The sequence below is a fragment of the Alteromonas sp. OM2203 genome, from assembly GCF_048517045.1.
In the GTDB taxonomy this organism is placed as follows: Bacteria; Pseudomonadota; Gammaproteobacteria; order Enterobacterales; family Alteromonadaceae; genus Alteromonas; species Alteromonas gracilis.
In genome coordinates this window covers 3,342,977-3,458,319 of record NZ_CP183209.1, presented here as the reverse complement: position 1 = coordinate 3,458,319, position 115,343 = coordinate 3,342,977, and the positions used below count along the sequence as shown (strand labels likewise).

General features: G+C 45.0%; 101 protein-coding genes (1 of these 101 cut by a window edge). 55 read left to right on the top strand and 46 right to left on the bottom strand.

Annotated elements, in window-relative coordinates; genetic code table 11:
• The 5 genes from ACM0P2_RS15305 to ACM0P2_RS15285 form a co-directional block, all read right to left on the bottom strand.
• A protein-coding gene (locus ACM0P2_RS15305) for an MFS transporter (protein WP_159117817.1) crosses the window boundary here: on the bottom strand, positions 1–1,278 show its 5' portion. It extends 87 nt beyond the left edge of the window; only the first 1,278 of its 1,365 coding nucleotides appear in the window; it begins with the start codon at positions 1,276–1,278; its stop codon lies off the left edge, out of view.
• A gap of 40 nt (positions 1,279–1,318) precedes the next feature.
• On the bottom strand, positions 1,319–1,954 hold the full coding sequence (locus ACM0P2_RS15300; protein WP_236547057.1) for a BON domain-containing protein: 636 nt from the start codon (positions 1,952–1,954) through the stop codon (positions 1,319–1,321).
• Complete coding sequence (locus tag ACM0P2_RS15295; RefSeq protein ID WP_105929513.1) at positions 1,917–2,513, bottom strand: phosphoheptose isomerase; 597 nt, start codon at positions 2,511–2,513, stop codon at positions 1,917–1,919. The genes ACM0P2_RS15300 and ACM0P2_RS15295 overlap by 38 nt, the downstream gene beginning before the upstream one ends.
• A gap of 133 nt (positions 2,514–2,646) precedes the next feature.
• Positions 2,647–2,988 (bottom strand): YraN family protein, encoded by a 342-nt coding sequence (locus ACM0P2_RS15290; protein ID WP_159117818.1) that lies wholly within the window; start codon positions 2,986–2,988, stop codon positions 2,647–2,649.
• Positions 2,989–2,993: 5 nt separating this feature from the next.
• A complete protein-coding gene (locus tag ACM0P2_RS15285; protein ID WP_159117819.1) occupies positions 2,994–4,994 on the bottom strand; it encodes a penicillin-binding protein activator in 2,001 nt (666 codons plus the stop codon).
• A 141-nt stretch (positions 4,995–5,135) separates the two neighbouring features.
• On the opposite strand from ACM0P2_RS15285, the gene rsmI reads away from it, so the two are divergent.
• Both rsmI and ACM0P2_RS15275 read left to right on the top strand, forming a co-directional pair.
• A complete protein-coding gene (rsmI, locus tag ACM0P2_RS15280; protein WP_159117820.1) occupies positions 5,136–5,972 on the top strand; it encodes a 16S rRNA (cytidine(1402)-2'-O)-methyltransferase in 837 nt (278 codons plus the stop codon).
• A gap of 124 nt (positions 5,973–6,096) precedes the next feature.
• Positions 6,097–6,360, top strand: coding sequence for a hypothetical protein (locus ACM0P2_RS15275; protein ID WP_159117821.1), 264 nt, complete (start codon positions 6,097–6,099; stop codon positions 6,358–6,360).
• Between the two features lie 77 nt (positions 6,361–6,437).
• Here the strand turns inward: ACM0P2_RS15275 and ACM0P2_RS15270 are convergent, their stop codons facing one another.
• The 5 genes from ACM0P2_RS15270 to ACM0P2_RS15250 all read right to left on the bottom strand — a co-directional run bounded on the left by ACM0P2_RS15270 (position 6,438) and on the right by ACM0P2_RS15250 (position 12,377).
• Positions 6,438–7,793, bottom strand: coding sequence for a hypothetical protein (locus tag ACM0P2_RS15270; RefSeq protein ID WP_419226771.1), 1,356 nt, complete (start codon positions 7,791–7,793; stop codon positions 6,438–6,440).
• A gap of 253 nt (positions 7,794–8,046) precedes the next feature.
• A complete protein-coding gene (gene nspC / locus ACM0P2_RS15265; RefSeq protein WP_159117822.1) occupies positions 8,047–9,177 on the bottom strand; it encodes a carboxynorspermidine decarboxylase in 1,131 nt (376 codons plus the stop codon).
• Between the two features lie 153 nt (positions 9,178–9,330).
• Positions 9,331–10,533: a saccharopine dehydrogenase family protein gene (locus ACM0P2_RS15260; RefSeq protein WP_159117823.1), complete on the bottom strand. Its 1,203-nt coding sequence runs from the start codon at positions 10,531–10,533 to the stop codon at positions 9,331–9,333.
• 283 nt (positions 10,534–10,816) lie between these two features.
• A complete protein-coding gene (locus ACM0P2_RS15255) occupies positions 10,817–11,227 on the bottom strand; it encodes a hypothetical protein (protein ID WP_159117824.1) in 411 nt (136 codons plus the stop codon).
• Positions 11,228–11,396: 169 nt separating this feature from the next.
• Positions 11,397–12,377, bottom strand: coding sequence for an AraC family transcriptional regulator (locus ACM0P2_RS15250; protein WP_159117835.1), 981 nt, complete (start codon positions 12,375–12,377; stop codon positions 11,397–11,399).
• A 136-nt stretch (positions 12,378–12,513) separates the two neighbouring features.
• On the opposite strand from ACM0P2_RS15250, the gene ACM0P2_RS15245 reads away from it, so the two are divergent.
• The 3 genes from ACM0P2_RS15245 (at position 12,514) to add (ending at position 15,055) form a co-directional block, all read left to right on the top strand.
• Positions 12,514–12,942: an SRPBCC family protein gene (locus ACM0P2_RS15245; protein ID WP_159117825.1), complete on the top strand. Its 429-nt coding sequence runs from the start codon at positions 12,514–12,516 to the stop codon at positions 12,940–12,942.
• A complete protein-coding gene (locus ACM0P2_RS15240) occupies positions 12,929–13,750 on the top strand; it encodes a sterol desaturase family protein (RefSeq protein ID WP_159117826.1) in 822 nt (273 codons plus the stop codon). The genes ACM0P2_RS15245 and ACM0P2_RS15240 overlap by 14 nt, the downstream gene beginning before the upstream one ends.
• Positions 13,751–14,041: 291 nt before the next feature.
• Positions 14,042–15,055, top strand: a complete 1,014-nt coding sequence (gene add, locus ACM0P2_RS15235; RefSeq protein WP_159117827.1) for an adenosine deaminase — start codon at positions 14,042–14,044, stop codon at positions 15,053–15,055.
• Between the two features lie 69 nt (positions 15,056–15,124).
• Here add and ACM0P2_RS15230 read toward each other — a convergent pair whose 3' ends face one another.
• Positions 15,125–15,370 (bottom strand): DUF4282 domain-containing protein, encoded by a 246-nt coding sequence (locus ACM0P2_RS15230; protein WP_159117828.1) that lies wholly within the window; start codon positions 15,368–15,370, stop codon positions 15,125–15,127.
• A 172-nt stretch (positions 15,371–15,542) separates the two neighbouring features.
• On the bottom strand, positions 15,543–16,541 hold the full coding sequence (locus tag ACM0P2_RS15225; protein WP_159117829.1) for a 1-aminocyclopropane-1-carboxylate deaminase/D-cysteine desulfhydrase: 999 nt from the start codon (positions 16,539–16,541) through the stop codon (positions 15,543–15,545).
• A gap of 165 nt (positions 16,542–16,706) precedes the next feature.
• Here ACM0P2_RS15225 and ACM0P2_RS15220 point away from each other — a divergent pair, with 165 nt between their 5' ends.
• Both ACM0P2_RS15220 and ACM0P2_RS15215 read left to right on the top strand, forming a co-directional pair.
• Positions 16,707–17,210, top strand: a complete 504-nt coding sequence (locus ACM0P2_RS15220; RefSeq protein WP_159117830.1) for a chalcone isomerase family protein — start codon at positions 16,707–16,709, stop codon at positions 17,208–17,210.
• A gap of 60 nt (positions 17,211–17,270) precedes the next feature.
• A complete protein-coding gene (locus tag ACM0P2_RS15215) occupies positions 17,271–17,828 on the top strand; it encodes a DUF3833 domain-containing protein (protein ID WP_173359150.1) in 558 nt (185 codons plus the stop codon).
• Between the two features lie 60 nt (positions 17,829–17,888).
• Here ACM0P2_RS15215 and ACM0P2_RS15210 read toward each other — a convergent pair whose 3' ends face one another.
• The 3 genes from ACM0P2_RS15210 to aceK all read right to left on the bottom strand — a co-directional run bounded on the left by ACM0P2_RS15210 (position 17,889) and on the right by aceK (position 21,924).
• On the bottom strand, positions 17,889–19,292 hold the full coding sequence (locus tag ACM0P2_RS15210; protein WP_159117831.1) for a HAMP domain-containing sensor histidine kinase: 1,404 nt from the start codon (positions 19,290–19,292) through the stop codon (positions 17,889–17,891).
• Positions 19,289–19,969, bottom strand: a complete 681-nt coding sequence (locus ACM0P2_RS15205; protein ID WP_105929526.1) for a response regulator transcription factor — start codon at positions 19,967–19,969, stop codon at positions 19,289–19,291. The genes ACM0P2_RS15210 and ACM0P2_RS15205 overlap by 4 nt, the downstream gene beginning before the upstream one ends.
• 221 nt (positions 19,970–20,190) lie before the next feature.
• Positions 20,191–21,924, bottom strand: a complete 1,734-nt coding sequence (gene aceK / locus ACM0P2_RS15200) for a bifunctional isocitrate dehydrogenase kinase/phosphatase (RefSeq protein ID WP_105929527.1) — start codon at positions 21,922–21,924, stop codon at positions 20,191–20,193.
• Positions 21,925–22,369: 445 nt separating this feature from the next.
• Between aceK and ACM0P2_RS15195 the strand changes: the two genes are divergently transcribed.
• The gene (locus tag ACM0P2_RS15195) at positions 22,370–22,768 is read left to right on the top strand and encodes a response regulator (RefSeq protein WP_159117836.1); all 399 of its coding nucleotides are present in this window, start codon (positions 22,370–22,372) and stop codon (positions 22,766–22,768) included.
• Positions 22,769–22,836: 68 nt separating this feature from the next.
• On the opposite strand, the gene arsB is transcribed toward ACM0P2_RS15195, so the two are convergent.
• The 6 genes from arsB to ACM0P2_RS15165 form a co-directional block, all read right to left on the bottom strand.
• Complete coding sequence (arsB, locus tag ACM0P2_RS15190) at positions 22,837–23,877, bottom strand: ACR3 family arsenite efflux transporter (RefSeq protein ID WP_159117837.1); 1,041 nt, start codon at positions 23,875–23,877, stop codon at positions 22,837–22,839.
• A 22-nt stretch (positions 23,878–23,899) separates the two neighbouring features.
• Positions 23,900–24,583 (bottom strand): arsenical resistance protein ArsH, encoded by a 684-nt coding sequence (arsH, locus tag ACM0P2_RS15185; RefSeq protein ID WP_236547059.1) that lies wholly within the window; start codon positions 24,581–24,583, stop codon positions 23,900–23,902.
• Between the two features lie 83 nt (positions 24,584–24,666).
• On the bottom strand, positions 24,667–25,134 hold the full coding sequence (locus ACM0P2_RS15180) for an arsenate reductase ArsC (RefSeq protein WP_159117838.1): 468 nt from the start codon (positions 25,132–25,134) through the stop codon (positions 24,667–24,669).
• 132 nt (positions 25,135–25,266) lie between these two features.
• A complete protein-coding gene (locus ACM0P2_RS15175; protein WP_159117839.1) occupies positions 25,267–25,599 on the bottom strand; it encodes a metalloregulator ArsR/SmtB family transcription factor in 333 nt (110 codons plus the stop codon).
• A 161-nt stretch (positions 25,600–25,760) separates the two neighbouring features.
• A complete protein-coding gene (locus ACM0P2_RS15170; protein WP_173359146.1) occupies positions 25,761–26,450 on the bottom strand; it encodes a protein tyrosine phosphatase family protein in 690 nt (229 codons plus the stop codon).
• Between the two features lie 281 nt (positions 26,451–26,731).
• Positions 26,732–27,889, bottom strand: coding sequence for an S-(hydroxymethyl)glutathione dehydrogenase/class III alcohol dehydrogenase (locus ACM0P2_RS15165; RefSeq protein ID WP_105929533.1), 1,158 nt, complete (start codon positions 27,887–27,889; stop codon positions 26,732–26,734).
• Positions 27,890–28,078: 189 nt separating this feature from the next.
• On the opposite strand from ACM0P2_RS15165, the gene ACM0P2_RS15160 reads away from it, so the two are divergent.
• The 6 genes from ACM0P2_RS15160 (at position 28,079) to ung (ending at position 37,514) form a co-directional block, all read left to right on the top strand.
• Positions 28,079–28,957 (top strand): LysR substrate-binding domain-containing protein, encoded by an 879-nt coding sequence (locus tag ACM0P2_RS15160; protein ID WP_159117840.1) that lies wholly within the window; start codon positions 28,079–28,081, stop codon positions 28,955–28,957.
• An 81-nt stretch (positions 28,958–29,038) separates the two neighbouring features.
• Positions 29,039–31,558, top strand: a complete 2,520-nt coding sequence (locus ACM0P2_RS15155; protein WP_159117841.1) for an excinuclease ABC subunit UvrA — start codon at positions 29,039–29,041, stop codon at positions 31,556–31,558.
• A gap of 351 nt (positions 31,559–31,909) precedes the next feature.
• The gene (gene thrA, locus ACM0P2_RS15150; RefSeq protein WP_159117842.1) at positions 31,910–34,375 is read left to right on the top strand and encodes a bifunctional aspartate kinase/homoserine dehydrogenase I; all 2,466 of its coding nucleotides are present in this window, start codon (positions 31,910–31,912) and stop codon (positions 34,373–34,375) included.
• A gap of 121 nt (positions 34,376–34,496) precedes the next feature.
• Positions 34,497–35,441 carry a homoserine kinase gene (gene thrB / locus ACM0P2_RS15145; protein WP_159117843.1) on the top strand — a complete coding sequence of 315 codons (945 nt, stop codon included), beginning with the start codon at positions 34,497–34,499 and terminating at the stop codon, positions 35,439–35,441.
• 118 nt (positions 35,442–35,559) lie between these two features.
• Positions 35,560–36,843: a threonine synthase gene (gene thrC, locus ACM0P2_RS15140; RefSeq protein ID WP_159117844.1), complete on the top strand. Its 1,284-nt coding sequence runs from the start codon at positions 35,560–35,562 to the stop codon at positions 36,841–36,843.
• Positions 36,843–37,514, top strand: a complete 672-nt coding sequence (ung, locus tag ACM0P2_RS15135; protein ID WP_159117845.1) for a uracil-DNA glycosylase — start codon at positions 36,843–36,845, stop codon at positions 37,512–37,514. The genes thrC and ung overlap by 1 nt, the downstream gene beginning before the upstream one ends.
• Before the next feature lie 79 nt (positions 37,515–37,593).
• Here the strand turns inward: ung and ACM0P2_RS15130 are convergent, their stop codons facing one another.
• The 3 genes from ACM0P2_RS15130 to tal form a co-directional block, all read right to left on the bottom strand.
• Positions 37,594–37,770 (bottom strand): DUF3545 family protein, encoded by a 177-nt coding sequence (locus ACM0P2_RS15130; protein WP_012519516.1) that lies wholly within the window; start codon positions 37,768–37,770, stop codon positions 37,594–37,596.
• Positions 37,771–38,132: 362 nt separating this feature from the next.
• The gene (gene pgi, locus ACM0P2_RS15125; RefSeq protein WP_159117846.1) at positions 38,133–39,782 is read right to left on the bottom strand and encodes a glucose-6-phosphate isomerase; all 1,650 of its coding nucleotides are present in this window, start codon (positions 39,780–39,782) and stop codon (positions 38,133–38,135) included.
• 14 nt (positions 39,783–39,796) lie between these two features.
• Positions 39,797–40,756, bottom strand: coding sequence for a transaldolase (gene tal, locus ACM0P2_RS15120; protein ID WP_120961827.1), 960 nt, complete (start codon positions 40,754–40,756; stop codon positions 39,797–39,799).
• A 410-nt stretch (positions 40,757–41,166) separates the two neighbouring features.
• Here tal and ACM0P2_RS15115 point away from each other — a divergent pair, with 410 nt between their 5' ends.
• The 3 genes from ACM0P2_RS15115 to ACM0P2_RS15105 all read left to right on the top strand — a co-directional run bounded on the left by ACM0P2_RS15115 (position 41,167) and on the right by ACM0P2_RS15105 (position 42,688).
• Entirely contained in the window at positions 41,167–41,397 is a 231-nt protein-coding gene (locus tag ACM0P2_RS15115; protein ID WP_105929542.1) for a hypothetical protein, read from the top strand.
• A gap of 9 nt (positions 41,398–41,406) precedes the next feature.
• Positions 41,407–42,183, top strand: a complete 777-nt coding sequence (gene yaaA, locus ACM0P2_RS15110; RefSeq protein ID WP_419226770.1) for a peroxide stress protein YaaA — start codon at positions 41,407–41,409, stop codon at positions 42,181–42,183.
• Between the two features lie 151 nt (positions 42,184–42,334).
• Positions 42,335–42,688, top strand: coding sequence for an RNA recognition motif domain-containing protein (locus ACM0P2_RS15105; RefSeq protein WP_159117850.1), 354 nt, complete (start codon positions 42,335–42,337; stop codon positions 42,686–42,688).
• Positions 42,689–42,857: 169 nt separating this feature from the next.
• On the opposite strand, the gene ACM0P2_RS15100 is transcribed toward ACM0P2_RS15105, so the two are convergent.
• The 5 genes from ACM0P2_RS15100 to ACM0P2_RS15080 form a co-directional block, all read right to left on the bottom strand.
• Positions 42,858–44,156, bottom strand: coding sequence for a glycoside hydrolase family 2 TIM barrel-domain containing protein (locus ACM0P2_RS15100; RefSeq protein WP_236547060.1), 1,299 nt, complete (start codon positions 44,154–44,156; stop codon positions 42,858–42,860).
• 156 nt (positions 44,157–44,312) lie between these two features.
• Positions 44,313–47,060 (bottom strand): TonB-dependent receptor, encoded by a 2,748-nt coding sequence (locus ACM0P2_RS15095; protein WP_419226769.1) that lies wholly within the window; start codon positions 47,058–47,060, stop codon positions 44,313–44,315.
• Positions 47,061–47,072: 12 nt separating this feature from the next.
• A complete protein-coding gene (locus tag ACM0P2_RS15090) occupies positions 47,073–47,666 on the bottom strand; it encodes a hypothetical protein (protein ID WP_419226768.1) in 594 nt (197 codons plus the stop codon).
• A gap of 93 nt (positions 47,667–47,759) precedes the next feature.
• Positions 47,760–50,438 carry a family 16 glycosylhydrolase gene (locus tag ACM0P2_RS15085; protein WP_419226767.1) on the bottom strand — a complete coding sequence of 893 codons (2,679 nt, stop codon included), beginning with the start codon at positions 50,436–50,438 and terminating at the stop codon, positions 47,760–47,762.
• A gap of 381 nt (positions 50,439–50,819) precedes the next feature.
• Positions 50,820–52,064, bottom strand: a complete 1,245-nt coding sequence (locus tag ACM0P2_RS15080; RefSeq protein ID WP_159117853.1) for an MFS transporter — start codon at positions 52,062–52,064, stop codon at positions 50,820–50,822.
• 360 nt (positions 52,065–52,424) lie between these two features.
• Between ACM0P2_RS15080 and ACM0P2_RS15075 the strand changes: the two genes are divergently transcribed.
• Complete coding sequence (locus ACM0P2_RS15075; RefSeq protein WP_419226766.1) at positions 52,425–52,580, top strand: hypothetical protein; 156 nt, start codon at positions 52,425–52,427, stop codon at positions 52,578–52,580.
• Here the strand turns inward: ACM0P2_RS15075 and msrA are convergent.
• Complete coding sequence (gene msrA / locus ACM0P2_RS15070; protein ID WP_159117855.1) at positions 52,577–53,188, bottom strand: peptide-methionine (S)-S-oxide reductase MsrA; 612 nt, start codon at positions 53,186–53,188, stop codon at positions 52,577–52,579. The genes ACM0P2_RS15075 and msrA overlap by 4 nt on opposite strands.
• 508 nt (positions 53,189–53,696) lie before the next feature.
• On the opposite strand from msrA, the gene ACM0P2_RS15065 reads away from it, so the two are divergent.
• Positions 53,697–54,131, top strand: coding sequence for an OsmC family protein (locus ACM0P2_RS15065; RefSeq protein ID WP_173359140.1), 435 nt, complete (start codon positions 53,697–53,699; stop codon positions 54,129–54,131).
• 112 nt (positions 54,132–54,243) lie between these two features.
• On the opposite strand, the gene sodC is transcribed toward ACM0P2_RS15065, so the two are convergent.
• Positions 54,244–54,789, bottom strand: a complete 546-nt coding sequence (gene sodC, locus ACM0P2_RS15060; protein ID WP_419226765.1) for a superoxide dismutase [Cu-Zn] SodC — start codon at positions 54,787–54,789, stop codon at positions 54,244–54,246.
• A gap of 366 nt (positions 54,790–55,155) precedes the next feature.
• Here sodC and ACM0P2_RS15055 point away from each other — a divergent pair, with 366 nt between their 5' ends.
• From ACM0P2_RS15055 to ACM0P2_RS15045, 3 genes are all read left to right on the top strand, one after another.
• A complete protein-coding gene (locus tag ACM0P2_RS15055; protein WP_173359138.1) occupies positions 55,156–55,800 on the top strand; it encodes a glutathione S-transferase family protein in 645 nt (214 codons plus the stop codon).
• A gap of 235 nt (positions 55,801–56,035) precedes the next feature.
• Positions 56,036–57,880 carry a DUF885 domain-containing protein gene (locus tag ACM0P2_RS15050; RefSeq protein ID WP_173359137.1) on the top strand — a complete coding sequence of 615 codons (1,845 nt, stop codon included), beginning with the start codon at positions 56,036–56,038 and terminating at the stop codon, positions 57,878–57,880.
• A 180-nt stretch (positions 57,881–58,060) separates the two neighbouring features.
• Complete coding sequence (locus ACM0P2_RS15045) at positions 58,061–58,396, top strand: VOC family protein (RefSeq protein WP_159117860.1); 336 nt, start codon at positions 58,061–58,063, stop codon at positions 58,394–58,396.
• On the opposite strand, the gene ACM0P2_RS15040 is transcribed toward ACM0P2_RS15045, so the two are convergent.
• The 5 genes from ACM0P2_RS15040 to ACM0P2_RS15020 all read right to left on the bottom strand — a co-directional run bounded on the left by ACM0P2_RS15040 (position 58,393) and on the right by ACM0P2_RS15020 (position 63,408).
• Positions 58,393–60,432: an NADPH-dependent 2,4-dienoyl-CoA reductase gene (locus ACM0P2_RS15040; protein ID WP_173359136.1), complete on the bottom strand. Its 2,040-nt coding sequence runs from the start codon at positions 60,430–60,432 to the stop codon at positions 58,393–58,395. The two genes, ACM0P2_RS15045 and ACM0P2_RS15040, sit on opposite strands and share 4 nt — an antisense overlap.
• 297 nt (positions 60,433–60,729) lie before the next feature.
• Entirely contained in the window at positions 60,730–61,203 is a 474-nt protein-coding gene (locus tag ACM0P2_RS15035) for a DUF4426 domain-containing protein (RefSeq protein WP_159117862.1), read from the bottom strand.
• Positions 61,204–61,292: 89 nt separating this feature from the next.
• Positions 61,293–61,829 (bottom strand): YggT family protein, encoded by a 537-nt coding sequence (locus ACM0P2_RS15030; protein ID WP_159117863.1) that lies wholly within the window; start codon positions 61,827–61,829, stop codon positions 61,293–61,295.
• A gap of 20 nt (positions 61,830–61,849) precedes the next feature.
• Positions 61,850–62,671 (bottom strand): pyrroline-5-carboxylate reductase, encoded by an 822-nt coding sequence (gene proC / locus ACM0P2_RS15025; protein ID WP_173359135.1) that lies wholly within the window; start codon positions 62,669–62,671, stop codon positions 61,850–61,852.
• 50 nt (positions 62,672–62,721) lie between these two features.
• A complete protein-coding gene (locus ACM0P2_RS15020) occupies positions 62,722–63,408 on the bottom strand; it encodes a YggS family pyridoxal phosphate-dependent enzyme (RefSeq protein WP_159117865.1) in 687 nt (228 codons plus the stop codon).
• A 27-nt stretch (positions 63,409–63,435) separates the two neighbouring features.
• Here ACM0P2_RS15020 and ACM0P2_RS15015 point away from each other — a divergent pair, with 27 nt between their 5' ends.
• The 3 genes from ACM0P2_RS15015 (at position 63,436) to ACM0P2_RS15005 (ending at position 66,052) form a co-directional block, all read left to right on the top strand.
• A complete protein-coding gene (locus ACM0P2_RS15015; RefSeq protein ID WP_159117866.1) occupies positions 63,436–64,479 on the top strand; it encodes a type IV pilus twitching motility protein PilT in 1,044 nt (347 codons plus the stop codon).
• 8 nt (positions 64,480–64,487) lie between these two features.
• A complete protein-coding gene (locus tag ACM0P2_RS15010) occupies positions 64,488–65,600 on the top strand; it encodes a PilT/PilU family type 4a pilus ATPase (protein ID WP_120961799.1) in 1,113 nt (370 codons plus the stop codon).
• 125 nt (positions 65,601–65,725) lie between these two features.
• The gene (locus ACM0P2_RS15005) at positions 65,726–66,052 is read left to right on the top strand and encodes a DUF2007 domain-containing protein (RefSeq protein ID WP_159117868.1); all 327 of its coding nucleotides are present in this window, start codon (positions 65,726–65,728) and stop codon (positions 66,050–66,052) included.
• Between the two features lie 75 nt (positions 66,053–66,127).
• On the opposite strand, the gene ruvX is transcribed toward ACM0P2_RS15005, so the two are convergent.
• The 4 genes from ruvX to ACM0P2_RS14985 form a co-directional block, all read right to left on the bottom strand.
• The gene (gene ruvX / locus ACM0P2_RS15000; protein ID WP_159117869.1) at positions 66,128–66,559 is read right to left on the bottom strand and encodes a Holliday junction resolvase RuvX; all 432 of its coding nucleotides are present in this window, start codon (positions 66,557–66,559) and stop codon (positions 66,128–66,130) included.
• The gene (locus ACM0P2_RS14995) at positions 66,552–67,118 is read right to left on the bottom strand and encodes a YqgE/AlgH family protein (RefSeq protein WP_173359134.1); all 567 of its coding nucleotides are present in this window, start codon (positions 67,116–67,118) and stop codon (positions 66,552–66,554) included. The genes ruvX and ACM0P2_RS14995 overlap by 8 nt, the downstream gene beginning before the upstream one ends.
• A 112-nt stretch (positions 67,119–67,230) precedes the next feature.
• Positions 67,231–68,181, bottom strand: coding sequence for a glutathione synthase (gshB, locus tag ACM0P2_RS14990; RefSeq protein WP_173359133.1), 951 nt, complete (start codon positions 68,179–68,181; stop codon positions 67,231–67,233).
• Between the two features lie 115 nt (positions 68,182–68,296).
• Positions 68,297–69,025, bottom strand: coding sequence for a 16S rRNA (uracil(1498)-N(3))-methyltransferase (locus ACM0P2_RS14985; RefSeq protein WP_173359132.1), 729 nt, complete (start codon positions 69,023–69,025; stop codon positions 68,297–68,299).
• Between the two features lie 798 nt (positions 69,026–69,823).
• Between ACM0P2_RS14985 and ACM0P2_RS14980 the strand changes: the two genes are divergently transcribed.
• Positions 69,824–70,666 (top strand): mechanosensitive ion channel family protein, encoded by an 843-nt coding sequence (locus ACM0P2_RS14980; RefSeq protein WP_159117873.1) that lies wholly within the window; start codon positions 69,824–69,826, stop codon positions 70,664–70,666.
• Between the two features lie 127 nt (positions 70,667–70,793).
• Here the strand turns inward: ACM0P2_RS14980 and ACM0P2_RS14975 are convergent, their stop codons facing one another.
• On the bottom strand, positions 70,794–71,591 hold the full coding sequence (locus ACM0P2_RS14975; RefSeq protein WP_159117874.1) for a M48 family metallopeptidase: 798 nt from the start codon (positions 71,589–71,591) through the stop codon (positions 70,794–70,796).
• 389 nt (positions 71,592–71,980) lie between these two features.
• Here ACM0P2_RS14975 and ACM0P2_RS14970 point away from each other — a divergent pair, with 389 nt between their 5' ends.
• From ACM0P2_RS14970 to prsR, 4 genes are all read left to right on the top strand, one after another.
• Positions 71,981–73,783, top strand: coding sequence for a choice-of-anchor I family protein (locus ACM0P2_RS14970; protein WP_159117875.1), 1,803 nt, complete (start codon positions 71,981–71,983; stop codon positions 73,781–73,783).
• Positions 73,784–74,313: 530 nt separating this feature from the next.
• Entirely contained in the window at positions 74,314–75,438 is a 1,125-nt protein-coding gene (locus ACM0P2_RS14965; protein WP_173359131.1) for a beta-ketoacyl-ACP synthase III, read from the top strand.
• A gap of 33 nt (positions 75,439–75,471) precedes the next feature.
• Positions 75,472–77,502, top strand: a complete 2,031-nt coding sequence (gene prsK / locus ACM0P2_RS14960; RefSeq protein WP_173359130.1) for an XrtA/PEP-CTERM system histidine kinase PrsK — start codon at positions 75,472–75,474, stop codon at positions 77,500–77,502.
• An 80-nt stretch (positions 77,503–77,582) separates the two neighbouring features.
• The gene (gene prsR, locus ACM0P2_RS14955) at positions 77,583–78,944 is read left to right on the top strand and encodes a PEP-CTERM-box response regulator transcription factor (RefSeq protein WP_159117878.1); all 1,362 of its coding nucleotides are present in this window, start codon (positions 77,583–77,585) and stop codon (positions 78,942–78,944) included.
• Between the two features lie 83 nt (positions 78,945–79,027).
• On the opposite strand, the gene ACM0P2_RS14950 is transcribed toward prsR, so the two are convergent.
• From ACM0P2_RS14950 to ACM0P2_RS14935, 4 genes are all read right to left on the bottom strand, one after another.
• Entirely contained in the window at positions 79,028–79,345 is a 318-nt protein-coding gene (locus tag ACM0P2_RS14950; RefSeq protein WP_159117879.1) for an ADP-ribosylglycohydrolase, read from the bottom strand.
• A 21-nt stretch (positions 79,346–79,366) separates the two neighbouring features.
• Positions 79,367–81,496, bottom strand: coding sequence for a diguanylate cyclase domain-containing protein (locus tag ACM0P2_RS14945; protein ID WP_419226764.1), 2,130 nt, complete (start codon positions 81,494–81,496; stop codon positions 79,367–79,369).
• Between the two features lie 163 nt (positions 81,497–81,659).
• The gene (locus tag ACM0P2_RS14940) at positions 81,660–82,013 is read right to left on the bottom strand and encodes a replication protein RepA (RefSeq protein WP_419226763.1); all 354 of its coding nucleotides are present in this window, start codon (positions 82,011–82,013) and stop codon (positions 81,660–81,662) included.
• Complete coding sequence (locus tag ACM0P2_RS14935; RefSeq protein ID WP_105929571.1) at positions 81,973–82,668, bottom strand: AAA family ATPase; 696 nt, start codon at positions 82,666–82,668, stop codon at positions 81,973–81,975. Before ACM0P2_RS14935 ends, ACM0P2_RS14940 begins: the two co-directional genes overlap by 41 nt.
• A gap of 236 nt (positions 82,669–82,904) precedes the next feature.
• On the opposite strand from ACM0P2_RS14935, the gene ACM0P2_RS14930 reads away from it, so the two are divergent.
• From ACM0P2_RS14930 to ACM0P2_RS14905, 6 genes are all read left to right on the top strand, one after another.
• Positions 82,905–83,645 (top strand): glutathione peroxidase, encoded by a 741-nt coding sequence (locus ACM0P2_RS14930; protein WP_419226762.1) that lies wholly within the window; start codon positions 82,905–82,907, stop codon positions 83,643–83,645.
• 84 nt (positions 83,646–83,729) lie between these two features.
• Positions 83,730–84,770 (top strand): alpha/beta fold hydrolase, encoded by a 1,041-nt coding sequence (locus tag ACM0P2_RS14925; protein WP_173359126.1) that lies wholly within the window; start codon positions 83,730–83,732, stop codon positions 84,768–84,770.
• A 102-nt stretch (positions 84,771–84,872) separates the two neighbouring features.
• Entirely contained in the window at positions 84,873–85,427 is a 555-nt protein-coding gene (locus ACM0P2_RS14920; protein ID WP_419226761.1) for a hypothetical protein, read from the top strand.
• A gap of 215 nt (positions 85,428–85,642) precedes the next feature.
• A complete protein-coding gene (locus tag ACM0P2_RS14915) occupies positions 85,643–87,025 on the top strand; it encodes a TolC family protein (protein ID WP_419226760.1) in 1,383 nt (460 codons plus the stop codon).
• 5 nt (positions 87,026–87,030) lie between these two features.
• Positions 87,031–88,776, top strand: coding sequence for an efflux RND transporter periplasmic adaptor subunit (locus ACM0P2_RS14910; protein ID WP_419226759.1), 1,746 nt, complete (start codon positions 87,031–87,033; stop codon positions 88,774–88,776).
• Positions 88,769–91,945, top strand: coding sequence for an efflux RND transporter permease subunit (locus tag ACM0P2_RS14905; protein WP_419226758.1), 3,177 nt, complete (start codon positions 88,769–88,771; stop codon positions 91,943–91,945). Before ACM0P2_RS14910 ends, ACM0P2_RS14905 begins: the two co-directional genes overlap by 8 nt.
• Before the next feature lie 62 nt (positions 91,946–92,007).
• On the opposite strand, the gene ACM0P2_RS14900 is transcribed toward ACM0P2_RS14905, so the two are convergent.
• Positions 92,008–93,222 (bottom strand): dipeptidase, encoded by a 1,215-nt coding sequence (locus tag ACM0P2_RS14900; RefSeq protein ID WP_419226757.1) that lies wholly within the window; start codon positions 93,220–93,222, stop codon positions 92,008–92,010.
• Between the two features lie 392 nt (positions 93,223–93,614).
• Between ACM0P2_RS14900 and ACM0P2_RS14895 the strand changes: the two genes are divergently transcribed.
• From ACM0P2_RS14895 to ACM0P2_RS14805, 19 genes are all read left to right on the top strand, one after another.
• Positions 93,615–94,385 carry a SapC family protein gene (locus tag ACM0P2_RS14895; RefSeq protein ID WP_105929578.1) on the top strand — a complete coding sequence of 257 codons (771 nt, stop codon included), beginning with the start codon at positions 93,615–93,617 and terminating at the stop codon, positions 94,383–94,385.
• Positions 94,386–94,543: 158 nt separating this feature from the next.
• Positions 94,544–95,368 carry a hypothetical protein gene (locus ACM0P2_RS14890; protein WP_419226756.1) on the top strand — a complete coding sequence of 275 codons (825 nt, stop codon included), beginning with the start codon at positions 94,544–94,546 and terminating at the stop codon, positions 95,366–95,368.
• A gap of 470 nt (positions 95,369–95,838) precedes the next feature.
• Complete coding sequence (gene mraZ / locus ACM0P2_RS14885) at positions 95,839–96,297, top strand: division/cell wall cluster transcriptional repressor MraZ (protein ID WP_105929580.1); 459 nt, start codon at positions 95,839–95,841, stop codon at positions 96,295–96,297.
• A complete protein-coding gene (rsmH, locus tag ACM0P2_RS14880) occupies positions 96,294–97,235 on the top strand; it encodes a 16S rRNA (cytosine(1402)-N(4))-methyltransferase RsmH (RefSeq protein WP_120961769.1) in 942 nt (313 codons plus the stop codon). Before mraZ ends, rsmH begins: the two co-directional genes overlap by 4 nt.
• A complete protein-coding gene (gene ftsL / locus ACM0P2_RS14875; protein ID WP_173359119.1) occupies positions 97,232–97,567 on the top strand; it encodes a cell division protein FtsL in 336 nt (111 codons plus the stop codon). The genes rsmH and ftsL overlap by 4 nt, the downstream gene beginning before the upstream one ends.
• On the top strand, positions 97,564–99,336 hold the full coding sequence (locus tag ACM0P2_RS14870) for a penicillin-binding transpeptidase domain-containing protein (protein ID WP_105929583.1): 1,773 nt from the start codon (positions 97,564–97,566) through the stop codon (positions 99,334–99,336). The genes ftsL and ACM0P2_RS14870 overlap by 4 nt, the downstream gene beginning before the upstream one ends.
• The gene (locus ACM0P2_RS14865; RefSeq protein ID WP_419226755.1) at positions 99,326–100,876 is read left to right on the top strand and encodes a UDP-N-acetylmuramoyl-L-alanyl-D-glutamate--2,6-diaminopimelate ligase; all 1,551 of its coding nucleotides are present in this window, start codon (positions 99,326–99,328) and stop codon (positions 100,874–100,876) included. The genes ACM0P2_RS14870 and ACM0P2_RS14865 overlap by 11 nt, the downstream gene beginning before the upstream one ends.
• On the top strand, positions 100,873–102,282 hold the full coding sequence (locus ACM0P2_RS14860) for a UDP-N-acetylmuramoyl-tripeptide--D-alanyl-D-alanine ligase (protein ID WP_419226754.1): 1,410 nt from the start codon (positions 100,873–100,875) through the stop codon (positions 102,280–102,282). Before ACM0P2_RS14865 ends, ACM0P2_RS14860 begins: the two co-directional genes overlap by 4 nt.
• Entirely contained in the window at positions 102,276–103,358 is a 1,083-nt protein-coding gene (gene mraY, locus ACM0P2_RS14855) for a phospho-N-acetylmuramoyl-pentapeptide-transferase (protein ID WP_105929586.1), read from the top strand. The genes ACM0P2_RS14860 and mraY overlap by 7 nt, the downstream gene beginning before the upstream one ends.
• Positions 103,359–103,379: 21 nt before the next feature.
• On the top strand, positions 103,380–104,867 hold the full coding sequence (murD, locus tag ACM0P2_RS14850; protein ID WP_419226753.1) for a UDP-N-acetylmuramoyl-L-alanine--D-glutamate ligase: 1,488 nt from the start codon (positions 103,380–103,382) through the stop codon (positions 104,865–104,867).
• Positions 104,864–106,285, top strand: coding sequence for a cell division protein FtsW (gene ftsW, locus ACM0P2_RS14845; protein WP_159117894.1), 1,422 nt, complete (start codon positions 104,864–104,866; stop codon positions 106,283–106,285). Before murD ends, ftsW begins: the two co-directional genes overlap by 4 nt.
• Positions 106,278–107,420, top strand: coding sequence for an undecaprenyldiphospho-muramoylpentapeptide beta-N-acetylglucosaminyltransferase (murG, locus tag ACM0P2_RS14840; RefSeq protein ID WP_419226752.1), 1,143 nt, complete (start codon positions 106,278–106,280; stop codon positions 107,418–107,420). Before ftsW ends, murG begins: the two co-directional genes overlap by 8 nt.
• Complete coding sequence (gene murC, locus ACM0P2_RS14835; RefSeq protein ID WP_120961755.1) at positions 107,420–108,865, top strand: UDP-N-acetylmuramate--L-alanine ligase; 1,446 nt, start codon at positions 107,420–107,422, stop codon at positions 108,863–108,865. The genes murG and murC overlap by 1 nt, the downstream gene beginning before the upstream one ends.
• A 1-nt stretch (position 108,866) precedes the next feature.
• Positions 108,867–109,850, top strand: a complete 984-nt coding sequence (locus tag ACM0P2_RS14830) for a D-alanine--D-alanine ligase (RefSeq protein ID WP_173359114.1) — start codon at positions 108,867–108,869, stop codon at positions 109,848–109,850.
• A 2-nt stretch (positions 109,851–109,852) separates the two neighbouring features.
• Positions 109,853–110,623 (top strand): cell division protein FtsQ/DivIB, encoded by a 771-nt coding sequence (locus ACM0P2_RS14825; RefSeq protein WP_173359113.1) that lies wholly within the window; start codon positions 109,853–109,855, stop codon positions 110,621–110,623.
• Positions 110,624–110,630: 7 nt separating this feature from the next.
• Positions 110,631–111,860, top strand: a complete 1,230-nt coding sequence (ftsA, locus tag ACM0P2_RS14820; RefSeq protein WP_120961749.1) for a cell division protein FtsA — start codon at positions 110,631–110,633, stop codon at positions 111,858–111,860.
• 105 nt (positions 111,861–111,965) lie between these two features.
• A complete protein-coding gene (gene ftsZ, locus ACM0P2_RS14815; RefSeq protein WP_105929593.1) occupies positions 111,966–113,132 on the top strand; it encodes a cell division protein FtsZ in 1,167 nt (388 codons plus the stop codon).
• A gap of 211 nt (positions 113,133–113,343) precedes the next feature.
• Positions 113,344–114,255: a UDP-3-O-acyl-N-acetylglucosamine deacetylase gene (gene lpxC / locus ACM0P2_RS14810; protein ID WP_173359112.1), complete on the top strand. Its 912-nt coding sequence runs from the start codon at positions 113,344–113,346 to the stop codon at positions 114,253–114,255.
• 178 nt (positions 114,256–114,433) lie between these two features.
• Complete coding sequence (locus ACM0P2_RS14805; RefSeq protein WP_105929595.1) at positions 114,434–115,312, top strand: M23 family metallopeptidase; 879 nt, start codon at positions 114,434–114,436, stop codon at positions 115,310–115,312.
• Positions 115,313–115,343 lie beyond the last annotated feature (31 nt).

The following is a 115,343-nucleotide window of genomic DNA, read 5'->3' as shown; positions in this document are numbered from 1 at the left end:
ACTGACAAGCGCTATCGCTCCCATAAACAGCATAGCGATAGAAAATGTTTGCAAGTTAGGTGTATCAGGGCTTTGTTCTAATATAAGCGCTGCAACAGCGATGGCAAGGGCTGAAAGCGTGATGCCTAAGCCTCGATTCATTTGCATTAGAATCGCGCCCAGCGTGTTCGCGTCTCGCATTTTAGTGGGCGGTACGTCTGCAAAGGCAATGGTGTTTAGCAGCGTTAAGTGCATTGAGCGAGTCACACCGTTTACAAAAAGTATTGTTGCTATCATTAATGAAGAAGTGCTGTGGTTAATGAAAGCAAAAGCGAAAAAGCCAAGCGCGATAAGCACGCCATTCACTACTAGCACACGTTTAAACCCAAATGTGTTCATTATCCACGTTGTCGCAGGCTTAATCGCCAAATTCCCTGCAAAAAGCCACAGTAATAAAGAGCCAGCCTCTACGGGTGTGTAACCCAATCCAAGCTGCAGCATTAGCGGCACAAGAAACGGGGCGCTGCCTAGTGCTACACGCACAACAGACCCGCCATAAACAGAAAGCCTGAACGTTTTGTGCTGCATCGCATCGAATGAAAATAGCGGGCTTTTGGCTGTTTTTACGTGCCTTATGGCAAACATCATAAGCACTATACCCATGGTAATAACGGCAAGTGACTGGACTAGTTTGTCGCTGGTACTGGCTAGGAATTCAATGCCTGCCATAAACAAGGCGAATCCGACCCCAGTAAGAAGAAAACCCTTCACGTCGAATTTACCCACATCGCCTTTGGTATTCCTAAGCAAATACAGAGACGCCACAATGGCAATAGCGCCCAGTGGGATATTCATGTAGAAAATCCACTGCCAGCTAAAGTGTGTTGCTATATAACCACCAAGTACGGGGCCGAGCAGTGGAGCACTCAGCGCAGGCCATGTAATTATAGCCACGGTTTTTACCAGTTTTTCTTTTGGCAGATCACGCAGCACAACAAGGCGACCAACAGGGACCATCATGGCGCCGCCCAACCCCTGAAGAATTCGCGATAGCGTAAACTCTAATAAGGTTGTGCTTAGCCCACAAAGTACAGAAGCCAATGTGAAAATAGCAATAGCCGCGATAAAGATAGTACGAGCGCCGAATTTATCTGCAACATAACCACTCAGCGGAATGAAAAGAGTGACGGCGACCAGGTAGGCTGACACGCCAATAGAAAGGTGGGCTGCCGGTACATTAAAGTCGGCAGCAATTACGGGGAGCGCCGTAGTAATAACGGTAGCATCTAAAATTTCCATAAAGAGCGCCCCTGCAACCAAAAGGGCAGTGGCTAACTCTCTATTGAACAATTTCAAAGGCTCTAACGACGCGAGCAACACCTGTAATATTACGCGCAATATCAACTGCTGCGGTAGCTTCCAGATTATTCAAGCGGCCCATGAGAAAGACCTCGGAATCTTGAACAACTACTTTAACCTGTAATGCAGGGACACGCTCATCGGCAACGATTTTAGTCCGCACTTTTGAGGCCAGCCAGATATCGTTAGCCTGCGTTCCTGCACCAATAGGTTCGCCAATACGAATTTGGTTGTGTATCTTTTTAATGTAGCTGACTTCTTGTGCTCGTTGAACGGCCTCGTCTACCAGGCCCTGATTGGGCGCTTGACCCGTCAGCAACGCCACGCCGTTGTAAACATCAACTTGAAGGTTGGCTTGGTCTTTTAGAGCGTCGCTTTTTGACCATTGGTACGACACAGCCGCGTCGGCATTTTGATCGTCTAGCTGTGTACCCACAGTTCGTCTGTCATTAGCCACTTTTGCCGCCATCGCGCCCGCGGCACCCACCGCTACGACACAGCCTTGCAGGCTCAGAACCAAAGCAAAAACAGTTCCCAGTAATCCTAAATATTTAGCGCTTTTAATCATAGTGCTGTGTTTACTCATCACCATGGTCAGCAGGGAATAAGCTATCATCAATACATTCACATAAATTGTGAATGACTAATAAATGCACCTCTTGAATGCGCGCAGTGCGGTTCGACGGTACGCGAATTTCTACGTCGTGCTCACTTAAAAAGCCCGCCATTTCGCCACCGTCTTTACCTGTTAACGCAACAATGGTCATATCACGAGAAAGTGCGGCTTCCATTGCTGCAATAACGTTGCGTGAATTGCCGCTTGTAGATATTGCTAAAAGAATGTCACCCGGCTGACCGAGTGCGCGAACTTGCTTCGCAAAAATTTCATCGTAGCTATAGTCGTTTGCAATCGAGGTAAGTGTAGAAGTATCTGTACTCAACGCTATGGCCGGAAGGCTCGGACGGTCGCGCTCGTAGCGGTTCAGCATTTCAGAAGAGAAGTGCTGTGCGTCTCCAGCAGAACCGCCGTTTCCGCAACTCAGTACTTTATTTCCACGAATAAGCGCTTCAACCATCATATTGGCCGCTTTTTCGATAGACTCAGGCAGTATTTCTGAAGCTGCAATTTTGGTTTGAATGCTTTCTGTAAAGTTCGCTTTAATTTGTTCAATCATACTTCTAATCTCTTTTTAAAAAGACGGGGAGTTACGGATATGAAAAAAATTACGGTAATTTGAGTAACAACGTACACCTAAATACACCGAAATCGTATGCTTTGCTCTTTTAACAATGCGCAAAGAAATATCTCTAGCCTACGTTTTTCAACCATTGAAGGTTATGCCCGTCTATGGCGATAACGTCAATCCGTAGGGGAGTAGACGTTGAGTTAAGACCATTATCTAACAAATAGAACTCAAACGCAGCCTGAATTCTCTGTAGTTTTTTAGCAGTAACAAATTCCAGCGCACTGCCGAACTGGTTTCTTTTTCGGTATTTAACCTCAACACATACAATGGTGTTTCCATCTTGCATCACAAGGTCAAGCTCCCCCCGTCTGGTGTAATAATTTCGACACCTAAGCTCAAGGCCTTGTTCTATCAAATATTTACAGGCCTTATCCTCTCCTGCATTCCCTTGCAGTTTTGACATAGTATTTACTCCGAAAGCATTCTTACTTTTTCGTTGCGTATAATGGCTTGCGGCTGTTTGCGTACAACTTCACCTCGTTGGTTTAACGATAAATTGCCCGTCAGTCCGTCGTGAGAAAGGTATTTCAGCGTATTAAGCATACCTAATTGAGGTAAAAGCTGATAGGCATCAAAGCCAAACGCGAATAATCGCTTCTGCATGGTGTTTTGGTTTTCCCATGCTTGTTGCACCTCTTGTTCTAAAGGTTGCCATTTATGTGACGGCATCAACCATGGCATGTCTATAAAGTGAACGTTTTGCAAATCACGCCATTGGTTTTTACCACTGTCGTAATCCATTGAGCGAGAGGTGGCATAAACGGGCACCTGCTTGCCATCGAAAGGATTTAGGCTCGCTTCAATAATAGGATTAAGCAATTCCGTGTCTTGTGGTGAAGAGAACGCAACGATTGCATCAATATCCCGTCTACTGCGGGGCATGTTGTACACTTCATCGTTGGTCATATACTCGATTTGGTTGATACGTTCGTTACTTTGCGCAACGTCCAACGCTTGAGTGATGCCCTCGCGAAGCGAATTGCTGTCGTTGAACGTGACCGACGTAATATTTGCGCGCTGTTTGTTTTCTGCGCTGTTAAGTGCTTTCCAGTGGGTTTTGAACGTGTCGTCCATTCGTTGATAAAGACTGTTTTGTGCCGCAATTACAATAGGCGCTCTATAGCCTTTCTTAAAAATGAGTTCGGCAAGCTGCTTCGCCTCATCTTCTGGGGCAAGACCATAATAATTCAGGGAAACAGGTAAATCTAACGCTCCGATTTCATCTTGTGTCTTTGGCTCTGCCAAGTCCACATTACTCGCTTTATTTTCAACGTCTGCTCGTTGAGTGGCAATGGAATAGGGCGTAGATTGACCAAGAGAACTGTCTGGCAACTCTTCGGGACGGTTAAGAGCCAATACATTTATCCCAATGGGTAAATTAGGTATTAGGCTTTCGATGGTTTCCTTTAACAAAGGGCCTATAATAAATTTAGTGTCGCCAATCTCGGTAATCAATTCCTGGCTGTCTACGCCGTTGGTATCAATAAATCGCAAGCGCGGTAAAAGGTGTTCATCTTGGCGCTTTTCCACATCGGTATAGTACGCCGCGATAATGCCGTCTTTTACTACTTGCCCGGAACGCGCCAACCTTCCAGAAAGCGGCAGCAGCACCGCAATATCATTAGCTGCCGCGTCGGTGAGCTTAGAGGCTTTAACAACGTCTCCCGGCAACGCGTTTTCAAGTACGTGACCGCGATACACCTGCGTGAACTGCTTTAAATTATTGGCAAGTTTAATGGGTGATGACGCGTATTGTTCGGTGAGTTCTCGCAATGTAAGAAATGGAGCTAGTGCTGGATACTCGTCTCCAATAGCATTTAGCGATTCTTTCGGCAAAGAAGTAATCCATTTCCATACTTGTTCTACTTTTTGCTCGTCTGACAAACGCGTTTTTAATACGCTATTTGCCGCTGCCGCAAGGTTACCTTGCTGAGAGTAAAGCTTTGTTTGAAGTTCCGCTTTTTGGTAGGCCGTTTCGTCAGTTTCGATTACGTTGTCAAGCATGGCCAGCAATTCTTCTGGGGCTGCACCGGGCAAATCTGTATAAGCTTTAGTTATTAGCAACGAATAATAAGACTGGTTTGCACTTGAAATGCCGCCTTCTTTAACTTCAAAGAGAACTTGTTGTGCGTGCACCGGCTGTTGGTTTTGGATGTATAAGTCAGCAGCTTGGAGCAACAAGGTATCGCGCTGATTTTTGTCACGTGTACGGGCCCACACTCTTTTAGCTTCAAGTAGCTTATGTTCTGGCGTTACATTATCGTCAACTTGTGTAGTTTCAATAGGTGAAGGCTTCACTTCCACAGGTTTAGATTGAGATTTAGGCGTGCTTCCACAGCCTGCTAGCAACAGAACAGAAGCAACGGCTGACAGCGTAAACATTTTTCCAGCTTGTCCGATATGACGCACAGTTTCATTCCTTTTACATCGTGATAGGTCAAGTTTATCTTAACCACTGTGAAAATCTACGCTTGCCAGCATAATCTGGACTAATGGCGTGTTACACTTATCGCATTATCTTTATACCTAACGAAAGACTACACCACTGCTATGACAGACACCGCAACCCTATATATTGTTCCAACGCCTATCGGTAATTTAGATGACATAAGCGCCAGAGCCATTCGCATTCTTAGTGAGGTTAACTGGATTGCGGCTGAAGACACCCGCCATAGTGCCCGTCTTTTACAGCACTTTAGCATTGGTACTAAAACACTTTCGCTACATGAGCACAATGAAGATAAGCGAACGGCAATGCTTTGTGAGCGGTTGAAAGGCGGAGAGTCGGTAGCGCTAATTAGTGATGCCGGTACGCCGCTTATCAGTGATCCCGGCTTTGTGTTAGTACGCAAATGCCGAGAGCAGGGCATTCCTGTTAGTGCGTTACCTGGCCCATGTGCTGCCATAACGGCGTTAAGCGCTTCGGGGCTTCCTACCGACAAATTCATGTTCGAAGGTTTCTTACCAGTTAAGACACAAGCGAGAGAAGGTGTGCTGTCTTCTCTTTTAGACAGAACTTTCACCACTGTTTACTACGAGGCTCCACGCCGAATTTTAGACACGGTTACCGATATCCAGCGCGTACTGGGAGAGCGTCAAATAGTTGTAGCAAAGGAGCTTACTAAAGCCTTTGAAACTTACGTGAGTGGTAGCGCACAGAATGTGCTTGATTATTTAAATGCTGAGCCCGCCCATCAAAAAGGTGAGTTTGTCGTCATGATCGGCCCCGCTCAAATAAGTGAGCAGGCCATTCCAAGTGAAGCGATGTCGCTGTTAAACACGCTTTGTGAGCATATGCCGCTGAAAAAGGCCGCGGCGGTGGTCGCCACTCACTATGACTTGAAAAAGAATGCGCTTTATCAAGCCGGACTTGATGCAAAAGCGTAATTATCTATGCTGACTGGTATTAGTCTCCAGCAAGATTGATCTTAAGCGTATCTGTTTAATACAAAGTAATAGATTCAATATTTGCCCTAAGTGCTCGAAGGGCAAAATGCTAAAGGAGGCGCAGATGACTAAGACACTAAAGATCACCATGTCGGAAGGCAAATGGTTGGTAGATATATTCTCTCAAACGAATGACTCTGGCGTTTACGATTTAATCCATCCAAATGATGTGACAGAAGTCTCATTGAACGAAGGTGAGATGTACGGCTTTCGCTACAGTTTGCAGGGGAAGCCTGACACAACCTTTAAAATAGAATTAGGTGATGACGTCCTAGCTGAAGGAGACATTGACAAATCTGAAGCTGCTTCGGGTAGTGGTGTGGTATAGCTATAACGTGTTACTACTCTCAAAAGTATTGAGAGCCGAAGCCGCAATTTGAGGCTTCGGGTTCAATGTTCTAATAGCTAAATACCCTCTGGGAACAAGCTTTCTTTTGTTACTACCTGTATGCTTTCAATAACTTGACGCACTTCGTCGTCAAGTTTTTCATTTCGAAGCGCTAATGTTCGGTTTCGCTCAAACAGTTCAGTGTGGCTTTCCAACCTTTTTCCCATCTTTCTCCATGCTTGAACTCTGGCTTCATAAGGCCATGCTTCAAGTTCAATGCGATGAGAGTCTAGCTGAGTTAGAAGCATGGTAGCGGCTGCCGCCATAGACATTCCGCCTGGCCAGTTAGGGTTATTATTCTCGGGGTCGAAAGAGACGAACGCAGTCATTAATGGGCCATAGTTTTTCAGCCAGTCATAGTACCTATTAAAGGCTTTTTCATCGTATTCATCGACGTCAAAATTGTAAGACCTGCGGTCTGAAACGGTGACCCTAGAAGGGGTGTTGTCGACATAGACGGCAGTAGTTGTTGTTAAGGTAGTTATCGCTGGTGCGTCGGTGGCATCAGGCATTGGGTCATCGGCTCCGCCCACGGTTAATCTTCCACCTTTGCCTAGGCCTCCTTCCACTTCTTGGGCTTTATATGAACGAAGCGCCAGAACCATTTGGTTGTAAGAGTCTGCAAATGCGGTTACCAACATTTTTCCTTCAGGCGTTTTAGAGAAGCCTCCAGCGCCTCCTGCTGCGGGGCCCGCGAACATACCGCCAAATAAACTAAAGTCATGATTAGCTGCGCTACCGGTTGATGATGAAACTTGCACGCCGGAACGATTATCGATGAGCAGTAAAGAGGTGGCCGCTTCATTCTTACTAAAACCTCCCCCGACAATAGAACCTAATGTGCCAAAAAGGGCACCGGCTATGGCTTTACCGCCTTGTGTTTTTTCAGCAAACAGAACCGATGGGCTTAGCGTATAATCAGCTGCTACCATTTGTCCGCCGCCTATATTAGAGCCCGCTCGAAGTTGCCCTGTTTGCATAAGCTGGCGTTCAGTATTCATTGCGTTCATTGCACGGCCGCGCTCCACAATCACAAAGCAGCTAGACTGTTGGATCATAAGCCTGATAACAGGAATAGTACTGCCGAGCTTTGGATAGGTCCTGCGATACTCTGACCACCAGGGTAAGCTGGTGTCTTCAAACACACTCAAAGTGCCAAGTGTTTCGTCACAGCTTTCTAGCTGTGCATTATTGTTCGAAGCACTAGCACCACCGGCACCACCACTTACCGCGCCAGAACTGCCTCCTCCCATCGATGGTGTGGTAGACATACAAGCCGTGGTTAAAAACACCGCGCTGAGCGCAGAGATGATGGGTTTGGCAAATGTGTGTACTTGATCGGTACAGTTTGAGCCTAGATTATTCTTCTTCACAATCAATTCCTCTGATAAAGATAAGATATAACCGAGACAGGCAATTTTTGATGACTTGGTACAACACCTGAATTCGGTGCTGAACAAAAGACGGCGGAGGTTTTAGACTCACCCTAGATAAGGCTAGTAGGTCGAAATTCCCTTTTGACTACTCAACAATGTCAAAATAGCATTTGCGAAGATGGGGAACAAGCAAATTGATCAAATATTGATCAATTTGCTTTTATATATACTTTAATATAAGACTCTAATCCTAAGACAAACGGCCTTTAAAGTCTTCGTAGCTGAATTCACGCACTAATTCGAAGGCACCACTTGAACGCAAAATGCCAATAGCAGGGTGCTCTACGCCGTTGAAGAACGTAGTTTTCACCATGGTGTAGTGCATCATATCTTCAAATTGTAATCTATCACCAGCCTTGAGCTTAACGTCGAATGAATAAGTATCAATAACGTCACCAGCAAGACACGAATTGCCCCCTAGCTTCACGTTATGTGCTTTTTCATCTGGCATACCTGCACCTAAAATGGCAGGGCGGTAAGGCATTTCCAAAACGTCCGGCATGTGAGCGGTAGCCGAGATATCTAAAATGGCAATATCACCTTCATTTTCGACCATATCAACCACTTCACAAATGAGCGGGCCAGTTTGCCACGCAACGGCCGAACCTGGCTCAAGGATAACATCTAAATGAGGGTAGCGAGCCTTGAAGTCTTTTAAGGTTTTGATGAGATGCTCAACATCATAACCTTCACGGGTCATTAGATGCCCGCCGCCTAAATTTAGCCACTTCAACTGGCCTAACCATTTACCAAAGCGTTTCTCTATGGCTCCAAGGGTACGTGCCGTGGCAAAAGAGTCGCATTCACAAAGGTTGTGGCAGTGAAAACCTTCAATGCCCGATAAGTCCACGCCTTCAAGTTCACTCGCACGAATACCTAAACGTGAGCCCGGCGCTGCAGGGTCGTACAATGGCGTGTCTGCTTCCTGATGTTCAGGGTTGATACGAAGGCCTAAAGACACATTTGCTAGTGCGTCTTTATGCGTATTCCACTGAGACAAGCTATTAAAAGACAGGTGATTAACCAAGCCCGCTAGTTCTTTTGCGTCATTGGCTTTGTACGCTGGAGAATAAGCATGAACCTCTTTACCCATTTCAGCCGCGAGTTTTGCTTCCCAAACCGAACTTGCCGTCGCGCCGTGCAAATACTGTTTGATAATGTCAAAGCAAGACCACATCGAAAAGCCTTTAAGCGCAAGAATAATTCGCGCGCCAGACTCGTCTTGAACTCGTTTCATTAGCTCAAGGTTTCGTATTAGTTTTGCTTCTTCCAATACATAGCAAGGAGAAGGAATATCAGTGCGTTGGGTTAAATCAGCCAATGGGGTAGAGCTCCAAAAATATAACTGCTTCTAAGATCCGAGAAAGTCCTACTGTATTACACATGTACTCATAGCTCAAAGTTAAGATGAGTAGGGAGAATAACCGAGGCTTCAATTAAAAAAGGCGCTTAGAAAAAGCGCCCACATGTTTAATTACTTCGTGAAAGGGCTACTTTCACATTCAAGTACGTGCCATGGAAGACCGTGCTCGTTAAGCATGTCCATGAATGGATCTGGATCGAATTGTTCCATATTCCATACACCTGCTTCTTTCCACGTGCCGTTAAGCATAAGCGCCGCACCGATCATAGCCGGAACACCTGTGGTGTAAGATACCGCTTGGGCGCCTACTTCTTCGTTACATTTAGCGTGGTCACAGTTGTTGTAGATAAAGATAGTTTTTTCTTTGCCATCTTTAATACCTGTGATGTAGGTACCAATGCACGTCATACCGCTGTAACCTTCGGCTAGTGAGCCAGGATTAGGTAGCACTGCCTTTAAGAACTCTAGTGGTACAATCTTCTGACCTTGGAAATCAACTGGCTCAATGCTAGTCATACCAATACCCTCAAGTACACGCAGGTGGTTTAGGTAAGCATCACCGAAAGTCATCCAGAAGCGCGCGCGCTTAAGGGTTGGGAAGTGCTTAACAATAGATTCCAACTCTTCGTGAAACATCAGATAAGACGCACGAACACCAATGTTTTGGTAGTCTAGGTCTTCACGTACACTAAGAGGGTCGGTTTCTTTCCACTCGCCGTCTTCCCAGAAACGTCCGCGCTGAGTAATTTCACGAATGTTGATTTCAGGGTTAAAGTTGGTCGCGAAAGCTTGACCATGATCGCCACCATTACAGTCAACGATATCAAGGTAGTGAATTTCGTCGAAGTAATGCTTCGCCGCGTATGCCGTGTAAACGTTAGTAACGCCAGGATCGAAACCACTGCCAAGCAGAGCCATGATGCCCGCGTCTTTGAACTTATCTTGGTAAGCCCACTGCCACGAGTATTCGAATTTTGCTTCGTCTTTTGGCTCGTAGTTAGCAGTGTCTAGGTAATCAGTGTTAGTTGCAAGACATGCATCCATGATTGGAAGGTCTTGGTATGGTAACGCTAGGTTGATTACTAGGTCTGGTTTTACTTCGTTGATAAGCGCTTCGACTTCTTTTGCGTTATCTGCATCAACAGCGAAAACACCTTTAACGCGATCTGCACCAACTTCTTGCTGTAGCGCTTCACACTTAGATACCGTGCGGCTTGCTAAATAAATTTCGTCGAAATGTTGCGGTAAACGTGCACATTTTTTCACAGTTACCGACGCAACACCGCCAGCACCAATAATTAAAACGCGAGACATAATAACTAATCCCTAATTTTGCTAATGAATTTTGGGCTGAATGCTAGCAGACCAACCGGATTTGGCAAGCAAAGACAGCCCATGACAGTACAAAAAATTTTAATCGTAACAAACAATATGAAGGGTAGTAGGCAGCGAAAGAAAACTCCCTTTTAAATCAGAATTTTCACTTCGCCACCTCTTCCTATGTATTGTATTACATAAAAATGTTTCACCGATGTGAAGCCTTGTATAGGCTTACACAAGGCAGCCCGTAAAAACAATGCGAATTAAAGTCGCTTTTTTAACGTGTAACGGCATCGATAGGTGGTGATATAACGACTTTACCGTCTACCTTGTAGTAAGGATAGAGAATAAGACGTTCTTCATGGTCGGGTGTGGCGGTTGCAATTGCAATGGCATCTAGCGTTTTGCTATTTTGTGTGTTTACGGTCGCGGCATAGACCAAAACGCTGTAACTGTCCGTATCCGTGGTCGTATCAATAATTCGCCACTGCAACTGTTCAATGAGTTGAGATTCGCGCTTTTTACCCCGGTCCTCATCATTGAAAATACAGCCAATTCGACCCTTCTCATAAATGGCCGCAAAAGGATAAAATACATCACAAACGGGTAACATATACTCACATAACTGCAGTGACTTAGAAACCAGAATGCTCAACGGCGTTGGCAATGAAACTGGACGGTCGATCATAGCTTATCTCCTGTGAGTTAGCGTTGCTAGACACGCGTTAATACCTACGCTTTCAACGTCACAATAGTTTAATAATCGGCAAAGAGACAGAAAAATTAATGTGTGAGAGGTAGGTTAATTTTCACTAGTGAACCCTTTCCAGCATTGTCTTCCCGTTTAACAGGTTGCGTCATTCTTTAGCGATTAGATGCTTTTTATATTTCATCGGCGTGGTCGAAAACCACTTTTTGAAGGCATGAGTAAAGGAAGATTGCTCGTTAAAGCCAAGCAAGTCTGCGGTGTCGGCAATCGTGTGGTTTATTAATAGTTTATCCACGCGTGCTTTTCGCTCATCATTCAATATTTGCTGAAAACTTGTTCCACTGAGCTTAAGTTTCCTCTGCAGGGTCCTGGAACTGATAAAAAGTGCATTGGCAATACGCAGCTGATCGCAGTTTTTAAGTGTTGGATTAGCCTTCAAAAGTGCAATTGCTTTGTGTTTTATTTCTTCATGCTTATTTTTTATAAATTGGGAAGCAGCGCTTTTGCTTTGACTCAGGAGTTCCTTTTCGGTTACTTCTACAAGCGCATTAAACATCGCTTTGTTCTCGCTTGTAAAAGGGACGTGGAGTAGGTGTCTAGGGAAAATAATAGAGTTGGAATCAGCATTACCCGTCACCTTACAGCCAAACCATTCCTGCAGTATTTCTTGCTCTGATTTGTCCAGTGAGAAAGTGAAGGTTATCGCAGTAAGTTTGCAGGATGGGCCTAAAATTTTGTATACCGTTGCAACCCAAGCCGTGGTATTGCGCAGCACCATCTGTTTGCAGTCGATACATCGCGGCGTCCATTGTATGCGCGTGTCATCAATCTCATAAAGCACGGTCGTAGTGCCGATATCTGCCACTAATGCATCGAAGCGCGTTAATGCTTGAATGGCTTGTTCGAGGTTCTCGCAACTTTCAACTAAGTACCCCAGCACACCATAATCTTTGGCCTGAATATGTTTACCTAGTGCGAAACCGAACAAGGGATCACCGGTTAATTCTGCCCCTTTGTTGAGTGAACTTATGTAATCTTCCATCAACACCCTGCTGCAAGTTAAAGGATCAGGGCGCAGGGGAACGGGTATCTCTTTGTCGTCAATTCCTAGACTAATCAAGAAACTCACAACGCTTTGTTGATAGGCTGACGATACAGATGGCATCTTGTTTGTCGCAAAATAACAAAAATACTGACGTATTAACGCAAGATAGGTCGCAAATGTCAAATTATGCTATTCATTGTTTATACAAGGTAAGTAAGACATGGTTAACGTTTTTTATCAGAAAAATATCGCAACAACGCCGCGGGTAATTCGCGATACCTTACTTGACCATCAAAATCTAAGCGACTTTTTCAATGCGTCGTTCAAGATTATTCAGCCGGAAGATGATAATGAAGTTGGCGGTGGCAAAGGCTGTGTAAGGGCGGTAACTATTATAGGCGTATGCTTTAAAGAGCAAATTGTTCACGCAGACGACCAATATATTGAATATACCGTAGTTGGTGATTTTCCCGTTAAACAACATACTGGGGTGATAACGTTTACGGCCCATGAAAACCATACTCAAGTTTCTTATCGCATTACTTGCCGTGCACCTTGGTATTTACCCGCTTGGTTGCTGGAACGCCTGTTACAAAACGATGTTGAGCAGTGTTTGAATAAGTTAGGAGCCCGTTTTGATCCCTGTTGAACTTATACTACTTGGTTTAAGCCCAATTTTTCTTCTTTGTGTTTTAATTGAATACAAAAAAGCACGGCAGTTTTATAACGTTAAAGACAGCGTGAACAATGCTCTTTTAGCCTTGCTTCACCAAGGAACCGATGCATTAGTGCTGCTTCTTCTCATGCCTGCGCTCATTTGGCTTCACCAATATTCGCTGTTTGAGATTGAGCTTACTGCTATTTCTCTCGTAGCCGGTTTTGTACTTCAGGATTTTTTGTATTATTGGTTTCATCGCGCTTCACACAATATTCACTGGTTTTGGCTGGCACACGTGGTACATCACAGCTCTACAAAAATGAATTTCACTACGGCCTTTCGACAAAGCATTTTATATCCATTCGTGGGCATGTGGTTGTTCTGGGTACCAATGATTGTAGTGGGGTTCTCACCAAGCCTGGTATTTGCAATTGTGGCAATAAACTTGGCCTATCAATTCTTTGTTCATACGCAAACCGTTGGAAACTTGGGCTGGGTTGAATATGTGTTTAATACGCCTACTCATCACCGTATTCATCACGCGACAAACAAGCCTTACATCGATAAAAATTACGGTGGTGTGCTAATTATCTGGGATAGATTATTCGCTACCTATGCTGAAGAAGATAAAACAATAACGATAAAATACGGCATTGTAGGCAAATTGCCCAGGGATAACCCTCTTAGTGCTAATTTCAGTCAAATAGGCGTGCTGCGTGAACAGCTTCGACAGGCAAATGGAGTAAAAGCAAAGCTAAAGAGACTGTTTGGCTATCCTGTTGAAGATTTACTCCGATGAAACTCGAGAGTCTAAACTATGCTTTGCTATCGCCTTCAAACTGCACGGTTTTACTCGCAGTAATGCACCAAAGTAAAGCACTTCGTTGAAGTAGACTAAAAATAATGCAGATGTGTCATTTGAATAAACTTTCTATCTACAACGATTTGCAATACAAGCAACAGGCCTACACAAACACTTGCTCTTCCCCGGGCGCAATTTTTGCAGTTTATCTTCTTCATGGGTTACAAAACGATGCCTGCCATGTTTTTGCACTAAACAAAAAGGGCGCAAAGTTGCTAGAGGATTTTAATGAAAGAGTTTATAGAAAGTATGCCGAAAGCTGAGCTTCATGTTCATATTGAAGGTACGTTGGAGCCAGAACTAAGTTTTGCTTTGGCACAGAAAAATAAAGTTGCACTAAAAGCCAAAACACCAGAAGAAATGATAAATGCGTATGACTTTTATGACTTACCTTCTTTCCTTGATATTTACTATGCAGGAATGAGTGTGCTCATAGAGGAGGAAGACTTTTACCAACTCACCATGGCATACCTCAAAAAAGCTGCAGAACAAAATATCGTATATTCAGAACTTTTTTTTGACCCCCAGGCCCATACAATTCGAGGTGTGAGTTTCGATACAGTTATTAATGGGATAACCAAAGCGCAAAAAGATGCTCAGACTAAATTGGGTGTAGAAAGTCAACTTATCCTTTGTTTTTTGCGAGATATGTCGGCTGAATCAGCAATGAAACACCTCGATATGGCTAAGCCACATCTTGATAAGCTAATAGGAGTTGGGCTTGATTCTGACGAAAGAAATAACCCGCCATTAAAGTTTGCAGACGTATTTTCAAAAGCTCGAAGTTGGGGACTTAAACTAACAATGCACTGTGATGTCAATCAAGATAATACTCTAGAACACATACGTCAGGTTATAGAGGATATTAAGGTCGACAGGATTGATCATGGTGTAAATATTCTCGAATCTGATGTTTTGTGCGAGCTTGCAAGGTCAAGAGGTTTAGGACTAACTGTCTGTCCCGTTTCAAACAAGTTTGTAGTTCAATCACTTACCTCTAGTGAATTGAAACAAATGCTACGAAAAGGGTTGCTGGCTAGTATCAACTCGGACGATCCCTCTTATTTCAGGGCCTACTTGAACGAAAATTTAATTGCTTTGCAAGACGAAGGGCAATTCAGTAAAGAGGAGTTAGTCACACTCGTAGAAAATAGCTTTAAAACCAGCTGGCTCCCCGAGAAGCGCAAATTGGAATATTTAGATACACTAACGCGCTATACAGAAAATAACGCTGTCGCGTAAATCCGCGTTTCGGTATTACCGTTTTATCAATGAAGGTGCTGATTAGATCAGCACCTCTTCAATACTGAACTACTCTTTGCTAGCAATTTTCTGAAGATTGCTATGAATTTTAAACAGTACGATAAGTAGTTCGCACCAAATTCTTGCACCAATACAACCAGATACAATAATAAATAAGCCGTATATAAAGCTCGCGTCATACCCGACAAACATCGTTGTTACGCCACTTACCACTGATCCTAAAAGCAAAAGCCAATAAACAAAAGTGATTATTTTAGGGGTGAGCATTGAGTCAAAAAAGAAAATATCTTTCATAATCATTCCTTGATGAAGTTTGCAGGTAGCAAGCGCTAATTTTTATGCCGCATCCTGCGACAAACTTCTTGTTGTTATAGTTGTTAAGTAATCATAAGAGTTGTGAGCGAGCCCACAAAGCTAGTTGTAACATTGAAATGAAGTTAACGCAACGCTATGTTATTAAAAGGCTTTATCTTGCACCCTGCAAACCGCCTGTGTGCAAGATAACAATCTGTGAACCGTTTTTGAACTTACCTTTAGCCAGCATATCTTTAACCGCCCAGAAAGCTTTTCCCGAATATACGGGCTCTATTTCAAAAGGCATTGTTTTATTAAAATCATCGCAAAATGCCACAAGTTCAGGTGGTGCTTTAGCATATCCGCCCCAGTGGTAATTATGGTCAATATGCCAGATCTGCTGAGCAGTCTGAGTAAGCGTTTTTGAAGCGTTTTGTTTCGTTTCGATTTCACCGACACTTTCACACTTAAGCGAGTCAGGCAGGAACTGTTCTACCAATTCTTCCAGGTATCCTTCACCTTTGAGTACGCCTATTCCTATAGCCTCGCGAACAGGAGTGAGCATATCTTGACCTGCTCTAGGAGTGTGTTTATCTAATTTATCTAGCGCTACAATAATTCCAGCTAATGTGGCACCGCTAGCCACTGGCGCGACCATAACATCAAATTCAAAGTCGATTTCATCCATCATGTCTTGAAGACCTGCAAGTGCGCGAGCCTGACTTCCTCCTTCTGGAATAATGAGGGCGTCAGTATATTTGGTGTGAAGTTCATTTAGATATTCGCACTCATTCCGTCTTTGGTAAGTTTTTCTATCGACGTATTCGATTGTTGTTTCCCACTGAATGAGATCTTCAATCATTGGCGAAGGATTAGCAGAATAATTTCCACGAATAATGGCAGTAAAAGGAATGCCAAGTTTAAAACAGATAAAGCCCAGAGCGTGAAGATGATTAGAAAAGCCACCGCCGAAACTTATGATTGTTTTGGGTAATGGATGCGTTAGCGAATGGCTTAATTTTCGCCACTTGTTACCTGAAATTATCGGGTGTATCGCGTCGTCTCTCTTTACATAAAGCGATACGTTTTCCGCACCTTCCCAATCGGGAGAAAAAGATATCAAAGGAGAGGGAAGGTTAAGGGACGTTTTGAAAGCGTTAAGCGATAGCACGTTAAGAACCTGGTCTTATTTGATCAAATGCATGTTGGCGAGAGTATAACCAGATATAAACGCAATAAAAAACCTGTAATTTTTATTACGCTGATATAGAGCATTCCTATGGTAACAAGAACAATTCACGTTTTTCTCTTATCCCTTTTGGTGGGAGCAATGTTTATGTCGAACAAGACATTCGCACAAGATGAAAATTCACAAAACGCAAGCGCTGATCGTATAGAAGAGTATGTACCTAAAGCGAAACTTGTGGGTAAAGGCATGTTTTCCTATTACTTTTGGGATGTTTATACTGGCGAATTATTTGCCCCTGAGGGCACATACAACAATGCGCCACCATTTGCTTTGCGCTTAACTTATCAAAGAGACCTCGAAGGGAAAAAAATTGCTGAACGTTCTATTGATGAAATGAAGAAGCAAGGGGACGTGTCTTCAGATAACGCTCAAAAATGGCTGGCTTTGATGGAAGACATTTTTCCTGATGTCAGTGAAGGAGACGTTATTACCGGCATCGCAACTGAAGATGGCAAAAGTATCTTCTATGTGAATGGCGAAATGTCTGACGAAATTCAAGATTCCACTTTTACTCAGCGGTTCTTTGATATCTGGTTGAGTGAGAAAACTTCAGAGCCAAAGTTTAGAAAAAAGTTGCTCGGCAAGGGGTAAGAAGGGCAGAACTCTTTATCAAACCCATACATTTTAACTGATTACGTAGGACATTATTCGATGATAAAAAGTGCGTGTAAACTCGTTTTAGGCCTTAGCCTCGCTACATTGAGTGTTGCTGGACTATCAGGCTGCTCCGTCTCTGTAGAGGGGGAAGACTATCAGTCAGTGACGCCAGCGTTTAATATCGAACAGTTTTTTGACGGCAATGTGAAAGCTTGGGGTATTGTTCAAAATCGCTCTGGAGAAGTCGTACAGAGGTTTGTCGTTAACATTGATGGGTCTATTGACGGGGAAACGCTTACGTTGGATGAAACGTTTGATTATGGCGTGGGCGATGGGCCCGAATCTCGGACTTGGAAAATAGTAAAGCAAAGTGATAATACCTTTATCGGTAATGCGGGAGATATTGATGGCCCTGCAAAAGGTACTAGCTATGGTAACGCATTCAATTTCCATTACCAGATGGATTTGCCAGTAGATGATACAACCTATTCAGTAACGTTTGATGATTGGTTTTGGGCGTTTGATGAAAGCACCATGATGAACCGTTCATACATTCGCAAGTTCGGCCTAGTCATGGCTGAAGTAACTATATTTATGCAAAAGCAGCCATAAGGCTGCTTCAATCTTTGGTCTTAACGAATTACTTTTATCGCTATTTATTTCAATGTGTTTCTATTTGGGAAAGCAAAACACCACGCCCAATCCATGCCCTTTCATTAAAGGGTCGTGTACGAACCACGTTTGTCCGTCGTGTAGCTTTACTATCGCGGAAACGAGAGATAAACCCAACCCGTTCCCTTTACTGGTTCTACTACCATCGGCCCGATAAAAACGACGCTCTAAATTTAATATCTCGTGTTCACCCACGCCTATGCCTGCATCATTTACTGCAATAACAATGTGTTTGTCCGTAGTTGTTAGCTGAACAGTAACAATACTATCTTCGTTTGAATATTTAATAGCGTTATCTAATACATTGGCTACAGCTTGAAAGAGCAAGTTGGGGTCGGCGAGCATAGTCACGTTTTCAAGCTGACTGGACAGCTGAATATTGCGTTCTTCAGCAAGAGGGTGGTAAAGATCAACCACGTCCTCGACGATAGCTCGGGCATCTGTGCTGCAGAAGCCTTCTTTTTTATTCGTGGTCTCAAGACCACTTATGCGTAAAAGGCTGTTAAACATATTAAGTAAGTTGTCAGCTTCTTGGGTTGTTTCACTGCGAAGCTCGTCGTCTTCAATTTTTTCTAGCGTGTTGCGAAGTCTTGACAGTGGCGTTCGCAAATCATGAGCAATGCTATCTGTAACCGACTTGATGTTATTTACTGAACTTTCAATAGTATCGAGCATCTGATTGAAAACGAATGAAAGGCTGCTTAAATCATCCCAGTTACTGTCTATCTCTAAGCGCTCTTCAAGACTACCGGTTTTGATAATTTTGTCGGCGGTCTGTGACATGCGGTTAATTCTATTTACGACATAAACGGCGATAGCAAAACTGAGGATACTCAATGTGCAAAGTAAAACCACAATAATCCAGCTAAACGTTTTGCCAAACCATTGTGCGCTGTATAAATCGTCGATACCACGCCCAACGTAAAGTTCGTACTCACCTAAGTTTGTCTCTCTCATTAGCGCTTGATGAAGTATTTTACGAGAATCACTGTTTTGGCGAGTAATAACGATTTCAGCAGTATCAAAACTCGCCCCTTTGTGGCGTTCTAGCACCAGCGGAACGGAAGACAAATTACCTGCCACAATCTGATTTTCTTTACTTAACGCAATGAACGAACGCAAATTATTGAAAACGCCCCCCTGGGAACTGGAGATGGACGCGTTTGGGGAGAGACTATCTGACCTGATGGAGGCGATTACCGCTTCTATACCAAGTTTCTCGTGAAGTGTGATTAATGCGTTCGTTTTGGCGTTAACCGCAGCGTTGGATTCAGAAATAAACAAATCACTGCTGGTTAAGCGCCAAAAATAAACGATAAGAACAATGGCAATGCAGGCTAGGGTAGTGAGCAAAACGCCTACGCGAAAACTTGAGCTACGCGTAAAGTCGCGGATCGCTATCATGCAAGCTCGTCCGCTATGCGGTACCCTGTGCCTCTTACTGTTTCAATTAACGGAACGTTGAACGCTTTATCTACTTTTTGACGTAAACGGCTTATGTGCACGTCGATTACGTTGGTTTGCGGATCGAAATGATAATTCCAAACCTGCTCTAGCAACATGCTGCGCGTTACCACTTTGCCCTTGTGGCGAAGCAAGCATTCAAGCAACTGAAACTCTTTAGACTGTAAATCGATTTCTTGGTCGCCACGAAGCACCTTGCGGTTGACTAAATCAAGCGTTAAATCACCTACTTTTATAAGGGTTTTGTCTTCGCTCTCTTTATTTCGACCGGCTAGCCCTTCGACACGAGCGAGAAGCTCTTCAAAGGCAAACGGTTTTGTCAGGTAATCGTTGGCGCCTGTGCGAAGGCCCCGAACTTTATCTTCAACTTGGCTCTTTGCGCTGAGTAACAAGACTGGAGTGGTATTTCCTTCCTCACGAAGTTTCTCTAACACTGAAAAACCGTCGAGTTCAGGTAGCATCACGTCTAATATTACGGCGTCTAATTCACTTTGCGACGCTTCGCGGTAGCCAGATGTTCCATCACCCACGGTAATACATTCATGCCCTTCGCCCAATAGTCCATTAGCAATGTGCGAGGCAACTTTAGGATCATCTTCTACAAGTAGCACTTTCATTATTACGCTTCTTTTGGTTATCAACATTCACACGCTTGTTTGGCGTTGCTATTACCTCGATACCTCAAGTTTTAACAGCAAGCGAGTTCAAGCAGTCGAAAAGCATTAACGCTTTATATTTCTTTTACGAACATGGAGCAATGAAACGATCACTTTTAAGCTTTTATGCATATAGCGTGTTTTTGAGACGTTAGTTTCACCTTTGAGAGGAGCGCAATTTTTTACTCTCCTCTGTCAAACCGCATAGTCGCGCTGTAGGGTGTAAAGTGTTGTACATCACCCCGTGCACATTTCTCCTGTACGCCGTGCCAATACTCGGGCGTCATCAAATCACCGTGAAGCGATTTCAAAATATCTTTAAACTTACGTTTTCCTACAATGAAATGTTCAAATTGCTCAGGAAACACATCGTTAGGCGCTACCGATAACGTGTCGATTGCATAAGGATCATCAGATTTTGGCAGCGCTCTAAAGTTACGCTCGTTCATTAAACAAATTTCATCATAGTCATAAAAGATGACCCGTCCGTGGCGAGTAATACCAAAATTTTTGTGAAGCATGTCTCCAGGAAAAATGTTAGCCATTGCTATCTGCTTAATACATAACCCCAATTCATCGAGAGCACGCGTGATTTTTTCTTCATCAGTTTCTTCTTGCAGATACAAATTAAGCGGGGTCATTTTTCGCTCTATGTACATGTGCTTGATAATCAACTCTGTTTCAGTAAATTCTAAACTCGATGCACAGGTTTCTTTAAGTTCGTCGATGAGTTCAGGCTCTATCCTGTCTAAAGGAAATCTAAAGTTTACGTATTCGTGAGTATCTGCCATTCGGCCCACGCGGTCAGACATCTTAACCAACTTGTAGCATTCTTTGACGTGATCGCGGGTAATTTTTTTACTTTCTGCAAACTCGTCTTTAATAATCTTGAACACCACACCGTAAGAGGGCAGATGGAATACCATCATGACTAAACCGCGAATACCGGGAGCAGCTTCAAATTTATCGTCAGACTCATCCATGTGCTGTAAAAAGTTTCGATAAAAAACCGTTTTGCCGTGTTTGTAATGACCCATGGCCATATAAAGTTCGAAATGTTTCTTGTTCGGCAAAAGCTCTTGAAGAAAGGCCGCCACCTCGGCAGGGTTTTGGGTATCTGCCATAAAGTAACTGCGAGCGAAACCGAAAATAACGCTTAAATCTTTTCGGTCAGTAAGCAACGCGTCGACAAACATATGAGGCTCATTGTATCTTCGCATGGCGATGACAAACGGCAGCGTCTCATCAGGCATGCAAATTCGGCCAATCAAGTAAGCGGCTTTACCACGAAAGAAGGTAGGCTTTAAAATTTCAACTGCCTGAACGCTGGCTAACTGTTCTTTGTTCAACCTTGCTCGAAGCGCCTTCTCAAGATGCTGCAAATCCCGCTCGAAGTTTTCAAACGGAATGTTGTATCGATAGATCTTAAAAATCGACTCATACATCTCGCGAACCGTTGTTGTGGTGTCAAAGCTATTGATGACTTTGTCTCTGTCTTGCCCTGGCAGAAAGCAGCGGCTTGGCAGTACAAACATCATGTCGTTGTCAATTTTTCGATGTTTGAACAAACGGCCTATTACCGAGTTATAAAAGGTTTCGGCAAGCTCAAACTGAGGGTGACCTTCTAGCTGCAAAGCGAATACTTTCTTAAGTTCCTGCCAAAAAGCATCGTCTTTTTGATGTACTTGCGTTAGGTGATATATTTCGGCCACTGCGTCAGAAAGGCTTTGTTCATAAATAGTGATACGCTCTTTTGAGGCAAGCTGCGTCTCTTTCCAGTTGCCCTTCTCAAACCTTTCTTGAGCGCCACGTGTAATCCGAGTAAACCATCGATAGCTCTTATCGAAATGAGACAAAATCTGATAGGCAACTTTTTTAACTAACTGCTTGTCATCATTAGAGGCTAACTCGTGCATTGGCGTATTTCCTTGTTTTGTAGCCTACTAGATCTATCATAAATCTCTTCTGTTTCAGAGAAAACTTTGGTTTATAACCAGAATAAGTCGAGCATTATTAGAGGCTTTTTATATTTCATACCAATCCGCATAGATAATTGCCCACTCAGAAGGCGCTGGCAAGTTTCCTAGCAAAGCGTGGGAATGCAGGAATGGCTATTCCCTTTCAAATTCCCAGAATGAAGCTAGGAAGCTTGCCAGACCTTCCCGAAGGGCGAGTTTAAAATGTCCGTACTCTTTGTTGTGTCACCTTGATGTAGAACCACTATACCTGCGGTAACACGCCGCGATTACGAACATTTTAACTCTCGCTGAGTGGGTAATGATCTATGCGGACTGGTATTATTATACTTTCGTTTAAGGTATTCTGATGGCCGATTAGTAACCATTTATAAGTTTGTAGTCGATGGGCTTTAATATTCTAATTTGTGATGATTCTTCGCTTGCCAGAAAGATGGCGAGAAGTAACTTGCCAGATGGGTTCGCTGAAACTGTCTATGAAGTTTCAAACGGTATGGATGCTTTAGAGGTGTTAGCACATCACACCATCGACTTGGTTTTGCTCGACCTCACCATGCCGGTTCTAGATGGCCTTGGTGTACTAAGCGAAATTAAGCGCCGTCAGCTTGAAGTGTTCGTTATCGTGATTTCTGGCGACATTCAGCCGTTGATGCAAGAAAAGGTGATGTCGTTAGGCGCGCTGTCGTTTATAGAAAAGCCGATAAAACGTGATGCGTTGAAAACCATTCTTTGTCGTTTTGGTTTTATTCTGCCCGACACCTACCAGACTGCAATTGCCGTTTAAATTATCCGTTAATATAAAAGAGCGAACCTTGGTTCGCTCTTTTTCGTTATGTACCAGCACACATATTATTAATCAAACCAATGACGGGTTTTGTTAGCGAACCAGACTAATGAAAGCATAACCGGAACTTCTACCAATACGCCTACCACAGTCGCCAGAGCCGCGCCGCTGTGAAGCCCAAAGAGAGAAATTGCCACGGCAACCGCTAGCTCGAAAAAGTTCGACGTACCAATCATGCACGCTGGTGCCGCAATATTGTGCGGCAGTTTCATGCGCTTTGCTGCAAAATAGGCAATGGCGAAAATACCGTAAGTTTGTATGAGCAGCGGTATCGCAATAAGTACGATATCTTGGGGCTGTGATAAAATCGTTTCTGCTTGAAGGCCAAACAAAATAACAATTGTCAGCAGCAAACCAATGACTGAAAAAGGTTTGAACTTACTAACCAATGCGTCAACAGCACCACTTCCTGGAACGGTTCCCTGCGCGCTGTTGTTTTTGTTTTCCAAGAGGCGGCGCGTGATATAGCCCGCTATCAAGGGCAATACTACATAGAGCGCCACAGAAAGTAGCAGGGTGTCCCAAGGAACCGTGATGTCTGTTACGCCTAGTAACATAGCGGTAAGTGGTGCAAAAGCGACTACCATAATAAGGTCGTTTATTGAGACCTGCACCAGCGTGTAGTTAGCATCCCCTTTGGTTAGATGGCTCCACACGAAAACCATAGCAGTACAAGGAGCGACGCCCAGTAATATCATACCTGCTATGTATTCAGTGGCAGTTTGCGGGTCTACCAAATCGGCAAAAATACCTTTAAAGAATAGCCAGCCTAGAAGCGCCATAGTGAAAGGCTTAATAAGCCAGTTAACCACAAGTGTAAGCACCAAGCCCTTTGGCTTTTTACCGACGTTTTTAATAGAGCCAAAGTCTATTTGCACCATCATTGGATAAATCATTAACCAAATAAGCACGGCCACTACGAGGTTTACGTGTGCATATTCAAGTGCTGCAATAGACTCGAATGCGCCAGGCATGGCATAGCCCAGACCTACACCCGCAACAATACAAAGACCAGCCCACACTGATAAATAACGTTCAAAGAAACCCATGCTGATTCACCTTTGTCTTATTTTACAACGACTTTTGATTAACACGTTTGCTCACTTCTTCTGCGCTTTCAACACGCTCAGAATAGCGATCAACCAGAAAGTCTTTGTTATCGCGAGTAAGCAAAGTAAATTTCACCAGTTCTTCAACTACATCCACAATGCGGTTGTAGTAAGGGGAGGTTTTCATCCGACCATTTTCTTCGAATTCAAGAAACGCTTTTGCCACAGAAGACTGGTTAGGGATAGTTAACATGCGCATCCATCGGCCTAAAATTCGCATCTGGTTTACCGCATTAAACGACTGAGAGCCTCCTGATACCTGCATGATGGCCAGTGTTTTACCTTGAGTTGGGCGTACGCCACCAAGGCTGAGCGGTACCCAGTCAATCATGCTTTTCATAATGCCTGTCATACTGCCGTGTCGCTCTGGAGAGCACCAGATTTGCCCTTCAGACCACATCATAAGCTCGCGCAATTCTTTAACTTTGGGATGAGATTCATCTTCAGTATCAGGCTGCGGCAATCCGCGAGGATCAAATATTTTGGCTTCAGCGCCAAAATATTCAAGCAACCGCGCTGACTCTTCAATAACTAAGCGGCTGTAAGAGCGCTCTCTCAGTGAACCGTAAAGCAATAAAATACGAGGTTTATGGTCTGAGAATGTCGATGCAAAGTTAGCCATAATGGGCTTGTGCATTTGTTCCATTACCGCATTATCTGATGGGCTTTCAGCCATTGATCTTTCGTTGCTGCTAGCTATATCTTGGTCCATTGTTTTACCTTTATTTATTACTGAGCGCCCAACGTTGATAGTGCGTCTTTAAGTGCTGCTTTATCTAAGTTTTTTTCTGCCAGTTCTGCTAGTGCCTCTACGCGCTTTTCAATAATATCGATGGTGTTATTGAATGCATCGGCTTTCTCTTGTTCGCTACCTTCTAGCTTAGACGGGTCTTCTAAGCCCCAATGCACCTTAAGTGACTTACCGAAATAGACAGGGCATGACTCACCAGCAGCGGAATCACAAACTGTCACAACAAGATCTGCATCGTAGCCTTCAAACTCATCCCACGACTGGCTTTGAAGACCATTCGTGTTAAAACCACGCTCTGCAAGGTACTTTAAAGACAGAGGGTGTACTTCACCTACAGGTTGGCTGCCTGCACTACGCGCTTCAACTTTGCCGTTAGAGGCATTAGTGATTGCCTCGCAAAGAATGCTGCGGCAGCGGTTGTGCGTACAAATGTATAAAATCTTCATATAAAACCTTACATTAAGGGTTGATGCTATTTTGAGTAACTATCAAAAAATGTTAAAAACTTGAGAAAACCGACAGCTGGCGATGTACTACGGTGTAATCTCAGCGCTGTTGCACATGAAAAAATTTAGGCGTTAGCAACTGGTGCAAGACAAATTCGATAAGGACTCGCTGAAATACTCATCGTTGTGAATAGCGGTATTCTTTATGACGTCCAGTGCCCAGGCAGGTAGGTCAGGGTGAAGTTGGTAATACACCCATTTGCCCTTACGGGTATCGAGTACTAAACCACATTTTCGTAAATCTGCGAGATGGCGTGAAATTTTTGGCTGGCTTAATTGAAGCGCGTCGGTAAGGTCGCACACACATAATTCGCCTTTTACGCTAAGCATAAGTAGCGTTTTTAAGCGGGTGTCTTCAGATAGGCATTTGAAAAACGTTAAGGGCGACAAAAAACATGCAGACATAGAACACTTCACATATGAAATTTCGTATGTGAAGTATCATATATGAAATTCCGTATGCGTCAATGACGAATCTGAAATTTCATATATGTTTATTTTTAAAAATTAGCTCCGCAACGGCATTCTTTAGTTATCTATGCGGACTGGTATTAAGCTAAAAAAGCCTAATCACTTTCTGGCAAGGCAGCGTCGAAGGACATCGCCACTTGGTTGTTGTTTAGCGCATTATAGTGAGTGATAACGTCGTTCATGAAGGTGTGCCATGTTGGGTTCGGATGCCAAATTGCCATAAGGTCTTTTTTGGCGTTTTGTTCATTTTCTCCAAGTACGTTGATTCTGTATAGATATGTAAACGCGGCACCCCGCCAATTCAATTTACAGTGGGTCAGCACCTTGTCCTCATTCACCTCTACGCTTTGCATAAACGCTGCGTAGTTTAAAAAGTTGGCGAGCGTAGGGCCTTCCCAATCAACAGGCACATTAAAGTAATCGAGCCCTAGTTCTGATGTAGTTAAAATTTCACTGCTTCTATCCCCTGGGATCAAGTCTATAACGTGAGTGACTCCTTTTTCCTTTAGCAAAGAAAAGTGAGCAGCATTGGGTAAGCCAGAAGAATACATAAATGGCGCGTTTTCTTGGTAGTTGGTGAGTGTTGCAAGTGTAGGTGCAGTTTCCATCTGCGTGTCATTGCCCGCTTGCTGTGTTGAGCCGCCTTCATAATAAGCGTTTGCACATAAACTTAATCCTAGCCCTAAGCTAATAAACGCAGTAGTAACAACGCGACGTAACGTAGACTTTTGAAGCGATGGCGTATTTTTCATTTTTCTAAGTGCTGCTGTTTGGGTCTTTTTCATAGTTTAGAGCTCACTGTTGACACCGTTGTGATTATAATTTCTACGTTACACAATTGCTTACTATTGTCCAAGCAGTAAAAGCTGCGAATAAGTCTTAAACAGTAGCGTTTACATAAGGAACTAGGTTTAGTCTTGGGAAGTTTCTGATCTAGTCTAAGTGAAGGGCCAAGCTCGGTGTGAGAGATAGGACTAGAGCCGTGCGTGAGGCGTTAGGGAATGACATAGCACAGGTTTTAAAAGGAGAGGAATTCCTCTCCTTAAATTTTTTTCAACGGTTTGTATTATCTATCCATATGCACAACAGAACGGATGCTTTCGCCTTTGTGCATTAGGTCGAACGCTTCATTGATCTCATCAAGACCCATTGTGTGAGTGATAAACTCTTGAAGACCAAAGTCGCCGTTTAGGTATTGCTCTACAATGCCCGGCAGCTCTGAGCGACCTTTAACACCACCAAACGCAGAACCACGCCATACACGACCTGTCACTAATTGAAATGGGCGCGTTGAAATTTCTTGTCCTGCACCGGCTACGCCTATGATCACAGATTCGCCCCAGCCCTTATGACAGCACTCTAAGGCTGAACGCATCACGTTCACGTTACCGATACACTCAAACGAGTAGTCGACGCCGCCGTCAGTCATTTCAACAATGACTTCCTGAATAGGCTTGTCGAAGTTATTAGGATTTACTACGTCAGTTGCACCAAGTTGCTTCGCTAAATCGAACTTGCTCTCGTTAATGTCGATACCGATGATGCGACCCGCACCGGCCATGCGAGCACCAATAATCGCTGATAGGCCGATACCGCCTAACCCAAAGATAGCAACCGTATCGCCTTCTTGTACTTTTGCGGTTTTAAGTACTGCGCCCATACCTGTAGTCACACCGCAACCAAGTAAGCAAACTTCGTCCAGAGGTGCATTCTTATTAACTTTTGCTAAAGATATTTCTGGTAAAACTGTGTACTCAGAAAACGTTGAGCAGCCCATATAGTGATAAATTGGCTCGCCATCTTTAGAAAAACGGCTTGTGCCGTCTGGCATTAAGCCTTTACCTTGGGTTTCACGCACCGCTTGGCAAAGATTAGTCTTTCCCGATTTACAGAACTTACACTCGCCGCACTCTGCGGTGTAAAGAGGAATAACGTGGTCGCCAACTTCTACACTGGTTACACCTTCGCCAACCATTTCAACAATACCGCCACCCTCGTGACCCAGAATTGAAGGGAATACGCCTTCTGGGTCATCGCCAGAAAGGGTAAACGCGTCAGTGTGGCATACGCCAGTGGCAACGATTCGAACGAGAACTTCCCCTTTTTTAGGTAGCTCTACATCAACTTCTTCCATTTTTAACGGCTCACCCGCGGCCCAGGCTACGGCGGCTTTAGACTTTATGTGCGTTTGACCTTCTTGCAATGAATCTTTGAACGATGCCATGTGATGACTCCTTTATACCAATTATTTGATAATGATTTATAGGCCAAAGTATAGGAGACGGATTAGTTATGATAAATACACTTTTAGTAAATCACTTTTGCTTATTTGTAATAATACAGTGGTCGAAATAGAATGAGACTAAGTCTGAGAGCACATTTGCGTTAGTCAATGAGGTCATAAATACTTAGGATGAAATATTTAGAAGGTATCGCAGAGTTCTGTGCGGTGGCAGAAGTTGGCAACTTTACAGGCGCGGCCAACAAGCTTGATACATCTGTGGCACAAATAAGTCGAAAAGTAGCGTCATTGGAAAAGCAGCTTGGTGTAAAGCTGTTGCAGCGCACTACACGCAGTGTGTCGTTAACTGAAGCTGGCACATTGTACTTTGAACAAGCATTGCCGGCCTTAAAAGCGCTTGAAAATGCCCAACTGTCTGTAAGCGCGCTACAAACGTCACCGCAAGGGTTGATTAAACTCACCGCGCCTGTGGCTTTTGGTGAGGCGTTTATAGCGCCGTTGCTTAATACTTTTATGCAAAAATATTCAGGCATTAGCGTTCAATGTACCTTTTCAAATGAAAAGCTCGATATTGTCGATTTGGGTTTGGACTTAGCCATTCGAATCGGAAAACTTGAAGACTCTACGCTGGTAGCCAAAAAGCTAGCAACACGTCATCTTTTTGTTTGTGGCAGTAAAGCGTATTTTGAAGAGCATGGTCAGCCTCAAACTATCGATGAGTTAAAACATCACTCGCTTTTAGTGGGGTCACAACCTTATTGGCGATTTATGGTAGACAAGGAAATTCAGTCGATTAGTGTGCAAGGCCGAGCTCGCTACAACAGTGGGAATGCGCTGTGTAGTGCAGCTTTAGCCGGCTTGGGGCTAGCTCAACTGCCAGGCTTTTATGTGCGAGATGCTTTGGCTTCTGGCGAGCTTATCGAAGTGTTTCCTGAGTACAAAGATAAGCAAGAAGCCATTTGGGCGGTATTTCCGTCTAACCGTAATGTGGCTCCTAAAATAAGGCTGCTGGTGGACTTCTTGGCCCAGCATATCGTTTCAGATAGCTGATGCTTGGCCGATGCAATAAGTGATCGAAATATAGCCTTTGAACCTAAACATTCTGTAATTAAGACGTGTAAAGGTGATGTGGTGCACAACGATGATGGGCGAATTCAGGTACGCGGTGCTCGCGTACACAATCTTAAAAGTCTCAATGTAGATATTCCCAGAAACGAAGTGGTGGTGTTCACCGGCGTATCCGGTTCGGGAAAATCTTCCCTAGCGTTTGGGACCCTTTACGCTGAAGCGCAACATCGTTATCTAGACTCAATATCACCCTATGCACGCCGCCTTATTGAGCAGATTGAAAAGCCAGACGTAGATGCGATTGAAGGGCTGCCGCCAGCAGTGGGTCTACATCAGCGCCGTGGCGCACCCTCTGTGCGTTCATCGGTTGGCAGTATTACTACGTTATCAAATAGTTTACGTATGCTGTATTCAAGGGCAGGAGATTACCCTGAAGGGCAGAGTATCATTTATGCTGACGGGTTCTCTGCGAATACGCCGGAAGGTGCGTGTGATGAGTGCGACGGCATAGGTAAAGTGTTCGACACTCAGGCGCAGCTTCTCGTGCCTGACGATAGCCTAACCATACGGGAAGGTGCAGTTGCTGCTTGGCCCGGGGCATGGCAGGGGAAAAACCTCGTTAGGGTACTGCTATCTCTTGATATTGATGTTGATGTTCCATGGCATACGTTACCTAAAAAAACGCAAGACTGGATTTTGTATTCCGATGAAACGCCTCAGGTACCCGTATATCGTAGCTATAACTTAGAGCAAACTCGACAAGCACTCGCCGAAGGTGAGCCTGCAAGCTACAACGGCAAGTTTATCAGCGCCAGACGTCACGTATTAGATACATTTAAAACCTCTCAAAAAGAAAAGATAAAGCAGCGCATCGCACGTTTTCTTTCGATCACACCCTGTCCTACCTGCCAGGGTAAGAAGCTTAAAGCAAAGGCATTAAATGTTACGTTAGATGGCTTGGATATTATTGATTTTTCAAGACTTCCATTGCACGACGTTGACAGGAAATTGAAAAAACTTAGGCATGCTGTTGCAGATGATGTTTCCGAAAGGGCACAAGTTATAAGAAATATAACCTCTGATGTTGTTGATAGAATTAAGCCGATTATTGCGCTAGGTCTGGACTACCTATCATTGGACAGAGGCACAACCACGGTTTCGGCAGGAGAGCTTCAGCGATTACGTCTGGCTACGCAGCTTAAATCAAATCTGTTTGGTGTTGTATTTGTAATGGATGAACCCTCAGCAGGGTTACATCCTCGCGATGTAGAGTCTTTGGTTCACGCGCTTCACGATATCACGAAAGCAGGTAATTCGCTGTTAGTGGTTGAGCATAACCCTTATGTCATCAAAGGTGCGAATTGGGTGGTGGATGTTGGCCCTCGGGCGGGCACAAACGGTGGCGATTTGGTATATAGCGGGCCTGCAGAACAGCTGGCAAGCGTGACGCACTCGTCCACTGCCGACTTTGTTTTTAACAATAAAACACTGGTGAATAGAGCACGGCGCAGTGCTACGGGCACCCTTAGCCTTAAAAACGTTACTCGAAATAATGTTAAAAAAGCGAATGTTGAAATTCCTTTGGGCGTCATGACAGCCGTTACTGGGGTATCAGGTTCAGGAAAATCAAGCCTGATTAGCCAAGCGTTGGTTGAATTGGTAAGAGACGGACTTGGCGGTACTCACGTTCAAAATGAAGATGAACTCAGCGAAGCGTCATTACTTTCAAGTGATAATGATATAGACGACGAAGAGATAGCTGAAAAAGGAGCTATAGAAAAAGGGTTAGACGATATAAGTCGTTTAGTGGTTGTCGATCAGTCTTCAATTGGCAGGACGCCTCGCTCTACGCTTGCAACTTACACAGGAATGTTTGATCAAATTAGGCGTTTATTTGCTGACACCGATGAGGCCAAGTCTTGTAACTATGACGCTGGACATTTTTCTTTTAACGTAGTTAAAGGTCGCTGCCCTAATTGCGAAGGGTTGGGTGTAGTTTCAGTGGAACTACTTTTCATGCCAAGCGTTTATTCGCCGTGTACGGTATGTCATGGAAAGCGCTTTAAGGATGAAGTGTTAGAGATTAAATACAAGGAACATTCCATTGCCGATGTTTTAGCGCTTACCGTCGATGAGGCTCAGCACGTTTTTGACGACAATAAGGCAGTACTGAGAGGGCTTGAAACGCTTATCAAAGTAGGTCTTGGATACCTTACATTAGGTCAAAGCGCGACAGAGCTATCTGGCGGTGAGGCACAGCGTATAAAACTAGCCACTGAGCTAAAGCGCGCTCAAAACAGCAACACTCTTTATGTATTAGATGAGCCTACAACAGGCTTGCATCTGTCAGATATCGCCCTGCTAATGACGCACTTAAGTTCCCTGGTGGATAGGGGCAATACAGTGGTTATGGTGGAGCACAATATGAAAGTAGCCGCGGCGTGTGACTATGTCATAGATATCGGACCAGGCGCAGGTGGGAGTGGCGGACAAGTCGTCGCTCACGGCACCCCTGAAGACGTTGCTAGAAATAAGGAGAGTGCAACCGCTCCGTTTTTAACCGAAGCGTGCCGGCTAAACTAAGGCATTGCTGTCGTTTTTATTGCGTTATAATGACTTTTTAAACAACTTTACGTTCGCGAATTCGCCGATAGTAGACGCTTTTGTACCTTAAAGAGAAATGTTTCTTAATTATTGTTTCACTTTTTGCAATACAGTATGGTGAAAACTGCGGTTGACTTATAGACGTCTATACGGCAAATTGCTTGTATGAAAAAGATTCTAGTTACTCGCACCACCATGATGCTGATTACCACCTTAAATAGGGCGGTCGCTGACTAGTGCAAGTAAGCAAAAGACAACGAAAGCCCGCCTAAACAAGAGCGGGCTTTTTTTTACACACGTTTTAGCATGCGTAACCTTAAGGAGCAGCATATGAAAGTCTTAAAGTTTGGGGGTTCTTCTCTAGCCGATGCACCGCGATACATGCGTGTGATGGAAATTAGCACGGCAACCCACCAAACCGAAGGTGCTGCGGTTGTACTCTCGGCCCCAAAAGGGGTAACTAACGCGCTTTCACTATTGTGTGAACAGGCCGCCGCGGGTGAAGATTTCCAGCCGTTATTTGATAAGTTAAACGATACGGTGACCGGCATTGCCAACAACTTAAACGAAGAACTCGACGGGTTTGCACATGCAAGCGTAGTGGAATTCATTAATAGTCACTTATCGGTATTAAAACAGCACCTTGAAGGCATAAAGCTCTTAGGTGTTGCACCTGATAATGTAGCTGCGGGTATTCTCAGTATTGGTGAATACATTTCGGTAACGCTCTTCAGCGCCATGCTATCCGCCAAAGGCATAGCTAATCGCATCATCGACCCTGTTAAATATGTGCTTGCTGAGGGCGACTATTTAGACAGTATTGCCGATGTTTCACTAAGCAAAGCGCGTTTTTCAGATGTACCCTGCGATGGCAGCGAGTTCTTAGTTATGCCAGGCTTTGTTGCTGCTAACGAAGCGGGTGAGAAAGTTACGTTAGGGCGTAACGGTTCAGACTATTCGGCGGCCATTCTAGCGGCCTGTATCGATGCAAGCTGCTGTGAAATCTGGACGGACGTAGACGGTGTCTACAACGCTGACCCGAATCAAGTTGAAGGCGCTGTACTGTTAGATAAGCTTACTTACCAAGAAGCCATGGAGCTGTCTTATTTCGGCGCCAAGGTGCTTCATCCAAAAACCATCGGGCCTATTGCACAGCATCACATCCCTTGTCTGATCAGAAACACGTTAAACCCGGCAGCGCCAGGTACGTTAATCAGTAATGAAAAAAGCGAAGTGTGGACGTCGGTTAAAGGTATCTCTCAGCTTGATAATGTAACCATGTTTAACGTTGCAGGCCCTGGGCTTAAAGGCATGGTAGGCATGGCAAGCCGTGTGTTTGAGGTAATGTCTAACGCCAATATTTCAATAAGCCTGATTACACAGTCTTCATCAGAATATTCAATCAGTTTTTGTATACAAAGCAAAGATGCCAATCGCGCGTTGAACCTTCTTGAAGATGCATTTGCACTTGAGCTTCAAAACCAACTGCTTGATCCTATCGAAGTGCGTCATGACCTGGCTATTGTTACCTTAGTAGGTGACGGTATGCGTCAAACTAAAGGGCTGGCAGCGCGTTTCTTCAACTCGCTTGCACAAGCGCGAGTAAACAACGTTGCTATTGCTCAGGGCTCTTCAGAGCGTTCTATTTCTACAGTAATTGAAAGTAAGCGTGCTAAGAAAGCAGTAAAAGTAATCCACCAGAATTTTTTCTCTGACCGCCATACCATAGACGTATTCCTAGTGGGGTGTGGCAACGTGGGCACCGAACTGCTAGGTCAGATTGAAAAGCAGCAGCCTGCTTTGTTGAAGCGCAATATCCAACTACGTGTTTACGGCATCGCAAATAGCCGCAAGCTACTGCTAAATAGCCAAGGTATTGAGCTTAGCGGTGACTGGAAGGCGGCCCTTGAGTCAGCAAGCGAAGGATTAAGTGTAGAGCGCTTACACCAGTTTGCTAACGACAACAGCCTGGTAAACCCGGTTATTGTTGACTGCACCAGCCATGAAGCCATTGCACAGCAATATGTAGATATGATGGAAAGCGGGTTTCACGTTGTAACGCCCAATAAAAAGGCGAACACCAGCGCCATGTCTTACTACCGTAAGCTGCGCAAAACGGCCCTTGATACCAATCGCCAGTATTTGTACGAAACCACCGTTGGTGCGGGTCTTCCCGTTATTGATAACTTGCAGAAACTTTTCAGTGCAGGTGACGTACTACACCGTTTTGAAGGTATTTTATCAGGCAGTTTGTCTTATGTGTTTGGAAAGCTTGAAGAAGGTATGAGCCTGTCGCAAGCGACACAAACAGCCAAGGACAACGGTTTTACCGAGCCTGACCCCCGCGACGATTTAAGTGGTATGGATGTGGCGCGTAAGCTACTTATTATGGCTCGTGAAGCTGACTTGGCATTAGAGCTATCTGACATTGAAATTGAGTCTGTGCTGCCAAAAGGTTTTGCTGAAGATTGTTCAATTGACGAATTTATGCGCCAGCTTCCAGAGCTAGATGCTGCTATGAATGAGAAAGTTGATGCGGCTAAGGCCGAAGGCAAAGTCCTTCGTTATATCGGCAGTATTGAAGACGGAAAATGCAAAGTCAGTATCCAAGCAGTGCCGGCGAGCAACCCGCTTTCGCAGGTAAAAGATGGCGAAAACGCACTGGCTATTAACAGCGATTACTACAGCCCAATCCCTTATGTAATTAGAGGGTATGGTGCGGGTGGTACGGTAACGGCAGCAGGGGTGTTTGCTGACATTCTGCGTACTATGCCATGGAAACAAATGGCGCATTAACGGCTAATTAACGCTTGGTATGCTTAACGTAATGAATAAGCGGCTAAAGTAAGAAATTCGAAGGTGCGACTTAGGTTAGTGATTTATCCCGTTAAGTCGCAAGCGAAGTAAGAGAAATAATATGAAAGCATTCACGGCCTTTGCGCCAGCTTCAATTGGAAATGTAAGCTTAGGCTTTGATGTATTGGGTGCAGCGCTCGCTCCAGTAGACGGCACTAAATTAGGTGATGAGGTTGAAATAAAAGCGGCTGAGTCATTTTCATTAAAGACGGTAGGACGCTTTGCTCACAAGCTTCCGGGCGATGCAGATAGCAATATCGTCACTAAGTGCTACCACTATTTTTGTGAGCAGATGGAAAAGGCTGGGAAACCGACCTCTCCGGTAGCCCTTACCCTTCACAAAAACTTGCCAATTGGCAGTGGCTTAGGCTCAAGCGCTAGTTCAATTGTTGCTGCTTTTGCAGCGCTTAATGCTTTCTTCGACAACCCGTTTGATGAAGATACGTTGCTAATTATGATGGGCGAGCTAGAAGGCCAAATTAGTGGTAGCGTACATTACGATAACGTAGCTCCGTGTTATTTGGGCGGCATGACGCTAATGACGGGCAGCGACGCGCCGGTCACGCTATCACTGCCTTTGAACGACGACTGGTACTATGCCGTTTGTTATTCGGGCATTAGCGTATCGACAGCGGCTGCTCGCGATATCTTACCTAAGCAGGTGGATATGGCGACGGCGCTAACCTTTGGTCGGCAGTTAGGGGTATTTGTTCACGCTTTACATGCCGGTAACTTTGACTTGGCGGCGTCAGTAATGAAAGATGTCATTGCGGAACCTTACAGAAAATCGCTACTGCCTGGCTTTGATGAGGCACGTGCATTTAGTGAGCAAGCGGGCGCGCTCGCGTTCGGTATTTCGGGTTCAGGGCCAACGGTGTTTGCCGTGTGTTCAAGTAAAGCGCAGGCGGAAAACGTCGCCGCATATTTAACCGATAACTATATTCAGAACGATGATGGCTTTAGCCATGTGTGCCAAATACCAAGCCAAGGTACTATTATTTCTTAACGGACATGATTTCTTAAAGGCACATGATTCCTAAAGTCATAGTAACTCATAAAAGCACAGTGATTTTTTAAAAGATTAAAAGGGCAGTACATCTGCCTAACTATAAAGGTAACAGCAAGTGGAATTGGTAAATTTAAAAGATTCATCGGACACAGCGAACTTTGCTGACGCTGTGAAGCGCGGCTTAGGTAGAAACCAAGGGCTTTATTTTCCAGAGCATATACCTACTCTAGACAATATTGACGAACTGTTGGAAAAACCGTTTGTCGAGCGCAGTATTGAAGTGCTTCGCGCACTGATTGGTGACGAGCTGAACAATGGCGAGCTAGAAGAGATTGTGAAAACCGCATTTGCGTTTGGTGCGCCAGTTGAGCAAGTGAACGACAACGTATACTGCTTAGAGCTTTTCCACGGACCAACGCTGGCGTTTAAAGACTTTGGCGGCCGCTTTATGGCGCAAACCCTGTCACGCATCAGCGAAGGCAAGCCAGTAACTATTTTAACTGCGACCTCAGGTGATACTGGCGCGGCTGTAGCTCACGCGTTCCATGGCATAGAGAATATCAACGTGGTTATCCTGTTTCCTAAGGGCAAGATCAGTGCGCTACAGGAAAAGCTATTCACCACGCTAGGCGGAAATATCCATACCGTGGCAATAGAGTCTGACTTTGATGCGTGTCAATCGTTGGTGAAAACCGCGTTTGATGATCCTGACGTACGTGAAGGTCTTCACCTAAACTCAGCAAATTCAATTAATATCAGCCGTTTATTAGCCCAGGTTTGCTATTACTTTGAAGCGATTAGCCAACTGCCTAAAGAAAAGCGCGATCAAGTGGTTGTGTCGGTACCTAGCGGAAACTTCGGTAACCTCACAGCTGGTATGATTGCTAAATCGTTAGGCTTACCAATTAAGCGTTTTATTGCGGCAACGAACTTGAATGACACTGTGCCACGCTATCTTAAGACCGGTGAGTGGGACCCTAAGGCGACCGTAGCAACCATGTCTAATGCTATGGATGTGAGCCAGCCAAATAACTGGCCGCGTATTGAGGCGCTTATCGAACGTGGTTACATCGACAAAGCGTGCCTTAAAGGTGAGATGGTAGACGAAGAATATACGCAGCTCGCTATGCGTCAATTGGCGCAACAAGGTTATACCAGCGAGCCGCATGCAGCTATTGCTTATCGCGCAGTAAATCATGATTTAGAAGACGGTGAAATTGGATTGTTCTTGGGCACTGCACATCCAGCCAAGTTTAGGGAAACCGTAGAAAACGTATTAGGAAACCCTATCAGCTTGCCAAAGCCGTTGGCCGATGTAGCAGGTGAAGATAGCTTAGCCGTAGATCTACCCGCGTCTTACGATGCACTTAAACAGCATATGATGGAACTATTGAAGTAATGACATCATTGGTTTCAACATGGCAGAGCGCGCTTGGTGAAGAAAAGCAAAAAGACTATTTTGTTGAATTGCTTGAGCGCGTGAAGCATGCGCGAGAGGCGGGAAGTGTTATTTACCCGCCTCAGCCTGATGTATTCAACGCACTTAAATACACGCCGCTCGATGAGGTTAAAGTCGTGATATTAGGGCAAGATCCTTACCATGGACCGAATCAAGCCCACGGTCTCTGTTTTTCGGTAAAAGCAGGCGTTAAAACACCGCCATCACTTAAAAACATGTACAAAGAGTTATTGACCGACATCGACGGTTTTGTCGAGCCTAATCACGGTACGCTCACGTCATGGGCAGAGCAAGGTGTATTGTTGCTTAATACTGTTCTCACTGTGGAGCAGGGCAAGGCGCATAGTCATGCGAAGTGGGGGTGGGAAACCTTTACTGATAAAGTTATTGATGCGGTCAATGAACACTGCAAAAACGTAGTGTTTCTTCTGTGGGGAAGCCACGCGCAAAAAAAAGGCAAGCACATAGACCGTGAAAAACACCTAGTCTTACATGCACCTCATCCATCGCCACTCTCAGCACACAGAGGCTTTTTAGGTTGTAAACACTTCAGCCAAACTAACCAATACCTTGTTGCCAAGGGTAAAGACCCTATCCACTGGCAGGTATAGCATTAGCTTTTAGGCTAAGCACCTAAATAAAGCATGCTAGAAAGTAAAAAGGCCGCCTGTGTAACAGGCGGCCTTCATTTTATCTTTCCAGTGTTTCTAGCTCGTACTCGAAACCACAGTCGAGTTCGGCGAGTTCTTTTTCTAATTTGTAGCGATCTTGTAGCGCTTCGATTTCTCTCCACTTACGTTTTTTGCTTTTGGTTTTTGCTGGGCTTGCTTCGATGTCTAACATGGCAAATAGATCTGACTTATCCACTGGGATCTCCTTTTTATACCACTACAACTAATACAGAGTTTTTGTTTTTAAATTCCCTCTGTACGATTTTGTATCACAGCCGACACTAAAATAAAATAGTTTAGTTTACCTTTTATTAACAAATTGTGACGATATGATGACAAGGGTAAGGAAAGTCCAGTGTGTTTAAAGCGTGAACAAAAACTGTATGCAATTGATACTGTTTGGTTTTTTAGTCATCAATGGTACAGTGCTACGGATATCAAAAACGCCTGTCGTATCGTCGATGAATACCGCAACAAAAAACGGCTAGCTTTTGAAAAAGCTAGCCGTTCAGTTTGTTATTTGCACCAAGTGGGTGATTTTAAATCACCTCGTGTTCCTTATTTTGGTGCATTCGCTGCTCTGAATTTGGCAATCAATTGTTGTGTTGAAGCGTCGAAATTGTCGTTGTCCGCTTCGCCTTGAATGCCTGCAAGTACTTGGTTTCCTAGCACTTTACCTAACTCTACGCCCCATTGGTCGAATGAGTTAAGGTTCCAGATAACACCCTGAACGAATACCTTATGCTCATACATTGCAACCAGCGCGCCAAGTGTTTTAGGTGTAAGGCTGTCAAATAAGAAAGTATTGCTAGGCTTATTACCGGGCATGGTTTTGTGAGCGGCTAAGCGTTTGCGTTCTACGTCGTCAAGGCCCTTACCGTCAAGGTCTGCATAACACTCTTCGAAGGTTTTACCCTGCATGAGCGCTTGGGTTTGACCAAAGCAGTTAGACGCAAGCATGGCATGATGGGTGTGATCTTGATTAGGCACGTTAAGCGGCAGCATGAAATCAGCTGGAATAACGCCTGAACCTTGATGAATAAGTTGGTGGAAGCTGTGCTGACCATTTGTGCCCTCGCTACCCCAAATAATTGGGCCAGTCGGGTAGTCCACGTTCTCGCCTTCTTGCGTCACTTCCTTACCATTACTTTCCATATCTAACTGCTGTACGTAAGCTGGTAAGCCACGAAGATAGTGGTAGTAAGGCAGTAAAACATGTGATTGTGCATCAAAGAAGTTTCTGTACCAAACGCCTAAGAGAGCAAGTAGAACAGGCATGTTTTCTTCTAGCGGTGCGGTTGTGAAATGGGTATCCATGTCAAACGCACCTTCAAGCAAGCCTTTAAAGTTTTCAAAGCCAAGTGCAAGTGAAATAGGCAGGCCAATAGCTGACCACAGTGAGTAACGACCGCCCACCCAGTCCCACATTGGGAAGATGTTGTCGGCGCTAATACCAAACTCGGTAGCTGCTTTTACGTTTGAAGACACAGCTACAAAGTGTTTGGCAATATCTTCCTGTGTACCGCCAGACTTTAAGAACCAATCTTTAGCCGTTAGCGTATTTTGAAGCGTCTCTTGGGTAGAAAAAGACTTTGATGACATAACTACTAAGGTCTCTTCAAAGTCTACGCTAGATAGCACGTCGTGAATGTGGCAACCATCAACATTGGCAACAAAGTGAACCTTCACCGCATCTACTGTATGTGGCTTAAGTGCCTCAGTCATAATTTTAGGGCCAAGGAACGAGCCACCAATACCGATTGCCACAATGTGCTTGATTGGCTTGCCGGTATAACCTTTGTGTTCACCGCTGTGAACTGACGCGGTAAACGCTTCAATTTTAGCAAGCGTTGCATGTACTTCAGGCATAACATCTTCGCCATCTACCAGCACTTTGCGGTCAGAGAAGTTGCGAAGTGCGGTATGCAGCACTGCGCGACCTTCGGTTGAGTTAATTTGCTCACCCGAAAACATAGCGTCGCGAAGGGTTTCTAATTTACATGCACGAGCTAGGTCAAAAAGCCCTTTAAGCGCATCTTCGTTTACACGGTTTTTGGAGTAATCTAGAAAAATGCCGCAGGCTTCAAGCTGCATCTTATCAGCGCGACTTACATCTTTTGCAAACCAATCACGCATGTGGGCATCTTTAACCGATAAAGCAAGTTCAGATAGCTTTTTCCATTCTGGAAGTGATGTTAAAACACTCATTGATTCAATAACCCTTATGCGCTTAGTTTTTCACGTAGCATGGTTTCTAGCTTGTCTTGGTCAGCCGCAAAGTTACGGATGCCCTCAGAAAGCTTTTCTGTTGCCATTGCATCTTCGTTCATTGCCCAGCGGAATTCGCTTTCTGTTAAACGGTCACCTGGTGTTTTCGTTGCGCCATTGTCTTTAAGCTTAACTTCTAATTCGCCAGGTTCATTGGCCAGTTCTTCCAGAAGTGCAGGGCTGATGGTAAGACGATCACAACCAGCTAACGCTTGAATTTCGCCAATGTTGCGGAAGCTCGCGCCCATTACCACGGTGTTGTAGCCGTGCTCTTTGTAGTAGTTGTAAATTTTGGTTACTGATACAACGCCCGGATCTTCGTCTGGTGCGTATGACTCAGTGCCCGTCGCCTTTTTGTACCAGTCTAAAATACGGCCAACGAATGGGGAAATTAGGTAAACTCCCGCTTCCGCACACGCCTGTGCTTGGGCGAAGCTGAAGAGAAGGGTTAGGTTACATTGAATGCCTTTCTTCTCTAGTGCTTCAGCTGCTTGAATACCTTCCCAAGTAGACGCAATTTTAATAAGAATGCGTGACTTATCGATGCCAGCGTCTTCATAAAGCTGAACTAAGCGCTCTGCTTTTTCGATGGTTGCAGCGGTATCGAACGACAAACGGGCGTCTACCTCGGTAGAAATACGGCCAGGTATAGTTGCAGATATTTCTTTACCAATGGCAACTGCTAACTTGTCTGAAGCATCAGTTAATTGTTGGTCGGCGTCGTTAGACTGAAGTTTTGCCCATGCTACAGCATCATCAATTAGGCTTGCATATTGAGGAAGACCTGCCGCTTTTAAAAGTAGCGACGGGTTGGTAGTGGCATCGACTGGTTGATACTTTTTAATGGCATCGATGTCGCCCGTGTCGGCAACTACGGTAGTGATATCACGTAATGAAGCTAACTGATTACTCATAATTCTCTCTATTCTTTAGTAATAATAAATTTGGACAACTCGCTAGAAAAGCCAGTTGAATAAAACGGTTCGCTTGCGCGTGTGTAGGGCTTCGCGCTTGCGTTTTCTTTTTGCGAAATACATCTTCCAACAAGGAAGGAGGCAAAAACAAATTTAGCGCTTTGGTCATCAAGACATACATCTAGAGGATGCATATGACTTATTGTTTGAATAATTTTTTGTACTGCTATTTATATCAAACCCGTGTGACAATTCATACATTGAATAGTGACAAATTAGCTAATCGGATTTCTCTGTTAAGCCAATTTACGTCTTTTATATGCCATTTTGCTTTTTCAAGCGTATCAGGTGGTATAATTCGGGGGTAATACCATTCCGCATAGATCATTACCCACTCAGCGAGAGTTAAAATGTTCGTAATCGCGGCGTGTCACCGCAGGTATAGTGGTCCTACATCAAGGTGGCACAACAAAGAGTACGGGCATTTTAAACTCGCCCTTCGGGAAGGTCTGGCAAGCTTCCTAGCTTCATTCTGGGAATTTGAAAGGGAACAGCCATTCCTGCATTCCCACGCTTTGCTAGGAAACTTGCCAGCGCCTTCTGAGTCGGCAATGATCTATGCGGATTGGTATAAAATTTAAGGAGTCGAAATGTTAGTTGTAGTATCCCCAGCGAAAAATCTAGATTTTGAAAGCGATATTCCAGTGAGTAAGTTTACTCAGCCTGTCATGCTTGAAGATACGGAACGTTTAATGGAAGTATGCCGCACGTTATCTCCCGCTGACTTATCATCGCTTATGAAAATCAGTGACAAATTAGCCACCTTAAACGCCAACCGGTTTGCTGAATTTTCTACACCGTTTACGCCAGATAACGCGCGTCAGGCAATGTATGCATTCAATGGCGATGTTTATACGGGACTTGATGCTTATTCACTTGATAGCGAAACGGTAGAATACGCCCAAAAACATCTTCGAATCCTATCTGGTCTATACGGACTGCTGCGACCACTCGACTTAATGCAGGCCTACCGTTTAGAGATGGGGACTAAATTAACAAACCCTGAAGGCAAAGATTTATACGCATTTTGGAATGACCGCATTACTTATGTGCTTAATAAAGCATTGGAAGCGCAGGGTGATAATGTGTTAATTAACCTTGCTTCAAATGAATATTTTAAAGCGGTTCAAAAGAAATCTCTTGATGGCATGATCATCACGCCCACCTTTAAAGATTGCAAAAACGGCCAGTATAAGATTATCAGCTTCTTTGCGAAGAAGGCCCGTGGCTTGATGGCGCGTTATATTCTTGAAAACCGTGTAAAGGACGTTGAAGGTTTGAAAAACTTCGACGTAGACGGCTATCAGTTTAGTGAAGAACAAAGTTCATCGACGGAACTTGTGTTTCTTCGTAACCAAGAGGGGTAAGCCCGCCCCCTCTCTGGGTACTTATCTATGCAGACTTGTATTATTCGGCGCTACCTTAAGAGCGGTTAGGAAACGGCGCGTGATCACATGCTACCGTGATCACATGCTACAATGTACCCTACAATCATTATCAACTGAGTTGAGTCATACCTTGAGCATACTAGTTCGCAACTTACCTAAATCATTTACCCAAGAAAGTCTTGAAGATCTGTTCTTTGAGTTTGGTTCCATTGTGTCATGTGACATGGTGATGGACGATGCAACAGGCTTATCTAAAGGCTTTGGCTTTGTTGAAATGAGCACGCAAGATGAAACCGACAATGCCATTAAAGCGCTAAACGCAAAGGTTATTGACGGGAAAAAAATTCGCGTCAAATGGTCAAATCAAGAGAAGAAGCAGGCCGCTGCGGAAGAGCTTGCTCCTGCAGCACCTAGAGATATACCTGAAAACGTGTGGGGAAGTGCTGCTAGCACCAATGATAAGCATAAAAGCGAGCCAGAATAATTGCTTAAAGTTCGATGGTTAGTGTTACGGCGAATCGTTGTTATTTTCTCAAATGTTGCCGGGCAAAAAACGCCTGCAAAACGAGATCGAAAAAGTAATAGAAACTTTATTTAATTGAAGCGCCAGCGCGTAGTTATCCTGTAGAGATAACTACGCGCTAGCGCTTTTTCTATTTCACGAAAAAGGGAAAGTTCGCATGTGCGGCATTACCTTTTCCATCATAAACAAACGCATACAACCGATAAGCCCCCGGAGATTCTGGCGCTTTCAGTGTTATTTTCTGTGCTTCAGGGTTCTTTATCAGCCCTAATACTTCCTCTGGCACTACTTCACGGTCGCCACCCACTTCTGTGGCTGTAGACTCTTTTCTCACTTCCCATCTAAATCGCAACGTATCGCCATCGGGATCCACTGCGTTGAGCGTTGCCTTATAACTGTCGCCGGAAAAGAGAAAAACGTTATCAAACGCTACCTTATCATCTAAACCAATGGGGCTTACCCTAGGTGTACGGTTTTCAGGCCACTTTCCTTTCCATATATAGTGCATTACATCTATAGCTTCGGTGCGCTCTCCTGAGTCTAAAAACATTCCGTACCACGTGCTTGTACGTTCTTGCTTTTGCCCCCAAAGAAAAACATAGTTGCCAATGAGTTGTTTCTTTTCCGGTTCAATTGCCTTTACGAAGCTTTTCGCGTAGTTACTGGCCTTTTCTGAACTGGTAGTTTCAACGGGGGCACCCCATTTAGTTTCATATACTTCCCAGTGACCCACTGCGCCCCATTCAGTGATCATATAGGGCCCTTCATAGCCATACTTTTCAATGTATTTAGGAAGATTGACCACATCAGCATAAAGCTGAAAACTAACGAAATCGATGGACGGAGCACGGCGCATAATTGCGTCCATGGCTTTTTTATCAAACCCGGCAATGGTGGTTGTGGTTGGATGGTGCGGATCAATTGACTTAATCAAGTCTGCAGCCTCATTAACCGCGTCGTACACTTTGGGATTAGTAAAATCATAATTCAGCTCATTCCCAATGAACCAAGTAAGTAGGGCAGGATGGTCTTTGTGAGCCAGCACGCTGGCTTTTACCTTCTCAAGCTGTGCAGCGACAGCTTGTTCATCATCATAATCAAAGCCATGTCGCTCACGAGCGAAGTCAATGCCTAAAGAGACGGTCATTCCAAGCTCATGGGCTCTATCCAATAAAGCTTGGGCTGGCATTGCTCCACCATCTATCGACCAGGTTCGAATTGAATTGGCCCCGTGCGCAGCCAAAGTGGCAAGATCGGCACCATCTACCCCGGCTCCCTTAACTAAATACGGCTTACCATCGCGTAACAAGCTATAGCTTCCGTCAGGGAGTTTACTCACTTCTACGTGCACTGGCTTCGCGGCTATTTCGCCACCTGATAACATAGTGAATACAAATAGCAGACTTCCAATGATAGGGAAACGTTGCACATTATTCTCCTTTAATCCTATTTGCGTCGAAAATACAGCATATTGACTACGTTTAAGAGTCATAAAAAATAACGCGCATACTCCTTTCGGTTTATATGCGCGTTGGTTTTGCTTAATTCAACACTAAGCGTTTTTCGCTGCTGTTCAACACTTACATTAGTAGGTGTACCTTACGCGCACGCCAAACGTTCTTGGGCGTGTAAAAAAGCGTGTGTTGTCAAACTGGGTAATAATTGTTGCAGCAGTGCGCACTTCATCAAAAAGATTGTTTGCAAAAGCTTCTATACGAAGTGCACCATCGCCATGGGTATAGCCCATACCCGCATCCACTGTCCAATACGCATCAACAGAATCGTCTAGTCGGCGACGAGGATTATCAGGGTTTTGATAATCGATGCTGTTGAATATGGTCAAGAATTGAGAGTCGCGCCACCCTGTTGAAATAACATAATCGAGGGTGCCGCTACCTATATCAAAAATTTGACTTAATGAAGCGTTAAGCTGGAAGCGCGGTGTGCGGGGCAGACGATTACCATCAATTGACTGGAATACGGCTTCATCTGGCGCTACGTCGGCCTGGAAACGAGAATCCTGTATTTCCTGACTATTCTCAATCTCCGCTTCTAGCCACAGTGCAGTCCAGTTAAAGTTAATGTCGTAAGGTAGCTCAAACTTACCGTCGAACTGCATACCATAAATTGCTGAGTCTGCAGCGTTAAAGCTAAACGACACTACCAGTGCTCCTGGCGTTGCATCAAGTGGGTCAACAGGTGCACCAGAGTTGAACTCAAGGGCTTGTTCAACCGATAACAGGTTTGTAAACACCTGGTCGCGATAATCATTGTAAAACGCCGAGAAGTTAAAGGTGGTAGGAATATCACCAAGATCGAACTCGTTCTTCGAACCAAACTCGAACAATGTAACGCTTTCTTCTTGATAGGTTGGAGCCAACGTTAACCCGGTTGTAGGGTCGCTAAACGTATCGTTAAATCCACCTGATTTGTGACCTGTAGCAATAAGACCATACAACAGTTGGTCATTGTTTAAGTCGTGTTCAAGTCTGATACGCCAGTCTACAAACTCATTGTCTATACGACCATCCTGCACGGTTATGGAGTTGTTTGGCGAGATAGGTACTGCGAAGGAGTGAGTACCATCTTCATTACAGATAAGTCCATCCGTGACATCACTGTCTGAGCAGGCCGGGCGGTTTTCTGCGCCGCCTTGGGTAACGCCATTAGCAAAGATATCGTCAAGGGTGTCTCTATCACCAAACTGAGAAATACCATCGAAGTAGAAGGCTAAGAATTCGTCATCAGAGACGTTACCATCTCCATTTTGATCTGGGTCGTAAATAGAGCGCCCAAACCCAGCGAACTGGAAGCCTTCTGTGCCTACTCTGGCGCCCATACAGCAACCAAATGGGTTACCGGTGTTAACATCGAAGCCGCCAAGCGCAAAAGCGTAGCGCGCATTCACACCTTGGCGCGTCTTAGTATCTTTGGTGTAGCGTAAGCCTAGCGTTAGGCGTGTATCCGCACTGAACTCGTAGGTGGCGTCACCATATATCGAAAATGAATCGGTATCGGTGTTTGGCTGGTTAAATTCAGCACCCTGAAAAAAGCCGCCGCGATCTCCTGCAGATGCTAGGAACGTTTGTTGGCGTTCGTCAAACAAAAAGATGCCAGCAGTGTAGGTGAGTCGGCTTGCATCGTAGTCAGACAATAAACGTAGCTCGTGGATGATTGACTCAGAATCAGTTAAAAACTGGAACCGAGAGAAATCGTCAAGTGCTTGATCCAACGGGGCTAGGGCATCGAAAACGCCAGGGAAGTCTGGTGATAATGGCGTTGCGGCTTGATAGTCGTAGATTAGGTCGCGATAGCTTCCATTATATTCCAGCTTAACATTACCCAAGTCATAGGTTATCTCAAACTTGAAGCCATCGTGAATAGTGTCTTGGATGGGAGAAAAACCGCGGCCTACCACGTCACGAGGGTCTTCAATGGTGTCAGGGTCTATGCCAAGACCAAGTGGCAAGGCGTAGTTCGTGCCCGTGTAACCCGTGCCCTGTTCTCTCGCAAAGTCGTAAGACATGTAAATGCTTAAGTCGTCATTAGGCTCGTAAAGCGCTTGAAATCTTAAGCCTAGATTATCAGCGGCTTCCGCCAGTTCAAGATCGAGCGGGCCAACATCATTGTAATACGAGTCATGGTCGGTTTTGATACCGGCAACACGAAAGGCCAAGACGTCATTGACGGGAATATTTAAAGCGCCTGTGATAGTCCGGTGGTTGTAATTACCGAACTCAACTTCGGCACTGCCATTCCACTGACCAATAGCTGGGCGCCAAGGGATTATGTTGACCGAGCCAGCGGTCGCATTTCTTCCGCGGAGCGTGCCTTGAGGACCAACGTTTACTTCAACGCGAGATATATCGAAAAATGCTGAACCGATACCAGAGGGGCGCGGTATATATACGCCGTCTAAATGCGTCGCCGCCGCCGGGTCGCCAAGCTCAGTATTGTTAGAGCTGCCTATACCGCGGATCCATACCTCTACGTTACCTTGATTATTACCGATTTCTAAACCGGGAATGGACTCAGAAATATCGGTGATATCTTGAATACCTTGTGCCTTTAGGTCTTCGCCAGAAAACGCAAACGCTGTTCCTCCTAAATCTTGAATGTCTTGTGACCGACGTTCTACGGTTACCACTATGCGTTCTAAGTCTGCTTCCTTTTCTTCCTCGGTTTTTTCTACTTCTTGTGCAACCGCCGATGCGACACCAAAGACAATGGAAGAGGCCAAGATACAGTGTCCGAATAATTTCATAAGGTTTCCCGCACCGACCGATGTTGTAATTGTTGGCATGTCATTAAAATCTCGATTAAAACATTTCATTTTTGACCCTCCCTATTCAACTATTGAAAAATTAACGTTGTCGTAGAAGACACCGCTGGGGTTATAGTCAGTAGCTGAATTTGAAAAACCAAACTGAAGGATTTGACCGTCTAAACTCTCGTCTAGTGTCGCCTCAACAGTGTAGCGCGCCCACTCAGTGTTACTTACCTCGCTTACATCAACTCTTACATCCACACTCGAAGCAAAACCGTTGTTAGGATCGAGTACTCTGATGTAGGCATAAGCAGTCGTCGGTGGGGCAATCCCTCCTTCAAACGGTGCTTTAGCGTCGAATGAGAACACGTAGGTACCGGCGTCAGACGCGCTGAACACGGTCTCTTGGAAACTCGCGGCTTCAATCACCAAGCCATTAGCATGGTCACCGTTATTGTAATCACTGAATACGTTTAAGTACTGAGTACCTTGCGCTTCACCGGCTTCGCCAGTGGCATAGCTTGTGAACCCGCCCGTATTATTGGGAGAGGGGAATGGACCGTAACTATAGGCAAAGTTACCGTCAGCAAATACCGCTGCAAAGCTCAGCCATCCGTCACCAATTTCTCCTGCACCGGCGTTACCAGATTCGAAATCAGTTTCGTAGAACACCCCCGGTTGTGCTTTATCAAAGTCAACGTTATCAACAATGATGGCTGAAGGCGCAAAGTTGGTTGTCCTAGAGGTGAAACCAAACTCTAGTAATTAGCCTGCCATAGCGTCGGTGATGTCGAAGTTGACGCTATAAGTTTGCCAGTCGCTACCTGATATCGCCGACAGGTCAATTTCTACCCGTGCCGTGGTTGAAAATCCATTGCTGGGATCTAACGTCTGTACGTAGGCGGTGGCTGTTGTAGGGTCAGCAATTGCGCCTTCGCTTGGTGCTCTTGCATCGAAGCTAAAGGTGTAGGTACCGGCGTCTTCGGCAACCAAATTAAACTGTTGGAATGTTGCCGCTTCTATAAATAAGCCATTACCATGATCAGCATTGTTATAATCATTGAACAATACTAGCTGTTGTGAACCCTGCACTGCATCGCCTTGTCCCACGGCAATATTCGCAAAGCTGTTAGAGTTGAGTGGGGTTCCAAATGGTGCGCCATAGTTGTAAACAAAGCTTCCGTCAGCAGTAAAAGCCGTACCAAAACTCATCCAGTTGTTACCTAGTGCAGTGGCTTGAGGGTCAACGCCTTCAAAGTCTGCGTAAAAACTTAGCGGTAGTACTTCTTCTTCCACGATATCGGTGAACGGTTCCCAACGAACGTTATCGATAGTGAACGAAGTGGTGGCATTAACGTCCGTAACTGAAAGCACCAAACCAGCACTGACTGTCGTGGTGTTCAGCCCAGAGTTAATGAGTTGATTGAGAGGAATTTCAATTTCCTGCCACTCACCATCAGCAGGTCGGCCCAAGTCTTGTGGTCCACTTGTGCACGGGAACACACAATCTATTTGCATAGTAATGGTGTTTGTGTCGCTACCAAAGTCTGACACGAACAAATCAAACACCACTGCGCCGTTATTATATCCTGCTAAATTCTGAGGGTCTGTAGCAATAAACCATACGCCGTTTTCTCCATCGCCATTGAAGGTGATATCGATAACTTGGTCTCGTAATGCATCGTCGCTGGTGACAATTTCCCATTCTATTTTGTTAACACCATCGGGATTGCTTCCATCGGTGTAAGTTTCAAAACCAGAACCGCTATCGACTGCGCCTATGCCAAACGTCCAGAAGGGGTCTACCTCATCAATGAATACGTTTTGCGGCACGGTAGTAATTCGAACAATACCGCACGGCTCAGATTGTGGAGTTCCGCACACGAGCCGTATATTGTCGAACCGCATTTTCGCAGCGCCACCTACTGGTTCAAATACAATGAGGTTTACGACTTCCTCGACATCTATTGGACCGCCGCCAAACGCACCAATGTTGCTTTGGATAACGTCACTAAGTGCTAGAGATACTGATGTCCATTCATCAGTAGGAAGGTTAGCAAGTGGAACTTGAATAAATCCAATATTTGGAAAGCCGCTGTCAACGCCTACTTGCAGCGCGGTCGCTTGTGTGTCGGCACTGTCGATGTACACGTCAAACTTTAATTCGCCGCCATAAAACTCGTTGTTGTCGGCTCTGCCCATTCCAAATAATTCAAAGGTATTGCCTTCTGGATCGTTTATTTGGATATTTCCACCGCCACTGGTAGTGACTTCGATGACCGTACCTCTCGTCGTGTCACTTGACTCTACTTCAGCAACCGTTAGCGCACCGTCATTGTTGAAAACACCAATGCCCAAAGGTCTTTCGCTGTTAGTGCCGCTAAATAATACGCCCGGAGCATCGTCATACAGAGGGAACGTGTTTACGACGACATCTTGTGGGGGCGGCGTACCGTCGCCTCCTTGAGTGATAACAAATGGGTCTACCTCATCAATACTATTTTCGCACCCAAGACCATCGCCTACAGGTGGCAGAGGGCATTGATAAACGCGGATATAGTCAACCAAAAGTTGCCCGGGAAATACGTCTGCATCATTGGGGTTGGGTACACCTGCAGGATTGCCTCCAACGGCCAAATTAACAATAAGGTGTTGGTCTTCATTGAAAGGTGCATCGTCCTCACCAGAGAGAAATCCTTCCATTTGATTTTTGAAATAGTAATTCCAGTAGGTATCTCTACTGATTGTAAAATAATGATCACCGTCTACAAACCAACGAATGCGCTGTGAGTCCCATTCCACCGCGTATTGGTGAAAACCATCAGTAGGGTCGATATCGTAGGTTTTAGACTCGCTAACATTCAGTGGAAAACGCTGACCGAAGTGTGCTGTCCCTGCGACAAATGGCGTAGCCTGACCGAAGCTTTCCATTACGTCTATCTCACCACGCGCCGCCCACTCGCCAAATGGCGAAGGATCGCTGCCGAGGGTCCAAAAAGCGGCCCAAAGTCCAACACCCTCGGGAACTTTAATACTCGCCTCTATTCGACCATACGTAAAATCGAACAAGCTCTGCGTTCGCATGCGACCGGAAGTGTAAGCAAAATTAGGATCTGGAGAGTCACCAACACGTGCTTCAATGATTAACGTTCCGTCTTCTACAGTGATATTGTCGGCAGTGTAGTATTGCAATTCATTGTTACCCCATCCTGGCGGTAATCCAATTGACGTGCCGTCTCCGACTTGTATTTCCCATTTGCTCGTATCTACAGCGGAGCCGTCGAATTCATCAGCCCAAACAAGCTCGAAATTTGCTGAGGTAGGAGGAGGTGGATTTTCAAGCTGGCCGCCTATAGCTTCATCATCATTTTGACAGCCACCTAAAAGCATGGAAGCGCTTACAATTGACGCTAGACTTAACAAGTTGAGAGTTGGTCTGCTCATGTGTTTTTCTCTTGTTGACAGGACTGGTAGTGGATACTCTTGTGCACGTTTATCGCTTTGTATTTGATTTTTCTAAGCGTTATATGAGCACCCAAGGTTAAGTTATAGTCAAAAAAAGCCAAATTAAAAGAAAAATTATCGTTAATTTAATGTTAATTTTAACTTTGGGAAGGATAAAATGTTAGCTGTCGATGTGTTCGCCTCTGCTCTTTGAAGCTAAGTAAGAGAAAGTTCTGTTAATTAGAAATATAGATCTTTTGAATGCTTTAGGCGGGAAAAAGAAAATGAATTTAATGGTCATCACACGAATGACAGCGACATACACTGAATAATCTGATTAAGGCGTGCTGGCAAACGAATCTGCCAGCACTAATCAGCTGTTTAACCGGATATTGCTTCTTTCTGTACTTTAGGTTTGCGCGCCGACATTACTATTGTCAGCCAAACGAGCACGCCACACAAGGCTAGGGCAAGACCTACCCAGCCGGTTGAAGCATAGCCATAGCCTGCGGATAATGCCATACCAGCAAGCCAAGGTCCCAACGCATTTGCCGTGTTGAAAGCCGCGTGATTCATCGCTCCAGCCAGTGTTTGTGCGTCGCCTGCAACGTCCATTAGCCTGGTTTGTAGCGGTACGACCATGCCACCGCCAATACCGATGAAAAATAACGATGTTGCCATGAGGTAAGGGTTGCCCATAGATGCTGCGTACGCAGCTGCTGATAAGCCAAGCAGTAGTTGAAACATTATGGCTGAAGTGAGCAGTCGCCCTTCAGAATACCGCCCGGCAATAATGTTACCCAGCGTTACGCCAATACCGTAAATTAATAAGGTTGCAGATATTCCCCATTCTGGGGTTGTGGTGGTGCTCAGGTACGAGGCACTGAAGTAGGAGTACACCGAAAACATACCACCAAAGCCAATAGCGCCCATTAGTAGGACTAGCAAAACATCTTTATTTTTTAGCGCCTTAAGCTCAGTGAGCGGTTTTGCATCTGGGTTAGGACCACGGTATGGTGCGGTTTTCCATACCATTAGCGCAGTTATCAATGCGAAAGCCGAAATCATGAAGAACCCTGTTCTCCAACCAAATACTTGCCCTATGCCACTGATTGACGGCACACCAATAATATTGGCGATAGCCAAGCCTAGAATGACGTTACTGACGGCTTGCGCCCGTTTATTTTTGCCGGCAATGTCTGCAGCAAATAGCATGGCGATACCGAAATATGCGCCATGAGGAAGGCCGGCAATAAAACGAGCGATATTCATTGTCCATTCTGACCATGCCAGCGCTGTAAATAGGTTTCCAACGGCATAAAACACCATCATTGAAATAAGCATGGTGCGGCGGGCAAGCCGAGAAAAGAAAATAGTGATGAGCGGCGCCCCCACAACCACGCCAATGGCATAGGCACTAATTGCGTAGCCTGCAATATGTTCGGTAATGCCAAAATCTTCAGCGAAGTAAGGTAATAAACCCATTGCAGCAAACTCGCTACAACCAATCACAAAGGTACCGAAAGCCAGCCAAAATGTAATGGTGGCCAGCGAATACTCGTCTGCGTTAAGAGAGTGGTTGGTATCCGCTGTGTTAGAGGCCATCTTGTCAGTTTGATTTCCCATAAATTACCTTTTGTTCCTTCTGCACCTATCCGTCGACTAGAGATGATCGTATCATCCTCAAGCTATCAAGGTAACGGTAGTTGATAAGATTTATTATTTAATTCAACGGGTTAATTGTTTTATTTATGTTAATGGAAATGGGCTGGTGTGTTTTTTTAAGATAGTCATAATGGTATTTGCAATATAAAACCCTGACTTTTAAGCAAAAAATCAATACTTCACAAAAATATAGCTCAAATAATGATTAATACTTACCGTAAAACGCTTGCAGACTTAAGCGCAGCTTTCAGTGTCGACTTTCCACTTTACATACAATACGCAAAACAAGCAGTATGTTTTGCCTCACAAAGAGGCTAACACATGAGCACAACGTCGATGCGAAGCGGACTTGGGCTGGGAGTAACAGATTGGCTGCCTTTGCTAGGTGGTTATATTCCCGTTGCCATTTCTATTGGGCGTGATAGCAGTTCAAGCGAGGTTTTATCATTCGATCTAGCTTTCGCGCTGCTGGTTTAAGTTCCTTTCTTCCCCAGTGCCTTATCACCCCAAATTTCTTTTAAACGCTGGTCGCGGCCACAGTTCCATCGATAGAATTGGTAGCGAACAGGACTTTTTTTGTAGAAATCTTGATGGCCAATTTCATCGCCCTTTATCGGATAAAAGGTAGAGGCGTCTAGAATAGGCGTAACAACCTCTTTATTCGGAAATTGGGCTTTTACTGCCGCCTTTGTTTTTTCTGCAATTGCCCGCTCTTTGTCGTTAGCAACAAATATGGCGCTTAAGTAGCTTGGGCCTTTATCACAAAACTGGCCTCGGCTGTCGAAGGGATCTATGTTTACCCAAAAATGATCAAGAATATCTCGGTATGAAAGTTTTGATCCATCATAGGTTATTTTAACCGCTTCATAGTGCCCTTTGTGATTGCCGTTGTAGGTTGGATTTGGCGCACTTCCACCGGTGAAGCCAGAGACTACATCCGTTACCCCCTCTAGCTTTTCAAAATCCGCTTCCATACACCAAAAGCAGCCACCCGCTAAAACGGCTTCGTCTGCATAAGATGCTGGTAACAAAATAGCGGTACTAAGCACAGCGCTTACAAGTAATGTAAAGAAAGTTGATTTCATTTTTTACCTTCTGTTGTGATGACGAGGTCTGCGCTAATAATTGGACATGTCGCCATGGTGCAAAACTATAGAGCTACTTCCTAATCATATACGCCACACCAATAGAGAACGTTTAAGTGAGCGAAATATTTCATCGCACTATTCGTCTTCTGCTGGTTCCCCACCTTTTTAGCTTTCTCCTTTCAAAGAATGAAGCAATGCAGCACGTAAAATTTTCATTTTAGTCTGTAGTCTCACTATGTTTTTAGGCATTAGCTTACTTTACGTGTAGACCTGTTCTTTCTTAAGGCCACGCATAACAGGGGGGGAGCGCTAAGTTGTGATGTCGGCAAAGCGTTTGCATTATTGATGTTACATAGAAGCCGATTTGTTTGACCGCAGATTGGTTTCAACCCGCTTATTGCTAAATGCTCTGTTTAAAGCAGTTCAATTAGAGTTTGAATATGTTCGCAGCAGTTAAAACGTTTAGCGTGAAGTAAGCTCAGTCAAAAATGTAAGGATGAATGATATGTCGATAGTAAAATCAGGTAGTGCAGCGTACAAACCACTTGGCAAAAAAGGGAAGGGAAGTATTTCTACAGAAACAGGTGCCTTATCTAATCAGCCCTATGGTTTTAATACGCGATTCGAAGACGGAAAAGGGACTAATCCCGAAGAGCTAATTGGTGCTGCTCACGCAAGTTGCTTCACAATGGCGCTTTCATTTGCACTGTCAGACGCTGGCTATGACGATGGCGAGTTAAATACGACGGCTAAAATCACTTTAGAGAAGAGCGATGACGGTTTTGAAATTACTCAGTCAGCGCTAAGCCTAGATGCCAATGTTGAAGGGATTACCGAAGATGAGTTCGAAAAAATCGCACAGGACGCGAAAGAGAATTGCCCCGTATCTCAACTTCTAAACGCTAATATTACGTTGGAATACAAACTGAACAAAGGCTGAGAAAACAGCAAAAACCTTTTTTCCAACAGATGATAGAAAAGCGGCATTGGCCGCTTTTCTTGATTTTGGAATTTAATGAGTTCATTTGAGTTCTAAATAAACTTTCCAGGGCTTATTTCCCAATTACACCACAAGCAACGCGCTCACCACCGCCGCCCAGCTTTTTAGGTGAATCAGAATAATTGTCGCCGCCTGCGTGGATCATTAGTGCGCGGCCTTCGATATCCTCTAACTCAAGTTCGGGAGCAAACACCGGCTTTGTAGCGTTCCCATTTTCATCGACATAAAGTACGGGAAGATCACCTTCGTGACCTTTTTCAGACCATGGTTCACGGTGCTTACCGGTATTTTCTGGGTCGAAATGTCCACCAGCCGCGCCACCGAGTACTTTTTTCCCATCCTTCATTGCAGGTGAGCAGTCACCATTTTGGTGAACATGAAAGCCATGAACACCCGGTGTTAAGCCTGAAAGCTTTGGCGTGAACACGACACCATCGTCGTCGTGGCTGCTTACCATTACGGTACCAATACTTTTGCCCGTTTTTAAATCATTCATCACCACATCTTTTCCATCTTCTTGGTGATGCGCCGCAAAACTGCCCGCACTTACTATTAATGATATAGACCCTGCTAGGGTTGAGAGTAAACGTTTTTTCATAGTGTTCTCCTTCACTAAGATGTTGAAATATTGCCTTGCAATTACATAGGCACTGCACAGTTAGAACAGCACAAAGCAAACCACATTGAATTTGATTGACGAATAGGATTAGGAAAATGAAGGTAGCCCGCGTGGTTATTGATGTGTAGAAAGAAAAGTTAATTGTATTAAAGAGTTAAATTGATAACTTACAAAATCAGAAGTGAATTTTCTGTGAAAATCTTACGTAATGTACTGCGTAAAATTGAAGTTACGTGGCTAGGTAAACCTTTAATTACACCGTTAAAACTCAGTTACAATATGTCGCTAGCACTCTTAGCGTATTAGACTTAAAGTGATTACACATTAATTTGATAAGGGCGGGATATGTATACGCTTTACGGCTACCCGAAAACGCGCTCGGTACGAATAGCATGGGCGTTGGAAGAAATTGGTTTACCTTACGACTACAAGGTTATTGATTTAAGGGCAGGAGAGCATCTGTCTGATGAATATAAGGCAATTAGCCCCGCCGCCAAAATCCCAGTACTTACAACACCTGAAGGTACCTTGAGTGAATCAGCAGCTATTGTCACTTTTTTGGCTGAAAGACACGGCATGCATGAATTTATCCCTGAGGCCGGCAGTTTCGATAGAGCCAAGTATGAAGAGATGATGCTATTTCTTACCAGCGAATTAGAACAGCCTATTTGGAACTTAGCGAAGCACACCTTTGCGTTGCCTAAAGAGCAAAGGCTAGAGCAAATGCGAGATGTAGCGGTGTGGGAGTTTAAGCGCGTGTTGCCTGTATTTTCTTCTATGCTTGGTGGCAAAGAATTTGTGTGCGGAAGCATGTTTACCATGGCCGACGTTATAGCAGGTCATATTTTAGCGTGGGCGAAGGGGAGTAAATTAGACTTAACATTAGATGGAAAACTAGAGAATATTTCAGTTTACGCGCAGCGCGTATTAAGTCGTGAAGCGTATGAAAGAGCATGGCGAAAAGAAATGGCTCAGATAGCCGAAAACTAATAACGCATATCAATAATCTCAAGATGAGACTTATAAAGCTTCTCTTAAAAGCAGTTAACGTTGAGGCTATTTATAGAAATGCAGCAAGCGTGGTTTAAATAACGTCTGGTGGTTTAGCGTACCCGCTAAGCTGTGTAGCACTTAAAATTACAACGAATTAAAAATGACAGCGCCTTTAACTTAACGCGGCGGCGAGACACTCGCGAGATAATGGCGATTACAACAAGGAACAAAAATGAAAGTATTTAAAACACTAGTGGTCAGTAGCGCAGTAACTATGGCACTAGGCCTTAGCGCTGCCTCGGCATTCGCCCATAACCATGCAGAACAGCCAATCGACAAAGCAAGTGTGTCGGCGACGAAGGATGCATCTGAGCACGATAAGCTTTTTGCACTCTTTGCGGCTGCCGACCAGCGGAATATAGAACTAAACCCCATTATGGCTATTTTCCGTGGCGATATGCGCTATGCAGATAGAATGGGCGATTTCTTAACAGACTCCCATGCACTAGCTGGCAAAACGGCCACACTGCTAAACTTGTCAGAGCTTAAACAAATTGACCGTAGCCAATTAAGCGATACAGACAAGCTTGCCTACGATGTATTTAAATACAACCAAGAGCGCTCGCTGAAAATGTCGACAGACGAGATTGAAGCGCTAACGGAAGTTCGCCCTGTTAACCATTTCAGCGGGTTTCACACCTTCTATCCAACCTTTGCTAGCGGAAAGGGCGCAGCGCCATTTAAAACGGTAGAGGATTACGAAAATAACCTATCTCGCCATGAGGATTATATTGCGATTTCTGACCGCGCTATCGATAAGTTTCGAGAAGGCATGGAAAGTGGCGTGCTTGAAACCAAGCTTACTATTGACCGCGTAATTAAGCAGTTTGATACTCAGTTAGCTATCCCAATTAAAGAGTCACAATATTGGGGGCCAGTCACTATGTTCCCAGAGAGCTTTTCCGATGAAGAAAAAGCCCGTTTAACCGCTGATTATGAGAAAGCGACGCAAGAGATTTACGATGCAACAACGCGTATGCGTGACTTTCTTCGCGACGAGTATCTTCCCGTAGCCCGTGAAAGCATTGGCCTTAGCGATATGAAAGGTGGCGCTAAGCTTTACCAGCTTATGGTGGAAGGTTCAACGACACTGCCAATGACGCCTGATGAACTTCACAAGTTGGGCTTAAAAGAAGTTAAGCGTATTAAAAACGACATGCTTGAAATTAAGGATGAAGTGAAGTTTGAAGGGACGCTAAACGAGTTCTTCGACTATGTACGCAACGATCCTAAGTTTAAGCCTGAAAGTCGCGAGGCACTAACGCAAAGCTATTACGATATTGGCCGCGAAGTTGACGAGAAAATTGATCAGTACTTTTCCTTATTGCCCAAGTCTGAACTAGAAATAAAACCTTACGACCCTGCTATCGAGCAATTTAGCGCGGGTGGTTCTTATCAGCCGGGCACGCCCGATGGTTCGCGCCCAGGTACTTTCTACTTTAACGCGTATGACCTTCCTAGTCGCTTAACCACAGGAAACGTTACCTTGTACCTACACGAAGGCGCGCCGGGTCATCATTTCCAAGTGAGTCTAGCGCAGGAAAATGAAGCGCTGCCTTCATTTATGCGCTTTAGTTTCCTTCCTGCCTTCGGTGAAGGCTGGGCGCTGTATTCTGAAACGTTAGGCTACGAAATGGGCTTCTTCGATGACCCATGGAATCGCTATGGTACGCTTCAAGATGAACAACTGCGCGCCATGCGTTTAGTGGTAGATACGGGTATCCATTCCAAAGGATGGACCCGTGAACAAGCTATCGACTTTATGCTTGATAATTCAGGTATGACACGTACAGAAGTTGTGGCAGAGGTAGAGCGTTATATCGCCATTCCGTCACAGGCACTATCTTACAAGGTCGGCGCACTTAAAATTCAAGAATTGCGCGCTCGTGCAGAGAAAGCGCTGGGTGATAATTTCGATATTCGAGAATTTCATGCTCAAGTGCTAAATACAGGTGGTATACCTTTGGCCATTCTTGAACAAAAAATTGACCGCTGGATTGCGAGCCAGAAAAGTTAGAGAGCATCTACACACTAGGTAGACGTTAATACATATTAAAGCCAGCAAGTTTAAAGCCTTGCTGGCTTTTTTCGTTTTTGCGACCAGTGGCAGTGATATTGGTAAGTAGCTTCACTAGAGTGGGTAATTATCTATGCGGATTGTATTAATCATTATTTGAGACTTATAAGGAAGCGGAAAATGGATTTAGGGCTATTTTCGTTGAGTTTAGCGGTAAAGGACATCAGCAAGTCGAAGGCATTTTATGAGGCGTTGGGTTTTGAAGCCATGCCTTCATGCGGCTCGGTGGAAGACAAATGGTTAATGATGAAAAATGGCACCACCATGATTGGCCTATTCGAAGGCATGTTTGAAGACAACATTATGACTTTTAATCCTGACGATGTAAGAGCTCTTCAAGGGAATTTAGTGGCGCAGGGTATAGGGTTAGAGGTTCCTGTGAAAGGCGATAGCGGCCCTGGGCATTTAATCGTTAAAGACCCAGACGGCAACGCTATCATGTTTGATCAGTTTTAAATATTCGCTGCGAGCTCCGCGCCTTGACGAATCGCACGCTTGGCGTCTAGCTCTGCAGCTACATCAGCCCCACCTATAATGTGTACAGTTAACCCCGCATTTTCCAGCGGTTCTTGGAGAGGCTTAAACGGCTCTTGGCCTGCGCAGACTATGACGTTATCGACTGGCAGTACTTTAGGCGTATCGTTAATCAGTACGTGAAGGCCTTCATCGTCCACTTTCTCGTAGCTCACACCATTTATCATTTGGACATTATGGTGTTTTAATGATTGCCTGTGGATCCAGCCCGTTGTTTTGCCAAGCCCCTTGCCTACTTTTGAGGTCTTACGCTGAAGTAAATAAACGTCGCGGTCTGATGGCTCTATCGCTTTTTGTTTGAGCGCACCTGGCGTTGAATAATCTTTGTCGATACCCCAGTGGTCAAGCCATTTATCTTTATCTTTGGCTAAATGTTCATGCTCAACTAAAAACTCTGCCACATCAAAACCGATGCCGCCAGCGCCCACAATTGCTACTTTTTTGCCTACCGGCTTGTGGTCTCGCAATACATCCAAATAGCTCATCACTTTGGGGTGGTCGTGGCCTTCAATTGTCAGTTTACGTGGGTTGATACCGGTAGCTAACACGACTTCATCAAAACCGCCTTTAGCAAGGTTTTCAGCATTCACGTCGGTATTAAGATGGATAGTAACGCCAACACGTGCCAACTGATTATCGAAATAGCGTAATGTTTCGTAAAACTCTTCTTTGCCAGGCACTTGCTTAGCGTAGTTAAACTGCCCGCCAATCTCAGCGGCTTTATCGAACAAGTGTACGTCGTGACCACGTTCAGCGGCATACATGGAAAATGCCAGTCCAGCTGGACCTGCACCTACAACCGCTAACTTTTTCTTGTTTTGGGTGGCTTCAAAAGTCAGTTCAGTTTCATAGCATGCCTGTGGATTAACTAGGCAGCTTGCACGCTTTTGTTCAAATGCATGATCTAGGCAGGCTTGGTTACACGCAATACAGGTGTTGATAAGCTTAGATTCATTGCGCATGGCTTTGGCAACAAAGTGTGCATCAGCCAAGAAAGGGCGGGCCATCGACACCATATCAGCATGACCTTGAGCCAGCACCGACTCTGCAACTTCAGGCGTATTGATACGGTTAGTCGTAATAAGAGGGACAGACACCTCTTTTTTCATCCGTTCGGTTATCCAGGTAAACGCCGCGCGAGGCACCGAGGTGGAAATAGTGGGGACCCGCGCTTCGTGCCAACCAATGCCGGTATTAATTAGCGTAGCACCTGCTTTTTCAATTTCTTTAGCCAAGTACACGACTTCATCCCATTTAGCCCCGCCTTCAACCAAATCGAGCATAGACAGTCGGTAAATAATTATGAAGTTAGTACCTACTTTTTCCCGTACGCCTTTAACTATCTCTACAGCAAGACGAGCACGGTTTTCCAGACTGCCGCCCCATTCGTCACTTCTATGATTGGTACGCTCGCAGAAAAACTGGTTTATAAGGTAGCCTTCAGAGCCCATAATTTCGACGCCGTCGTATCCAGCATCTTGAGCTAAGCTAGCGCATTTTATGTAGTCTTTAATGGTACTTCTTACGCCCTGTGAGGAAAGTTCCCGTGGCTTAAAAGGCGTGATAGGCGACTTCATAGGTGAGGCAGAAACGGCAAGCGGATGATAGCCGTAACGCCCTGAATGCAGAATTTGCATGCAGATCTTGCCGTTTTCTTTATGCACTGCTTCAGTAATAACACGATGTTTTTTGGCATGACTAGAACGGGTCATTCTGCCTGCAAATGGCGCCACCCAACCTGAAATATTAGGGCTGATCCCGCCAGTTACGATAAGACCTGCACCGCCTTTCGCACGCTCGGCATAAAATGCAGCGAGTTTGTCAAATCCGCCTTTTTCTTCTTCAAGGCCAAGATGCATAGACCCCATTAGCGTTCTATTTCGAAGCGTGGTAAAGCCTAAATTTAGTGGTTCAAGTAGGTGAGGGTATGGTGAAGGCTGCGATGAGGGCGTATTCATAATTATTCTCTGTTTTTATATGCTATGAAGGCGGCTGGTTTATGGTTTACGAGCTAAGTTTACCGTATAGCGTTAAACGCTAGCTTGACCGACCAGTTGTTCTGATTATTTACCACTGCATGCAAATGGTAAAGTAGAGTCATCAAGTTTTTATGAAAATAAAAAAGCGAGATACCAGTTGAACGGAAATCTCGCTTTTTAGAGTTTAACTTTATCAACCCTGCTTTGGTGTACCGCATAAGCTAGCTGTTACACTTATGTATATGTATGCAATAAAGTGCTGAAATATGCCCTTATCTATTCATCAACATACATTTTTTGCTGGAATTTCAACGTTTGTTTACTCGCGCCTTTTTGCACATCAATCTCAAACCTAAAGGTTTCCTGATCGCGAAACGGTAAAACAGCTAAATAATAAATTGCGTCGCCATCTTCAACTTTTTTGAAGGTGAGCTTGCGAGCGTTACCTAAGAGGTTCTTTGCTGTACCTGTGACGTCTGCACGTTGCGCTTCGCCAGAAACTTTGTCGAGTACAGAAATGTTCACCAGCGCATTGAACTTACTTCTTACGATGCCATAGCTAGCAGCAACTTCAGGCGTTAAAAATGGGGTGCCGACCACCATGTAATGTACATCCCATTCACCCAGCGTTTGCTTTTGTTCGGCAAAAGCAGAGATGCTTAGGCAAGCCATAGCTATTGCAAGAAATGCCAAATAGCCTTTTTTAATACGGTTTGATTTATTCATGATAGACCTTATCGTTGCCTTCATTTTTACCTGTGTTTTTCCGCTCACGATGCAATAAACGTCATTACTTGGACCGCAGATACCTTATTGATATGTCGATATGTAGACATTCATTACATAGGAAAAGTATCTTGGATCAGTAGCTGTAAAAACTGTAATGCAATGATGGCGATAAGCACTGATAAGTCCAAGCCGCCTAATGGAGGAATCACCTTGCGGATAGGCGCTAAAAACGGTTCAGTAAGCTGATATAAAACGTAGTCAACAGGAGACTGACCTTGTGATACCCAGCTTAAAATAGCCCGTAACAGCAACACCCAAAACATCAGTGATAAGGTTTCTTTTACCACGCCAATCACTGACAGTATTGCAATGCCAACAGGGTTGAGGCTACCGCCAAACATCAAGCCAAGCGTGATGAGCTTTAGGGCGCATACTGCTACTGCCAACACAAAGGTAGCGGTGTCGAATCTGCCGATTGACGGGATAACACGGCGCAACGGCCCCACAATAGGGTGGGTTGCTTTTACTACAAATTGACTCATTGGGTTATAAAAATCTGCTTGAACCACTTGTAGCCAAAGGCGCAGAATAACCACCATCAAATAAAGGCTAAATAAGGTATCAACCAAAAATACCGTTGCATTCATGTTGTGCTTTTCCTAAAACGTTATAGCTGTTTTGCCATTTCTTCTGCACGTGAAACTGCTGCGCGCATCGATTTGCTGACAATGTCTTTTAAACCTTCATTAATGAAAGTATTTACGGCTTCTGCTGTCGTGCCGCCTTTAGATGTAACTTGGGCACGAAGCTCGCTTAATTCAAGATTGGGGTTGTTACAAACCATTTCGGCTGCGCCTAACATGGCCTGCTGAACCATTAAGCGAGACTGGGCTTTATCGAAGCCCATGTTCATAGCTTCTTCCTGCATATTTTGCAGGAACAAGAAGAAATAAGCAGGGCTGCTGCCTGCTGCAGCGATAACACCGTTAATCCCCTCTTCTTTATCTACCCATACGGTTTCGCCCACGCTGTTCATCACATCGTCAACGTATTGTCTGTCAGATTCTGAAACCGTGTCGTCGGCATACATGCCAGACATCCCTTTACCCAATAAGCTTGGGGTGTTAGGCATAATACGAACAACAGGGTATTCACCACCTAGCATTTCTTGCAGCCGAGCGACGGGAAGACCGGCAGCAATACTCATAAACAACTTGCCAGATAGGTCATTGTTCTTTTGTAACTCGGTGCACATATCGCCCATTATTTGTGGTTTTACCGCAAGCACGATGGCATCAGCGAATTGGCAAGCTTCATCGTTAGACTGTGTGGTATGAATACCAAACTCGGCTTTCAGGCCGTCTAACTTGGGTGTGGAAGGGTTTGCCGCCAAGATATTTTCTTTGGCATAACCTGATTTGATAAGACCACTGATGATGCTGCGGCTCATGTTACCCGCGCCAATAAATGCTAATTTTTTCTGTTGCATGTAAATCCTATTAATTAGTTTCGTTTAAGTCTGTGTAGTGAGGTGTCGACCTAATTTCGTTTACCGAAAATAGCGGTACCTACGCGCACCATCGTCGACCCGTGCTGGATCGCTTCTGCCATATCACTACTCATTCCTACGGATAGGGTATCAAAATTGCTCAGTGATGTATGGTAGTGGTCGAATAATTCTTTAAGTTTGGCGAGCGACTTATGCTGCTGCTCTTCACTTGGGTTGGCTTTGGGAATGGCCATTAACCCTCGCAACGTTAAGCGTTCCTGCGATTCAATGAACTCGATAAGAGAAGGTAATTCGCCAAGAGATATACCGGACTTACTCTCTTCGTCATCAATATTCACCTGAATACATACATTCAGCGGCGGCAATGAGTCTGGTCGTTGCTCGTTCAAGCGGCGAGCAATTTTTTCTCTGTCTACGGACTGAACCCAATCGAAATGCTCAGCGACGATTTTAGTTTTGTTTGATTGGATTGGGCCAATCATATGCCATTCCAGATCATCGAGATAAGAAAGTTCCTGAACCTTTTCAACACCTTCCTGTACGTAATTTTCACCGAACATTCGTTGTCCCGCTTCATACGCTTCCATGATATCTGATACGGGTTTTGTTTTGCTAACCGCTAGCAATTTAACGGAATTTGGTGGACGATGTGCACTGGTAGCGGCTTGGTCTATTCCTTTTAGTGCGGAATTTAGTCTTTCTGCTATTGTTTGCATTATTCACCTTGTTTTGGAGAAGTGGTTGTGGATATTACCGAACTTTTGGCTTTCAGTGTTAAGAATAACGCCTCAGATTTACACTTATCAGCGGGCCTACCACCAATTATTCGTGTAGATGGCGAAATGCGTAAACTGAACGTGCCTGCTCTCGATCACAAGCAAGTACACAGTCTCATTTATGAGATTATGAATGACATGCAGCGCAAAGAATACGAAGAAAATCTAGAAACAGATTTTTCTTTCGAAGTAAATGGCCTGTCGCGCTTTCGTGTAAATGCATTCGTTCAAAATCGAGGCGCTGCCGCGGTACTGCGTACCATTCCTAGCAAGGTATTAACGCTTGAAGATTTAGGCGCGCCTGAAATTTTCAAAGAGATAATAAACCAACCTACGGGGATTGTACTTGTAACAGGGGCAACGGGGTCAGGTAAAAGTACCACGCTTGCAGCAATGGTCGATCATATCAACACCCACAAGCGTGAGCATATTCTCACTATTGAAGATCCAATCGAATTCGTTCACGAAAACAAACTTTGCCTGGTAAACCAGCGAGAGGTGCACCGCGACACCCACTCGTTTAACAATGCGTTGCGTTCAGCACTTCGTGAAGACCCTGACGTGATTTTGGTGGGCGAGCTACGTGACCTTGAAACCATACGACTAGCTATATCAGCTGCGGAAACCGGTCACTTGGTGTTTGGAACGCTTCACACTAACTCTGCGCCAAAGACTATCGACCGTATTATCGATGTATTCCCAGCCGAAGAAAAGGCCATGGTGCGCTCCATGCTCTCAGAGTCGCTACGCGCGGTAATATCTCAAACCCTGCTGAAGAAAGTTGGAGGGGGTCGAATAGCAGCACACGAGATCATGGTAGGTATTCCAGCTATTCGTAATCTTATTCGCGAAGATAAGGTGCCGCAAATGTACTCTGTCATTCAAACTGGTCAGGCACATGGTATGCAAACGATGGATCAGTGCTTACAGCGTTTAGTGGCCATGGGGGTGATTACTAAACAAGATGCGGCGGCTAAGTCGGTGGATAAACAGTCGATGAACAACTTCTAGAGGCCGATATGTTAGATTCACTTTTACAAAAAATGGTCGACTCCAATGCGTCGGACTTGTTCATTACCGCGGGGTTTCCCGTTAGCGCCAAGATAAACGGTAAGCTTACGCCGGTCACTGAAACGGCGACTTCTGAGGACGCCTCATTAGCGCTTGTTCATGAAGCCATGACCGAGAAGCAGCAAAATGAATTCCATACATCGAAGGAATGTAACTTTGCGATAGTGCGAGAAGGAATTGGCCGCTTTCGTTGCTCTGCGTTTTGGCAGCGAGACCAAGCAGGCATGGTCATACGTCGAATTGTTACTCAGATACCAAAAGCAGATGATTTAGGTCTGCCGCGAGTATTGAAAGAAATCATTATGTCTAAGCGCGGTCTTGTTCTATTCGTGGGTGGAACCGGAACGGGTAAATCTACTTCACTTGCTGCGCTTATTGGTCATAGAAATGAAAACTCTCATGGTCATATATTAACTATCGAAGACCCTATTGAATTTGTGCATGAGCACAAAAATTGCGTTATCACTCAGCGTGAAGTAGGTATCGATACGCAATCTTTTGACGATGCGCTTAAAAGCTCGCTGCGTCAGGCGCCAGATGTCATTCTCATTGGTGAGATTCGTTCTATGGAAACCATGGAATATGCCATGTCGTTTGCCGATACGGGGCATTTGTGTGTGGCAACATTGCACGCTAACAATGCAAACCAAGCGATAGAGCGTATCATGCATTTAGCGCCTAAAGATCAGCACGACAAGCTGCGCTTCGATTTAAGCCTAAATATTCGGGCTATTGTTGCCCAACAGCTTGTTCCTACTCCGGATGGTAAAGGCCGAGTAGCTGCAATTGAAATACTGTTAAATTCACCATTAGTTCGCGATCTTATTCAGCGAAATGAAATTGGCGCGCTAAAAGAGGCGATGAAGAAGGGCAAAGAGCAAGGTATGCAGAGCTTCGATATGGCCCTTTATGATCTTTATAAAGCGGGCAAGATCGATATGGATCAAGCGCTGCATCATGCTGACTCGCCTAATGACTTACGCTTGATGATTAAACTTGATACTAGCGATGGATCTAGTTTGGGCACGCTATCTAATGTGTCGATTGATATGGATGATTAGAACGCGTTCAGTTAGATTGAGGCAAAATATACGTCGTAATTTTATGGCCTGTACTCGTCAATAAACGGTATTTTCTAAAAAAGCAGCCTTCAGTGGCTGCTTTTGTATTTGAATGAGGATTGCTTTTGAAAAAACTTTTCACTTCACACGATGCCTTTGAAATGCAAGCCGTTCGCAGTGAATTAGACGCTCTATCTATCCCTTATATGGTAAAAAACGAGTTTGCTAGCGGCGCCATTGGTGAGCTGCCTTGGCAAGACTCACAACAAGAAGTATGGCTTGTTGATGACAGTTGGTATGACAGGGCTTCTAAAGTGGTGGAAGCGTTAATAAACAACGCAAATAAAGCAACGGGGGCCAGAGAAGACTGGCTTTGCACGCAATGTGGAGAGGAAAACGGTAGTGCATTCGAGTTATGTTGGCAGTGTAATGAAGGACACCGCCCTGAATAACGTTAGCACAATAATTTATTGCGCTTAGGGTAACGCGATTTTGCTGGAGCGCATAAAGCGTATTGCTTAATTGGCTTATCCATATTGGCTTTCACTCCAACTGGCAAAAATAACACAAGCAGACACGCTATCTACTTTATCTTTAGTTAGCTTCTTATAACCGCCTAACTCAAACAACATGGATCTGGCATCAGTAGTAGTAAGGCGCTCATCACACGTTTCCACTGCCACACGAAAACGCCCGTGCAGACGGTTGGCAAACTTGCGTGCTCGCTGGGTCATTTCTTGCTCGGTACCATCCATATTAAGCGGTAATCCCACCACGATAACGTGAGGGCCCCATTCTTCGTACAGCTTTTCAATCACCGCCCAGTCTGGAATGCCGTCTTTCGCTTTTAATGCCGCTAGCGGCGAAGCGGTACCGGTAATCTCTTGTCCCACCGCCACGCCAATACTTTTAGTACCAAAATCAAACGCAAGTACCGTGCGATTACCTAACTCAGGCATGTCCGGCTCCTGGTGCAAGCTGCCACACGTCAACACCCAATTTATTTACCGTCGCCTGCCACTTTTTGTGTATGGGCGTGTTAAACAAGATATCTTCATCGGCTTCAATGGTTAGCCACGCGTTCTCTTGCATTTCTTTTTCAAGCTGCCCCGCAGTCCAACCTGCATAGCCTAATGCAATAAGCACGTCTTTCGGCCCTTCATCATTGGCAATTGCAGTAAGTATATCTTTAGATGTGGTGACCATAATGCCCGGTGCAAGCTTGAGACTCGACGCCCATGCTTTTTGAGTAGAATGGAGCACAAACCCGCGCTCTTGACTCACAGGCCCACCAGCGAGAACGATATCCTCAGCTTTTTCATCAGATACATTAAGTTCTTTATCAGTTTGTTCTAGAAGTTGCTTCACGTTCATCGTAGAAGGCTGATTTACTACGATGCCCATTGCACCTTCTGCGTTATGTTCACAAACATAAATGAGTGATCGGGAAAAGTACGGATCGTCCAGGCTCGGCATCGCGACTAAAAAGTGGTTCTGTAAGCTTTTCAATTCCGTCATAGTTTTTCTTTCACTTCTATCGGACTGCGAACTATCAGCATGCAGGCCTTTTTTACTTATTGTTTAAAATGTCGTCGGTATAGGGCCCAAGCGCGTTGAGACTTATATCTCTTTACTTCGTCAGGCGCTTTTCTATCGCATCAAACAGCGCGCCAATTATATTGATGTCGTAAGCTGCTTCTATTTCTCGTACGCACGTTGGGCTAGTAATGTTTATTTCGGTAATTTTATTCCCAATTACATCAAGACCCACAAAAAGAATATTATTTTCTTTCAGCGTGGGCGCTATAGCCTCAGCTAGCGCTCTGTCAGACTCTGAAATCGGCTGCGGGCGACCAGTACCGCCGGCAGCTAAATTACCGCGGGTTTCGCCCTTAGTTGGCAGGCGTGCTAAGCAGTAGGGCATCACTTCGCCATCAACAATGAGTACACGTTTATCGCCATCTTTTATTTCTGGCAAATACTCTTGGACCATCATGTATCGGGTGCCCAACTTAGTTAACGTTTCAATGACAACGCCCAAGTTATTGCCGTCGGGTTTAATTCTGAAGATAGAGGCACCGCCCATACCGTCCAATGGCTTACAAATAATATCCTTGTGTTTAGCGTGAAACTCGCGGATCAAGGTTTGATTGTTTGAAACCAATGTATGAGGAATATGCTCTGGAAAGTAAGACGTCAATAGCTTTTCGTTGTAATCACGCAGCGCCTGCGGATTGTTAACCACTATCGCGCCTTCGTCTTGAGCGAGCGAAAGTATTTGAGTGGCATAGAGGAATTCACTGTCAAACGGAGGGTCTTTGCGCATTAGCAATACATCGATATCTCCTAAGTGAACAGTAAATTCATCCTCAACAGTATAAAATTCTGTTGCTTGATCTTTTACTGATACGGTTTTACCAAGCCCCATAGGCTTACCGTTATCTAAGTACAAGTCTTTTAGCTCGAAATAGACAACTTTTGCACCGCGGCGCTGGGCTTCAAGCATCATTGCGAAGCTTGTGTCTTTATGTGGCTTAATGCTCGCAATGGGGTCCATGATTACGCCAACGGTATATTGCATAGTGTCTCACCTTGAATATTTATAAAATCCCATCACAGACGGGCCAGCTACTTTTTGTTTTATATTGGGGCACAGTTTAACTTCTTCAAGCTAATCATTTCACAAGCAAAGGGCGTTAAAAGTCGCCATGCAGCGCTTGAAGTATACTTAGGCTGGTTATTGCCGCGGTTTCCGTTCGCAAAATTCGAGGTCCCAGACTTACTGACTGGTAACCACTCTCATTCGCTTGATGTATTTCTGTTTCGGCCAAGCCACCTTCAGGACCAATTAATAAACGAAAACCCTGCGTGTTATAAGGTTGTCTGGCTAAACTTTGTTCCGCTCCTGGAGCAAGTACAAGCCTTGTTGTACTTGTTGATGATGACAGCCACTGGCTCAGACTAACAGGTGCATTAAGTGTTGGAATAACGTTGCGACCGCTTTGTTCGCACGCGCCGATAATGATCCTTTGCCATTGCTGGATTTTTTTCTCCCAGCGCGATTCATCAAGCTTTACGGTGCAGCGCTCGGTGATGATAGGTGTAATTTCAGACACTCCAAGTTCCACACCCTTTTGCAAAACGGTGTCCATTCTATCGCCTTTAGATACACCTTGACCTAGGTGAATGTGAAGTGGCGACTCTTTTGCCAGAGAAAGGCAAGCATCAGCTTCTACCGTAACTTTTTTCCTTTGAACACTGATGACTTGTGCGCTGTATTCATTACCATCACCATTAAATAGCACTATAGGGCGATTGGGCTTAATACGTAAAACCGTGGCGATGTGATGTCCTGCATCTTCGGTTAACTCAAATTCTTGTTCTAACGGGATGGGGTTGGGGTAATAGACTCTAGGTATACGCATAGTAAATCAGGTGTATGGTTTTACCGCGTATAATACGTGTATGGAGATACAGGTTGCAATGCTGTTGAAGACTTCGTGTGCACTTTAAGGTTAAATTCGCCTTAATAGTAAATGACACGAACAACAGCATGCGCCCTTTAAATATTTGCTGATTCGGTTTTACCTTTACGCCGCAGTGGGCGAAGAGTCGTTAGAAGACGATTTCAACACAGAGGTTGTTCGCTTCGATTGATGTGACGGGCGGTACTCCGCTCTTGCGTACTTAGTATGTTTTCCTTTATCAGTGCGAAGTGAATATAAAAACAAACACAATACAACTGAAAATAAGGTAATGAGAAGCAACATGCGTTAATCCTTTAAGTGACATAGTTTGCTAAAGCTCGTTCATTTCAGGTTGGCCAGCCAATTATTAGGTGTGCAGCGCGTCCAACTTTCATGAGACTTTAGTCTAAAACTTTGCGGCTAAAAAATCATCAAAAAAATTGTCTTAAAACTCGGTAACTTCCAATTTTATGGAAAATAGCAAAGCGTATTTAAGCTTCTAATGAGATCATGCTTTTAATGAGTTACAGGGGTGTGACAATTATTCAAAAAGATACTCAAACTTTAGTCTATGTGATGGGTGAAAATGACTTTTCAGACCGCTACTTTAGGATAAGGGGCGCACTATCAACAGCCTATGTAGATTAGACTTTAGAGCAAATTTATGCTGTTTGAGCCTATTATGTATTGGTGTTAATACGAATAGCTGCTAACGTATTTGCGTTAATCACAACTAACCATGACAAGGACCATATTATGGAAGAGAAACTCTCGCTTTTTTCAGCAAGCGATGTTGAAAGATATATAAACGAATACGCCATTCCTTGGGGTATCAATATATTAATGGCGATTGCAATTTATGTAATCGGTAAAATCGTAGTTGGACTCATCCTTTCTGTTTTTAGACGCCTAATGGCTAAATCTAAATACGATGACATGTTAGTAGACTTCCTAGAAGCCATACTTAGCGCAATTTTGATGCTGTTTGTTATTGTAGCGTCACTCGACCAACTAGGTGTAGACACTACGTCTCTTGTCGCAATACTGGGTGCTGCCGGTCTAGCAATTGGCCTATCACTGCAAGATTCACTGAAGAATTTCGCGGCTGGTGTAATGCTTCTAGTATTTAAGCCATTTAAAGCAGGCGATTTTGTTGAAGCTGCTGGTACGGCGGGTTCTATTAAGAAGATTGGTATCTTCACAACCACAATGAATACACCAGACAATAAAGAGATTATTGTACCAAATGGTAATATTTATGGCGGTAACATCACCAACTATTCTGCAAAAGATACTCGTCGCGTAGACATGGTTGTAGGTATTGGTTACGACGCCGACTTGTTGAAAGCTAAGCAGGTATTGCAAGAAATGATTGCTGCTGATGAGCGTATTTTGGCAGAGCCCGCACCGACTGTTGCAGTTTCTGAACTAGCAGATAGCAGCGTTAACTTTGTAGTACGCCCTTGGGTAAAAGCTGCAGATTTCTGGTCGGTTAAGTTCGATTTTACTGAGCAAGTCAAACTTCGCTTCGACAAAGAAGGTATTTCTATTCCATTCCCACAAATGGATGTTCATCTTCACAAGCAAGACGGCGAATAGTCACTAGCTTTGAAAACAAAAAACGCTGCAATATTGCAGCGTTTTTTTTGCTTTAAGGAAAGGAAATACTGATACCTTTTACTGTAATCTTGTAGTAGCAAAAAACGTCGATTTGGGAGCCAACCTATTATCTACAGTTAGGACGATAGGCAGTGGCTTGATAGTCTGCATAGGCGTCGGGCATATTAGCTTGCAAGTTATCAATTCTGGTTTGCGGAGCAGGGTGAGTTGATAACAGTTCCATTGGACGGTTACCCCCACTTGCCGCATCCATGTTTTGCCATAAGTTAACTGACTGTCTAGGGTCAAATCCAGACTTCGCCATGAGCTGAAGACCTATAACATCGGCTTCAGATTCGTGAGTTCTGCTGAAGGGAAGCTGAACACCCACCTGAACACCTAACCCTATGGCAGCCATAATCGGCCCTGATTGAGGCACTTCGTTCGCTGCTAACACCTGACCAACCGCTTGACTTCCCATATTTATCAATGTTGATTGAGACATCCGTTCGTTACCGTGCTCTGCAATAACATGCCCCACTTCATGACCGATAACAGCGGCAAGTTGATGCTGGTTTTCTGCAACGTTAAGAAGCCCTGTATAAACGCCAATCTTTCCGCCTGGCAGGGCAAACGCATTTACCTGTTCATCGTCAAACACCACCACTTCCCACTGACCATTGAAAACGCTAGCAGGTACTTGGGCAGTAATCGCGTTTGCTACACATTCTACGTAAGAATTCTGAACAGACTTATTCGAAATCTTCAGCTCCTCTTTCATTCCTGTGAAAGCTTGGTCACCCATTTGAGCTAACTGACTCTCAGAAAAGAGCAATACTTGATTTCTGCCTGTTGGTGAGGTTGCACAAGCAGTTAGCGTAAGCGTCGCTGCAATCAATGCTGACGCTGTGAATTTCAATTTCATGACTAATCCTTTTAAAAACCTAAGAGCGTCGGAACCACTCACTTCAACAACGAGCTATTCCAATTTCATTAAGTTTATACATAATATTGTGAATATTAGTATCAGATAGTGCCTTCAAATAAAACTAGGCGTTTGCTTTATCTATGATTTTCGGTGGGTTAAACCCGTGTGGTTCTTATCTTTGTTATAGAAAAGTGACTGCCCTTTGCCTATTTAATATTTGTGTCATAAACTGATTCTAATTTATACATAGAAGTTACATAAATTTTCTGGTGTACTAAGTCAAGAAGTCCCCGTTTCTCTTTTTACTTTCTTCAGCGAAAGTGAAAACTTCGAGATTTCTAGGGCCTGACAACGTACGACAAAAATACAAATAAAAAGGAAATAAGATGGCAGTGCGTAATAAATTTAAATATGGATTACTTGCATTTTTAGTGTCTGCTGCGCTTTCTGGATGCGGCCTCGATGGCGATGACGGTGCGCAAGGTGAAACAGGTGCACAGGGTCCACAAGGCGAGCAAGGCGAAGCTGGAGCAGATGGAAGCGATGGTACCGATGCGTCAATTGGCATTGCTATGGACGTCGTTGGTCGCGCCTTCCTAGGTAACCAAACAGCCGCTGAAATTGTTCAGTTTCATGCTGGAACCAGCACAATTTACGCAACAAATGGAGAGACCAACACTATCGCGGTTATTGATGCCTCTAGCGTGAATACCGCTACCATGGCTGATCCAATTAACACGACTACGCTAACGCCAACTACTATCGCACTGCCTGCTGATATTAACGGCGTAACGCTGGGTAGCGTAACAAGCATTGCAATAAGCGGTGACCTTATGGCCGTTGCAGTGCCAGCTAATGTGAAAACAGACAATGGTTATGTACTGTTTTATAACGGCTTGGATAGCTCATCGCCTGCTTTTTTGGATTCGGTAGTAGTAGGTGCGTTGCCTGATATGGTTACCTTTACGCCTGATGGTGGCAAAGTGTTGGTAGCAAACGAAGGTGAGCCTTCTGATGACTACACTATCGACCCTGAAGGTTCGATCACGGTTATCAATATTCTAGCGAGTGGTGAGCCTGAAGAAACAGGGACTACTGTTGGATTTAGCGCACTTAACGGCACCGAAGCTGACTTGATGGCACAGGGTATGATGTTCCCTAACCCAGCAGGGCGCACAATTAATGGCACTGCAATCACGTCATCTGTTGCTAAAGATTTAGAGCCGGAATATATCACAGCCACTAACGATGTTGCTTATGTAAGCCTGCAAGAAAACAACGGCTTGGCTATTTTAGATTTAGAAGAGTTAACTGTTGATGTTGTTGGTTTAGGGACTAAGTCGTGGGCTGGCTTGAATATTGACATACAAGAAGATGGAGCAGTGAGCTTTGGTCAGTATACAGGGCTGTATGGCGTATACCAGCCTGATACTATCGCTAACTTTACGTGGAAAGATGCGACGTTTATTGTAACAGCGAATGAAGGCGATGCTCGCGAATACTTCTTTGAAGCTGCCGACGAGGCCGCATGTACAGCTGCTGGCGGTGTTGATTTTGATGAGAACGACGGCTGCCTAGCGTATACTGACGAAGTAAAAGTAGAAGATCTGACTGCTGCTGCTAACTCTGAATTAGCTATGCTACAAGCAACCGGTGAAGCCGATGATTTACGTGTAACATCAGCCATGGGCGATGCAGATGGTGACGGTGAATACGATGCAGCGTATGCATATGGCGCCCGTTCATTTACTATTTGGGATCAAAACGGTTTGGTGGTTTACGACTCAGGTGACGATTTTGAGCGTATTACTGCTTCAGTCCACGGCGCACAGTTTAACAACGGTGATGATGAAAACGCGGGTGACTCACGCTCTGAAAATAAAGGCCCTGAGCCAGAAGCCTTAACGGTTGGGCAAGTGGGCGATCGCACGTATGCCTTTATTGGCACAGAGCGCATGGGTGGTATTTTCGTTTACGACGTAACTAACCCATATGATGTTCAGTTTGCTGAATACATTATCAATCGTGACCTTACTGAAGGGTTAACTGCCGATGATGTTATTGGTGACCTTGCGCCTGAGAGCCTAGTATTTGTTAGTGCAGAAGACAGCCCAAGTGGTGTTCCTCTTCTAGTAGTAGGTAGCGAAGTAAGCGGCACGGTAACAGTGTGGCAAATTAACCAGCTTTAATTATTTACCAAACGCAATATGAAAACCCGCTTTTAAAAGCGGGTTTTTTATTGGCTATGAGGTGAATATCAGAGCTGTTGTCAAAAGTAAAAAGTACAAGGTTCTAAAGTTAAACATGAGTAGACCAAGGTTTTCACTAAACGAGGATAACTTGGTCAGATATTTTTTGAGCATTTCAATTCACTAGCCCCTTTCAATCTACATGTCTGGTTTAGCTCAAACGCTTCGCAGGCAAATGCGATTTATTTTCTAATTAGATTATTTGGGTTAGAGCCGTTAATTACCGGCGCAACACGATGGGACGCATTCACTATAGTTACACCGAAAGCGGATTAAGGTAAGCTATAGGACATCAAATGCCCCCCGGCACCTAATAATAGGGTATCGGAGGAGCTAAATTGCATACGTATTATCGCGTACAGGACACGTCGCCTATTGTGCGAAGGGCATGTCGCCTATCGTGTAAAAGGCATGTCGCAACGCTGTGCATAGTGCGTTTGTGGTGTTAATTAAAAAAATAGAGAATGATTATGTCTCATCAAGTTGTGATCAGTGGTGTAGGTGTATGGCACCCTAAAGACAGTATTACAAACGAAGAACTGGTTAATAGCTATAATGCCTATGTTGATGCTTTCAATGAAGAAAATAAGACACAAATAGAGACGGGCGAAGTTAGCGCAATGCCTTATTCAAGTGCAGAGTTCATCGAAAAAGCTTCAGGTATAAAAAGCCGCTACATCTATCAGAAAGAGGGCGCGCTAGATATCACTCGGATGAAACCGAAAATTGAACCCCGCAGCGATGACGAGCTTTCTCATCAAGCTGAAATAGCCGTTGAAGCGGCAAAGCTAGCACTAGCATCAGCTAAACTAGATAGTAAAGATATTGACGCCGTGATCGTCTCATGTGCCTATACGCAACGTGCATATCCAGCAATAGCCATAGAAGTGCAAGAAGCACTAAATATTGAAGGTTTCGGTTTCGATATGTTGGTGGCGTGCTCGGCCGCAACCTTTGGTATGCACCGCGCTTATGAAATGCTCTGCGCAAAAAATGCGACGCGAGTATTGGTAATTAATCCCGAGTTGGTGTCTCCACAAATCAACTACGCAGATCGCGACAGCCATTTTATTTTTGGTGATGTGGCAACCGCTACTGTACTAGAGATGGCTGAAACCGCTCAGAGTGAACATGTTTATGACGTGCTTAGCACTAAGGCCCTGACAAAGTTCTCAAACAACATCCGATCAAACTTTGGCTATATGACCCGTGCAGAAGATGTTGACCCTTACGGACCTGATAAGTTATTCCATCAGGCTGGGAGAAAAGTGTTCAAAGAAGTTTGCCCTTTGGCTGCGGCACATATTGAAGAGCACTTGGCTACTCACGACATAAAGCCTGAAGGCGTAAAACGCTGGTGGCTGCATCAGGCAAATATTAATATGAACACCCTGATTTGTAAGCGACTGCTAGGGCGTGATGCCGACCGTACCGAGGCGCCAATTGTGCTGGATGAATTTGCCAACACTGCTTCGGCTGGCTCTGTGATCGCCTTTGGCCTCAACCATGAGGATCTTGTTGCCGGCGATGTTGGCGTACTTTGCTCATTTGGAGCGGGTTACTCAATAGGCTCTCTGGTTATCCGTAAAAGGTAGTGCTTTACAAAATAAAAAGGGTGAGATGAAGGGATGATTTCAGATGTAGGCTATGTGTTAAACAGTCTGGCGCATTTAGCCCTTTTATTGTTGTTATTGACCGTACGCAAACCAGGTGTGGCCAAGAATCTATTAGTCTTGGCTACGGCTGCTACGTTTTTATGGTCGACAAGTTTAGTCACTGCACTGTTTGGCCCGGTTTCATTAAGTTGGTTGCTCAGCGCTGATGTCCTTAAGCAGCTTGCGTGGCTGTTATTTTTAGCTGGCTGCCTTCAAACAAGTTTCAACAACATTTTCGATGTTTTAAAGCGGCCCGTCACACTTATCATTCTAGCGCCTGCGCTAGTTGCATTGTTTGCGCCCTATTTATTGGCGGTCAATCCAGCGTGGAGCTTTCTTGTTCTTATCGTATTGTCTTTAGAAGTATTGGTTTTACTGGAAGTTGTCTACAGACAAGCAGGCCGAGAGCAATGGGCCTTCAAGCCGCTTATCATTTATCTAGGTGCCACAAATTTATTTGAATTTGTCACTTACGCGAACGCGACCATGGTTAACCAAGTGGAGGTTGGCTATATAGCTGCTCGCGGTTTCATCTACTTCCTGTTGATGCCCCTGCTTGTTATTTCTATACGCCGAATTCATCATTGGGGCATAGATATATTTATCTCTCGCGATGTCGTTCTGCATAGCTCGCTGCTTTTAGTGGCAGGTGGCTACCTATTCATAATGGCCGTAGTCGGGTACGCGATAAACTATTTGGGGGGAAACTGGGGCGCTACTGTTCAAATAATTTTGGTTGTGATGTCTTTCGCTTTGCTCGCCACGGTATTTTTATCCAATGGTTTTCGAACGAAGATAAAAGTATTTATTACGAAGCACTTTTTTGCAAACCAGTTCGATTATCGCGTCGAGTGGGTAAAGTTAACGAAATGGCTGACGAAAGCCGGAGAATCGAGTTCGGATGTGTACTATGCGGGTTTAACCGGCATGCTTAACGCAATCCAGTACGATTCTGGTTTGTTATTTAAAGTCACGCAAAATGGGTATGAATGTATTGCTTCGGCGTCTCCTATATCGGACGGTAAAGAATATAGGTGTAAGACCCTTGATGCGCTCGTGCTATATAGTGATGAAAATGGTTGGATAATCGACACCGATGCTTACCTAGTTAAACCCTTTGATTACGAGGGGCTAAAGTTAGATAGAGATGCACTAAAGCAGTGGGGCTACCAGCTCTTTGTTCCCTTATTGAAAGAGGGTGGGTTATGGGGCTTTGCTGTACTTGCGCCGGGAGATAAGGAAAAAATCAGCCTTAACTGGGAAGTAAAAGATTACCTTACCGCTGTATCCGAGCAAGTGGGTACGTACATGCAACATCACGAAGCTGCCCAAGTTGTGGCTGAAAATGCACAGTTCGCTGCGTTCAATCGAATGTCAGCATTTGTACTGCATGATTTAAAAAATGTTTTAGCGCAGGTCGACTTGATACTGGCCAATGCGCAGCAGCATAAGCACAATCCTGAGTTTATTGATGACACCTTTGAGACTTTAGAGCACACCAAAGCAAGAATGGAAAAAATGCTAAAACAACTTACCGATAAAAAAGCGGTAGAAGAGGGCGTAAATTCCGAGTTTCTCCTTTCAGATATTGCAAAAGATGTGGTCGAAAAGCGCTGTTCAGCGTTACGTCCGCTACCTGCCGTGCATCTTGTTCGAGAAACTCCCGTGCTGGTAGATAGAGAAAAAGTCGCAAACGTACTTTACCATCTTATAAGTAATGCACAGCAAGCTACCGCAGATGATGGTGAAGTAGATGTGGTTATTACCAGTAATTCAGATAATAATACACAGCTTGTAATGATAGAAGATACCGGTACTGGTATGGATAAAGCGTTTATTGATGAACGCTTATTTAAGCCTTTTGATACGACCAAAGGGAATGCAGGTATGGGCATTGGCGCTTACGATGCTAAAACCTACATTGAGTCAATTGGCGGGAAGCTTACTGTTCAAAGCGAACCAGGTCGTGGCAGCTGTTTTACACTGTATTTTCCGATAGGATAGGGTGTACGCTAAATAAGCGGTGAAAAACCGCACAAATCCAAGCACGATGAATGGATGAAGTATAATAATAGGATGATAAAATGACTGATACCATTTTGGTAGTAGACGATGATTTAGGTATACAAAAGCAGCTAAAATGGAGTCTTACGGATTACAATGTTGTTTTTGCTGACGATCATACTTCAGCCATTGCTCAACTGCGTCGATTTGAGCCAAAAGTTGTTACTCTTGATTTAGGACTGCCTCCCGACCCTGCGAATGCCTCAGAGGGCCTTCGCATTCTTCATGATATCATCTCTCTTGCGCCGCGAACCAAAGTCATTGTTGTTACAGGAAACAATGACAAGCAAAATGCGTTGAAGGCCATAGATTTCGGAGCCTACGATTTTTATCAAAAGCCAATAGACTCTGACACCATTAAGTTGCTTGTCCACCGCGCACTCAATCTTTCTAAGCTAGAACATGAAAACAGTATATTAGCCCGCGCTCGTTCGGGTATGTCGCGTATTGTAGGTAATAGCGAGGCGATTCAAAAAGTAGTGCGCCGTGCAGAAAAAATTGCCAATACAGATATAAGTACCTTGTTATTGGGTGAAAGTGGTACAGGTAAAGAAGTTTTTGCTCGAAGTATTCATGAGCACAGCCCGAGAAGAGATAAGCCCTTCGTAGCGATTAACTGCGCCTCTATTCCAGAAAATTTGCTAGAAAGTGAACTATTCGGATATGAAAAGGGGGCGTTTACCGGCGCAAATAAAACAACGGTGGGCAAAATAGAGACCGCTCAAGGTGGTACGCTATTCTTGGATGAGATTGGCGACATGCCTATTGGACTCCAGGCTAAAATGCTTCGTTTTTTGCAAGAGCGTGTAATAGAGCGCGTTGGCGGTCGAAATGAGATTCCAGTAGACATTCGGGTCATTTGTGCAACACACCGTGATTTGCAAAGTATGGTTGCGCAAGAAACCTTCAGAGAAGATTTATACTATCGTGTGGGTGAGATGCCTATTATGATCCCGCCGCTGCGCGACCGTGATCAAGATATTATTTTGCTTGCCCGAACTTTCCTCAATATTTACCGCGAAGAGTTTAAAGCGAAAGCCAAAAGCTTTTCTGAGTCAGCGGTTAACGCCATGCTCGCCCATAAATGGCCGGGCAACATTCGCGAAATGCAGAACAAATTGAAGTCGGCGGTGATCATGGCAGAGGGCACGGTTATACAGCCTGACGATCTAGGATTAATACCTGTTGATGCCCAAGATGAGCCAGAAACGCTGAATTTGCGAGAGGTGCGAGAAATTGCAGAAAGCCGCGCAATACGCCGGGCGTATCAAAAAGCTGAAAAGAATATGTCGAGAACGGCCGAGCTTCTTGGCGTAACTAGACCCACGCTTTATTCACTTATTGACAAATATCACATGGAAGATATCAAAAGCAGCGATTAATTTATCGCATAATATGGTGGTAAGTGCTTTTGCTTATCACCATACAATAATAGATAGCGAGTGGTAAGCACCACAACATTCCGCTAAAGAATGAATTGGCAGTGTGTCTCTGCTAACACATCATGGCCGCTGTAATGGACTTCTATCGCAATACCATGTGAGCTATCCTCTACATAGACGATGCTGCCACAAAGGTTGCATACGTGATGCGTTTCTCCATTTGACTCATGAAGCGTAGCCAACGTTGAGGGTGCGCAGTCAATAACTAGCTGCTCTTTGGTTACGTTTACACGAAAAGCGCAGGCATCAGCCTGTGACAATGTCTCATTATCAGCTTCGAGTTCACCAATATGGTCAACTTCATACTGAATAGCTTGGCAACTACAACTTCCTCTATACATACCGCTATTCCTCTACTGCTTTTAATCGAGGTTATCTGGCCATTTAATACTTGCAACGTTATTGAATGATGTCGCAATTCTTGAACCAGTAAAGTTAAATTTATGATCTATTGGCGTGCGCTTATTTTCATTGTTATTAAGTGTTTCAATAACGCCTACCCAGCCGTTTCTTCCTGAGAGCTTTGCAGCGTAGAGCGCATAATCAACGACAGCAAACGTACGCTCCCATGCCATGTCAAAATTGTCTTTTCTGTCTGGCGGCAGTAACGAGAAACCTATACTACAGGTTATATTTATCGGCTTTTCTAGCCCAATATCAAAAGGGGTACTTGCGACCATCTCGCGACAACGTTCAGCAAGCTCTGGAAGTTCCTCGCGATTAGACTGGCGACAAACGACTAAAAATTCTTCGCCTCCCCATCGAATTATTAAATCGGTAAGCCTAAAAACGTGTTTTAAAACTTGTGCAAACGATGCCAACACTTTATCACCGGCAATATGGCCATAATCGTCGTTAATTCGTTTGAAATGGTCAATATCAATCAGTAGACACAGTAAATCTTGCTTTGACTTATTCGTATCAGTGCTTTGATTAGATGAAAACTGGCTTCGCCTTATTTCTCCGGGAAGCTGAGACTCAAGGTAGTGTCTGTTATATAAACTCGTCAAAGGATCTCGTAAGCTGACTTCTTCAAGGGTTCTATAGGCGGCCTGTAATTCTTCGTTCTTCTCTTGAAGTGTTAATGTTTGCTGACGAACCTCACGGCGCAAAATGATGGTTTGCTGGCGCTGTTTGTATCTGCTCCATATCAGAAAAGTGAACAGTAACGCTGCTAATGAGATGCTCCAAACTAGTGTTGTTTGTAGTTTTTCTTGCTCTGCTTGGGCAAGAGCAAGCTCTTTTGATTCCTCTAATTTTTCAAGGGTGTGAGATTGTCGAATCACTTCAATTTCAGCTTGAAGGCCCTCAATAGCAGATTTGTTTTCAGTGTCCAGTAATGCTTCGCGTAACTGCTGAATTACCGATTGAATGTCCAACGCTTTTTTAAACTCTCCCAAGGATACGAACGCATTCAGTTGTAAAGATAAAAAGCTTATTTGATCCCGTAGATCACGATGTTTTCTAGCCTCAATAGTTCCAGTGCGCGCCTCTGCTAGCGCCAGCTCGAAACTCTGCTCCTTCATATAGGCGCGAGCGAGGGCAAGCCGCCCTTCCTGCAAAAGTTTTAATTGTCCGGATGATTGAGCAAATGCCATGGCCTCTTGCAGCAATTTACGGCCCTTGCTCGTGTCACCCTGTTCAACAAAAGCCCTACCCAACAACATTTTGGCTTCGGCGATAGCGCCCACGTCTTTAGTCACATCTAAGTGCTTAAGCCCACTTTCAATGCTTTGGATTGCCTGTGAAGGTGAACTTGTTTTAAGTAAAAGTGCACCGAGGCGAGTTTTGATGATACCAAGCAGACGGCTGTCATTCGCTTTTTCTATACTTTCTAATGCATCACGGTAATAGGTATGAGCCAGTGAAGTCTGATTAAGTGTGCTGTATAAGTCGCCAATATGCAGCAAGGAAAGACTCATCTCGCTGGGCATATTGTTGTCTCGAAAATATCCTAGTGCTTGTTTGAGTGGCTCTAGTGCAATCTCAATTTTGCCCTGCTGCTGCTGAATAGTTCCGAGTTCTAAGTTTAGCCTAGCTTTTAAGGTATCATCTCGCTCTATTTGAGCAATTGACATAGCACGGTGCACGTAGGTAAGAGACGAATCGTAGTTGGAAAGGTGCCGTTCTGACGTCGCAAGGTGAAGCAGTGTCAGTGCCATGTTGCTAAGTGCACCTTTCGCTGTGTAGCGTTCTAATGCGGCACTAAATACTACTTTAGACACTTCAAAACGAGACGCATTAAGGAAAAGTAGACCAAGACTCAAGAATTCGTCGGCAGGTATTTTCTGTTGCTGGTAGGCTTGCTCTAATAACAGCAGCGCTTTGCTGTCGGCATCAGCATATCGTTCGGCATCAAGAAGCCTTTCAATGTTTGCGATTTCAGCGCCTACAATGTTCTCTGCAACAGCCATTTTGATATAGGCAAGTTGCAGAGTAATAAGAAGGGCACACCCCAGCACACGCAAAGTGCTACGTCTCCTTGAGCCCATTCGCTCTTGTCTCCTATATACTAACGTTATTCGCGGTATCTACATGTTTATTACGCTAATGAAGCATCCGTTCATTGAGTTCTAACATGAAAGCAGCACCTTGCTTCATTGTGACGGATTTAACGAATAAAGTCTGTATTTAGGTTTATACTTTTGTCTATTTTTAACTATGCGCGTTTATCCATTCCCGAATTAATGCAGATTTGGCTTTACCTGTTTTTTCTGAAATCTCTGCAAGCTTATCGATACATTGCGGTGTTAGCGTGAAAGTAGCATGGCGCATACCTTCTTTCACTGGCTGACTACTCCTCTTGTTTATCGATACAACTCGGTCAGTGATTACAGCACAAGATTTTACAGCCGCTTCTGTAGATAATCGCTGATTTACGGCACTAATATTATGTCGCGCATTCACTTTCCCCTGAGCGTAGTGTGTTGCGTCATCAATGAAATCTTCAACAGTACGAAGGTTGGGCTTAGCTAAAGGCTTCGACTTTTTGAGGTTGAGCAAACTCATAAGCATCCTCCATTTTGCCAGCAAGTAGCTCTTCAAATAACGCTCTAATTTCTGTAGCGGCTTTGCCTTCCGGTTCGCTTTCAATTACAGATTGACCTGATTCCTCGGAATCGTCATACATATTGCGGCTAAACGTTACTGAATTTAGCACCGGAATGCCGAACGAGCGACAGACTTCTTTTGCTTCTAAGATACGGCTGGCAAGACTAGGCAGAGAAGGGCACTGTGTAATAACGAACGCTGCGTTCATCTTGGGGTTTACCATCTTACAAGTAGATAAAATATCTTCCATATGGGGAACTGTCTTCAAATCCCGTCTTTTTGGACGCAACGGAATCAAAATGTGGTCAGCGACCGCCATTGATGAGCGCAACGCTAGGTTGTCTTGTCCACCACAGTCGATAACGACGTAGTCGTAATACTGACGCAGGCTTAATAATTCGTTGCGTATTTTTCCGTATAACTGAACGCAATTTATTTCAGCGAGGCGGGGGTTAGCCTTACGCTCCTGGATCCAGTCCGAGGTCGTTCGCTGTGGATCGCAGTCTACCATTAGCACCTTTGCACCCTTTTCGGTGCGAAGGTATACGGCTATATTTTGTGCTAAGCAGCTTTTGCCACTACCGCCTTTTTCTCCACCAACTAAAATAATCATGGTGCTAACCCTCGAATGTCGCTTTACATTGAAATTTGCAAATGAGTCCGACCATAAATAATCTTACGGCCTTACCTGTCTGTGCTAGAAAGGATAGGCAGTGCAGGCGTTAAATTCAGCATCAAAATCGATATTAACGAATGTAAGGCAATACCTATTGATTTGTGTGCGATCTCGCTCTAGGCTTCTAAGCTTAGTGATGTGTTTATTTTCGAAATTACCGATAAGAGGTTGTTATGTCAGAAAGTCGCTTTACGTCAAAAGAGGGGCAAAAAGTCCCAAGTGTGTCATTTCAATGCCGAGAGGGCGAAGCTTGGGTAACCAAAACCACCGATGAGTTATTTTCTGGCAAAACAGTCGTTGTGTTTTCGCTTCCTGGCGCATTCACGCCCACCTGCTCATCCACGCACTTGCCTCGTTACAATGCGTTAGCAAAAAAATTCGCAAAGCACGGCGTTGATGACATCATTTGTATGTCGGTGAACGATACCTTCGTAATGAATGCTTGGGCCGCGGACCAGGAAGCAGATAACATCACCGTAATTCCAGATGGGAATGGAGAATTTACAGACGGTATGGGCATGTTAGTTGATAAGGCAGATCTAGGTTTTGGTAAACGAAGCTGGCGCTACTCAATGTTGGTAAAAGATGGCGTGGTGGACAAAATGTTCATCGAGCCTGATGTGGCTGGCGACCCCTTTGAAGTGTCTGACGCGGATACCATGCTTGGCTATATTGCACCTGAGGAACAAACTAATACGCCGGTCTCTATCATTACGAAACCAGGGTGTCCTTTCTGTGCAAAAGCTAAAGCGCTGCTCGATGACAAAGGTTTTGAGTACGAAGAGATTGTTCTTGGTAAAGGCGCCACACTCACAAGTCTAACAGCAATTAGTGGTCGAGAAACCGTGCCGCAAGTCTTTATTGGCGGAAAGCATATTGGTGGTTCAGACGACCTAGAGGCTTATTTCAGCTAATACAATTTTTGTTTGAATCGTCACAAAAGCGGGAGCATGTTAATATGCTCCCGTTTTTTTATTAGTCATCCATAGCGGAGAAGAATGGTGTCGTTGAAGTCTTTTGTAAAAACGCTGACGTGTTGTGTTGTATTAATGGCTGCAAATAACGCTGCGGCTGAAAACAATGAAATAAAAGAGCACAAGGCGCAGTTTAAAGCGTTTTACGAGAAAGAATGGGGGCAAACCCAGCCTTGCAAAGAAACTAGCCTTAACCGCTACTCTGTTTGCAGCAACGTATTGCGTAATGAGGGTAATGCGCCTTTTATACTCACTAACAAAGAAAGCGATAATGTCGCTGTGTTAATTCACGGCCTTAGTGATTCGCCTTTTTTCATGCGCGAAATTGCCAATATCCTTTTCGAGCAGGGGTTTACGGTTGTCGTACCGCTACTTCCTGGGCATGGTAAACGGGATGCCGATGACGATATGTCTGATTGGGATTTAGCAGAGCGCTGGCAACAACACATTGATGATGTTATCAACTTGGCGAATAGCATGGGAAACACATTGCTTGTGGGTGGTTTTTCCACGGGGGGCGCGCTAGCGGTAGAGCACTACTTGGATGATGCTGAAAACATCGATGGCATTATGCTCTTTTCTGGCGCGCTTGCGCTTTCTGATAACGCCGAAGGCATGTCTCGAATTTGGGGGATTAAACTTCTAGCTCGAATGATTGACGGTAGCTATGAGACTCACGGCCCAAATCCTTATAAATATCCTAATGTCGCTGGCTTTGCTGGTTTGGAGTTGATGGATTTAATTAACACTATTCGCGAGAAAGTGAGCGAAGGGCAGTTAATCGAAGTGCCGCTGTTCGCTGCGCATTCACAAGCTGACGTTACGACGCCTATACGCGGCATTGAGCAATTGATGGACGCCAGTAAAGGTCCAAATACCTTCTTCGTTATTGATGAGTCGTATTCACTTTGTCACGCCGATTTAGTAGTTAGTCCACGTTTACTTAGCCAAATGAATTTCAACGCGAATATGGTAAATCAACAAGAAGAATGTGCCGTACCCAAAACAAATCCGTTGTTTTCTACTATGGAATTGATGTTGCGTGATTATCTGTCGCAGTTTTAATAATTTAGCGTTAGCAGCAATTAGCCTCTGGCTTTACTGCCATTGGCTAACGAGCTATGATTTAATAAGTATTAAAAAAAGCAAAACGTTTAGATTAAAATCGTGAGTAAACTAGAGCAGTGTTTCACACCAAAATGGTATAAGGCAACGAGCGCGCGTTCGTTAGTGCTTATGCTGTTCTTGATGGCGTCCCTTGTGTCGTCAGGTAATGCTGTATCTTATGAACATGCTCACTTAACATCTAATACAGAAGTGGTAAAGACTTCAACTCACGATGCGAATAGTCATAAGCATGGAAAAGCTTCGCATGGCGCTCATCATGCTGCTTTTTCAGATAACGTTACTACATCCCCCAAGCCTTCAAGCACCCACTGCCAGCAGCAAAGCATGCCATCGCAAAATGTAGGCTCCATTAATGATACTGAAGTGACACCTCGAGCAATTGTTGACCTAGAACCTGACGTGGCGTGCTGTAAAGATGATTGCCAATGTCCTTCTGGTCATTGCTTTAACACTGGTGCTTCCGCGCTTTTACAACCCGTAATACAAACCCATATAGCGGTGGCCACTATGGCAGCGATTACCCCTATATTGGGGCAATATTCAACCCTTCATTTTGGGCAATTTCGCCCGCCCAAATCTCTTTTCACAGCATAGATCTATCTAGCGAGCTTGTGTCGCAGGCTAAATGGCGAACTGCGCTCGCATGTAAACAAGGTTTTATTTCCCGAAGCATAGCTTCGAAATAATGTTCGAGTTAGTTCTATTTATCTATGTGGTACGTGGCTACTTCTCTCGTCAACACTCCCGTTGGCAGGTGGAATAAAAGCAATTTATTTAATACGTACTGCCTCTAAAAAGTGATGTCATAGATGTGTTATTTTACGGTTTTTCCAAAAGTGAACGAGTGCGTAAAGGTATATCGAAAACCTCGCGCTTTGTTTACCGTTTTACCTTTGCTGTTGCTGTATTTTTCATTTCCTTTGAAGGGGTACGGACAGGCCCTAAGCCTTGAACATGCAGTTCAATTAGCAATTCAACATGACCCACAATTAAAAGGGAACGCGCATCGAGAGCAAGGATTCAAAGCCCAGTCTGATGCAGCGACATACTGGGAAAACCCTCAGATTTCGGCGTCGCTTCAAAATCTACCAACTGATGGTTTTGCCGTTAACCAAGAGCCTATGACTCAATTCAAAGTGGGTCTGAAACAGCAACTGCCACGAGGCGACGAAAATTATTATACCCAACAGAAATACAAGGTCATGGGTGAGGGAGTGTTGATTGAAAATCAAGTAAGAGAGGCCTGGCTTAAAAAAGAAGTCACTCTTACTTGGTTAAACTGGTTTTATGCCACACGTCGCATTGTGCTGTTAGACAAAGAAAAGGCATTGCTTACCCAACTACTTGATTTTACAAACTCCAGCTACAGCCAAGGTGTGGGTTCAACTTCACAACAAGATATACTAAAAGTCCGCCTCGCGCTGCTATCGTTAGAAGATAAGTATGTGCAGGCTTATCAGCAGAACAATGAAGCAAAAGCTGCACTTTCAAAATGGTATGGTGCGCCGCTAGAAGCATCATTAAGCGTAACATCATCGATAGACTTTGCTGCCATTGTGCAGAACTACAAGGGCGATGTCTCTGCGTTTTTAAATGATATAGATACCGCCGAGCCTTTCACGGTACTGCAGCATCACCCTGAAGCCATTTTGTTTCAATTGCAATCCAAGATTGAAGCGCAAAATCTCAATATTGCTCGCGAGCAAACTAAATCAAAGTGGGCCTTTGAAGCAAGCTACGGGTATCGGCAGGATGATGAAAATGGCATGAGCCGTGCTGACTTTGTTTCTTTTGGCGTTCAGGTAGACCTGCCATTTTTTAATCAATCCCGCCAAGATGCTTCTATTTCGGCAGCGGCTTCCAGAATGAGTGCGTCTGAAACGGACTTTCGATTAAAAGTGAATGACCTTGGTTCAAAAGCCGACGTCCTTATAACACGACTGTCTGGACTCAGTGAGCGAAAAGCGCTTTATGAAGCCGTGCTTATTGACGAAACAAAACAACTCTCCGAGGCTGAACTTACGGCTTACACCAATGACACGGCAGATATCACCGACGTGGTGAACGCAAACCTCATGTTAGTAAAAGTGCAGGACGACTTATTAAAAATTGATGTAGAGCGCGCCAAAACGCTTGCGGAACTTGCCTATTTATATCTGCCATCCCACATTAACCTATCGAGCACAGAGTAGTTATCATGACACCTTCAACAAATATAAGTCCAAAAACCAAAGGGTTAATTCTAGGCGTTGTTATTGGTGCCCTTTTAGCACTGGGTCTATCGACATTATTAACGTCACACTCTTCCAGTGATGTAATGAGCGAAGGCAATGGGCAAAGTGACAAACAAAGCAACGCGCAAAACAACGCACAAAACAGGGATAGTGCGCCCCTATATTGGGTCGCTCCTATGGATGATAGCTATCGTCGAGATAAGCCCGGCAAGTCACCGATGGGCATGGATCTGGTGCCGGTTTATGCCACTGCTGATACAAGTTCCAATCAAGGCGACGGGCACACACCTGGAACAGTTATGATCCCCTCCAACGTACAACAGAACATGGGAGTTAAAGTTGCCCCAGTCACCATTGGTGCTTTGGAGCAAACCATCGCAGCGTTAGGTAGCGTAGCCTACGATGAAGATAGTATTGTTCACATCCATCCCCGAGTTTCGGGTTGGGTCGACACACTTTTTATCAAATCTCAGGGAGAGCAAGTCGAAAAAGGACAGGCACTCTACACGTTATACTCACCGGAGTTGGTAACAGCACAAGAGGAATATGTGCTTGCGCTTAAAAGAGGTGACTCACGCCTAATTGAAGGCGCCGCTGAGCGACTTAAAACACTGGGGCTGTCACAGAAGGCTCTTGATGCCCTGATTAAAAGCAGGCGCATTTCTCAAACCGTTACTTTCAACGCGCCGCAAGGTGGGGTGGTGGAGGCTCTGAATATTCGTGAGGGGTTCTATATTCAGCCTGGTATGACGCTGATGAGTATTGCCCAGCTAGATACGGTGTGGGTCATCGCCGAACTTCCTGAAAAGTACGCACAAAATATAGCTCTACACGATACAGCTTTAGTCAGCCTTGATGAACTTGCTCATACCTCAGATGCTAGATGGAAAAGCCATATTGAATACATTTATCCGTCTATGTCTGACGTTACGCGAACTTTGAAAGTACGTATTCCACTTAGCAATAATCATCATAAGCTTAAGCCCAATATGTTCACCCATGTGTCAATAAAACCGGCTGAGCGCGCCGCTGCCCTACTTGTGCCTCGCAGTGCAGTAATTCGTTTCTCCCAGGGAGCCAGAGTAGTCCTGAGTGATGGGAAGGGGAACTTCAAATCGGTCAGTGTAAGGCTAGGTCAAAGCGACAATTCACATTTTGAGGTGTTAGACGGCTTGTTGCCAGGAGACCAGGTTGTAGTATCAGCACACTTTTTAATTGATTCTGAGTCGTCTAAAAACAGTGACTTCAACCGGATGAGAGCACCGGACAATCAGGCAACAACGACGGGAACCATTGAGGCAATTAAATTGCCAGTTAACAACAAAGTAGATGAGGCTGGCGGCAATGCCGAAGTGGTTATAGCACGCGGACCAATAGAGAAATGGGGACGGGGCCCGGCAGTTATGTCGTTTGCAGTGTCAAAACACATTGATTTATCTCAGTTTAAAGAGGGCGACAAGGTTACGTTTACCTTCGTAACCGGCGATGAATTCACGGTTATCGATATGCGTAAACCCGCGGAGCACGTTATGCACAGCGACATGCTTCACGGTTCGAAACAAAGTAGCCACGCTCATACCCCGAATAATGGTATTGCCAACCCTAGCTCTATGGAAAAAGAACGGGATGAAATGCGTCATGAAAAAAACAGTCATAAGGCCAAAAACCAAGAGTCGATGAATCATAAGGAGCACATGCACCATGATTGAATCGGTAATTCGCTGGTCGGTAAATAATAGAATACTGATACTGCTGAGCGCACTAATGCTGAGTGTTGCAGGTGTTTGGGCAGTAAAAAACACACCCATTGATGCTATCCCTGATTTGTCTGATGTCCAGGTTATTGTGAAAGTAAGCTATCCGGGTCAGTCTCCACAAGTGGTCGAAGATCAGGTGACGTTTCCACTAACATCAGCGTTAATGTCAGTTCCGGGGGCACAAACTGTACGAGGCTATTCGTTTTTTGGTGATGCTTACGTGTACATCATTTTTGATGATGACACGGACATGTATTGGGCGCGAAGCCGAGTTTTAGAATATTTAAACCAAGCCGCTTCGCAACTGCCTGAAGACGTAACACCTCAGCTAGGCCCAGACGCAACCGGCGTGGGTTGGGTATACATATATGCCTTGGAAAACGATGTGAATCAGCCAAATGCGCTGGATGCTGGGGAGTTAAGAGCACTGCAAGACTGGTTCTTAAAGTTTGAACTACAGTCAGTAGAAGGCGTATCCGAAGTTGCGTCTGTGGGCGGTATGGTTAAGCAGTACCAAGTGATTGTCGACCCAGAGAAATTGCGCGCCTATAACATTCAGCCATCTGTGATCGACATTGCCCTTAAACGCGGTAATCGCGCCACCGGAGCTTCGGTTATCGAAATGGCTGAAGCAGAATATATGGTTGCTGCCCAAAGCTATATTCAGGGAATAGATGAAATACTCGCATTACCTACAGGAGTTATTCAAAATGGTGTGAGCATCACCATCGACGATGTGGCGCAAGTGGTTGAAAGTCCGCTGATGCGCCGCGGTGTCGCAGAGCTTAATGGGAAAGGCGAAACGGTAGGTGGCATCATTGTTATGCGATATGGTGAAAATGCGAAAGCCACTATCAATGCCGTCAAAGAAAAGCTAGAGGCATTAAAAGCGAGTTTGCCGAAAGGCGTGAAGATAGTTCCGGTTTACGACAGGGCCACACTTATCGATAACTCGGTGGATACGCTTTCAAATAAATTAGTGGAAGAGTTACTAGTTGTCGGCTTTGTATGCGCTATCTTCTTGTTACACCTACGCTCCTCTATGGTTGCGTTAATCAGTTTACCCATTGGTATTCTCACCGCCTTTATCGTGATGAAGATCCAAGGGCTTAACGCCAACATCATGTCGTTAGGCGGTATCGCAATTGCCATTGGTGCTATGGTAGATGGCGCTATTGTAGTGGTTGAGAATTTGCATAAGCACTTACATCAACATTCAGCAAATGCAAAAGCAACATCTTACCGGCTTTCTGCCGCCAAGCGTTGGGAACTGGTGATAAGGTCAACATCGGAAGTTGGTCCAGCGCTATTTTTTGCGCTGCTTATTATAACGGTTTCGTTTATTCCTGTTTTTGCGTTGGAAGCCCAAGAAGGACGTCTTTTTGCGCCACTCGCTTTTACCAAAACATATGCCATGGCTGCCGCCGCCGCACTCGCGATTACCTTGGTTCCTGTGTTAGCGGGCTATTTTGTTCGCGGCAAAATACGCGCTGAAGCAGAAAATCCGGTTAATCGCGCATTAGAGAGCGTCTACAGGCCATTGCTAATGCGTTCGCTCAATTACCCATTAGTTACCCTTGTTGCCGCATTACTTTTATTGGTTTCTATGTATTGGCCGTTAAGTCATCTTGGCAGTGAATTTATGCCTGAGATAGATGAAGGTGACTTAATGTATATGCCCACCACTTATCCAAGTATTTCGGTTGGAAAAGCCAGAGAACTTTTGCAACAAACCGACAAGCTTATTGCAACCCTGCCGGAAGTTAAAACAGTATTTGGAAAAATTGGGCGGGCTGATACGGCCACTGACCCTGCGCCACTAACTATGATTGAAACTTTTATTCAGCTTAAACCAAAAGCGCAGTGGCGAGACGGTATGACCACTGAAAAACTCAAAGAAGAGCTTAATGCACTTATACAGTTTCCCGGGCTGACTAACGCATGGGTTATGCCTATCAAAACCCGCATCGATATGTTGGCGACAGGGATAAAAACACCTGTGGGAATTAAAATTGCTGGGCCAGATTTAGCGGGAATTGAATCTATTGGTAGAGATATAGAGGCGTTACTAAAAGACGTGCCCCATACCGCGTCGGTATACGCCGAGCGCGTTGTCGGCGGGCGCTATGTTTATATTGATATTGATCGTCAGTTGGCGGCGCGCTATGGCATGTCAATCGACGATGTTCACAGTATTGTGGGAACAGCCATTGGGGGGCAAATAGTTACTCAGTCTGTGGAAGGGCGAGAGCGTTTTCCTGTAACCATGCGGTTTTTACAGCATTATCGCGATACCCCTGAATCTTTGGCATCAATGCCGTTCGTTACTCCAAGTGGGGCGCATATTACTTTGGGTGATGTCGCAAACGTACGAATAGATGATGGTCCTGTAGCGATTAAAAGTGAAAACGCGCGTTTAAACGGTTGGGTATATATTGATGTATCGTCCGATTCTGCCACAGGTATAGATTTGGGAGGCTATGTAGCAGCGGCTAAAAAACACCTTTCAGATCACCTTGAGGTACCTGCTGGGTACTCACTTACTTGGGCTGGCCAATTCGCTTATCTGGAGCGTGCGAAAGCGAAACTGTCAGTGGTTATACCTCTCACGCTAGCCATCATCTGTCTTTTGCTCTATCTGGCATTTAGGCGCCTGCGCGACGTGGCGTTAATACTCGCTACCTTGCCATTGGCATTGGTTGGTAGTGTTTGGTTGCTTTATCTTCTCAATTTCAATTTATCGGTTGCTGTGGGGGTCGGATTTATTGCCCTTGCGGGTGTAGCGGCTGAAATAGGCGTGATCATGCTGGTTTACTTAAAGCAATATGTATCAGAAACTCTCTCGATGCCTGAGTCTGAGACAGAAGACGCTTATACTAACAAAGATGAGCGGGTGAAAAAGGCAATCGTTAACGCTGCTTTGGCAAGACTTCGTCCAGTCATGATGACATCGCTTTCTATTATTGTAGGCTTGCTGCCTGTTCTTTATGCTACGGGTACTGGTAGCGAGGTAATGCAGCGAATTGCCGCGCCGATGGTGGGTGGTATGGCAAGTGCACTAGTGCTAACTTTACTTGTGTTGCCAAGCGCGTTTTACTTCGTTGTTTCGCGTAAAACGTAACAGGCAAAAAAAGGGAAGCACATATCTGCTTCCCCACGCCTTATCTATGAAGTACTAGCGAGTTAGTGCGCTGCCGCATAGTCTTCTACCTGCTGCCAAACGCGCAGCAGGTTACCGCTTAATATCTTTTCAATATCTGTGCGGCTATAGCCTCTATCTAGCAGCCCTTGAACGAGGTTTGGAAAGCTTGCTACGTCTTTAAGCCCAATGGGGAGTGAGTCACCTACACCGTCGTAGTCTGAACCAATTCCCACATGTTCAACACCAATTAGTTTTACCACGTGATCGATATGATCAAGTACTTCATCAAGTGTTGAATAAGGGTAAGGTACTTCTTTGCGATAATTCTCTTCAAAATTCTCTAGTTTAGGGCTGTCTTCACCTTCCTTTTCAACCAACGCTTTGCGTGCAGCAGTTAGGCCGCTACGCCATTTACCGGCTTCTTTCGAAACAAAGCTAGAACCAAAGTTAATCATGATCACGCCGCCGTTTTCGCCGAGCTTTTTGATCATGTCGTCATTCATGTTGCGTTCGAAGCCGGGTGTGAAGCGACGCAGTGAAGAGTGAGAGGCTATAACTGGTACCTTTGTTAACTCAATAACCTGATAGAAGGCGTCGTCAGACACATGAGAAATATCCAACATAATGCCAATATTATTCATTTCGCCTACGAGTTCTTTGCCAAATGGACTCAGCCCTTTCCACTTTCTGCGAAGGTCGTATGAAGAATCAGAAATATGGTTTGCTTGGCTATGGGCGAGAGTAATGTAGCGTATCCCGCGCTCGTAAAAAGCCGCTAGGTTTTTCAAGTCACCCTGAATAGGCGAACCGTTTTCCATACCCATAGGCAAAGAAATTAGCCCTTTTTCAAACTGTGCTTTTACGTCAGAAGGGCTTTTAGCGATGGCGAACTTGTCCGAAGCGCGAGCAACAATTGCTTCTACTGAGTCAATAAGCTCGTGAGCAAGCTGTGTAGATTCAGGTGAATTGTCTAAGTTCGCGGGTACATAAATGCTCATAAACGGGGCGTTTAAACCACCGGCTACAGCGCGAGGGTAGTCAAAGTCTCCACCATCGGTTGCCTTGGTAACATCAACCCACTTTTCTTTTACACGATAAGGCACATCAATGTGCCCGTCTACAATAATGGTTTCTTGAGCGATTTTAATCGCGTTTTCTGATGCAGAGTAGACCGGAGTGTCTGCAAATACACTGTTGGAAGCAAAAAGCGCAGAGATAAAGAATGCGCAAGACGAGAGTGGGAAGTGCCCCTTCATAGAAAATCCTTATTTTGTTTTTTATCGCTTAGGTCAACAGCCCCTAATTAACTAGCAATAAGAGACTAAAGGATAATTCATACCGCGACAATAGGTCTTCAACAGACTCTCATTTACATCAAATCGCTCTTTCGACTCTTGAAATCAGCTTGGATTGCTCATTTTTAGAGCGCTTGTGCTTGTTTACTTCAAGTTTACATTGCAATAAAAATTTAAAACTTGTTATGGTGAAGACTGCGTGACTTCATTGCGCGAATACGGGATACTCCCAAGCGCTCCGCCAACTATCGATGCTGATATGCATCAGCGCGGCCGACGTAAAATTTTTGATGGCACCCGCTCTTCTCACATAATCAAGCCGGGGCCACAGCTAACAAGTATGAGAAATAAATATGGCTATTAATTTTGTACCGCTAGATAAAGAAAAGCATAAAGACTTAAAGGTTGCGGTAAACACTTCTTTCAGCTTTGCGAAAAATACACACCTTGCAGCAGCGACGATTCGTGAGTTTGCACAACTTGCAGCGACAATGCCGTTGGTTTTTATTGAAGATACCAATGCAAAGCGCCATCACGTAGTGACTATGCTAGGCATGGAGCAAGGACAAAACCTTTTCCTTACTGGCGATAGTTGGAAAGGCCCACACGTTCCGATGAACATCCTTCGCTACCCATTCGACGTACGTCCTGACGGCGACAAGCTTGGTGTTTATATTGATGAAAACTCTGACCTTATCTCTGACGAAGGCCAAGCACTATTCACCGAAGCTGGTGAAGCAAGCGAGTTCCTTGAAAACCGCCAGAAGTTCCTAGCAGACCTAGCGAATAGCGAAATGCTAACTCAGCGTTTCGTGGCGAAAGTTGTGGAACTAGACCTACTAGATCCAATTCAAATTCGCCTTACTTACCAAGATGGTAAACAGCGCAACGTTACCGGCATGATGAGCATCAACGAGAAGAAACTTCTTGAGCTGCCAGAAGAGCAAGTACTAGAGCTGCACAAGCAAGGCTTCCTAGGCGCTATCTATGCAGTTATGATGTCTGTTGGTCAGCTAAACCGCCTTGTTGAGCTCTCTAACGGTACAGAAAACCCAATTCGCAGTATGCAGCTTTCTGCTGTAAAAGCAGAAGAAGCTCCAGCCGAAGCGGCGCCAAGCGCGTAATTGCCCCTTAATTTTGAAAGTTAGAAGCCCGCCAAGTCGCGGGCTTTTTTGTGCCTAAAATTCACGTTCAGACTTCGTCATCTTTCGTTCAGAAACCGTTAAGTTTTAATGTCTTATCTTGTTTGTCGATTCCAACACATTTTTTAAGGACAAAAGACATGAACATCAAATCTAATAAATTTTCAACAACGCTAACTGCACTATCACTCATTACGGCTTCTGTATTTTCAGTCTCAGCAGCACATGCCGCTACACAAAACGAAGTACAAGTTATGGCTGTCGATTTTGACGGACTAGATGAAAATCTTTATGGTGCCAAATATGTCCGCTATTTAGATGAAGTGAGCGGTAACAGCGGCGCTTACCTTATCAACCCTTATCTTCAGCGTGTATCTAGCCTGTCTGGTGGTTATGCAAATTTAGATGGTATCGATGTGTTTAATTTAGGCAGCACGTTTTATATTGATGACACCTGGATGCTTGCTATAGAAGGCGCCCATAGTAAATTTGATGATGACTTTGGTGATGAGGATTACACCAATATTGATCTAAAAATAGGGTTTAACCTATCACGTCAGTGGCAAATTGGTGCAGGTCTTATCTACCAGCGTGCTACCTACGACTTTAATGCCGGTGGAGAAAGCTACAGCGAGAGTGAAAATGAAACATCACCGCTTGTTTTCACCCGATATACCACGGTAGGTAATGCAGGAACGGGATGGGATTTCACAGCCCAATACATCGCCGATGATATTGATGTGCTGTCTGGAAGTGCGCGTTACTTCTTTAGCCCGGGATTAAGTGTTCAAGGTAGCTACAGCTATACGAATGCGCCAGACGGTTTTGATAATGTTAAAACGGCAGGCGTAGCGCTTGATTACTGGGTCAATGAGCAGTTCGCAATATCAGCGAGTTATGAAACGGATATTGATAGCGACGTAGATAGCGATGTTGCGGCATTGTCAGCCACATACCGATTCTAATTAAATGCACGGCTTCTCAATGGAATAAAATTCAACAGCGAAAAACAATAAAGACAGTGGGCTTTCAGCTAGGTTGAAAGCTCATTTTTTGTTTTCACTCTCCTGCCGTTACCACGTTAAATTTGTTGCTGCGCTCGTGATTGGTGAAATCTACAGGCCCTCCGCTTCAGTGCGTTAAAAACTGCAGTTCATCGATAAATTAGAGGTTTAATTTTTCGCTCTTGAATGTTTTTTAATCTTTTTTATATGCCTAATCATACACTTCCTAAAAGTACTGTATATGCAGCCAGTTAAAACCCAGTGTTTATGCGGCCTCCACGGCTTTTTTCTACTTGACAGTGGGGATCATTGGTACCTAAACTGTATCTCAGTGGGTAAATGTGGCGAATTGTGGATCAAATCATCATCACTTTGCAGATTAGTACTCAAAAAACAAGAAAACCAAGAGCAAATAATAAAAGGCTAGGGGAATGTTCCGCGGCGCTAACGCAATCAATCTGGATACAAAAGGCAGACTGGCTATACCTACGAAGTATCGTCAGTCGCTGCTGGATGATTGTCAGGGACAACTAGTCTGCACAGTCGATACACAACAAAGTTGTTTGCTGCTTTACCCACTTCCCGAATGGGAAGAGATTGAGCTAAAACTCTCTAAACTTTCAAGCATGATCCCAGCCGAGCGTCGCCTTCAGCGATTGCTCCTTGGGTATGCCTCTGAAGGCGAGATGGACAAAAGCGGTCGTATTCTTGTTCCCACACCACTGCGAACATTCGCAAAACTCTCAAAAGAAGTCATGTTAGTTGGTCAGTTAAACAAATTCGAAATTTGGGATGCCGATATTTGGGCACAACAAGTTGAAGCTGATATAGACACCGAACGCAAAGGCGAATTTGAACTTACCGAACGATTACAGGACTTCTCGCTATGACGCAGCCTAATGAATTTAAACATATTTCAGTACTGCTTGACGAGTGTATTGAAGCGCTGGCGATTAAACCAGACGGTATCTATATTGATGCCACGTTTGGCCGTGGTGGGCATTCAGCACATATATTGAATTCGCTAGGTGAAAGCGGGCGTCTTATCGCCTTTGACCGTGACCCTCAAGCGATTAAAGCAGCCGAACGCTTTGCCGATGACAAGCGCTTTAGCATTATCCACTCTCCGTTTGGTGATATGGCAGAAGAAATAGAAGCGCTGGGGCTAACCGGAAAGATTGACGGTGTGCTGATGGACTTAGGCGTATCTTCTCCACAGCTTGACGATGCTGAACGCGGTTTTAGCTTTTTGCGTGACGGCCCGCTTGATATGCGCATGGACACTTCACGTGGGCAAAGTGCGGCAGACTGGCTAGCCAGCGCCGAAGAACAAGATATTACGCAGGTAATTAAAGAGTTTGGCGAAGAAAAATTTGGCAAGCGAATTGCGCACGCCATCGTAAATACACGCAAAGATACGCCCATTACACGTACTGCGCAGCTAGCAAAAATTATCGATGAAGCAGTGCCGGTTAAAGATAAATTTAAGCACCCGGCAACCCGCGCGTTTCAGGGAATTCGCATCTATATCAATGCTGAGTTAGAGCAGCTTCGCGTTGGCCTTAAAGCGGCTACACAGGTGTTGGCAAAAGAAGGGCGCCTTGCTGTTATCTCATTTCATTCTCTTGAAGACCGTTTAGTAAAACGCTTTATCAAGGAACAAAGTAAAGGGAAGTCAGTACCACATAACTTACCGATTACTCAGGCTGAAATAGATGCCGATAAAGTGCTAAAAGCATTAGGCAAAGCGATAAAACCCTCAGAGCAGGAGATTGCGAACAATGTTCGCTCTCGCAGTTCGGTATTGCGTGTGGCAGAAAAACTATGACGAAAGTCACGCCAGACAAGGCCGGTACTAATTTTAAATTACTGCTCATTATTGTTTCAGATTTGACCCGCAACAAGTTGCGGGTTTTGTTGTATTTAATGGTTATTGTTAGTGCTATGGCGGTAACGCTAAGCAGCCACCACAATCGTCAGCAAGTGATAGCCCTTGAAGACCTTATGCAGGAGAAAGACGAGCTTGACGTTGAGTGGCGTAACCTTGTTCTAGAGCAACGGGCGCTTACTGAACACAACCGTATCGAAAACCTCGTAGAAAAACAATTAGATATGTACCGCCCGACTGCTGACGATGAAGTAGTGGTGAGATTGAAATGAACGTTGCAAATAATCGACAGCGAAAGAAAACTGGCGCAAAACAAAATGTTACCCCCAGCTTAGTACACTGGAGATTTGTGGTTGTTCTTGTTGTCATAATGCTTGTATTCAGCGTGCTGGCAGCCCGTGCCGCCTACATTCAAGTTATTGAACCTGATGAGCTTATTCAACAGGGAGATAATCGAACGCTTCGCACCCGTGATATGCCAACCTACCGTGGCCTTATCACCGATAGAAACGGGGTTGAGCTGGCAGTGAGTGTGCCTGTTCGCGCTATCTACGCAGACCCGAAAATTATTCACGAAAACGACGGTTTTAAAGAGGAACGTCGTTGGGAAGCGTTGGCTGATGTGCTGCGCCAAGATGTTAATGAACTTAAAGAAAAAGTCGCTAACCCCAAGCGCCGCTTTGTGTATCTGCAGCGTCAAGTTTCGCCTGCCATGGCCGAGTACGTAGATAAACTGGACATTCCGGGCATCTATCTTCGCCGCGAAAGTCGCCGCTACTATCCTACGGGTGAGGTTTCAGCGCAGTTAATCGGCGTAACTGATGTGGATGACACAGGTGTTGAAGGCTTAGAGCGCATGTATAACGAGTGGCTAACGGGGACGCCAGGCTCTCGCAAAATCCGCCGTGACGCGAAAGGTCGTCAGGTTGAGATTTTAGAAACTACTTCAGGCGAAAAGGCCGGCGATTTACAGCTGACTATTGACCAACGTATTCAAGCTCTTGCTTACAAAGAGATAAAAGAAGCCATGATTTATTATCAATCAAGCTCGGCTTCTGCCATTGTTATCGATGTAAAAAGCGGCGAAGTGCTGGCAATGGTTAACGCGCCATCGTTCAATCCTAATGATAGAAGTGATATCAGCCCACACCGCATGCGCAACCGCATTATCACTGACGCCTTTGAACCGGGCTCGGCACTTAAACCCCTTGCGGTGTTAACTGCTTTGGAGTTTGGTGAGGTGGAACCGGAAGATTCTGTCAATACTCATCCAGGTTGGATGCGTTTAGGTGGAAGCTTGGTTAAAGACTCGCGTAACTACGGTGAGTTGACCTTAGAAGAAATTATTCAGCATTCATCGAATATGGGGACGTCTAAACTGGCGCTGTCTGTACCTAAGCAGTTCTTGCTTGATACTTATTACAACATGGGGCTGATGAGTGACACGGGCCTTAACATGGCCGGGGAAAGCAGCGGGATTTTCCACGAGCGTAGTCGTTGGTCTGAATTTGAACTTGCCACACTTTCTTTCGGCTACGGTATTTCAGTGACAACGGCCCAGTTGGGACGTCTCTATGCCACATTGGCAAATGGTGGAATTAAAACGCCGCTTAAGATCATCAAAACACCAGAGCAACCCTCGTGGCACGCACAATCAGAGCGCGTTATAAGTGAAGAAAACGCAAACGCCATCGTCCAGATGATGGAGAGCGTTACGCTGCGCGGCGGAACTGCAACGAAGGCAGCAGTGCCCGGTTATCGTGTAGCGGGAAAGACAGGAACGAGCCGAAAAGCAGTAGCTGGCGGGTACGGTGAAGAGTACGTCAACATCTTTGCCGGTATTGCACCTGTGTCCGACCCTAGATTAGTAACTATTGTATTGATCAACGAACCCGGCGGCGATTTGTATCACGCGGGGGATACAGCTGCACCGGTCTTTTCGTCGATTATGGGCGGCGCGTTACACATGTTAAACGTTACGCCAGACGACAAGCAGGTTACCTCAAGCAGCTTATTGAAAGGAGGTCAAAGTGGTAGTTAATGCCTTTATTCAAAGCACTAAAGCCTTGCTAGCGAAGTTCGGCGTAGAGGCGCCGGATATTCGTATTGAAGGTCTTACGTTAGATAGTCGAGAGGTGAACATCCGGTTGGCGTTCTTGGCTATTAAAGGGCACGAACGAGACGGTCGAGATTTTATCCCGCAGGCAATAAGTTTAGGGGCCCGTGTAATTCTGGCGCAAACTGACGACAGTGGAGCACATGGTCAAATGGAAATGCGTGACCACAGCGTAATTATTTCGCTGTATGAATTACCGCAAATGCTTTCATCACTAGCTGCTGCATTCTACGACTATCCTGCACAAAAAATGACGACTGTTGCGGTAACCGGAACAAATGGAAAAACCTCTACAGTTCAATTGCTTACCCAGCTTAAAGATGTGTTAGGTACGCGCAGCGCAAGTATAGGTACCTTGGGCAGTAGCGTATTTGAAGGTGACGAAACGCAGTGGGCGAATACACCTGCGGCAAACACAACGCCTGACGCCATACGTATGCAATATTTATTGGCAGACTTTGTGCAAAGCGAAGTGCGCCATACCGCCTTTGAAGCAAGTTCTCACGCGTTGGTTCAAGGGCGTCTTGGCACGGTTAAAACCGATATTGCGATTTTCACCAACCTTACGCGAGACCATCTCGATTATCACGGCACAATGGAAGAGTATGGCAAAGCCAAGCGCTTGCTGCTTCAACAGCCGGGTTTGAAAATCGTAGTGTTAAACGCGAACGATGATGAAAGTACAAAGTGGGACGGTGCCGCAGATAGCGCCATTATGCGAGTGTGGACTGGTATTGATGATAGCAAAGATGCTGCGCTGTTAAGCGCCTACAACAATCCTCAATATCGCCATTGTTTCGCCACAAATGCTTCTTATCATGCGGGTGGATGTAGCTTTGAGCTAGTGAGCTCTTGGGGAAGTGCTGCTATAGCTTTGCCACTTTTCGGTAAGTTCAACATCAGTAATGTGCTAAGTGCCATCGCGACCTTATTAGCTGAGGGCGAGCGTTTTGATGAAGTGGTTAAAGCGGTAAATGCTATTACTCCTGTACCTGGCCGAATGGAAGTGTTTCCTGTTAAAGGCGCTGCCAATTTAGTGGTGGACTACGCGCATACGCCTGACGCACTTGAGAAGGTGCTGCTTAGCGCAAAATTTCATACTAGCGGTAACGTGTGGTGTGTATTTGGCTGCGGCGGTGATCGAGATAAAGGTAAGCGGCCTTTGATGGGGCAGGCAGCCGAGTCAGGTGCTGACGCGATTGTTATCACAACCGATAACAGTCGCAGTGAAAGCCCAGAGTCTATTGCGAAAGATATCATTGACGGTTTGCAAAATCGCGAACTGGCAGTCGCTATTGCAGACCGCGAAGAAGCTATTCGTCATTGCCTTGAGCATGCACAGGAAGGCGACATCATCATAGTGGCTGGAAAAGGCCATGAAGATTACCAAATTATCGGTGACAAAAAGACTAACTATAACGAACGTGCAGTTGTGGCGCGACTGCAACAGGAGTACAGCAAATGATAACAACAACGCTGTCGTGGATAGCCGAAAAGGTTAACGGAAAATTAGTAGGTACTGCTGCGGACACCGAAGTGTGTTCGGTAAGTACTGATACCCGCACGCTCGAAGCGGGCGCGGTATATCTAGCACTTAAAGGCCCAAATTTTAACGGTCATGATTTTGTCGAGACCGCTGAAAAAGCAGGGGCTAGTGCAGTTATTGCCAGTGAAGAGATAGTGACATCGCTACCTGTAATTTTGGTGAAAGACACCAAAGAGGCATTGGGCGCATTAGGAGCGGCGGTGAAGGCACAGGTTGCACCAAAAACTATTGCGATCACAGGAAGTAGCGGTAAAACCACGGTTAAAGAAATGTGTGCAGCAATTTTAGCCCGTAGAGGTAATGTGCTCGCCACTAAAGGGAATTTCAATAACGATATTGGTGTCCCCTTAACTTTGCTTCGCCTAGAGCCTCAGCATGAATACGCCGTTATGGAGTTAGGAGCAAATCATTTAGGTGAGATTGCCTACACTACCGACTTGGTTAAGCCTGATGTTGCAACTATCGTAAATGCTGCGGCTTCTCATTTAGAAGGCTTTGGCAGCTTATTAGGCGTAGCTCGAGCAAAAAGCGAAATATTTAAAGGGTTGGGAAGCGACGGTGTAGCCGTTGTTAACATCGACAGTCAATTTGCAGAGTTTTGGCAAGGTAAACTTAAACAGACTAAAACGCTGACATTTTCCCCTGAACAAAAAAACGACGCCGACTTCAAAGCGCAAGATATTACTATCGGATTAGATGGATGCGCCGCATTTCAACTAGTTTGTCCTCAGGGCGGAATAGCTATCCAGCTTACTATCCCCGGTATTCATAACGTAGGCAATGCGTTGGTCGCTGCGGCGCTGACGTTACAAGTGGGTGCGACATTAGAAAACGTGCGTGACGGTTTACTTGCCATGAAGCAGGTTAGCGGCCGTTTAAATGTAAAACAGCTTACCGAAAAAGTTCGATTACTAGACGATACCTACAATGCCAACGTGGCTTCTGTGAACGCAGCAATTGATACTCTCAGCAGCTTTTCAGGCATAAGAGTACTTGTGCTTGGAGACATGAAAGAATTGGGCGAACAGGCGCGTTTTTATCATGAGCAGGTAGGTGAATATGCAAAACAAAAAGGGATTAATTACCTTTACACTATGGGTGTTTTGAGTCAGTCAGCAAGTGCTGTGTTTAATGAAAATGGTGGTCATTTCAGCGATGTTGAAAGTTTGTTGACCGCAATGGAGAATGATTTGTTAGTGCAGCAGCGCGATATTTCAATTTTAGTAAAGGGTTCACGCAGTTCTAAGATGGAACGCGTGGTAGAGGCGATCGAGGCCTCTACGCTGGGAAAGCTGGATAGCCGTCGGGAGCGAATAGCATGTTAATTTGGCTCGCCGACTGGCTGACACAATTCGATTCAGGGTTTAACGTATTTTCATACCTAACCCTTCGCGCAATATTAAGTACGTTGACCGCGTTGCTTATTGCCATTCTTATTGGCCCTAAAATGATCCGTTATTTGCAGCGTATGCAAATCGGTCAAACCGTGCGCGACGATGGCCCGCAAAGCCATTTATCAAAATCGGGCACGCCCACAATGGGCGGGCTACTCATCCTAGCGGCAATCGTGGTAAGCGGCCTGCTATGGGCAGATCTCACAAACCGTTATGTGCTGGTAACCCTGACCGTGGTGGTGGCCTACGGTATTATTGGGTTTGTTGACGATTATAGAAAAGTCATTCGCAAAGACTCAAAGGGGCTAATCGCACGCTGGAAATATTTCTGGCAATCGGTTGTGGCTTTAGGTGTGGCGTTTTATTTGTATAGCAGTGCCACAATAAGCGCTGAAACCTCGCTGCTGGTACCTTTCTTTAAAGAGGTATTCCCGCAGTTGGGTGCCTTTTTCATCATCATTACTTACTTTGCCATTGTAGGAACCAGTAACGCGGTAAACCTTACCGATGGCCTGGATGGTCTGGCAATAGTGCCAACCATTTTGGTAGCAGGCGCGTTCGCTATTTTTGCCTATGTAACAGGTAACGCAAATTTTGCTGAGTACTTAAATATCCCGCACATCCCCCTTACCAGTGAACTGGTGATTGTCTGTACCGCTATGGTCGGCGCAGGTTTGGGCTTTTTATGGTTTAACACCTATCCAGCACAGGTGTTTATGGGGGATGTTGGCTCATTAGCGCTAGGCGGAACCTTGGGTGTACTTGCCGTACTTGTGCGTCAAGAATTGGTTCTCATCATAATGGGTGGTGTGTTTGTCATAGAGACCTTGTCAGTGATCCTGCAAGTTGGTTCTTACAAACTACGTGGTCAGCGTATATTTCGGATGGCTCCCATCCACCACCACTATGAATTAAAGGGCTGGCCAGAACCGCGCGTGATTGTGCGTTTTTGGATAATTTCTATCATTTTGGTTTTGGTGGGGCTCGCTACCCTCAAACTCAGATAAGCGCTGAAGAGATAAATATTAATGTCGTATAACGTACGTGAGCATAGTTATGTAGTCGGTGGCCTAGGTGTGACGGGTCAGGCTTGCGTGCGCTTTTTGTTGCAGAAACAGGCAACCGTTAAAGCGTTTGATACACGCGCTAATTTTACTGCACCTGCTGATCTTGTTGGTGACCTTGAACCTGACATGCAAGCGTTCATGGCTGAAAAGGTCACGTGTAATACGCTTAGCGCCGATTTCTTTGATGGTGTAGACACCTTGGTGTTAAGCCCGGGTCTTGCGCTTAACATTGAAGAAGTTAGCCTAGCGAAAACATGTGGCGTTGAAGTGATTGGCGACGTAGAACTGTTTGCCCGCTTAAACACCTCAGACAGCAGCAGCACGCCTGCTAAGCGTGTAGTGGGTATAACAGGCTCAAACGGCAAAACCACTGTCACTCTGCTAGTCAATCACTTACTCAACGCCTGTGGCGTGAAAAGCATTGAAGCGGGTAACGTAGGCCGACCTGTATTGGAAGCGTTGGAAAGCGATGCTGATGTGGTAGTAATGGAATTGTCGAGCTTTCAGCTTGAAACAACGTCAAGTCTAGTGCTTGAGGCTGCCACGATACTGAATATTTCCGATGATCACCTAGACCGTCACGGAACGCTAGAGGCGTATGTTGATGCTAAGCATCGCATTTTTGATAATGCCAAATCAGCCATTGTCTGGCGAGACGGTGAGTTTGTAGCACCCGATGAACACCTTTTAGTTGAGGCTAATGACAACTTAAGCCCGGTTTCGGATACTTATCTAAGTGAAACACCTCATATAGAAAAGCAAGGTGCACAATATATTATTGAGTATGGCTTAGGTGAGTCTTCTAGCGGTTTTTCTATCGCGACCTTCGAAGACGATGGGAAACCGTGTATCGCGTTTAACGGCGAAAAGCTTATCGCTTTAAGCGACATTCATTTAGCCGGCATGCATAACGTGTTAAATATTATGGCAGCCCTTGGCATCTGCCTTAAACTCGGTGTGACGCCTCAAGCGGCGGTTAAACATCTACACAGTTTCAAATCTGCGCCTCATCGCTGTGTTGAAGTAGCCTGTGTAAACAATGTTCGCTATATCGACGATTCAAAAGCCACTAATATTGGGGCGACCATCGCAGCACTTGAGGGAATTGGCCCAACTATAAATGGCAAGCTTATTCTTATTGCAGGAGGCGATGCCAAAGGTGCTGATATGGCAAGTCTTGCGCCTTATCTAAACCAGCACGTTTTCCATGTGTTTGCTTTGGGCAAAGATGCACACTTGTTCGAAGAGAGCTTCGCGCATACAACCCGCGTAGCCACAATGAAAGATGCGGTGAAAGCGGCGATTAGGGTTGCTGCTCCCGGCGATACGGTGCTGCTTTCACCTGCGTGTGCGAGTTTAGATATGTTTAAAAACTATATGCATCGCGGAGACACCTTCAAACAGGACGTTTACGACCTACACAATATGAGTTTGGAGGCGGTACTATGATGGCGGCCTCTACTAAACTAAGCGCTTTATTTGCTGCAAGGCATGACGGGCAGCAAACAGCGACGCATCCTTATGACGTCACGCTTATTTTAATCGCGCTAGCATTAATGAGCATTGGCGTTATTATCGTTACGTCTGCATCTATGCCGGTTGCGGATAGACTGCACGACAACCCATTTTATTTTGCTATTCGCCACGGTATTTATATCGTTGGAGCGATAGTCGCGGCCATGGTTGTACTGAATCTTCCTATGCAGTTTTGGCGCATGACTAACCCTTATCTACTGCTCGCTGCCATCGCGCTTCTATTGGCTGTACTCGTGGTTGGAAGAACCGTAAACGGAAGTACTCGCTGGTTGGCGATTGGCCCTATTACCATTCAGGCTGCAGAGCCAGCCAAGCTTTTCTTCTTCGCCTATCTGGCGGGCTATTTAGTTCGCCGTTATGAAGAAGTTACAGAAAACTTGAAAGGCTTTATCAAACCACTGGCTGTGTTTTTTGTATTAGCGATGTTGCTACTGCTTCAGCCAGACTTGGGTACCGTGGTGGTAATGTTCGCTACTACAATTGGCCTGTTATTTTTAGCCGGCGCGCGACTATGGCAGTTCTTCGCATTGGTGTTTGCAGGCATATTGGCGGTTGTCGCACTTATCGTGTTTGAAGAATACCGAATGAAACGAGTAACTTCATTTTTAGATCCGTGGGCAGACCCGTTTGGCGCGGGTTATCAGCTAACCCAATCCTTAATGGCTTATGGCCGCGGTAACTGGTTTGGGCAAGGTCTGGGTAACAGCCTGCAAAAACTGGAATTTTTGCCAGAGGCACATACCGACTTTGTTATGGCCATTTTGGCAGAAGAACTTGGCTTTGTTGGCGTACTCGCGGTACTTGGCCTCATTTTATGGATGGTATTGCGCGCGTTAAGCATTGGAAATAAAGCACTAGAGAAAGGTCGAGCGTTTGATGGCTATCTGGCTTACAGCATCGGCATCTGGTTTAGTTTCCAAACGGCGGTAAACATTGGCGCAAGCGCAGGTATTCTGCCAACCAAAGGATTAACGTTACCACTAGTTAGCTATGGCGGTTCGTCACTTATCGTTATGTCTGTGGCTGTGGCTATATTGCTTCGTATCGACTTCGAATTGCGCGTTGATGGCGTACAGGCAATTGGCCGAGGTGATGGGAAAGACGGTAAGAAACACCCGCGTAGGAAAAAGCCTATTCCTTCAGGTGCGGCTCAATCAAAGGTGCCAGCAACATCCCCGTCAGCATCAGTAAACGATGCTGATGAAGAAGATTTTTCAACTGGAATTGTTAAGGCGAAACCTGCGACTAAAACATCAACAGCGGAAGATGAAGGCAAAGCCGGCATTAAAGCCATTCTCGCGCGCGTGGCGCAGGAGGCCGACAATGGCTAAACGCTGTTTAATAATGGCTGGCGGTACAGGCGGGCATGTTTTTCCAGGCCTTGCGGTAGCCAATGCGCTTCGTAGCGAGGGCTGGGATATTCATTGGTTGGGCACCGCCGAGCGAATGGAAGCGCAGGTAATACCTAAGCACGGTATTCCTATTCACTTTATTCCGGTAAAAGGACTACGTGGTAAAGGGATATCAGCACGTTTTAAGGGCGCTATGGCCCTGGTAAAAAGTTTATTCTCAGTAAGACGAATCATCAAACGGCTAAAGCCTGATGTTGTTGTTGGGTTTGGCGGCTATGCTAGCGGTCCCGGCGGAGTAGCAGCAAAAAGCTTAGGCATCCCCGTTATTGTGCATGAGCAAAATGCGGCGGCAGGCATGACCAATAAGCTTCTTAGCAAAATCGCAAACCGAGTACTCCTTGGCTTTGACGATGCTAAAGAACAATTCTCAGGCGTTGCTGACAGCGTGCATACTGTGGGCAATCCCGTTCGCGATGAGATTTGGCAGGTTAAATCCAAAGCTGCAGGCATGAATACAAACGCTCGTAAAAGCACGCTTGAAAACCGTTTTGAAAACACCTGTGAGCACAAACAAGGCCTAAACATGCTTGTTGTTGGCGGCAGCTTAGGCGCACAAGTTTTGAATGAAACCGTACCTAAGACCTGTGGTGTGCTAGAGGGCTTATCAATAAAACACCAGTGCGGAAAAGGTAACAGTGAAGGTGTCATTAATGCCTATGCGTCGGTGGGCGCAGATATGTCGAAAATCGATGTCAGTGATTTTATTGATGACATGGCCGCAGCTTATGAGTGGGCAGATTTTATTGTCTGTAGAGCCGGTGCGCTTACGGTAAGTGAAGTTGCAGCTGCTGGACGCGCGGCGATTTTCGTACCGCTACCGTTTGCGGTTGACGATCACCAAACAAAAAATGCGCAGTCGCTAGTGAGGCAAAATGCAGCACTTATGATTGCTCAATCTGTATTAAAAGAAAATTTAGGGCAGGCGGTTCGTCAGTGGTTACAACACCCTGAAAACTGCTTAACAATGGGAGCTGTTGCCAAAACATGTGCAAGCACTCATGCCACGGAAAATGTAGTAAGCCACGTTAAAAGCGTGGTAGGAGTAGGGGACTAATGGTTTTTAAAACCCCATTTGAAAGCCCGCAAATGCGCAGGGTAAAAAATATATTCTTTATTGGTATTGGCGGTGCCGGTATGGGCGGTATTGCAGAAGTGCTGCTTAACGAAGGTTATGCTATTGCTGGCTCTGATATTCAAGAAGGGCCTATGACACAGCGTTTAAGCGAGTTAGGTGCCGAAGTGAAAATTGGTCATCGCGCTGAAAATGTCGAAGGCATGGATGTTATCGTTGTGTCTAGCGCAATTAACGAGCAAAACCCAGAAATTATCGTTGCTCGTGAAAAACGTATCCCTATTATTCGCCGTGCAGAAATGCTGGCGGAGTTGATGCGATTCCGTCACGGTATTGCGATAGCTGGAACGCATGGCAAAACTACCACAACCAGTTTGATTTCTACCATATTCGCAGAAGCCGAATACGACCCTACGTTCGTGATTGGCGGCCTGTTAAATAGTGCTGGCACAAATGCCCGGTTAGGAAAAAGTCGTTATCTAATTGCCGAGGCTGATGAGAGCGATGCATCTTTCCTTCACCTTCAGCCAATGGTATCGGTGGTTACGAACATTGAAGCGGATCACATGGATACCTATGGCGGCGATTTCTCAAAGGTGAAAGATACCTTCGTAGATTTTCTGTCTAACTTGCCATTTTACGGTCAGGCAATTGTCTGTGGCGACGATGCCAATATTCAAGAGATTCGCCCGCGTATTGGACGAAGTATCATTACTTACGGTTTTGAGCCGCACAATGACTATCGCGCTGAAAATATTACGCTCTCATTTGGCAAAGCGAATTTTACCGTTATTCGACCGGATCACGAGCCACTAGATATAACGTTAAATCTTACGGGCAACCATAACGTTTTAAATGCTCTTGCTGCCATTGCGGTGGCAACGGATGAAGGGGTAGACGACGACGCCATTATGCGTGCTTTAGCCAGTTTTGGAGGCATTGGTCGCCGATTTGAACAGCTAGGTACATTCAACACGAGTAAAGGTGAAGTGTGCTTGGTGGATGATTACGGCCATCATCCTACAGAAGTAAGAGCCACTATTGCTGCAGCTCGCGCAAACTGGCCTGATAAACGTTTGGTTATGGTCTACCAACCCCATCGGTTTACGCGAACTCGTGATCTGTACGAAGACTTCGTTGAGGTGTTGTCGAGCGTTGACGCACTGCTGCTTCTTGACGTTTACGCAGCCAGTGAACAGCCGATTGAGGGTGCTGACAGTAAAGCGCTGTGTCGTTCAATTCGTCAGCGGGGACAGATAGAGCCGGTATATGTAGGCGATAAAGACGCCTTACCTGCAATTTTGGCGAATATCATGCAAGACGGCGATATTGTGATGACCCAAGGGGCGGGTAATATCGGTCAAATCGCGAAGTTATTAGCGCGTTGTGAGTTAGAGCCAAAAACACTTACAAAGGAAGGAGAATAATATGTCTATACCTTCAGTAAGTATTCACTCACAAAAAACACACTTGCCCGGCGAGTATGGAAAAGTTGCTGTGCTGCTTGGCGGCGATTCTGCTGAACGGGAAGTATCGCTAAATTCGGGCAACGCGGTGCTAAATGCATTGCTAAGACAAGGCGTGGATGCTTTTGCGTTCGACCCTGCAGAGCGCCCGCTAACCGACCTTCTTGAACTAAACGTAGACCGAGCGCTCATTATGCTGCACGGTCGAGGTGGTGAAGATGGCTCTATGCAAGGTGCTCTTCAGCTTCTAAAAATACCCTACACGGGAAGTCGCGTTTTGGGCTCAGCGCTGGCAATGGACAAAATTCACACTAAGCAAGTGTGGCAAAGTTTAGGCTTACCTACTGCTAAATATGAAATTGCTGATAAAAGGCACTTTGAAGCTGGTAAGTGCAGCGCTATAATGGATAAATTGGGGAATGAAGTCATGGTAAAACCGGCCAGAGAAGGGTCGAGTATTGGCATGGCGAGAGTGACAAGCGCTAAACAACTCGAAACTGCCGTTCAGGACGCCTTTAAATATGATAATCAAGTCCTGTTAGAACAGTATATAGACGGTCCCGAATTCACTGTTTCTGTGTTACAGGGGCAGGCGTTGCCGTCTATTCGAATGTCTACTCCACACACATTCTATGATTATGCTGCGAAATATCAGGATAATACGACTGAATATTATTGCCCAAGCGGCTTGTCTGAAGAGCAAGAAGCACAGCTAGCAAAACTAGCATCACGTGCTTTCGACGCTATTTCTGGCAGCGGCTGGGGCAGAATAGACGTTATGCAGGACAACCAAAGGCAATTTTATTTGCTAGAGGCGAATACAGTGCCTGGCATGACAGAAAAAAGTTTGGTGCCTAAGGCAGCCAAAGTTGCAGGATTAACCTTTGACGAACTGGTACTCAGTATTCTTTCTACCAGTTTTGACGACGTTGCAAACAAGGCGTAGACGTGGCCAATACCGATACTAACCAAGACAGGCAAGCTTCTGTTAAGGGCGGCAAAAGTAAATCAGCAGTGTGGGGCGGCGTCGCTTTCTTACTGTTGGTTATTGCTGGATTAGTATTTGGTGGGTTGAAAGCTAATCAGTATTTGCAAGATGAACAGCAAATGCCGGTACAGGTTATCGATTTTTCTGGTGACTATCAGCATATCGATATTACAAAGCTTGAGCGATTGATTCGTAAAGCGCAACCAGGAAGTTTTTTTGCCCTAGACGTTAACGAGGTATTTGAACTCGTTGAATCACAGTCTTGGGTTTACCGTGCTTCGGTTCGCAAAAAGTGGCCGAACACGCTGAAAATTTATTTGGTGGAACAGCAGCCGGTCGCCCAATGGAATGAAGATTTGTTGTTAAACCCTTACGGGGATACGTTTAACGATGAAGGTGTAGTACTCGATTTACCGCGTTTATATGGCCCGGGCGGTAGCGAGAAAACGGCGCTAGAAGGTTATAACGCCATGCATGCACTTATTTCAACAACAGACATGACGTTGTCTGAGTTGTCATTAAGCGAACGGTTTGCATGGCAGGTGCAGTTGAAAAACGGCATAAAATTGAATTTAGGACGTCAGGAGTTTATCGATAGGCTGCAGCGCTTTATTGATGTATATCCACTTTTGGCGCAACAAGAGAAGGCGGTGAAATACGTCGACCTTCGCTATGACACGGGTGTTGCCGTTGGTTGGAAAGACGACAACACCACAGATGAAGAGAGTTAAGGAAACCATGTCAAAACCTGCTGAACGCAATTTGATTGTAGGACTAGATATCGGCACCAGCCAAGTCAAGGCTGTGGTGGGTGAATTGCTAGAAGACGATCAAATCAGTATCGTTGGCGTGGGCACCCATGCATCTAAAGGCATGGATAAGGGCGGCGTTAACGATTTAAATTTGGTGGTTAAGTCGGTTCAGCGTGCGGTAAACGAGATGGAGTTAATGGCAGATTGCCGTGTGTCTTCAGTTTTCATGTCTATCTCGGGACGCCACGTTAAGTGCCAAAATGAAAACGGCATGGTACCGATTAACAATCAAGAAGTAACACAAGAAGATGTGGACAACGTTATTCATGCAGCGCGCAGTGTGCCTATTGCGGCTGAACGTCGACTTCTGCATGTGTTACCCCAAGAGTTTACTATTGACGTGCAAGAGGGGATTAAAAACCCGATAGGCATGTCGGGCGTACGAATGGAAGCAGATGCGCACATTATCACTTGTGCCGACGATATGGCGAAGAATATGGTGAAGTGCGTGGAGCGTTGTGAGCTTAATGCGGACCAACTGATTTTTTCAGCCCTCGCATCAAGCTATGCCGTTTTAACCGACGACGAGCGAGAACTTGGTGTCTGTGTGGTTGATATTGGTGGCGGTACTATGGACATCGTGATTTTCACCGATGGCGCCATTCGCCACACAGCGGTCATACCGGTTGCTGGTAATCAAATTACCAGTGACATAGCAAAAATATTTAGAACACCTATTAGTAATGCAGAGGAAATTAAGGTTAATTACGCCTGTGCATTAAAAGATATGGTGAGTATGGAAGACAGTATCGAAGTACCTAGTGTTGGCGGACGCCCAGCTAGAGTCATGTCTCGTCATACGTTAGCTGAGGTTATTGAGCCTCGCTATCAGGAACTTTTTGAGCTGGTACATGATGAAATTCGTGCCAGCGGTCTGGAAGAGCAAATCGCAGCGGGTCTTGTACTTACTGGTGGTACCGCTAAGATGGAAGGTGCTGTTGAATTTGCCGAAGAACTTTTCCAGATGCCCGTGCGCGTGGGCAAACCCATCAACGTAAAAGGTTTATCTGAATACGTCGATGATGCTGGATTTGCGACAGTCGTTGGGCTGCTGCAATATGGCAAAGTACAATCTGATAATAAGAAGTCCAGTACGCAGAAAACCGGTGAAAGCTTATTTCATCGTGTGCAAAGCTGGTTTAAAGGTGAATTTTAATTTTTTGGGGGCGCTATAGCTACGGCATTAAGGCTAGCAGGAAGCAATTAGCCTAAGGGAATGACCTGGCGTAGTGTTTAAAAGACGTACAACCGGAGAGTAAGTATGTTCGAATTAATGGATAGTCACGGCGAAGAAGCCGTAATCAAAGTCATCGGTGTCGGTGGCGGCGGTGGTAATGCAGTTGAACACATGGTGTCTCAAAGCATTGAAGGCGTAGAGTTTATTGCGGTAAACACAGATGCACAGGTGCTTCGTAGCTCAAGTGCAAATGTTACGCTTCAAATTGGCTCAAGCGTAACAAAAGGCTTGGGTGCAGGTGCCGATCCGAATATCGGTCGTGAAGCAGCGCAAGAAGACAGAGAAACTATACGCCAAGCGCTTGACGGCGCGGATATGGTGTTTATCACAGCCGGTATGGGCGGTGGTACAGGTACTGGTGCAGCGCCAGAAGTGGCAAAGATTGCCCGTGAAATGGGTATTCTAACCGTAGCGGTTGTTACTAAGCCATTCCCATTTGAAGGTAAAAAGCGTACCTCTTTTGCTGAGCAAGGTATTGTAGAGCTTGCGAACAATGTTGACTCGTTGATCACTATTCCTAACGAAAAACTATTGAAAGTAATGGGTCCAGGCACGCCACTACTTCAGGCATTCAGCGCAGCAAATGATGTATTACGCGGTGCGGTTCAAGGCATTGCCGAGCTAATCACTCGCCCTGGTTTGATCAACGTTGACTTTGCAGACGTACGAACTGTTATGTCTGAAATGGGTAAAGCTATGATGGGCAGTGGTGCAGCAAGCGGTCCAGACCGTGCTGAAGAAGCCGCGGAATCTGCCATTGCAAGCCCGCTTCTAGAAGACATCGATTTGTCAGGTGCGCGCGGTATCCTTGTAAACATTACTGCTGGCCCAGACTTCGCTATCGACGAGTTTGAGACTGTAGGTAATGCAGTTAAAGCATTCGCATCAGAAAACGCGACTGTGGTTGTGGGTACAGTTATTGATATGGAAATGACAGATGAGCTTCGCGTTACGGTTGTTGCGACCGGTATTGGCGCAGAGCGCAAGCCTGACATTTCGCTAGTAAGCTCTGAAGGTTCTCGCCTGACGACCCCAGCGAAAGAGTACGGCAGCACACACTCAAGTGAGCCGCGTTCTGCAGTCGGTGGTACGGAAGGTAATCAAGCGCTTAAAGCTGATGACAGTGCACAACCTGACAACGACTTGGAGTATCTAGATATTCCAGCGTTTCTTCGTAAACAGGCAGACTAATTTAGCTGTCTGAAAGCGAAGGGAATTATTTTGCGTTTGTGATGTCTCATTAGTTAGATGAAATTTCACAGCGTGAAAAATTCGCGTGAAGTGATTGTTTAAATACGCAATCTGACGGGGTAGATATCGTCGGAACGGGTGTTTTTTGACATGTGAGTAATAACTCACTATAATTCGCGCCCGCTTTTTTAATAGGTAAAAGCTTAAGCAGATGATTAGACAACGTACAATCAAGCAATCGGTACAAGAGACCGGAATTGGGCTTCATAAAGGGGAAAAGGTCACAATGACTCTCCGACCTGCGCCAGCGAACACGGGTATCGTGTTTAGGCGTGTTGACCTTGAACCACATGTTGACATACCTTCGCGTGCGAACGCGGTAGGTAATACCATGCTGTGTACGTGTCTAAATAATGAAGACGGTGTAACTATCCAAACGGTAGAACACCTTGCGTCTGCGCTTGCAGGATTAGGTATCGACAATATTATTGTTGAGGTAGACAGTAACGAGCTGCCAATTATGGATGGAAGTGCTAGCCCGTTCGTATTTCTACTTCAATCTGCGGGTATTGAAGAACTAAATGCGCCTAAGCAATTTATCCGAATTAAAAAGCCTGTTCGAGTTGAAGATGGCGACAAGTGGGCAGAATTAGTGCCATATGACGGTTTTCGTGTTGATTTCCAAATCGACTTTGATCACCCGGTAATTAGTCAAACTCGTCAACATATGACGATGGATTTTGATTCATGTTCATATGTTAATGAAGTAAGTCGAGCACGTACGTTTGGCTTTATGCGCGACCTTGAATACATGAACGCGAACAACTTAGCACTAGGCGGTAGCATGGAAAATGCTGTTGCCTTAGATGAGTTTCGCGTACTAAACCCAGAAGGGTTGCGCTATGATGATGAGTTTTTGAAACACAAGATTTTGGACGCTATTGGTGACTTATACTTAGGCGGCCATAGTTTAATTGGTGAATTACGTGCTTACAAAACAGGCCACGGTCTGAACAATAAGCTATTAAACGCTGTGTTAGCGCAAAAAGAGTGTTGGGAGTTCGTGACATACGATTCTCAGGAAACCGCGCCAATTCGTTATGCTCAACCGGCATTAGCGTAATATTTTCAAAAGCCGCCTAACAGGCGGCTTTTTTTCATATGGCAATTACTGAAATAAATGATACAGTAGCCGAATAATTAATATAAATTTCACCCATGTGCCAGAAATTAACAATCAAAAGCGATTGTGGTTTATTTTCGTCGGAGCACAGGCGTGAAACAGCAATAATCTTCGTGGTATGAAACTAACTATTACATTAGCAGGCAAAAATAAACGTTACAGACACAGTATCAGTGTCCGCACGCTTGTTAGTGCCACCGTGCTATCGTCTATTTTTATGTTGGTATCCAGCCGTTCAACCGAATCGGTATCCGAAGATATTGCGCGTGTGCGTTTAGCCCAAACAGAAGTCAATGAACAACAAAAAGATGTTGAGGCGCTAAAGCAACAAACCTCCGTTAAGATAAAAGCCTTACTTTCTCACGTCGCTGAACTATCAGCGCAAGCTACGTTGCTTGATGAGAAAGGTAAGCAAATAGCAACAGAATTAGGTATGTCAGCGGCTGACCTGGACGCTTTCGTACCGGTATCGATACCGGATAACCTCCAAGACGACCCCATTCTTCACGAAATAGCAAAGCTTGAGCAATCACTTGATTTGAAGTCTCAACAGTTATCTATGCTTGAAAGTTTGGTAAGGGGTCACCATATAAACGAACAGAGCCAATTATCTGGTCGTCCGATTGAGTCAGGGTGGTTGTCTTCTTATTATGGTATGCGGGCCGATCCGTTTACAGGTAAACCAACCATGCACAAAGGGTTGGATTTTGCAGGTAAAGCAGGGGAAAACGTCGTTGCCACTGCAGCAGGTATTGTAACCTGGGCAGGAGAACGCTACGGCTATGGCCAACTAGTAGAGATTGATCACGGTGATGGTTTTGTTACCCGATACGGGCACAACGATGAATTGACCGTATCAATAGGCGATGTTGTCACCAAAGGTGAAGCTATTGCTAAAATGGGTAACACCGGGCGTTCTACCGGCGTTCACGTTCACTACGAAGTAATAAGAAACGGAAAACAAGTCGATCCTCTGCCTTTCGTCTACAAAAAGTAGATTAAGGTAGCAGCCAGGTATATTCCTGTTA

Excerpts from the sequence above, each read along its gene's own strand:
- ACM0P2_RS15300 (WP_236547057.1), bottom strand. The coding sequence starts at position 1,954 with ATGATAGCTTATTCCCTGCTGACCATGGTGATGAGTAAACACAGCACT.
- ACM0P2_RS15295 (WP_105929513.1), bottom strand. The coding sequence starts at position 2,513 with ATGATTGAACAAATTAAAGCGAACTTTACAGAAAGCATTCAAACCAAA.
- ACM0P2_RS15290 (WP_159117818.1), bottom strand. The coding sequence starts at position 2,988 with ATGTCAAAACTGCAAGGGAATGCAGGAGAGGATAAGGCCTGTAAATAT.
- rsmI (WP_159117820.1), top strand. The coding sequence starts at position 5,136 with ATGACAGACACCGCAACCCTATATATTGTTCCAACGCCTATCGGTAAT.
- ACM0P2_RS15275 (WP_159117821.1), top strand. The coding sequence starts at position 6,097 with ATGACTAAGACACTAAAGATCACCATGTCGGAAGGCAAATGGTTGGTA.
- ACM0P2_RS15260 (WP_159117823.1), bottom strand. The coding sequence starts at position 10,533 with ATGTCTCGCGTTTTAATTATTGGTGCTGGCGGTGTTGCGTCGGTAACT.
- ACM0P2_RS15255 (WP_159117824.1), bottom strand. The coding sequence starts at position 11,227 with ATGATCGACCGTCCAGTTTCATTGCCAACGCCGTTGAGCATTCTGGTT.
- ACM0P2_RS15245 (WP_159117825.1), top strand. The coding sequence starts at position 12,514 with ATGGTTAACGTTTTTTATCAGAAAAATATCGCAACAACGCCGCGGGTA.
- add (WP_159117827.1), top strand. The coding sequence starts at position 14,042 with ATGAAAGAGTTTATAGAAAGTATGCCGAAAGCTGAGCTTCATGTTCAT.
- ACM0P2_RS15230 (WP_159117828.1), bottom strand. The coding sequence starts at position 15,370 with ATGAAAGATATTTTCTTTTTTGACTCAATGCTCACCCCTAAAATAATC.
- ACM0P2_RS15220 (WP_159117830.1), top strand. The coding sequence starts at position 16,707 with ATGTCGAACAAGACATTCGCACAAGATGAAAATTCACAAAACGCAAGC.
- ACM0P2_RS15215 (WP_173359150.1), top strand. The coding sequence starts at position 17,271 with ATGATAAAAAGTGCGTGTAAACTCGTTTTAGGCCTTAGCCTCGCTACA.
- ACM0P2_RS15210 (WP_159117831.1), bottom strand. The coding sequence starts at position 19,292 with ATGATAGCGATCCGCGACTTTACGCGTAGCTCAAGTTTTCGCGTAGGC.
- ACM0P2_RS15205 (WP_105929526.1), bottom strand. The coding sequence starts at position 19,969 with ATGAAAGTGCTACTTGTAGAAGATGATCCTAAAGTTGCCTCGCACATT.
- aceK (WP_105929527.1), bottom strand. The coding sequence starts at position 21,924 with ATGCACGAGTTAGCCTCTAATGATGACAAGCAGTTAGTTAAAAAAGTT.
- ACM0P2_RS15195 (WP_159117836.1), top strand. The coding sequence starts at position 22,370 with ATGGGCTTTAATATTCTAATTTGTGATGATTCTTCGCTTGCCAGAAAG.
- arsB (WP_159117837.1), bottom strand. The coding sequence starts at position 23,877 with ATGGGTTTCTTTGAACGTTATTTATCAGTGTGGGCTGGTCTTTGTATT.
- arsH (WP_236547059.1), bottom strand. The coding sequence starts at position 24,583 with ATGGAACAAATGCACAAGCCCATTATGGCTAACTTTGCATCGACATTC.
- ACM0P2_RS15180 (WP_159117838.1), bottom strand. The coding sequence starts at position 25,134 with ATGAAGATTTTATACATTTGTACGCACAACCGCTGCCGCAGCATTCTT.
- ACM0P2_RS15175 (WP_159117839.1), bottom strand. The coding sequence starts at position 25,599 with ATGTCTGCATGTTTTTTGTCGCCCTTAACGTTTTTCAAATGCCTATCT.
- ACM0P2_RS15170 (WP_173359146.1), bottom strand. The coding sequence starts at position 26,450 with ATGAAAAAGACCCAAACAGCAGCACTTAGAAAAATGAAAAATACGCCA.
- ACM0P2_RS15165 (WP_105929533.1), bottom strand. The coding sequence starts at position 27,889 with ATGGCATCGTTCAAAGATTCATTGCAAGAAGGTCAAACGCACATAAAG.
- ACM0P2_RS15160 (WP_159117840.1), top strand. The coding sequence starts at position 28,079 with ATGAAATATTTAGAAGGTATCGCAGAGTTCTGTGCGGTGGCAGAAGTT.
- thrA (WP_159117842.1), top strand. The coding sequence starts at position 31,910 with ATGAAAGTCTTAAAGTTTGGGGGTTCTTCTCTAGCCGATGCACCGCGA.
- thrB (WP_159117843.1), top strand. The coding sequence starts at position 34,497 with ATGAAAGCATTCACGGCCTTTGCGCCAGCTTCAATTGGAAATGTAAGC.
- ung (WP_159117845.1), top strand. The coding sequence starts at position 36,843 with ATGACATCATTGGTTTCAACATGGCAGAGCGCGCTTGGTGAAGAAAAG.
- pgi (WP_159117846.1), bottom strand. The coding sequence starts at position 39,782 with ATGAGTGTTTTAACATCACTTCCAGAATGGAAAAAGCTATCTGAACTT.
- tal (WP_120961827.1), bottom strand. The coding sequence starts at position 40,756 with ATGAGTAATCAGTTAGCTTCATTACGTGATATCACTACCGTAGTTGCC.
- ACM0P2_RS15115 (WP_105929542.1), top strand. The coding sequence starts at position 41,167 with ATGTTCGTAATCGCGGCGTGTCACCGCAGGTATAGTGGTCCTACATCA.
- yaaA (WP_419226770.1), top strand. The coding sequence starts at position 41,407 with ATGTTAGTTGTAGTATCCCCAGCGAAAAATCTAGATTTTGAAAGCGAT.
- ACM0P2_RS15095 (WP_419226769.1), bottom strand. The coding sequence starts at position 47,060 with ATGAAATGTTTTAATCGAGATTTTAATGACATGCCAACAATTACAACA.
- ACM0P2_RS15085 (WP_419226767.1), bottom strand. The coding sequence starts at position 50,438 with ATGAGCAGACCAACTCTCAACTTGTTAAGTCTAGCGTCAATTGTAAGC.
- ACM0P2_RS15080 (WP_159117853.1), bottom strand. The coding sequence starts at position 52,064 with ATGGGAAATCAAACTGACAAGATGGCCTCTAACACAGCGGATACCAAC.
- ACM0P2_RS15075 (WP_419226766.1), top strand. The coding sequence starts at position 52,425 with ATGAGCACAACGTCGATGCGAAGCGGACTTGGGCTGGGAGTAACAGAT.
- msrA (WP_159117855.1), bottom strand. The coding sequence starts at position 53,188 with ATGAAATCAACTTTCTTTACATTACTTGTAAGCGCTGTGCTTAGTACC.
- ACM0P2_RS15065 (WP_173359140.1), top strand. The coding sequence starts at position 53,697 with ATGTCGATAGTAAAATCAGGTAGTGCAGCGTACAAACCACTTGGCAAA.
- sodC (WP_419226765.1), bottom strand. The coding sequence starts at position 54,789 with ATGAAAAAACGTTTACTCTCAACCCTAGCAGGGTCTATATCATTAATA.
- ACM0P2_RS15055 (WP_173359138.1), top strand. The coding sequence starts at position 55,156 with ATGTATACGCTTTACGGCTACCCGAAAACGCGCTCGGTACGAATAGCA.
- ACM0P2_RS15050 (WP_173359137.1), top strand. The coding sequence starts at position 56,036 with ATGAAAGTATTTAAAACACTAGTGGTCAGTAGCGCAGTAACTATGGCA.
- ACM0P2_RS15045 (WP_159117860.1), top strand. The coding sequence starts at position 58,061 with ATGGATTTAGGGCTATTTTCGTTGAGTTTAGCGGTAAAGGACATCAGC.
- ACM0P2_RS15040 (WP_173359136.1), bottom strand. The coding sequence starts at position 60,432 with ATGAATACGCCCTCATCGCAGCCTTCACCATACCCTCACCTACTTGAA.
- ACM0P2_RS15035 (WP_159117862.1), bottom strand. The coding sequence starts at position 61,203 with ATGAAGGCAACGATAAGGTCTATCATGAATAAATCAAACCGTATTAAA.
- ACM0P2_RS15030 (WP_159117863.1), bottom strand. The coding sequence starts at position 61,829 with ATGAATGCAACGGTATTTTTGGTTGATACCTTATTTAGCCTTTATTTG.
- proC (WP_173359135.1), bottom strand. The coding sequence starts at position 62,671 with ATGCAACAGAAAAAATTAGCATTTATTGGCGCGGGTAACATGAGCCGC.
- ACM0P2_RS15020 (WP_159117865.1), bottom strand. The coding sequence starts at position 63,408 with ATGCAAACAATAGCAGAAAGACTAAATTCCGCACTAAAAGGAATAGAC.
- ACM0P2_RS15010 (WP_120961799.1), top strand. The coding sequence starts at position 64,488 with ATGTTAGATTCACTTTTACAAAAAATGGTCGACTCCAATGCGTCGGAC.
- ruvX (WP_159117869.1), bottom strand. The coding sequence starts at position 66,559 with ATGCCTGAGTTAGGTAATCGCACGGTACTTGCGTTTGATTTTGGTACT.
- ACM0P2_RS14995 (WP_173359134.1), bottom strand. The coding sequence starts at position 67,118 with ATGACGGAATTGAAAAGCTTACAGAACCACTTTTTAGTCGCGATGCCG.
- gshB (WP_173359133.1), bottom strand. The coding sequence starts at position 68,181 with ATGCAATATACCGTTGGCGTAATCATGGACCCCATTGCGAGCATTAAG.
- ACM0P2_RS14985 (WP_173359132.1), bottom strand. The coding sequence starts at position 69,025 with ATGCGTATACCTAGAGTCTATTACCCCAACCCCATCCCGTTAGAACAA.
- ACM0P2_RS14980 (WP_159117873.1), top strand. The coding sequence starts at position 69,824 with ATGGAAGAGAAACTCTCGCTTTTTTCAGCAAGCGATGTTGAAAGATAT.
- ACM0P2_RS14975 (WP_159117874.1), bottom strand. The coding sequence starts at position 71,591 with ATGAAATTGAAATTCACAGCGTCAGCATTGATTGCAGCGACGCTTACG.
- ACM0P2_RS14970 (WP_159117875.1), top strand. The coding sequence starts at position 71,981 with ATGGCAGTGCGTAATAAATTTAAATATGGATTACTTGCATTTTTAGTG.
- ACM0P2_RS14965 (WP_173359131.1), top strand. The coding sequence starts at position 74,314 with ATGTCTCATCAAGTTGTGATCAGTGGTGTAGGTGTATGGCACCCTAAA.
- prsK (WP_173359130.1), top strand. The coding sequence starts at position 75,472 with ATGATTTCAGATGTAGGCTATGTGTTAAACAGTCTGGCGCATTTAGCC.
- prsR (WP_159117878.1), top strand. The coding sequence starts at position 77,583 with ATGACTGATACCATTTTGGTAGTAGACGATGATTTAGGTATACAAAAG.
- ACM0P2_RS14950 (WP_159117879.1), bottom strand. The coding sequence starts at position 79,345 with ATGTATAGAGGAAGTTGTAGTTGCCAAGCTATTCAGTATGAAGTTGAC.
- ACM0P2_RS14945 (WP_419226764.1), bottom strand. The coding sequence starts at position 81,496 with ATGGGCTCAAGGAGACGTAGCACTTTGCGTGTGCTGGGGTGTGCCCTT.
- ACM0P2_RS14940 (WP_419226763.1), bottom strand. The coding sequence starts at position 82,013 with ATGAGTTTGCTCAACCTCAAAAAGTCGAAGCCTTTAGCTAAGCCCAAC.
- ACM0P2_RS14935 (WP_105929571.1), bottom strand. The coding sequence starts at position 82,668 with ATGATTATTTTAGTTGGTGGAGAAAAAGGCGGTAGTGGCAAAAGCTGC.
- ACM0P2_RS14930 (WP_419226762.1), top strand. The coding sequence starts at position 82,905 with ATGTCAGAAAGTCGCTTTACGTCAAAAGAGGGGCAAAAAGTCCCAAGT.
- ACM0P2_RS14925 (WP_173359126.1), top strand. The coding sequence starts at position 83,730 with ATGGTGTCGTTGAAGTCTTTTGTAAAAACGCTGACGTGTTGTGTTGTA.
- ACM0P2_RS14915 (WP_419226760.1), top strand. The coding sequence starts at position 85,643 with ATGTGTTATTTTACGGTTTTTCCAAAAGTGAACGAGTGCGTAAAGGTA.
- ACM0P2_RS14910 (WP_419226759.1), top strand. The coding sequence starts at position 87,031 with ATGACACCTTCAACAAATATAAGTCCAAAAACCAAAGGGTTAATTCTA.
- ACM0P2_RS14905 (WP_419226758.1), top strand. The coding sequence starts at position 88,769 with ATGATTGAATCGGTAATTCGCTGGTCGGTAAATAATAGAATACTGATA.
- ACM0P2_RS14900 (WP_419226757.1), bottom strand. The coding sequence starts at position 93,222 with ATGAAGGGGCACTTCCCACTCTCGTCTTGCGCATTCTTTATCTCTGCG.
- ACM0P2_RS14895 (WP_105929578.1), top strand. The coding sequence starts at position 93,615 with ATGGCTATTAATTTTGTACCGCTAGATAAAGAAAAGCATAAAGACTTA.
- ACM0P2_RS14890 (WP_419226756.1), top strand. The coding sequence starts at position 94,544 with ATGAACATCAAATCTAATAAATTTTCAACAACGCTAACTGCACTATCA.
- mraZ (WP_105929580.1), top strand. The coding sequence starts at position 95,839 with ATGTTCCGCGGCGCTAACGCAATCAATCTGGATACAAAAGGCAGACTG.
- rsmH (WP_120961769.1), top strand. The coding sequence starts at position 96,294 with ATGACGCAGCCTAATGAATTTAAACATATTTCAGTACTGCTTGACGAG.
- ftsL (WP_173359119.1), top strand. The coding sequence starts at position 97,232 with ATGACGAAAGTCACGCCAGACAAGGCCGGTACTAATTTTAAATTACTG.
- ACM0P2_RS14870 (WP_105929583.1), top strand. The coding sequence starts at position 97,564 with ATGAACGTTGCAAATAATCGACAGCGAAAGAAAACTGGCGCAAAACAA.
- ACM0P2_RS14860 (WP_419226754.1), top strand. The coding sequence starts at position 100,873 with ATGATAACAACAACGCTGTCGTGGATAGCCGAAAAGGTTAACGGAAAA.
- mraY (WP_105929586.1), top strand. The coding sequence starts at position 102,276 with ATGTTAATTTGGCTCGCCGACTGGCTGACACAATTCGATTCAGGGTTT.
- murD (WP_419226753.1), top strand. The coding sequence starts at position 103,380 with ATGTCGTATAACGTACGTGAGCATAGTTATGTAGTCGGTGGCCTAGGT.
- ftsW (WP_159117894.1), top strand. The coding sequence starts at position 104,864 with ATGATGGCGGCCTCTACTAAACTAAGCGCTTTATTTGCTGCAAGGCAT.
- murG (WP_419226752.1), top strand. The coding sequence starts at position 106,278 with ATGGCTAAACGCTGTTTAATAATGGCTGGCGGTACAGGCGGGCATGTT.
- murC (WP_120961755.1), top strand. The coding sequence starts at position 107,420 with ATGGTTTTTAAAACCCCATTTGAAAGCCCGCAAATGCGCAGGGTAAAA.
- ACM0P2_RS14830 (WP_173359114.1), top strand. The coding sequence starts at position 108,867 with ATGTCTATACCTTCAGTAAGTATTCACTCACAAAAAACACACTTGCCC.
- ftsA (WP_120961749.1), top strand. The coding sequence starts at position 110,631 with ATGTCAAAACCTGCTGAACGCAATTTGATTGTAGGACTAGATATCGGC.
- ftsZ (WP_105929593.1), top strand. The coding sequence starts at position 111,966 with ATGTTCGAATTAATGGATAGTCACGGCGAAGAAGCCGTAATCAAAGTC.
- lpxC (WP_173359112.1), top strand. The coding sequence starts at position 113,344 with ATGATTAGACAACGTACAATCAAGCAATCGGTACAAGAGACCGGAATT.
- ACM0P2_RS14805 (WP_105929595.1), top strand. The coding sequence starts at position 114,434 with ATGAAACTAACTATTACATTAGCAGGCAAAAATAAACGTTACAGACAC.